This window comes from Herbidospora solisilvae, assembly GCF_009901565.1.
In the GTDB taxonomy this organism is placed as follows: Bacteria; Actinomycetota; Actinomycetes; order Streptosporangiales; family Streptosporangiaceae; genus Herbidospora; species Herbidospora solisilvae.
In genome coordinates this window covers 287543-402885 of the sequence record NZ_WXEW01000009.1, presented here as the reverse complement: position 1 = coordinate 402885, position 115343 = coordinate 287543, and the positions used below count along the sequence as shown (strand labels likewise).

Here is a 115343-nt window from a genome sequence, read left to right as displayed (position 1 = left end):
AGGCTGGCCATGTCGGTCGGCCTGGTCGCGGCTCTCGGGGTGGCGGTGTCGGGCCACGTGCAGGCCCAGATCATGACCGAGCAGCAGCCGATGAAGATGGCGGCGGCCGAAGCCCTCTGGGAGGACGAGACCTCGGCCGGGTTCTCGTTGTTCGCGATCGGTGACGTCGAGAACGGCCGCAACTCCGTCAACGTCCAGGTGCCCAACGGACTCAGCCTGCTGGCCACCAACAGCCTTGACGGCGCCGTCGAAGGCATCAACGACGTGCAGAAACGCTACGAGGCCACCTACGGCCCCGGCGACTACAAGCCGGTCGTCGGAATCGCCTACTGGTCGTTCCGCCTGATGATCGGCTTCGGCGCGCTGGCCGCGCTGCTCGCCCTGGCCGGACTCTGGCTGATGCGTCGCGGGCGCTTCCCCGGCGGTCCCTGGTTCACCCGGATCGCCCTGCTCGGCATCGGGCTGCCGTTCCTGGCCAACTCCCTCGGCTGGATCTTCACCGAGATGGGCCGCCAGCCGTGGACCGTCTTCGGCGTGATGCGCACCGCCGCCGCCGTCTCCCCGGGCGCGAACGTGCCAGAGGTGGCCCTCACGTTGGTCGGTTTCACTCTCGTGTACGCCGTCCTCGCCGCCGTCGAGATCCGGCTGCTGATCAAGTTCACCCGACTCGGGCCCGACCCCGAGTCCGGCACCGAAACCGTCCCGGCCGCGCCGGCTCTCTCCTACTAGAAGGCCCCCATGGAACTCACCACCATCTGGTTCATCCTGATCGCGGTCCTGTGGACCGGTTACTTCGTCCTGGAGGGCTTCGACTTCGGGGTCGGTGTGCTGCTGCCGTACGTGTCGCGCGACGAGGCCGATCGCAGGCTGGTCGTGGCCTCGATCGGACCTGTCTGGGACGGCAACGAGGTGTGGCTGCTGGTCGCGGGCGGCGCGACGTTCGCCGCGTTCCCAGAGTGGTATGCCACCCTGTTCAGCGGCTTCTACCTGCCGCTGTTCCTCATCCTGCTGGCCCTGATCGCCCGCGGGATCGCCCTGGAGTATCGCAACAAGAGCGATTCCACCCGGGGCTGGGACCGCACCTTCTTCTGGGGCTCCCTCGCCCCCGCATTTCTGTGGGGCGTCGCCTTCGCCAACATCGTGCGAGGCGTCCCCCTGGATGCCCGGCACGAGTTCACCGGGAATCTGCTCACCCTGCTCAGCCCCTACGCCCTGCTCGGCGGGGTGACCACGCTCGCGCTGTTCACCTTCCACGGGGCTCTGTTCCTCACCCTGCGCACAAACGGCGAACTGCGCCAGACCTCCGCTCGTATCGGACGGCAGGCCGGGCTGGCCGCCTTCCTGGCAGGAGGGCTGTTCCTGCTGCTCACGCAGCTGAACGACCCGAAACCAGCCACCTGGGTCACCACCGTCGTGGCGGCGGCCGGCATCGCCGCCGCATTGGCGCTCATCGGGCGGCGTGACGGCTGGGCGTTCACGGCCAACACCGTCGCCATCGTCGCGATCACCGCCACGCTGTTCGGCGGCCTGTGGCCCGACGTCATGCCCGCGCTCGACCCGGCCAACAGCCTGACCGTGACGAACGCGAGCTCCACCCCGTACACCCTGAGCGTGATGACCTGGGTGGCGGCGATCTTCACCCCGGTCGTGCTGGCCTACCAGGCGTGGACCTACTGGGTGTTCCGCCGGCGACTGACCGCGCCCAGGGACGAAAGTCCCGTCAGACAGGGGTCTTGAGGACCACGGCGGGGAGTCTTCCAGCCCTGAGCACGGCCCCCGGAAAACGGTGTCATTGAAGTATCACAAGGCGACAGAAAATCCCCTGAAAGGGGCCGACGATGGCCACCACGCACGGACGCCGCATCTTCCACACGACCCCCCTCACCCCCCAGGCGGCCACCCCCGCTCCGCGCATCGCGGACCAGGTCTGGGCCGTCGCCCGCATCGCCCTCGGCTGGATCTTCCTGTGGGCCTTCCTCGACAAGCTGTTCGGATTCGGCTTCGCCACCCCCGCCGCCAAGGCGTGGATCAACGGCGGCACCCCGACCACCGGCTTCCTGAAGGGCGCCGCCGAAGGCCCCCTCGGCGGGTTCTACAACGCGCTCGCCGGCCACGCCCTGGTCGACTGGCTGTTCATGCTCGGCCTCCTCGGCATCGGCGCCGCCCTGATCGCCGGCATCGGCCTGCGGGTCGCCGCCGGGGCGGGCACCCTGATGATGGTCATGATGTGGGGCGCGGAACTGCCTCTCCAGACCAACCCCTTCATGGACGACCACATCGTCTACGCCGTCGTCCTCATCGGCCTGGCCGCCGCCGCGGCCGGCGACACCTGGGGCCTGGGCCGCTGGTGGGCCCGCCTCCCCATCGTCCAGAAGTACCCGATCCTCAAGTAGCAGCCCACGCATCGCGACGACGCCCCCCGGTTCTCGGAGGGGCGTCGTCGCGTTTCCAACGGCCCTTCCCTACGGGACCTTGGTCCCTGGGATGGCCACGGCGCAGAAAGGACGATCGAAGCATGGACACGCTGGAGAAAGTCGACGCCTACTGGCGGGCCGCCAACTACCTCTCGGTCGGCCAGATCTACCTGCTGGACAACCCCCTGCTGACCGAGCCCCTCACGGCCGCGCACATCAAGCCGCGCCTGCTCGGCCACTGGGGCACCACCCCCGGGCTCAACTTCGTCTTCGCCCACCTGAACCGTGTCATCACCGAACGCGGCCAGGACATGATCTACATCGCCGGGCCGGGCCACGGCGGACCCGCCGCCGTCGCGCACGCCTGGCTGGAGGGCTCCTACAGCGAGACCTACCCGGACGTCTCCCAGGACGCCGCCGGGATGCGCCGCCTGTTCCGCCAGTTCAGCTTTCCGGGCGGCATCCCCAGCCACGTGGCGCCGGAGACCCCTGGCTCCATCCACGAGGGCGGCGAACTCGGCTACTCGCTCGCGCACGCCTACGGCGCGGCCTTCGACAACCCCGGCCTCGTGGTCGCCTGTGTCATCGGCGACGGCGAGGCGGAGACCGGGCCGCTGGCGGCGAGCTGGCACTCGAACAAGTTCACCGACCCCGAGCGCGACGGCGCCGTCCTGCCGATCCTCCACCTGAACGGCTACAAGATCGCCAACCCGACCGTACTGTCCCGGATTCCCGCCGAAGAGCTGACCAAGCTCATGGAGGGCTACGGCTACCGTCCATACACCGTCGAGGGCGAGGACCCGGCGGCCATGCACAAGCTGATGGCCGACACCCTGGACGCCGTCTTCGACGACATCGCGGCGGGACTCCAGCCGATGATCATCCTGCGTACCCCCAAGGGGTGGACCGGCCCCAAGGAGGTCGACGGCGTACCAGTCGAAGGAACATGGCGCTCCCACCAGGTGCCGCTGGCCTCGGTCCGGGAGAACCCCGCCCACCTCGCGATGCTGGAGCAGTGGATGCGGTCGTACCGCCCGGAAGAACTGTTCGGCGCCGACGGCCGTCCCGTCCCGGAGATCCTCGGCACGGTGCCGTCCGGCGACCTGCGCATGAGCGCGAGCCCCCATGCCAACGGCGGAAAACTGCTCCGCCCGCTTGTCCTGCCCGACTTCCGCGACTACGCGGTGGACGTGCCCTCACCCGGCACGGCCACCACCGAGCCGACCCGCGTCCTGGGCGGATTCCTGCGGGACGTGATGGCCGCCAACGAGGCCAACTTCCGGATCATGGGCCCCGACGAGACCGACTCCAACCGCCTGTCGGCCGTCTTCGACACCACCGACCGGGCGTGGAACGCGCAGATCCTCCCCACCGACCAGCACCTCGCACGCGGCGGCCGGGTCATGGAGGTGCTGTCGGAGCACCTGTGCCAGGGCTGGCTGGAGGGCTACCTCCTCACCGGCAGGCACGGCCTGTTCAACTGCTACGAGGCCTTCATCCACATCATCGACGCGATGTTCAACCAGCACGCCAAGTGGCTGTCCACCACCCGGAAGATCCCCTGGCGCCGCCCCGTCGCCTCGCTCAACTACCTGCTGTCCTCCCACGTCTGGCGGCAGGACCACAACGGCTTCAGCCACCAGGACCCCGGATTCCTCGACGTCGTCGTCAACAAGAAAGCCGAAGTGGTCCGCGTGTACCTGCCACCAGACGCCAACACCCTGCTGTCGGTCGCCGACCACTGCCTCCGCTCGCGCGACTACGTCAACGTGATCGTCGCCGGGAAGCAGCCCGTCCTGGACCTGTTCGGCCCCGACGAGGCGATCACCCACTGCACCCGCGGCCTCGGCATCATCGACTGGGCCTCCACCGACGCCGGCGAGGAGCCCGACGTGGTGCTGGCCTGCGCGGGTGATGTCCCGACACTGGAGACCCTCGCCGCCGCCGCGCTGCTGCGTGAACACCTGCCGAGCCTGCGGGTCCGCGTCGTCAACGTGGTCGACCTGATGCGCCTCCAGCCGTCGGCCGAACACCCGCACGGGATGCCCGACGCCGAGTTCGACGCCCTGTTCACCACCGACAGGCCGGTCATCTTCAACTTCCACGGCTACCCCTGGCTGATCCACCGCCTCACCTACCGCCGGACCGGCCACCCCAACATCCACGTGCGCGGCTACAAGGAGGAGGGCACCACGACCACCCCCTTCGACATGGCCATGCTCAACGACATCGACCGTTACCACCTGGTCATGGACGTCGTCGACCGCGTCCCCGGCCTGGGCGCCACACAGGCGCACCTGCGCCAGCGGATGAGCGACGCCCGGCTGCGCGCCCGCGCGTACACCCGCGAACACGGCGAGGACCTCCCGGAAGTCCGTGACTGGACATGGTCCCATTGAGAGATCACGACCGCGGCAGAAGGAGAAGACCATGATCGTCGTTGGGGTGGACGGAATGCGTCCTGGAGTCCTCGCGGCCGAGTGGGCCGCCAGGGAGGCGGTGCTTCGCGGCCTTCCGCTGAACGTCGTGAACGTCGTCCCCGCCTGGTGCCTCCTGGGTGACCTCACCGGCGCGATCGCCGGGGTCGGCGCATGGATGCGCAACGGCGGCGAGGCCGCCCTGGCCGAGGCGGCGGCCGCCGCCCGGCGCGCGGCGGAGAAGGCGGCCGTCGAGACCTCCCTGCTGGGTGGCGATCCCCGGCACGAGCTCATCGAGCTCTCGAAGGAGGCCGACCTCCTCGTCGTCGGCGATTCCGGCATGGGTTCCCTGCGGGGCCTCCTGATCGGGTCCGTCGCCCTGGGCGTGGCCGGGCACGCCTACTGCGACGTGGTCGTGGTGCGCGGCTCGGCGACCACGTCGCAGGCTGAGGTCGTCGTCGGCGTCGACGGGTCGGACGCCCAGGCCGGCGTGCTCGACTTCGCCTTCCGGGAAGCCGCCGCGCGCGACGCCGCCCTGCGTGCCGTCCTGGCCTGGAACTGGCGGGACGTCCTCGGTGCCGGCACCCTCGGCGACGAACCGGAAGACGGCAGGCGGGCCCTGGCGGAGGCCATGGCCGGTCGTCGGGAACTCTTTCCGGACGTCCGAGTGTCGATGGAGGTCGTCGAAGGGCACCCGGTCGACGTCCTGCGCCAGGCCGCCGCCCAGGCCGAACTCCTGGTGGTCGGATCACGCGGACACGGCGCTCTGGCCGGGATGGTCCTGGGGTCGGTCAGCCAGGCCCTGCTGCACGTCGCCCCCTGCCCCCTCGCCGTCGTACGCACGCGACGATGAAGACACGAGGTTTCGAACACCATGGGCTCTCCACCCGTGAGGCGGCGGTCCTGCTGAAGCGGGAAGGCCCCAACTTGCCGCCGCAGCAGCCCCCGACACCCTTGTGGCGGCGGATCGCCAGGCAGATGAAGGACCCGCTGATCCTCGTCCTGCTCGTGGCCGCCGCCCTGACCGCCGCCACCCGGGACTGGGCCGACATGAGCGTGATCCTGCTGGTGGTCGTGGTCAACACCACCGTCGGAGTCGTCCAGGAGGTACGCGCCGACCGGGCCATCACCGCCCTCTCGCGGCTCACCGCCCCATCCGCCCGGGTGGTCAGAGACGGCGCCCAGGCTCCGGTCCCGGCGGCCGAGGTGGTGCGGGGCGACCTGCTGGTGCTGGCCGAGGGGGACGTGATCCCCGCCGACGCGGTAGTGGTGGAGTCGGCCGGGCTGCTGGTGGACGAGTCGGCCCTGACCGGGGAGTCCGTGTCGATCGACAAGGGCGACGGCGACCCCCTGTCGGCGGGGACCATGGTGGTGCGGGGGCGGGGCCAGGCCGAGGTGACGGCGGTCGGGGCCGCGAGCGCCGTCGGCCGCATCGCCTCGATGATGGGCGAGAAGGCGGCGCTGACGCCGCTCCAACGCCGGCTGGCAGGCGTCGGACGCGTGCTCGCCGCGGTCGCGGTGGCACTGTGCGCGCTGGTGCTGGCCCTGGGCCTGCTCCGGGGGCAGCCGGTGGAATTGATGGTGGTGACCGCGATCAGCCTCGTCGTCGCCGCCGTACCCGAATCCCTGCCGGCCGTGGTCACACTGAGCCTCGCGCTGGGCGCCCGGCGGATGACCACGCGGTCGGCGCTGGTGCGCCGCCTGCACGCGGTGGAGACCCTGGGCTCGGTGACCCTGCTGGCCACCGACAAGACCGGCACCCTCACCGAGGGCCGGATGGTCGTCCGCCAGATGTGGACCCCCGCCGGAGAAGCGCTGCTCACCGGCTCCGGCTACGCCCCGGAAGGCGAGATCCGCCCCTCCCCCGGCACGACCGCCGCCGACTTCACCGACCTGGCGACCGCGGCGGCCCTGTGCAACGACGCCACGCTCGTCCGCGACGCCGATGGCAGATGGGAGGCGCTGGGCGACCCGACCGAGGCCGCCCTGCTGGCCGCCGCCGCCAAACTGGGCCTGGACCATGCCGAGCTCCGGCGCCGGTTCCCGAGGGTCGGCGAACTGCCCTTCGACAGCGACCGCAAGCGCATGACCACCGCACACCGACTGCCCGACGGCCGGACCCGGGTGATCTGCAAAGGCGCCCCCGAAGTGCTGCTCCATCCCCCGCTGCTCGGCGACGCGCCGGAGTCGCTGGAACGCGCGGCCGCGGAGGCCGACCGGCTCGCCCGCGCGGGCTACCGGGTGCTGGCGGTCGCGCGGGCCGACCTCGACGGAACGCCTGCGCGCGTCGAGGAGCGCGGCCTGCGCCTGATCGGCCTGGTGGCGATGCTCGACCCGCCGAGGCGGGAGGCCGCCACCGCCGTGACCGCCTGCCGCAGGGCCGGGATCCGGCCCCTGCTGATCACCGGCGACCACCCGGGAACCGCCCGCGCCATCGCCGTGGAACTGGGCATCGTCGACCACGACGGCCTGGTCGCCGACTGCCGCGAGAAAGACGCCCACCGGCAGGACGCCACCGTCTACGCCCGCGCCACCCCCGCCCAGAAACTGGACATCATCCGGCGCCTGCGCGACCGCGGCGAGGTGCTGGCCATGACGGGCGATGGGGTCAACGACGGTCCCGCCCTGCGGCAGGCCGACATCGGGGTGGCCATGGGCCTCCGGGGCACCGAGGTCGCCCGTCAGGCCGCCGACCTGGTACTCGCCGACGACAACCTGACCACCGTGGTCGCCGCCGTCCAGGAGGGCAGGCGCGTCTACGCCAACATCCGCCGTTTCCTCGTGTACGGCCTGTCCGGCGGGGCCGCGGAGATCGCCGTGATGCTGCTGGGCCCCTTCCTCGGCCTGCCGCTGCCGCTGCTGCCCGCCCAGATCCTGTGGATCAACCTGCTCACCCACGGGCTGCCCGGCGTGGCCCTGGGCGGCGAGCCCGCCACGCCCGGATCCATGGACGCCCCGCCGCGCCCTCCGAGGGAGAGCATCCTCGGGGCGGGCCTGTGGCAGCGCGTGGTCCGCATCGCCGCGGTGCTCACCGCCGTGACACTCGGCGTCGCGGTCTGGGCTGCCCACACCGGCCGCCCCTGGCAGAGCATGGCCTTCCTGGCCCTGGGCACGGCACAGCTCGGCGTCGCCCTCGGCTCACGCACCCGGCCCGGCACCCGGGCCAACCCGCTGCTGCCGATCGCCGTCGCGGGCGCGCTCGCGCTCCAGCTGGCCGGGCTGTACCTCCCACCCCTGCGCGACCTTCTGGGCACCCGGCCACTGGCCGCCGGTGACCTGGTGATCGTGCTGGCGGTATCGGTGCTGGGCTACGCCGCGGTGCGACTCGACCGGGTCGTTCATCCCGGGCACCGACGGAGGTCCGCCCCCCTCGGGACCTTCGGCCCAGGCGCCGCTCCCCCACCGCGGGGTGCAATGGAGACGGATCAGAGCCTGTCCCAGGAGGGAAAGCCATGACCAGCCTGAATGCCCTCACCGCACAGGACGTCATGACCCGTGTGGTCGTCACGGTCGCCCCGGACGAGTCGCCGCTCATGGCTTGGGAGCTGATGCGTCGGACCGGCGTCCATCACATTCCGGTCATCAGCGCCGGCCGACGCCTGCACGGTCTGCTGTCGACGCAAGACCTCACCGACAGTTGCACGGGCACACTGGCCGATGTCTCCCGTCGCCAGGTCGGCGATCTCGTGAAGTCGGAGCGCACACCACGGGTCAGGCTGGACCGTCCGCTCGACGCCGTGGCCGAGACGATGCTCGACTCGGCCCGGGACGCTGTTCCCGTAGTGGACGAGCACGGCCGGGTGGTCGGCGTCATCACCGCCGTCGATGTGCTGCGCGCGGTCGCCGGCCGGATCACCTCCGAGCCGCGGCATGAGCCCGGTGATGTGCATCCCGCGCTCTTCCGGCTGCAGCCCGTCCTCTAGGTTCCGACCCAATCGCGGAACATATGGGGCAGTAGAATGACATTAATTCTGCCTACTCCCTTTGATAAATCATTTCCGAAATGGAGCACATGATGGCGGGCAAGCAGAATCCCGAGGCCGGCACGCTGGAAACGCTGAACGAGCAGGAGTGCCTGCAACTGATCGGCGCCGGCGGAATCGGCCGAGTGGCCTTCGGAGGCGCGCCGGGCCCCACCATTTTTCCGGTGAATTACCGGTTGCTGAACGGCGAGATCGTCTTCCGGATCCGTGAGGGCGGAACCATGGACGAGAGCCTGCGGTCCGGCATCGAAGACCTGGAGATCAAAATCGCCTTCCAGGTCGACCACATCGACGAGACCAACCATGAGGGCTGGAGCGTCCTCATCCAGGGCCCCGCCCACCACGTCCCGGAAAGCGACATCAAGGCGAACGTGGACTCCTGGGCGGGAGACGACCGCAACCACTACATCCGCATCGCCCCGCAACGTGTGACCGGCCGACGGATCAACCGGCTCTGATCATGGAATCGCCAGGTCGGCGGCGGTGGCCGCCGGCCTGGCCGAGTCTCACCGGTCGCGTTCCTCGGAGAGGACCTCCGACAACGGGCGCCTGACTCCGCGGGTCGTTTCATTCGGGTAGCCCAGACGGATCACCATCTGCGGAAACTCTTTGGAGCAGATCTCCGTCCGGATGAAATCACGAAGATTCGGATACTCCAGCAGTTGTGTGTGGAAGGCCGCGCTGATCCCGTGGACGGCGGCGTGCAGCAGCACACTCTGCAGGGCCTGTCCGGTGTGCAGCCAGTCCGTCCGCTCGTCTCCCGGAGTGGTGAGCAAGGCCACCACCCCCACCTCCGCCCCCGCGGCCTCGTCGGCATCGCCGCCCCAGCCCTGCCCCCGGCTGTAATCGCGTTGAGGGAATCGGGGCTGTTCCTGGCTTCGTCGCGGGTAGGCGTCGGCGGGCACGCCGTCCCGGCGTTCGCTACCCGGGCGTCGCCCCCAGCGGATCATCTCAAGATCGAAATTCGGATCTCCCGCTTGCGCCTCCTGGGCCACAGAGGTCAGTGCGGCCAGCATCTCCACCGCGGTCTCGGACGTGAGCGCGATCAGCCGGCAACTCTCCTGGGCGGCCTCCGTCACGAGCGATCCCAGCACGCCCTCCGGTATCGGCCGATCGGTGAAGCCTCCTCGGTGCGTCCGGCGACGCGTGATCTCCTGCCGGATGGTCGCGATCTCCTCACCGGCGGGCTCCGAAGGGCCGATCCGTACGGTGGCCACCAGCGACGGACGATCGGGATCGGGCAACATCCGCACGATCGGCGCACGATCCATGGCGCGTATCGCGGTCCTCATGTTGAACAGGGCCGCGCCACAACTGATCAGCAGTTGCCGTCCCTGCGGATCGCTGTAGGGCAGCCGCCGGTCCATGTCTGCGCGGAGGCTGATCTCCTCCCCGGCGATGGCGAACGACCACGGCTGGGTGTTGTGAATCGAGGGCGCCCACGTGGCGGCCTCCACCACGGCTTCGAGTCCTTCGCGCCCGTCGTTTGGTTCGATGAGGGACACCACGTCTGGCTGCCAGACCATCCCGGCGATCTTCCCGCTCGTCGGATCGACCACCGGAACCTGCCGGATCGCGTGGCGATCCATGAGCCGCGTGACCTCCCCGATGGTGGCGTCAGAGGTCACGCTGATGGCCGGAGAGCTCATCAGGTCCTCGGCTGTGAGTGAGCCGCCTCTCACCCCCCGGCCTCCGGAGGCGTCTGCCGCTCGCCGCAGATCACCTTCGGACACGAGACCGATCGGTCGGTCCTCCCGGTCGACGACGGCGACCGCCCTGACCGAATAGTCATCCATCGCGGCCACGATCTCTGCGAGACGGGCACCAGGCCGTACGGCGACTGCGGTCCGACCCATGACTTCCGCGACTTTGATCGGCATGGATCACCCCTAATCCCCTCATCACAGAGAGGCAACAGGCCATGTTGTCTTAGTAGACAACCGTTCCCGCATGCGAGCGCATAGGGCCGAAAGACCTCCAAAAGAAACTTCTGAAATCCTTGACCGCTGAATGGGACCGAGCCTGGCGGAGACGGCCTGGCGGAAATGCTCCCGCTTGTACGGCCGTCATGGCCGCCAGCGACGCGCTGTGGATTGGCAAACGCGGCGTCCTCACCATTGACGGCATCACCGACGTTCCTGACCGTCAGCACCGAAGCCGGCCTGGGCCGTCGGCGGCCACACGAACTACGGCACACCTATGCCACCCGGCTCCGTCAGCAAGGCGCCGACCCCGCCAGATCAAGGAACTCCTCGGCCATGAGTGCCCAGGCAAGAGCGCAAGCCATCAGGCTGAGAAACCCGGAGTCCCGACCCGGGGCCTTGGGATTTGGCGTCGCCGGATCCCGGTTCTTCGGCAACCAGCGGCATCCACGTATGCGTTCAAGAGGACCACTCCCGGGGCGCGGCAAGACGCTGCTCACTGCGCTGCCGCCGTGCATCTGCATCTCCACCGTCCCAGCAGGCATCGCCTCCGACCGCGCCGGCCGCCGTAAGGCCTTCATCTGCACCGCCGCGACGGTCATGGCCGGTGGCCTGCTGATCCCGCTGGCATGGCCGATCTTGGCGGGCTATCTGGTGATGACCGTCGTCATCGCGCTGGCCTTCGGCTGTTTCGAGTCCGTCGACACCGCGCTCATCACCCAGGTCCTGCCCCGCTCCAACTCCTACGCCCAAGACATCGGCGTGCTCAACATCGCCTCCATCGCCCCGCAGATCCTCGCCCCGCCGTGTCCGGAGCGCTCGTCGTGGGGACCGGCTCGTACGCCCGTGCTGTTTCCCACCGGTGCGGCCTTCACCCTGCTGGGAGGACTCAGCGTGCTGCGCGTACGTGGGGTGCGCTGACCGGCCGAACGTTGACGAAACGCTTGGCCGCTCGAACCGCAGGAAGTACCCGGCCGGCCGCCGCCGCAACTTGAAAGGGTCGACCCTCGCTTCGCCCTGTTCCGGAACACGTGCTTCGGAACCGTGGTCTACCCAGTGTCGTCCACGAAGGAGAGGCAACCATGCTGGCAGTGCAGTTCGACCGATTCGGCCCGCCGGACGTGCTGGAGATCGGTGTCGCGCCGGATCCCCGTCCCGGCCGGGGACAGGTGCGCATCAAGGTCAAGGCGGCCGGCGTCTCGCCGGTCGACCTCGCGCTGCCGCACATCCCGGGCGTCGACGCCGCCGGAGTGGTGGACGACCTCATCAAGATCACCGGCAGCGCGGACGGCGTCGTCACCCTGGCCGACTTCGAGGGTCCGTCCAAAGGCGTGCGCCTGTCCATGGGCCGGCTGGGCGGGCAGGCTGGTGGACGTCGCGGTTCGTCGAGCGGGGGCTCTTCCGGGTTTCCGTACGCGAGGTCTTCCCGGCCCACGACGCCACGGCGGCCCATGCGCTGGAGCCCCGCACATACACGGCCCTGACCGTCTGTTCCCGGCTCGTCTCGGGTCGCCAGGTCCAGGCCCGAGCGTCAGCGGCACGTGGACCCGAGCGTGGCCAGTCATGCTGCTCGGCGGCGTTGTCAGTGCTGGTGGCCGCTCTGTGCGGCGGTGGCGGATTGCTGCCGGAACTCTCGGGGGGACAGGCCGTAGGTGCTGCGGAAGGCCTGGCTGAAGTGCTGGAGGTTGGTGAATCCCCATCGGGCCGCGATCGCGGTGACGGTGCGGTCGGCCAGCCAGGGCTCTGCCAGGTCACGTCGGCAATGTTCCAGGCGGCGTTCGCGAATCCAGCCGGCGACGGTGCGTCCTTCAGTGCGGAACAGTTGGTGCAGGTAGCTCACCGAGATGTGGTGGACTGCGGCGATCGCGGCCGGGTTCAGGTCCGCGTCACCCAGGTTCGCCTGGATGAAAGCGTAGATCTGGGCGAGCAGCGCACGCCGCCGGCTGAGCGACGGTACCGTGCTGCGCTCGTCGAGTGCGCCGGCCAGCGCCGCGGTCAGGACGTCCATGGTCAGGGTGGAGATCCGGGTCGCCTCGGCCGGGCTGAGCTTTCCCGGGTCGCGGGTCAGCTCCCGGGCAAGCTGCAGCAGGTACTGCGAGGCCAGTGCACCGATTCCCCGGTCGCCCCGGATACGGACCGCGCCCAGCTTGCGCAGGCCCCGCTCGGGTAACGGCAGCAGCGAGCGCGGGAACTGCACTGACAGCACCTGGCCGCCTGCAGGGTCACTCGACCCGAACCTGGTCAGGTAGGGGTGGGAGCTGTCACGCAGCATCAGGTCCCCCACGCCCAGGTCCGCCTGCCGACCGGCCTGCTCCCCGATGGCGTGACCGCGCACGGTGCAGGTCACGAAGAGGGTTTCCGGGTCCGAGCGGCGGATCAGCCGGGGGGTGCGCTCGATCGTCAGCGCCGGCGCGGTCAGCAGGGTCGCCTGAACGGCTCCGAGCCCGTGGAGCGCGACCTGAGCCTGGAACGCACGTTCCAGATGCGGTTCGCAGCGGGCGTCCAGCGGCATCCACATCTTCGAGCTCATCTCGCGCCAGAAGGCGAACCGCTCCTGCTCCGGGACCTCAGCGAAGCTGACCACGTCCATGGGTCTCCACATCCGAGTATCGTCGCGGACCGACCCAGCATCACCCGGTCACGCTCTCGGCCACAACAGCGAGGGAACCCGGGAACAGCCCGGGTTCCCTCGCTTACCTGCCCTGCTGCCGGGTCAAACCTGCACGCAGGGCAGGCCCACCGAGTGCCAGACCCCGCCGATGCGCGACCAGCCCTCGGCGCACACCTGCCCGCTTCCCTTCCCGGACCAGCGCGAGGTGTCATGGCCGCCGGGCCAGTAGCCGTTCGGCGAACTCCGGCGCGACAGCCCCGGCCCCCAGACGTCCAGGTGCCCGTCGTGGACGGTGTTCCTGAACTCCGCCCAGACCTGATAGCCCGAGCCGGTGTAGGCGGTATAGACGCACACGTTGTGGTTGCAGCCGCTCGCCAGGACCTGGACGGGCGCGGCTGACGCAGCCTGCGCCGCACCCGCCGGGGCCAAGATGGCCGCGGCGGTGAGAAGCCCCAGCGCCATGCGCTTCCTCATGAATCTCCCCTTTCGACTGGCTTGTCACTCAAGGGTGCTGGCCAGGGCCGAGCCTGTCCTTATGGGGGAATGCACACCAGTTCCGTCTGCGTGCACTATCGGCGGTCACACTGCGCGCGGCAGGGCCGTCGTGCGCTCCGGGCCAGAAGAAGGACAGGGCAGAGCCGTGCGACCGGATGCGGCCGCGTGCGAGCCGTCGATCACCGCACGGCTCCGGGACCATGGTGCCGTGGCTGCTGGAACCGGGTACGTCTCGGCCGCTTCACCGCCCCGGACGGCCATCTCGCCAGGCATCTGGCGCCTCTGGCGGTCGAGCTCGCCCGGATCGCGAGCCCTTCCACCTTGTCGCCTGCACACAGCCATCACTGGGGACGACCTGGCCGGTATTCGTTTCGACGTCCGGGAGGGTTCTCCACCTAATCGAAATCGGAAAGCTGATCTGTCGCCTGCGTTCATCGCTTGCCCAAGGAAAGTCGCGCGTCCAGGGATCTCGAACATGTTGCCTTTATTTTTGTGGCCTGTTTCGCCGCCTTCGTGACCAGTGGGCTCTTCTTCGCCTGTTTCAACGGACGAAAGCACTGGATCGCCACGGAACGCGAATGCGTCCGTGAATCCGTTGATCTCGTTCTGGATTCCACGCCGACCGGGGACGAGCGCTTGGCCGTCATCGACGGCGTGATTCTCCACCCGGTTAATCGGGCGGCACATAACCGATTTGGTGCGACTCGAATAGGCCTCATGTGCGCTGGGCTGTTGCTCAGAAATGCACGACCATACCCGTCCATGCGCGCTCGGGGAATCGTGGCCAGTCCGCCGGATGCGGCGGGGGCCGGTTGAGGATCCGTGATCAAGGCGCGCAGCTCGGCCGGTCCGTTCCGCGCTCCACTTGCAGCGTATCTGGTACTCGTCCACACTGCCCGGTCGCCTTCACAGTTTTCCTAGGGCACAGATCAGATTGATTACGTGTGGGAGGGATGCGCCGTACAGAAGATGTTCAACGCCGTTCTCGTCTCCTTGCATGCTCCTGCCGATGTCTTCAAGAAGGGAATATCTGTCGCCACCAATCGGCTGGTATCACACCGGCTATGTGAAGTCCCCCCGTCTATTGGCGAAGCCCGCAATAGGCGTTCGCGCTTCACCCATGGGAAGAAGTCACCTTCTACGGCCCTGAAGCCTGCCTGGAAGTCAAGGTCGTCCCCAGGCAGGGTTCCTGTGGCGCAAGGCCGTCCTCCACGGGTCCGACCGCCACATCGGAAACGGAGCGACGCCCCCTTCCCGGCCCCGTCCGTAATCCCATTTCACCGAAACGAAAAGGCCCATCATGAAAAATTCCTGGAAGACGACTTTCCTCACGGTTCTCATCAGCGCCGGAATGTTCCCCGCCACCGCACACGCCTCGACGCCCTCCGCCGCGGACGGTGGGAACGGGCTCTCGGCGATCAGTTGCGCCGCCGAGAAGAAGTTCAACAAGCTCAACACGTCCGGGACCCTGTGCATCGAGCGCGATGGGTCGAAGGTGCGGCCCGTCGTCCGCTACTTCAACATTTCCGGGAAGTCCCAGGCCTACCGGCCGAAGGTGCTGCGCATCTGGGGCATGGGCGGGCTGGTGGATCAGCCCTGCCTGAACCCCACCGCCGACCCCTGGTGGCTGGTGCTCGCCGCGGCCAAGAGTTCGAGCTGTGTGGGCGACTGGGTCTATGCCGGAGCCTCCCCGTCCTATGTGACCGGAATAGTGAAGGATCTGCGTAGCGATGTGGAGAACTCCTTCACCACTGCCTGGATTTGAGGCGAGGCCGCGCGGCCTGAACGGTCATTCGGCGGGCGGGAGCGAACGAAGGGCCGACTTCAGGCCGGCTCGGCCGTTGATGCCGAGTTTTCGGTAGGCGCTGGACAGGTGGACCTCGACGGTCTTGGCCGAGACGAAGAGCAGGTGGGCGATCGCCCGGTTCGTTCGGCCTTCCGCCGCCATTTCGGCGATGCGCCACTCGCTGGCGGTCAGCTTCACCGCGTCCGTCTGCGGGGCGGAGGGCGCTGCTCCCGTCGCCCTGAGCTCCACCTTCGCCGCGACGGCCAAGGGCGCCAGGCCCGCCGGGGCCGCGACGTCCAAGGCTTCGGTCAGGCGTCGGCGGGCGGCGACTCTGTGGCCCGAGCGCCGCAACGCCGAACCGAGGTCGAACAGGGCCTTCGCGTAGGGAAGCCGGCACTGCGGGGCCGCCGACAGCAGGTCGACCGCTTCTTCGAGTTCGAGGAGCCCTGATGCGCCCGACGCGATGGTTCCGTGCAAGCGCAGTGCCTCCCCCAGCGCGCCGGGAGCTCCCCAGCGCCGGGCCAGGCGCAGCTGCTCCGTCGCGTGTTCCGTCGCCTCGGCCGTCCGTCCCAGCAGGTGCAGGCAACGGGCGGCTTCGCCGCGCCACAGGGTGAACGCAGGGTTGGTCACCCCGGCCCCCGCCCAGTACCGGCCGGCCAGAACCGCCTCCTCAAGGGCGGCGTCCAGGCGTCCGATCCGCCTCAAGAGCCGTGCCCGGCGCTCTTGGAACATGACGGTCGCCGCGTCGGGCGGACCGAAGGACGTCAGGTCGGTCTCGGCCAGGGAGGTCGCGTTCTCCGTCCGCCCTTGCTCCAGCAGGATGTCGATGAGGTAGGCGTTGATCCACACGATGCCGCGCCGGCTCGCGACCGCGGTCATCAGCTGCTGCGCGGTACGCATGTCGGCCTCGGCGGCGGGAAGGTCCGCGCGTTTCAACCGTGTGTAGGCGCGCTGGAGCAAAGCCGGCCCCAGGTCGCGCAGGGAGCCGGATCGTTCGGCCGAACGAATGTAGTCGTCGAGGATGCTCTCGATCTCGGGTGAATCGGCCGCCATCAGGACCAGCCAGCCATGACCGGCCAGCAGCGGCAGCGGGCCGGCCGCGCGCTCGTCACCGGGGCCGCCGTCCCGGCGGTCGGCCACGCTCACGAAGGCCCGCCGGGCGCGCCCGACCGCGCCGGGCTCGCAGACGGTCATGTCGTGAAAGGCGATCGACCACTCCAGCATCCGGCCGCCCACGCTGTCATCGGGTACGACGTGCCAGAGGTGGCGCAGCCCGGTGACCGTCTCGTCGCGGCCGGGAAGCATGTTCGCGATCTGCAACAGACACGCCTGGGCCTGGCGGGCCAGGTCGCCGTCAGGATCGGTCACCTCTTCCAGGGCCTTGCGGTAGAGCGCGGCCCCGCCGGGGACGTCACCGAGCTGCCAGAGCGCATAGCCCCACATGGCGAACATCAGCGCCCGATCAGGCGCGTCGGCGACCGCGGAGGCCTGTTCCAGCAGGACGACAGCGGTACCGAGATCGACGTTCATCGCCGCTGACGCGGCCGCCATGAGCGTCGCCGAGCGGCGCGGGGCCGGAAGCGGTTCCCGCAGGAGCCGTTGCAGATACTCCAGGGCGCTCCCCGGTGAGCCTTCGCGCAGAGCCGCCTGCGCCGCCCGGTCCAGGACCTGCGCCATCCACGGCTCACCGGCGGGCGGGGCGAGCAGCAGGTGCGCGGCGACGCGTTCGTCCGGGGAACCGTGCCGGGCGAGGAGCCGTGCGGCACGGAGATGCCGGTAGTGCCGGTCGCCGACGCCGAGGGAGTCGTAGATCGCCGCGTGGACGAGGGGATGGACGAACCGCAAGCTCGGCCGTCCCGGCGCGGGTCCCTTCTCGAGCTGGAGGATTTCGAGGGCCGCCAGGGTCCGGACGGCCTTCTCGCCGGCCCCGCGCTCCATTCCCGCGACATGGCACGCGTCGGCGAACGGCGCGTCGTCACCGAGCAGAGCGGCCGCGCGCGCGAAATCGGCGATGGGACCGGGCAACGCCGCCATCCTGCGGTCGACCCACCGCTGGACCGCGCGGGCGCCGTCCGTCCGCACCCGGGCCGCGTTGGCGTCGACCGGGGTGGTTCCCTCGGCGATCAGCAGTGACCCGAGTTCATGCAGGAGCAGAGGATTTCCCGCCGTGGCCTGATGACACGCCGCCACGAAGACGTCGTCGGCGGGTCCGAGTCGCTCGCCGATGAGCAGGCCCGTCGCCTGCTCCGTCAGGGGTTCCGGCCGGAGGACCTGAACATCCGGATCGGCCGAGAGGAGCGGGAGGAGCCGTACGTCGGATCCCGGCTCCTCCGGTCGGGTCGCGGCCACCAGCAGGAGCGGCAGCCTGGGCAGGCGGGGCAGCAGGTAGGTGAGGAACCGCAGGCTGGCGGTGTCGGCCCAATGGAGATCGTCCACCTGGAGGATCAGCGGACGGCCCGCGCACAGGTTCGCCACGAGCCCGTGCAGCCCCTCGAGCAGGGCGACCTCATCGGTCTCCGCACCCTCGTCCGATCTGACGAACAGCGATCGGGCCGGGCGGGCGGCACCACGGAACAGTTCGTCGCGCGCTTCGGCTTCGACGGACGCCCCGACCACGAGACCTTCGAACAGTTGCCGGACGATGCCGAAGCTGAAGGTGTGCTCGAGCGCTGTGCCCCGGGCGGTCAGCCGACGACAGCCATGTGTGCCCGCCAGCTCGTTCAGACATGAGAGGAGGGTGGATTTGCCCACGCCGGCGGCGCCCGAGAGCAGGATCATTCGTCCGCCCGCCCTGATCCCCCGCACGCCGTTCTCCAATGCGGCGAGCTCTGCCTCCCGTTCCAATATCACAGGCTGTTTTTACTCTCGACGCCGGATACGCAAACACGTCAAAGGGTGTCGGTCCAGGCTGTTCCGCCCGGCCCGGGGGCCTGCGTCACGGGCTAGCGGTGGTAGGCGAGGGGGACGTCCGCGTAACCGCGCATGGCGAATCCCGGCGCCTGGACCGGGGGACCGGCCAGTTCGAGCCGTGCGTACCGCCGGGTGATGGCCTGCAGCGCCACCTGTGCCTCCATCCGGGCGAGATGGGCGCCGAGGCAGAAGTGGACACCCGCGATGAACGTGAGGTGGGGGTTGGGCTTGCGCTCGATGTCGATCTCATCGGGCTGGACGAAGACCTTGGGATCCCGGTTGGCAGCGATGATCGACAGATTGACCGGTGAACCTGCCGGGATCGGGACCCCGAGGAGTTCGGTGTCCTCCGCCACGAGCCGGCCGAGGAACTGGACGGTGGCATCGTGGCGCAGGAACTCCTCGATCGCGGTGGGGATGAGCCAGGGTTCGGCCCGGAGCCGTGCGTGGAGGTCAGGACGCCTGCTGAGGGTCACGACCGCGTTGGTCAGCAATCGGGTGGTCGTCTCGAAACCGCCGCCGCACAGGGTGACCAGCATGGGAATCATCTCGGCTCGCGAAAGCCCGGTGGGCGTCCCCGTTGTGGCGAGCATGTGCGCGATCAGGTCGTCGCCCGTCGCTCCGGCGCGTTCGCGTTGGTCGATCAGGTCGCCGAAGTAGGCGTAGAGCTCGTCCATCGCCTCGTCGGCGCGCGCCAGTGTCTCCGCCGAGGCGGCGGGATCGTAGCCCTGGGTCCAGTGCAGGGCCAGGTCCGGCACGGGCGTGCTCATCATCGAGCGCACACCGACGACCTCTCCGACCACGTTGACCGGCAGCGGAAGGGCGAAGCGCGCCACGAAGTCGACGGAGTTCCCGTCGAAGCCGTTCTCCATTTCCGCGAGAAGCTCCTCGACGATGTGCTCCATGCGGTCGCGCAGTTTCTCCAGCCGGCGCGGTTTGAAGAATCCGGCCACCGCGCCACGCTGACGGGTGTGGTCCGGGGCGTCCATTCCGCCCAGGATCTCGTCGAGCCGGTAGTAGATCGGGTGCTCCTTCCACTGCGGCCCGTAGAGCCGGTTCCTGCCGAACGCCCGGAAGTTCGGATCCCGGAGGACCTGCTGGCAGGCCTGGTGATCGCTGACGTAGAACACCCCCTCCGCGGTGCGGTGGACGGGAGCCACCTCGCGCAGGCGGCGCCAGTGGTCATGCGGGTCGTCGTGCCCGGCTTCGGTGAAGATGGACGCGAACAGTTCGTCCGCCCCATCCTTTGATGGACTGCTCTCGTTCATGTGGGCTCCCTGCGAGGCGCCGGAACACATGTCCGGCGATGCCCGCCTGCGTTCAATTCAAGGATTCGGAGGCGCGCGCGGGGCGAACCAGTAATGCTCCGGTTCAGGCGTCGAATGGTCCGTCGGCCGGGTTCAGCCGCCGGGCGTGAAGGTCACGGGAAGGTTGACCAGGCCACGAGTGAAGACGCCGGTCCACCGTGGCCGGGCGCCGGGGGCGAGCCGGACGTCGCCGAGCACGTCGAGGAGCCGGTTGACGGCGATGTCCACCTCGGCCTTGGCGAGCATGGAGCCGAGGCAGAAGTGACGACCGCGGCCGAAGGTCACGATGGCGCCGGCCGCGGTGAAGTCGGCGACGGGATCGATTTCAGGACGGAACAGGTCGAAGACATCGGGATCGGCGAACCGGGCACCGTCCCGGTTGGCGGCGGCGATCATGCAGGCGACCGTCGCTCCCGCCGGAACCGTGCCCCCGCCGATCCGGACGTCCTCGCCCGCCGTCCGCAAGATCATCTGAATGGGCGGGTCGTGCCGGAGGGTCTCGGCGTGGGCTCGGTCGACGAGCTCTCGCCTGTTCAGGACCTGAGCCAGCTGCGTGGGATGGCGCACGAGGTTGTACATGGTGCCGGAGATGGCCGCGGCCGTGGTCTCTCCACCGGCGGCCAGGAGCATCGAACAGTAGGCGAGCACCTGGGCGTCGGGCATCGCCGCTCCGTCGTGGTCGGCGACGCACAGCGCCGACAGCAGGTCCCCGCCCGGGTCCTCCCGGCGCCTGCGGATGAGCGGCGTGAGGTAGTCGTTCAGCTCAGCGCGCGCCGCGACGCCAGCCCGCTCGATCGCCTCGCTGCCGCCGAAATTCGACATCTGTGCCATGAGCGCGACGTACCAGTGGCGAAAGCGAGGCCGGTCCTCCCTCGGCAGCGCCAGCAGCGCCGCCATCACGTTGATCGGCAGCAGGGTCGCGAACTCGGTGACGAGGTCGACCTTGCCGCGTCGCGCGAACCGGTCGATGAGTTCGGCGACGGCGTTCTCGATACTCGGGATGATGCGTTCCCGCAGGTCGTGACCGCGCAACGGCGGGCCGAGCATCTTGTGGTGGCGGGCGTGCTCGGCGCCGTCCATCTGGATGATCGTCCGGCCGCCGTGGACGGGTTCGACCTGCCAGGCATAGCACTCGTTGGTGAACGGGTGCCCTTTGAGCGCCCGTGTCACGTCCGCGTACCGGCTGATGACGTGGAAGCCGGTGGCCCCGTGCCGGTAGAGCGGGAAGGACGAGCGCATGGTGGCGTGAAACGGATAGGGATCGGCGTCGTATTCGGGGGCGAGGATGTCGGGGCCGGCCACGGCACTTCCTCCGGTTTCTCCGGGGCGGGTTTCTGGGAACGGAGCGTTCGCGGGATGACCGGCTGCCCGGCCGGTTCAGAGGGTGACCGGAAGGCTGGTCAGGGCGCGGACGAGGAAGCTCGGCCGGTAGGTGAGCTCGTCGCGGGCGACGGCCAGCGACAGTTCCGGGAACGCGGCGAACAGCCGAGGAATCGCCACTTGTCCTTCCAGCCGTGCAAGGGCGGCTCCGAGGCAGGCGTGGATGCCGTGTCCGAGGCCTACATGGCGGGGACCGCCACGGGTGATGTCCAGCCGATCGGGCTCCGTGAACTGCGCGGGGTCACGATTGGCGGAGGCGATCAGCGGGAACACCGGGGCGCCGGCGGGAAGCCACGTTCCGTCGAAGTCCAGGTCTTCGAGGGGAAAGCGCCACAATGCGGTGAGGAAGGCGCCGTCGTAGCGCAGGAACTCCTCGGTGGCCTGTCCCGCGAGATCGGGCCGGGAGAGCAGGGCGCGCCGTTGATCGGGGTGATCGAGCAGTGCCAGAGCCGCGTTGGCGATGAGGTTCTGGGTGGTGTCGAACCCGCCGATGACGAACGAGGTGACCATAGCCACCAGCTCGTTCTCCGACAGCCGGTCGCCATCCTCCCGCGCGGCGATCAGCTCGGAGGTGACGTCGTCGCCCGGTCGGCGGCGTTTGCCGGCGATGAGTTCCCGCGCGTATCCGATCAGTGTTTCGGCCGCCTGCGGGGCCCGGACGGCGACCTCGGGGTCGGTGGCGAAGATGGTCGAGGTGAGGCCGAGAACGAAGTCGCGGCGCTCGAACGGGATGCCGAGGATCGCGCTGATCACCTCGCAGGGCACGAGCGCCGCATAATCCCTCACGAGGTCGATCCGGTCGCGATCGCGCAGCCCGTCCAGAAGACGGTCTGCGGTCCGTTCGGTGATGCCGCTCCACTTGCTCATCTGACGAGAGGTGAACATTTTCGCCGTCAGCCTTCGCAGGCGAGTGTGCTGAGGCGGGTCGGACAAGGCCAGTGCCTCCTCCAGTTCCGTCCCGCGGCCGATGCCCAGTCCGGCGGCTTGGAAGTCCGCTCCGGCGTGGTCGTAGCCGCAGCCGAAGCGGGGATCGGTGAGGAGCGCGCGCACATCCTGAAATCGGCTGACCGCCCACATCGGGACGTCCCCGTAGGGGAAGCGCATCAGATGGACGGGATCGTTGTCCCGCAGCCAGGCGAAGGTCGGATAGGGGTCGCCGAAGAACGGTTCGCTGAACAGAGGGGCCGGCGGAGCTGACGGGGCCATGGCGTACTCCTTGAGCGGTCCGGGCAGTCTGGACGAGTGCGGCACTCGATCCTCAGGGGGCCGGGGCCTCGCGCACAGCTCCACTCAGCGGCGGCCGTGACCGGTCCATTTCGTACCCGGGCGTTCGAGGGAGCGGCGGGCCTTATGGACTGGCGGTACCGGCCGCGACACACGCGCTTGCGCAAACTCACGATGAAGGCCTTCACCGCCAGGGCTATCGAGCCGTGGCGCGCCGTCGCGCAGACCGTCACCACCGAACTGCTCGACGAACTGGCCGAACGCGACGAGATCGAGCTGATCGCCGACTTCGCGAGCCGGCTGCCGCCCCGGGTGATCGGCGCCATCCTCGGGCTGTCCCTGGAGCACAGCGCGGAGGTGTACCGGCAGACCCAGCTCCTCACCGTCGCCGATCCCGAACTCGCCGACCTGGCGCCAAAGGCCGCGGAAGCGCTGGCGGACATCGCCCGCGACCTGATCAGGGAGAAGCGGCGTGCCCCCGGGGACGACCTCGCCTCGTTCCTCATCGCGACGCGCCCAGGCACATCGGCCTGGGACACGGCATCCACAACTGCATGGGAGCCGCCCTCGTCCGGATCCAGAGCCAGGTCGCCGTTCCGGACCTGGTCCGGCGGTTCCCGGCGATGCGCCTCGCCGGGCCGCGGGACGCGGTTGCCCACCGTCCCAGCTTCATGTCCAGGATTCCGGTCGAGCTCAGGCTCGCCCTGCGTTAGGAGCCCGGCCATGGCTTGGTGGCTGACGGTGGACCAACAGGTCTGTCTGGGTACGGGCCTCTGTTCGGCGATGGCGCCCGAGCTGCTCGAACTGGGCGAGGAGGGTGTCGCGGTGGCCCGCCGGGGCGAACTCGTCCGGCCGGAGCAGATCGCGATCGCTCAGGACGTGGCCGCGTGCTGTCCGGTCGAGGCGATCATCCTGCGGGAGCGCTGAGGCGGAGCGAGGTCTGGCCGCTCCAGCCACCTCCGCCTCGATGATGTCCATCGCGTGGGCGAGCGTCCCGGGATCGAGATGACCGTGGCCGATGACAAGGCACTGCCGTGCGGAAGCAGGGTCGGCGCAGTAGGCGGCCAGTGCCGCGACGATCACTCCCCGATCATGGAGCCGGTGCGCCAGATCTGTGGCCGATATGCCCGAGGGCAGGTGCAGCAGCGCGTGGGAGCCGCCGGTGTCCCCAGAGACCGTGCCGAGCACCGGGCTGCGGTCGGCGTGCTGCCGGAGGAGCCGTCTGCGTTCGTGGTGGGCGCGTGAGGTGCGGTTGATGTGCCGGATCAGGTCGTTTCCGTCCAGGAGCTGCACCATTGCGGCCTCCAGGAGGGCTTGGGGCCGCTCCCCCGCCATGGTCAGCGCGTGTTCGATCCGCTCGGGAAGCCGTCCGCGCGCGACGATGTAACCGAGCTGGACCGCTGATCCGAAGATGCCGCTGAAGGAGCCCACATACGCGATGTCGGCGCGGTCGGTCTGCATGAACATGGCCGGCAGCGGGAGACCGGGGCGCTGGAACTCGCAGCCGCTGTCGTCTTCGATCAGCAGGGCACCGGATTCCGCCGCCCAGGCCGACAGTTCGCGTCGTCGTCGCAGAGACATCACCGCGCCGGTGGGGAACTGATGGCTCGGCGACACGATCGCCAGTGCGGCCTCGCCGGGCAGCCCGGCCGCGATCAGGCCGTCGTGGTCGACCGGCGCCGCCGTGATCCGCCCGCGGCGGTCCCGCATGGCCCACCGGACCTCGGGGGCGCACGGGTCCTCGACCACGACGGTCCGGTCCCGGACGGCCACGGCGTCGGCGAGGAGCCCGATCGCGTGCGGCACGCTCCGGGTGAGGACGATCTGCTCGGGGGTGCACGTCAGACCGCGTAGCCGGCGAAGGTGGCGAGCCAGCGCCTTCCTGACCAGGATGCCGCCCCGGGGGCACGCGTCCCAGGGGACGTCGACCTGGTAGCTGGCGTTCCGCCAGGCGGCACGCCATGCCCTCGTCGGGAACGTGTCCATGCGGGTCTGCCCCGGCGTGAGGTCCGCGATGACGGGCCGGGACGGGCGCCGACGGGGCGCCGGAGACCGGGAGGCCGGTGCGGTGACCGACGATCGCCGGAGGGCGTGGGTGACGTAGGTGCCGGCCCCGTGCCGGGCCTCGATCAGCCCGTGCACCTGAAGTTCCTGGTACGCGGCGACGATGACCGACCGGGAGACCCGCAGCGCGTCGGCGAACAGCCGCGTGGACGGCATACGGTCCCCGGCGCACAGCACCTCGTTCTGTATGGCCGCCCGGATCTGGTTCACGATCTGGGTCTGAAGGTTCGCCGCAGCGTGCCGGTCCAGCACGAGGGGAAGGTTGGGAAACTCCGCATGTCGCACGTGTGCACCCGCCTGATCGAACGCGAAACCGTCACGGCGAGCCTCTGGTACGGGCCTCGTGGCGGGCGTCAGGACCCGGCACTAAGGATGACCCCAATCATTGGGATGGCGCGGATCCCCGTCCCGCAGGCACCGCCCATCGCCGGCACCGTACACGAGGACAGCAGGAACACGGTGAGCCCGGCGACGAGGCCGCAGAGGCCGAGGCTCTGGCCGACGGAGTGCCGCTAGAACACCGGTGCGGGAATGGCGAGATCGGTCACTCGTGGAGCGTAAGAGGGTGCGGCCGAACGGCCCCCGTCCGATCCGATGCCTTTTCCACCCGAAAGTGGCACACACGCCGCGGTGCTTCAGGCGCCGTCCTCGGCGCGCCCCCGAACGGTGATGAATCTGCGACGGATCGACCCGGCTCGTGATCAGGCGGAATCCGCGTCCTCGCGGCGGGCCTCGTCCCGCGTGGCGTCCGCGGTCTGCCGAACGGCTTCGATGACCACGTGCAAGCCGCGCTGCAGGGTGAGGTCGTCCAGGTGGCCCAAGCCGAGAAGGAGCCGCGAGGCACCCGGTCCGGCGTCTTCGACGCCGACGAGCACTCCACGGCCCTTGAGCCGGTCCGCGATCGCCTGGGCGGACAGCTCCCGGAAGCCGACGACCGCCGTGAAGCCGCGAAATCCCAGGTCGCCGACGTGCCGGCGCACGGGCGCGAAAGCGCGGCGGACCGTGCGGCGGCGTGCCCCGTGCACACCGGCCATGCGTCTCACATGGCGGGTGATCTGCCCGCTGGACAGCAGCTCGAAGGCGGCCCGTTGCACGACGAGGGACGGCTCCGTGCCGGCCACCCGCAGCGCCTGGATCAGTTCGCTGACCAGTTCCGGCGGGCTGACGATGTATCCGATCTCCAAGGCCGGTCCGACGGCCTCGCTCAGCGAGCCGACGAAGGCGACCCGACCGTGGTCGTCGGGCCCGGCCAGCGGCGCGCAAGGGTTCAGCTGCATGCCGTAGGGATCACGCTCGAGCTCGACCAGAAGGACGTCATAGCGCCGCGCCCAGTCCAGCAGCGCACGCCGCCGCCGTGGCGACAGGGCGGGTATCGGATGGTGCGGCGCCGACCTGACGATCGCCATGCGCGCGTTCACCGCGAACCTCGGCACGACGACGCCCTCCTCGTCCACGGGCAGCGGGACGATCCGCCGGCCGGGGGACGGCGCGGGAGCGCTTCCGCGCCCGCCATCGGGAACCTCGACGGCGACCTCGTCGCCCGGCCCGGTCCGCACCTGGCACAGCAGGTTGATCGCGGCGGGTAGGCCGGCGGTGACGATGATCTGTTCCGGGGAGCAGGTGAGGCCGCGCTGTCTCCTCAGATGGGAGGCGAGCGCTTCCCGCAGCCTGGGGTCTCCGCCGCTCAATGCCTCCGCGGGTGACGGCACATGCTGTGACGCCAGCCGCCAGGCGGAACGCCAGGCTTTGACCGGGAAGAACTGGCTCCCCGGTCCGGCCGGCCGCAGGTCGGTGGGCTCGGCGGCCGGCCGGGCCGGGACACCGTCGGCACGCGTTGCGGACGGTGCGTAGTTGACGAAATTGCCGCATCCCTGCCGTGCTTCCAGAATCCCGTCGGCGAACAGCCGGTTGAAGACCTGCAGCGTCACCGATCGGGACACTCCCAGGGTCGCGGCCAGCCCCCGGGTCGACGGGACGCGGTCGCCGTGTGACAGCACGCCGCTCCGGATCGCCTCGCGCAACTGGGCCTCGAGCTGGGCGTGCAGGGGCGTCCGGGATTCCTTGTCGAGCTGGATGGCGAAGGTCAGGGGTTCACTGAAGCGCACGTTCTGCTCCCTCGGTCGACTGCATGGCGACCATAGGAGCCGGCGCGTCGGTGCGGCCGGACCGTTCTTGGATGCGGAACGCCGCGGGTCCGCATACGGGCTCTCCGGACACGGGAGCGGCGGTGGCGGCGGGAGGCCACCCGAGAAGAGAATTTCAGATCATCGTCAGAAGGGATCGACTCATGAAATCGGTCGACGGACTGGTCGAGGCCTACCTCGACGGCTTGGCGCACAGCGATCTCCCCGCCGTCCTCGGGCTCTTCGCCGACGAGGCGGTGGTGCATTCCCCGCTCTACGGCTCGCTGCCGCCCGCGGACTTCTATCCGGCGCTGTTCGCCGACACCGCCCAGGCACGGCTGGAACTCCGGGGCACGATGCGCGGACGGTCCGTCACCGGAGCCGAGCTGCTGTCGTTCTGGTTCCGGTTCGACTGGCGGCTGACGTCGGGCGTCTGGGCGCCTTTCGAGGTGGTGGACGTGGCCGAGCTCGACGAGGACGGCGCCATCCGTTCGCTGTGGATCGTCTACGACACGGTCGACGTGCGCACGGCCTACACCGAATCCACGCACCATTCCTGAGAGCGCGGATCTCGTTCCGTATCCGCCACGGTCGCGGTCGTTCACCGGCCAAGTGGTCATGGCGATTTTGCTCTCTCGCGGCCCTCGGGCCTGCCGCACCGAGCTTCGCCGAACAGACCGGTTTCAAGATCGAGGTCTCGATCGACTCCTACTCCCCTACCGGAATCGACGACTGCATGGGAGAGAGCGCCTGCGACAGCGCCGAGGTCTACGGCACTCTGTGGGCGCACACCGTCACCGCGCAGGGTCCGTACCGGGGTGAGGCGCGCAACCTGGCTCTCTAGGGCGGAGACACCGCCAACTGCCCCACCTACCCTGGTGTCGGCTGGGAAAATGTCGGCATGGCCGGTTGCGTCAAACGCGTGACGACCGGCAACTTCTATCCGCGTCGCAGACGCGCCGCTGTGCTCGTCGGACACCTATGCGTCGTGCACGCAGAAGAACGCTTCCACCGCATTCGCAACGAACAACAACAAGATCATGCTCAGCGTGTTCCCTGGGGATAGCATCCGTGTCCGCGAACACGTCAAGGACTACGACGATCTGAGCCCCGATGACGACGTGTGCAAGACCGACACGACGCTTCCGGCGGCGAACCTGCCGGCCTTCGATTTCGCGACTCTGCAGAATCTGAACCAGTCCCACGAGGTCTTCTGGGTCTCCCCGAGTGACGGCGGATGCGTCACCTTCACGCTCAAGAAGGTCGGTCTCGTCCTCTAGCCGACCGGTCCGGTCGTTCCGTCGCCAAAGTGGCCCTGGCCACCTGCCGTTTGGCCAGGGGACCATCGATCATGGCGAGCCCAAGCCGGCCCGGCCAGGCCGGATTCGGGGATCCTTGATTTCGAGAACTGCGCCACCTGGGCCTCCTTTGGCGCGGTGTCGGAGAATCTGCAGGTGGCGGCGGCACACCTCGGCCTGCGGTCGCGAGCGCCTCGGCGATCGGCCTGCTGAGCGTGCCCGGGGTGTCACATGACAACTATTTCCTCGGCGGCCGGGCCATGCAGCGCAGGTGGCTGACGGCCACCGTGTTCGGTCTCAGCATGCAGCCGATGATGCATCTGCCGTTCCTGCTGACCCGGCTGGTGCGGGGCGGTGGAGCCGGCCTCAGCTGCCGGGAGCGGACTGAACTCGCTGGGCGTCAGGGCCTTCGATTCGGTGGCGGCCCTGCGGCGCGGGCGGACGCCGATCAAGTACAGCTCGCTGCGAGTTCCAGAAGGCGCGCCACGCCGAACTGGGCCGGCAGGTCCGGTCCGGCCGACAGATGAGCGCGGCTTTCGTCTCGATCACTGGCGCAGCGCGGCGCCGAGCGCGACCTCGGTTACGGCCATCTCAAGCCGTGCGAAGGAATCATCAGGACGGTCCGTGATTCGCGCAGGGGGCCAGCTCCTGGGATGCCTTCGACAGGGAGGACAGGACACGAAGGGCTCGTTCGATCGCGAACGGGGCTCCCCCAGGAACGCGTCGGCGCAGGTCGTCGGAGACGTGGCCGCGAGCCTCGGCGAGCCGGTTCAGGGCTGGCAGGCTCTGCGCGGCCTCGATCCGCCAGGGGGTGAGGGCGGAGTTCTCGTTGCCGCGCAGCGCCGGGCGGCGAGGGCGGCGACCAGAGCCCGCTCGGGCTGTCCCTGCGCACGAAGGATCTTCGGGCCGGCAGGTAGAAGTCCAAGATGCCGTGCTGGGGCAGCCGAAAGCGGGACAGCATCGTCTCCGCGTCGTCAATGTGACCCTGAAAGCCGGCGAAGCGGCCCCTTCCCGAAGCCTTGAGGGCTCGGGTCAAGGCGGTGGGTTAAGGAGCGGCCCACTTGGACGCCTGATTCCGGGGTTACTGGCCATTCATGAGAAGGCCCCGGAATTGAGAATCTCTCCACATCCGGAGAGTCATGAGACTTGGCCCTCCGGCACCACCTCATCGGCGTGTGAGGAGCCACCATGAACGGCCCCGACATCCTGTCAGCCGCCTACGACGACGATCCCTACTCGCACTACGAGACGATGCGGAACGACTTCCCTGTCTACCGCCACGAGCCGACCGGCATGTACGTCATCAGCCGTCACGCCGACGTCGCCAGAGCACTGAAAGACCCGCCGTTCACCAACGAGTGCTACGCCTGGCAGGCCGAGCCCGTCATGGGTGGGCGGACGATCACACAGATGGACGGGCTGGAGCACGCCTCCTACCGTCGCCTGCTCGGGGCTCCGCTACGCGGCCCGGACTTCCGCCGGCGGGTGGTGCCCGGCATCGAGCAGGCCTCAGCCGAGCTGATCGAGAAGTTCCAGGACCGCGGCGACGTGGAACTCATGAGCGAGTTCGCCACCTGGCTCCCGATCAACATCATGTCGACCTTGATCGGCCTGCCGGAGGCGGACCGTCCCCGGTTCCAGCGCTGGTACCTGGCGCTCATCGCCCACATGTCGAATCTCGCGAACGATCCGGACGTCGCCGCGGCCGGAGTGGCCGTGCGGGCGGAGATGACGGCCTATCTCCGCCCGCTACTGCAGGATCGGCGAGCCAGGCCCGGCGGCGACATCCTCTCCGCGCTCTGCCGGGCGGAATTCGAAGGCGCCCGCCTCACCGACGCTCAGATCCAGGTCCACCTGGCGACTCTGATGACGGCCGGCGGCGACACGACGGTCTCCGCCATCTCCAACACCATCAAGAACCTCTTGCTCCATCCCGAGCACCTGCGGGCGACCATGGCCGACCGCAGCCTGATCGACCGGATGCACGCCGAATCACTGCGGCTGAATCCACCGGTGCATCTGATCCTCCGGTACGCGGCCGAGGAGGTTCGGCTGGACGGAGGCGTCATCCCGGCCGGATCCACGGTGGGTTGCGTCCTCGGCGCGGCCAACCGCGACCCCGCTCGGTTCAGCGACCCGGACGTCTTCGCTCCCTACCGGGACGAGCTGGATCCCGGCAGGGAGTTCACGCCGGCGGGATCCCTGGTCGCCTTCGGCCAGGGCCGGCATTTCTGCCTCGGCGCGGGCATGGCCCGTACGACCGTCAACATCGCCGTCAACCAGTTGCTCGACGCCCTGCCCGACCTGCGGCTGGCCGATACGGCCGAACTTCGGGAGACGGGCATGTTCACCCGCAGACTCAAGAAGCTCGAGCTGTGTTTCACGCCGAAGGCTCACCCGACGGTCACGGTGTAGAAGACCCAGCATCCGCCGTCGCCGTTGCCGGACTGGTGCATCTGGTGGCCGTGGCGACCGCGATCAGCTGGGTGACCGTGCAGACCGGATCGTTGGGACTGAGACTGTCATAGTCCTCGAAGCGCACCTGGATCTTCACCTGGGCGTCCGCCTTGGCGGGCACGATGATGGCGTTGTCCCCCACCGACCAGCCGGTGTACTGACCAGAGCCGACCAGCCCCCTCCTGCACCCTCTTCATGCACCAGGGGTCATCGCCGTCGATGTCCTTCCAGCCGACCCCGATCGTCGGGTTGCACACCGGCTGCCCCAGGCCTCCCCACTTCCCGAACTCGCGAGCGGAGCTCGCCGGCGCGCTCCCCACGAAGAGCTGGCCGCAGTCATCGACATCGATCGGCTGATAGGAGGTGAATTCCACTTTGACCATCCTCGTCTCGGCCGCAGAGGCCGGCCCGGCGCCAGCTACTGCCACCAGCGGCAGAGTGAACGCGAAGGCACCGAAGGCCTGCAGCATCCGTTTGCGGCCGTTCTTCTGGAAATCAATGTCCACTCCTTTGGATCGGATCAGCGCATGGGCCTGTCCGGCCGGCTTCGTTGAGCCGGCTGAGCTCCAGCAGGGTCGACGGCAGCGCGGCTCGGGTGGCCGCCACTTCGACATGGTCGGGCCCGCGCTCGTTCGCGGACGTCGAGGGCGAGCCGGCAGAGGTCCCGGGCATTGGTGAACCTGCCGACGGACTTGAACGTGACCGCCGGTTCGTCGCACGCGGGAACGAGGTCCTCCGCGAGCCGTGGATCCCGGATCACGTCGGGAACAGGGCCTATCCGCGTGATCTCGTCGAGGAGGCGGCGCAGAACGTGCTTCGCGGCGGCGTAACTTCCGCGGACGCGGTTCAGCCGGCCGAGCCGAAGTTCGGCGGCCCGGCGTACCCGCGGCGCGTGCGGGTCCGCCGAGATGAGAGCGAGCCGAGCGGCTCTCCGCGTTAGCCTGCTCGGCCCGGACAAGGTCGCGACTTCCGGGTTCGTCGTCCGGCCATAGCGCGACCTCCTGTCGCCGTTTCCTCTGGAGACCAGGCCGGCGCTTTCCTTCCGCTCGGCCAGGAACGCTGCGCTCCCGAGAAACGAGTGTTCTCCCATGCTCCTCGACCACGGCGAAGCGGACATAGGTCTGCTGCGCGCGGGCTATGACCTGGGGAGACGGCGCTCGTTTGGGGCTGGTGAAAGGTTCGTTGACGAGGACGCGCCTCCCGATCGGCGGAGCGGGCGTGAAGTGGACCGGCGACGGACAACGGTTTGTGGTGCTTAAGGACGTGCTCCAAGTGGAGTCTGATAGCGGTGACAGCGGGTGATGCACGCCCGGAATGATCATCCTGGACTCGCGGAGCCCGACATGGACAAGCTGACGGGAAAGGTTGCTCTGGTCACCGGAGCCAGCGCGGGCATCGGGGCCGCCACCGCGCGGACTCTCGCCGCCCGGGGCGCGAAGGTAGCCGTCGTCGCCCGGCGCCCGGCGCAATCGATGGAGGTGGTCGGCCAGATCCTCGACGCCGGTGGGGAGGCCACGTTCGTCCAGGCCGACGTCTCCGTGGCCGATCAGGTGTGGCGCATGGTCGATCGGGTCGTCGAATGGGGTGGCCGGCTGGACATCGCCGTGAACAACGCCGGGATCGGTGGCCCGAATCGCGCGGTGGCCGATGTCGATGACGCCGGGTGGGACTCGGTTCTCGCCACGAACCTGACCGGGGTGTTCCACTGCATGAGGGCGGAGATCACGGCCATGCGGACAGGCGGAGGAGGAGCGATCGTCAACGTCCTGTCGGCGGTCGTATGCCGACCGGTTCGCCACACCGGCGCCTACGCGGCCAGCAAACGCGGAGCGCTGGCGCTGACCGAGACGGCGGCGCTCGAAGAGATCGGCAACGGCATCCGCATCAACGCCGTCTCGTTGGGCGGCACACTCACCCCGATGGCGGTGGAGCTCATGCGGACCGATCCGGAGCTTGCCGAGGCCATGAGCGCCCTGCATCCGATCGGGCGGCTCGCGGAGCCCGAAGAGCACGCGGCCGTGATCGCCTTCCTCTGTGGTCCGGATGCGTCCTTCCTCGCCGGCGCGACCGTCGCATCCGACGGCGCCGCGGGTATCGGGCCCTGACCATCACGGTCGCGGATTGGTACGGCCGTCAGCGCCCGTTTGTGGTGCTGGCGGGGAGGTTCCGTGGGTGCTTGATTGGCTGAGGTTGCCCTGAGTCGAGGAGCGCGTATGGCAGATCAGCATTTCCATGAGGACCAGCGGCCCGTCATCGAGTTCAACCACCACTCCCGCGAGTATCGCGACCACTGGCGGGAGGTGTCGCGTGACAACCTGACCCGGTGCCCCGTGGCCTGGACGGAGGAGCACGGCGGGTTCTGGCTGGTCTCCGGATACGCCCCGCTCACGCAGGCCATCCGCGACGACGCGGCGTTCTCCTCCTACCACGACCCCACGGGCGACGTGAACGGCTACCAGGGAATCATGATTCCGCCGTTCCCCCGGTATCCGATTCCGATCGAGCTGGATCCGCCGGAGTTCTTCACCTATCGCCGGCTGCTCAATCCGCATTTCTCGCCGGAGTCGTCGAAGAACTGGGAGCCGTACGTCCGGGCGACCACCGCCGACATCCTGGACAGGGTCTGTGCGGCCGGCGAGATGGATTTGGTCCTCGATCTGGCCAATCCGGTGCCGGCCAGCGTCACGCTCAAACTCCTGGGCCTCCCGCTTGACGACTGGGCGGAATTCGCGGCCACGATCCATGAGATGACCTACACCACGCCGGGGACGGCGGAGTTCGCCAGAGCCGCGACGGGCATGGGCCGGATCACGGAGACGGTGCGGCGCACCGTCGACGAGCGCAGGGTCGAACCGGCCGACGATCTCATCTCCCACCTGGTCAGGGCGACGGTCGACGGTGCGCCCGTCGACGACGACCGGTTACACAGCATGATCACTCTCGTGCTGGCCGGGGGAGTCGACACGACCACCTCGTTGCTGGCCAACGCCCTGTACTGGCTGCACCGGCATCCGCGCCAGCGGCAGCGGCTCATCGACGACCCCGCGCTGATCCCCACCGCGGCCGACGAGTTCCTGCGGTACTTCGCACCGGTACAGATGCTCGCACGCACGGCGACGCGGGACGTCGTGCTCGGCGGTCAGGAGATCCGCGCCGGGGAACGCGTCATGTTGTCCTTCGCCGCCGCGAACCAGGACCCGGAGGTGTTCAGCGACCCTGACACTCTCGACCTGGCGCGTTTTCCGAATCGGCACGTCGCCTTCGGCGCGGGCATTCATCGTTGCCTGGGCGCGCATCTCGCCCGGGTGGAGTTCTGCGTCATCCTGGAGGAAGTGCTCGCACGCATACCCGACTATCAGGTGGACGAATCGGCGGCGAAACGTTATCCGTCAATCGCCGCGGCGAACGGCTACATCACCATGCCCGCCACTTTCACCCCCAGCCGGCCTGGGCGCATACCGCATCCCGGAAAATCGGAAATATAAGTGGCTATTTTTGCCGGCTGATCGGCGACGTTACGGTGAAGGTGTTTCGAACACTTCACCAACCGATCGGAGAAGAAATGAGAAAACGAATTGTCGCGCTCGCCTTCACCGGAGCGCTCGGCACGTTGGCGGCTGTCGTGCCGACCGGCACGGCGGCCGCGGCCAGTGGGTGTGGAGTGACCATGTTCCCCGGCGGCGCGAGCGCGTCGTGCGCCAGCGGTCCGGGAACGGTGCGGGTCGCCATCTTCTGCGAGAAGCCGGGCTACTACACGTACCAGGATCACGGCCGGTGGGTGGCTGCCGGGTCCGGCTCGTCGACCAAGTCGTGCAAGGCCGGCACGTTACTCGTCGACGCCGCGTTCGAGATCGGCTGATCGAATGGCCGGGGTGGGAGCAGCCGTCCGCTCCCACCCGTCTCGTCTCAGCTCGCCTGCTCCAGCAGCGGCGGGATCTGGCTTCTCCCGTGCGCGCCGCGTTCGAGCAGCGACGTTATGCGGTCCCCTGTGGCGCGCAGGGAGGCCGCGGCGACGGTGAGGTCGTGAGCGACCGCGTCGAGGGTCTCGGCCACGGCGCTGGCGTTCCCGGCCAGGATGTCGGCCCACAGGACGGGATCCCCTCCCGCGATCCGCGTCATGTCCCGCAACCCCTGCCCCGCGAGGCCGAGCGTCGTCTCGGCGGAGTCGGCGAGCTGAGCCGCCATGGCGGCGGCGACGACGTGCGGGGCGTGCGAGACCAGGGCCACCGCCTTGTCGTGCACGGCCGCGTCGAGTTCCACGAGCCGCCCGCCGCACCGGGACACCATCTGCCGGACCATGGCCAGCGCCTCCTGGGAGGCGTGTCCCGTCGGGCACAGCACCCAAGGTCGTCCCGAGAAGAGACCGGCGTGGGCGGCGAGGGGGCCGGACGTCTCGCGTCCTGCCATCGGATGGCCCGGGACGTAGGACACCAGGTCGCAGCCCAGTTGCCGCGCCTCGCGGATCGGCACGACCTTCACGCTGGCCACATCGGTGTAGCAACGGGCCGCCCGGCTGGCCTGCAGGCGGGCGAGGACTTCGGCGACGGAATGCGGCGGAACCGCGATCACCGCGAGGTCAACGGGCTCGCCAGGGCGCCATTCCTCTCCCGCGCCCCGATCGCGGGCCAGCCGCAACGCCTCCGGGTCGGTGTCGAAGAGCTGTACGGCGACGCCGCGGGCGCGAAGGGCGAGCGCGACCGAGGTGCCGATGAGACCCGTGCCGGTCACGAGCACGCTGCGCGGCACGTTCACCGCTCCGTCCCGGCGCAATAGGGAGCGGCCCCCCGTAAGTAGACGTTCGTGGCCCGCATGGACCCCCGCTCCGCCGAGACATGCGCCAGCAACCGCACCACTCCGGGGGTGCCGGCCTCGGTCAGCTCGGTGGCGCACATCAACGGGACGTCGTGAAGCCCGAGCCGGCGTGCGTGGAAAGCGGGGAAGGAGGAGCGGAGATTGGAGGTGAAGATCACGTCTATCAGGTCGGCCGGGCTCAGCCCGTTGCGCGCCAAGACCTCCAGCACCAGTTCACGTACGCCCTCGGCAATCGATTCGACGTCATCCGAATCGATGCGAATCCCTCCGGCGATCGCGCTGATCATGGGACTGCGGCCCTCCAAAACATAGGCGACTGGCTGTTCCAAGGATCGCCCGGGGAGCACGTGCGCGAGAGAGCCTGTAAGGACCTGTCTGGAGCAGACCAATCAACGCTCGGACGCGCGGATCGCCGTTACGCGGCCATTTCACATTTCGCACCACCGGCGGCATGCGCCGACAATTTCTGACGTCGGGAATTCCGCCCGGTGAACATCCGGTAAGCGTATGCGCCATTCGCCATTCGGGGTTGACATGCGGTCGGCCGGAGTTGCACGTTTGGGTTGTGCCACGCGAGCCGGTTCTGGAACGGGAAAGAGAGTTGACCGCGCTGCGCTCCGCCGTCGCGGCCACGGTCGGCGGTGCCGGGGGTTTCCAGATCGTCACCGCGAACACCGGGGTGGGAAAGACGCTCCTGCTTCGCGAAGCGCGACGCCTGGCCGTTGACGCCGGTCTCCGGGTGTTGAGCGCACGAGGGTCACCATTGGAGCGTGATTATTCCTTCGGAATAGTTCGCCAATTGTTCGAGCCTTTCCTGGCCGCGGCCGAGCCGGCTCGGCGAGACTCGTGGCTGGCCGGAGCGGCGCTCGAGGCCAGGAACGTCCTCGGTCAGGACAGCGCCGATCGGCCCGTACCTGGCGACTTCGCCCTCCTCTACGGCCTCTTCTGGCTGACCTCCAACATCTGCGGGGACGGTCCGCTCGCCCTGATCATCGACGACCTGCACTGGGCAGACGAGTCCTCCCTCCGGTTCCTGGCCTTCCTGCAGCCCCGTCTGGAGGACCTCAACCTGCTCGTGGTCATCGGCATGCGGCCGAACGACCCGCAGGCCGCCACCCACCTGCTCAGCATCATCACCAGCGATCAGGTGAGCCACGTGCTGCGACCGGCGCCCCTGACAGCCGAGGGAGTGGCGGCCGTCCTCACCGACGTCTTCGACCGGTCTCCCGACCCGGCCTTCACCGAAGCCTGCCATGCCGCCACCGGCGGCAACCCTCTGCTGGTGCGTGAGCTGTCCCGCGCGCTGTCCGCCGAGGACGTGCCGCCGAGCGCCGACAGCGCCGACCGCGTCGTCGGCATCGGCTCGCGCGCCGTCGCCCAGCGCGTGGCCGTCGAGCTGGGCCGCCTCTCGCCGGACCACACCCAGGTCGCCGAGGCGATCGCCGTCCTGGGCGCCCATGCCAACGTGGTCGAGGTCTGCCGGCTCACCGGGCTCGACGCGGAAGACGTCGTGACGGCCGTCGCCGGGCTCCGGCACGCCGACATCATCCAGCACGGTCCCGGAGTGCTCGGCGGGACCTACGAGTTCGTGCACCCGCTCATCCGCACCAGCGTCTACGAGGAGATGGACGGCGGGCGGCGCATCGCCTCCCATGCGGTGGCGGCCCACTCGCTCATCGAAGCCGGCGCCCGTGCCGAGGAGATCGCCGCGCATCTGCTGCACCTGTCTCCTCCCTCGGCCGCGCATGTCGGGGTCCTGCGGCGGGCCGCCGAACAGGCGCTGGCCCGCGGCACGCCCGAGGCGGCTCACACGTACCTCCAGCACGCCCTGACCGCTCCCCTGTCCGAGCACGACCGGCTGCCCCTGCTGTCGGCTGCGGCCCACGCCTCGGCACGATTCGACCTCACGGCGGCCATCGGCCACCAGGAGACGGCCTTCACGCTCACGGACGATCCGCTGGCGAGGGTCGAGGCCGCCCTCTCCCTCGGACTGGTGAAATTGTGGGAGGGGCGCGTGCACGAAGCCGTCACCCTGCTCACCGCCACAATCGGCGCTCTGCCGCCCGAGGAGGACGATCTGCACCGCGGCCTGGAAGCCGTCCTGCTGGGCGTCCCCCTCGTCGCGGTCGGGCAGCAGGGCATCCTGGCCCGGAGGGGCCGGCTGCGGGGTCTTCCACCCATCGGGACGCTGCACGCCGCGATGCTCGACGCCATGCTGGCCATGGCGGATGGCTACGACGGCGATCCGGGAGCGCTCGCGTTCGCCCGGCGCGCACTGGCCAGCCCTTCCCTCCAGCAGACGGCCGCCGGCGACCTGTCCATGGCGCTGGGCGCCTACTTCACGGTCAACCTCCATGACCTCGACGAGGGAGTGGCCGTCTCCGACTCCCTCCTGAGAGGCGCGCGGGGCACCAGCCTGACGCTGGGCTCCGCTCATCTGTACCGCAGCATGGTCCGGCTGCGCAGAGGAGAGTTGTCGGAGGCCGAAGCGGACCTCGCGATGTCCCTCGACGTGCAGAAGATCGCGCGGATGGGGATCAGCGTGCCCCTCGCGACCGGCCTGTACGGAGAACTCCTCGTCGAGCAGGGCCGCCTCCAGGAGGCAGAGGCCGTTCTCGCCCCTGCCGCGAACGTCGATCCGATGTCCGCGGTCGGCGTGTACTTCATGCCGCTCCTCGCCCAAGCGGCCTTGTGGCGCGCTCGTGGAAAGCCTGAACTGGCCCTGCGGGCGGCACTGGGCGCGGGCGAGCGTTTCGAGAGCCATGGCGGTCGCAATCCCGCGCTCAACGCCTGGCGCTCGGAGGCGGCCCTCGGCCTGCACGCCCTGGGACGTACCGGCGAGGCCCTGGAGCACGCGCGGGAGGAGGTCGCGCTCGCCCAGCGCTGGGGCGCGCCCTTCGCGATCGGCCGTGCCCTGCGCGTCACCGCCCTGCTCACCGAGGGCCCCGAGAGCGTCACCCTTTTCAAGGATTCCCGTGAGGTCCTGCTGCGGTCGTCGTCCCGGCTCGAACTCGCCAAGACCGAAATCGCCCTCGGCGCGGCCCTGCGCCGCGCCGGCTCCCCGGGAGAGGCCCGGAGCCACCTGACCACCGGTCTCGACCTGGCCGCCCGGTGCGAGGCGGCTCCCCTCGCCGAGCAGGCCCGCACGGAGTTGCACGCGCTCGGGGCACGCCCGCGCCGCACGGCCGTCACCGGCCCGCAGTCACTCACCCCCCGGGAACTGCGCACCGCCGCGCTCGCCGCGCAGGGCCTGACCAACCGGGAGATCGCGCAGCGGCTCTTCGTCACCAACAAGACCGTCGAGGTGCACCTCTCCAGCGCCTACCGCAAGCTGGGCATCGCCCGGCGGGATCAGCTGGGCGGGCTGCTCCCCGGCAACGCGCTCGCCTGACGCGGCGGCGGGGCGAGGGTGAGCACCTCGTCCAGGGGACGCCGCAGGGCGCGCGCTGTGGGAGGGCCCGCGTGGGCCAGTTTGAAGAGCAGGACCTCGGCGTGGCCGGGAGGTGTCGGGAACAGCCGCGTGTAGCGGCCGCGGAGCGCGGTGAGCTCGTCACGTTCCGCCCGGGAAAGTCCGGCGCCGCCACCCCGCTCCAGCCGGGCGAACATGTAGGGGAGGTTCGTCATCGGATGCAGGGCGACTCCCCGGGCGGTGGCGCTCAGCCACACGCGTTGCATCGCCCGGCCGCCGAGGAAGTAGCTGTCTCTGGACAGCCCCGGCACGGTGAGCAACCCGATGGCGGAGGCGGTGGCGACCTGCTTGCGCGCCAGCTCTTCCAGACCCCGGCCGCCGCCGATCTCGGCGAGGAAATCGATCACCCGCCGCTGCGTCAGGAGCCGGAGGCCGGCCCTCTCGGACGCGGTCAGCTCCATGGTGGTCACGTCGACACCGTGTGGCTTGGCCCGCACCTCCTCGGGTGTCCAGCGCAACCCGTGCATCGTCTCGGCGTGGATCGCGGGGTTGAGCAGGCCGATGCGATCGGCCGCCCCGATGAGGTCCGCCATCGTCCGCAGGTCCACGTCCGTCGTGACAAGCCGCAGGTGAGCACCCAACTCGGCGGCGGCCTCGGTCAGGCACGACACCACATCGCCGGCCAGGGGTCTGGGCTCTTCCCGGCGGCGGTTGGTGACCCGGCGCGTGATGGCGGGAAACAGCTCGGGCTCGCCGACCCGCGGGTCGGGTGTCAGCTTCACGACGCAGACCAGATCTTGCCGGCCGGGGTCGGGCCAGGTCAGCACCCGGGATCGGAACCCGAGACGAGCCGCCGCCATGCGCACGTTCTCGCTCAACGCGCCGAAGGCCGCCCAGGTCGCGCCGTTCTCGAAGTCGAGGGTCGGCAGATCGCGGGAGCCGTCGTGCCGGCATTCGAGCTGTTGGCCCGCCTCCTGCCAGGTGAGCTGCCAGGGCTGGTTGTTGTGCGGTGACGGGGCGAGCGTCCCCATGGCGGCGATCCAGCGCGCCGCGTCCGGGGTGATCCGTTCGGACCGGCCCGGTTCGGCGGGCAGGACCGGCGCGGTTCTGGCCTCGGGCACCGGCCCGGGTGGCGCCGGGGCGGCGACGGGCTCCCGGTAGAGGATCTCCTCCGCGCGCGCGTCGTCGAACGGGTCCACGTAGATGCGCCCGGACGGCATCGCCTCGCCGAGGAGGATCCTGCGGGCCGCCTCCGTGGTCACCGCGCCGCCGACGGCGGCCCCGGAGGCGAGTTGCGGCCAGGAGGACAGCGTCTGCTGGATCTCGGGCAGCGAGGCCGCCATCCGGGTGCCCAGTCGTCGTTCGTCGAGAATGGCGAGCACGAACGGGACCTTGTCCTTGGTCGCCAGGCCCTGGAGCTCTTCCGCCCGGACCTCGCCGAGCAGCCCGTGGAAGATGGGCCGCTCGGGGTCGAGGTCGAAGCGCTCGACGTCGAGCATCCCCCGGTCGTTCGTCTCCATGACCACCGGGATCCCATGGGCACGGGCTCCCTCGCGGATGGCCACCTTCACGTAGAGGTCGTCGCACTCTTCGACGACGAGGTCGAGCGGCCCGTCCCCGAGGAGGAAGTCGTCGACGGTGTCGGGCCGGATGCCGTCCGGGTAGGTGGTGATGTCCAGGTAGGGATCGATCTCGACCATGTGCCGCGCGGTGACCACCGTCTTCTGGATCCCGAGCTCGTGGACGCCGGCCCGGAGACGGTTGAGGTTGGACAGCTCCACCTGGTCGAAGTCGGCGATCTTGAAGGAGCCGCCCACGCCCTCCTGGGCCAGTGTGATGGCCGAAGCGCTGCCGACGGACAGGCCGATCACGCCGATGCGCCGGTGGCCGAGCGCGAGCTGCTCGGCTGCGGTGATCTTGTATCGGTTGCGGTCGGTGCGCAGTTCGCGGAACTCGCTCCGGGGTAGCACGCGGACCAGCCGGGCGGACCACGGGTACCATACCCACGTGCCGTAGTCGGCCATCTGGCGCCCACCGAGGATCTCCTCGACGCATCCGGTGAGACGCGGGTCGTCCGCCGCCAGGTGCGGATTGCGGGTCCGGGCGAGCTGACCGGCCTGTGCCTCAAGCGTGTCGTGCACGCGGCGCACGACGCCCGAGTCCCGTATCGCCGTCAGCCGCCTGGCGTCCGCCTCGTCAGCGGGATCGAGCAGCCGGGGACGCCAGACGTTGTCGCTGGACGCCTCTTCGAGGATCTCGTCAGTCAGTGATCGTGGCATGTCATGACCCCATCCGCGCTCAGTGTCTCGATACACGACGGCAGGATGTCCAGAATGCGCCGAGGACGGCTGTAGTTGAGGTGGATCCGCTCGATCCGGCCGGTCGGCGGGAAGAAGCCCTGGAGAAGAGGCACCACGTGGTCGAAACCGTGGACGGCCCTGAACCTCGGTTTGAGGGCGAGCTTGTCGAAGGTGACGCTCGTCTCCCACCCGCTGTCGAACCGGTCCACCGCCAGCAGCCGCGCGAGGTGGACCAGCAGATAGGCGAGCATGCCCCCGCGCCGCGCCGGACGTACCCACAGACCCCCCGCGTGGGCGACCCGGCCGGAGATCAGCTCGTCGTGCGGCAGGCGCCGTAACCTGACTTCGCCGAACACGTCCGGAACCGGGTCGTACCACAGGCGCAGGGACTCGGCCAGGCGAAGGAGATCCGGGGTCACCAGCAGGCGCATGGCCACGCACCCGGAGATCTCTCCCGAGTGCTCCCGCACGGCTATCCAGAAGGCGTCGCCTCCGGTCAGGCGACTGTGCCGCGGATCGAACGTGGGGTTGACCCCGTCCGCCAGAGGAGCCGAGGTCAGGTGGCCGGCCCAACCCGCCATGTCCCATCGGAGCGTGGCCCGCAGTCCCCGCCGGTCCAGCCAGGCGGCGCTGGCGGCGGTGAACTCCCGTGCCCGCCCTCCCAGATGCCTGATCTCGATCGCCTCTTCCGCCATCGTGGGATCCGGCTAGTCGAGGAGTTCGAAGCGGGCCTGGAAGAACCGGAGCGACCTCGGTTCGTGGACCATGCGCAGGCCGCGGATCTTGTCACGTTCCCGGTGCAGGGCGATGCAGCTCTCCGCCACGACGTCCATGTGCAGGTTGGTGTAGGCGCGGCGCGGGATCGTCAGGCGGACCAGGCTGAGCTTGGGCCGGTGGTGGTCGCCCGTGACCGGGTCCCGCCCCGCGCTGACCATGCCCCGTTCCATGCCGCGGACCCCGCTGTCGACGTAGAGATGCGCCGCCAGGCTCTGTGCCTGGAACTGGTCGTCGGGAATGTCGGGGAGGAAACGCCGGGCGTCGAGGAAGACGGCGTGCCCGCCGATCGGAAGCACGACGGGCACGCCGGCGTCTCTGAGGCGTCCGCCGAGATACTCCACCTGCTGCACCCGGCTGGCGATGTAGGCGTCGTCCACCATCTCGTAGATCCCGCGCGCCACCGCCTCCATGTCGCGTCCCGCCATGCCGCCGTACGTGTGCAGCCCCTCGAAGATGACGACCATCTCCTTGGCCGCGGTGGCGAACTGCTCGTTGTTCGTCGCGAGGAAACCGCCGATGTTGACGAGATTGTCCTTCTTCGAGGACATGGTGCAGCCCTCGCCGTAGCTCATCATCTCCCGGAGGATGTCGCGTACGGTCTTGTCGGCGTAGCCGGCCTCCCGCCGCTGGATGAAATAGGCGTTCTCCACCGCCCGGGTCGCGTCGAAGATGATGGCCACCTGGTGCGCCCTGGCCCATTCGCTCACCTCCCGGAGGTTCGCCATCGACATGGGCTGCCCGCCGGCCATGTTCACCGAGGGCGCGATGGACAGGTAGGCGATCGAGTCGGCCCCGTGCTCGTCGACGATGCGCCGCAGCTTGGCGAGGTCGACGTTCCCCTTGAACGGGAACTCGCTGGCCGCGTCGTGCGCCTCGTCGACGATGCAGTCCACGAAGGTGCCTCCGGCCCGCTCCGCGTGCTCACGGGTCGTGGTGAAGTACATGTTCATCGGCACGAACTGTCCGGGTTCGATCCGCAACTGGGACGTGATGTGCTCGGCGGCGCGCCCCTGGTGGGTGGGGATGACGTGCTGGAATCCGTAGATCTCCCGCACGGCCCGTTCCAGGTTGTAGAAATTCCTGGCGCCCGCGTACGACTCGTCCCCGAGCATCATCCCGGCCCACTGGTTGTCACTCATCGCGCTCGTGCCGGAGTCGGTCAGCAGGTCGATGTAGACGTCCTCGCTGCGCAGCAGGAAGGTGTTGTAGCCAGCCTCCCTGATCGCCCAGGAACGGTAGTCGGGCGTCGTCGTCTTGATGGTCTCGACCATCTTGATCTTGTACGGTTCCGCGACGGTACGACTCTTCACGGCCTTCTCCATTTGCTCTCCACCGGAATTTCCACTTCTCGAGTATTTGTTGCGAAAAGCGCCGGGGAAATGCCCGCAAACATCAGCCGACATGGAGCGGAGTGGTCTGGTGCGCGGATCCGTGCTCCGCCCGGGGACGCCGACAGGATGAGCCTGCCATGAGGGATCCATGACGGCACCCGGAGGACTCCCCGGGAAACACCCCAGTCTTTGACCCTGGTTCCCTAATAAACCGAGTTCCGGGGTTCGTTCGAGGATGCCTGAAACGTACGCTTCCGAGGGTTTTGACCAACAGGCGTTCGGAGGTAGGCATGATCGACACGGCGGGGGGCAAGCCCGGTGTCGACGGGGGGCTCAAGTCCGTTCTCAGCGCACTGGAGCTGCTGGACTGCTTCATCGACGACGAGGAGTTCGGCGTATCGGAACTCGCGCGCCGGCTCGACGTCTCCAAGAGCACCGCGCACCGGCTCCTGACGACACTGACCGCGCGCGGGTACATCCAGCAGGACCCCGAGTCCGCGCGGTACCGGCTCGGCATCCGCGTCATCGAGCTGGGCCAGCTGGCGGCGAGACGGGCCCGCCTGCACCGCACGGCGCTGCCCCTGCTGGAGCATCTCCGTCAGCTCACGTCGTGCACGGTGCACCTGGCGGTCCCCGACGGAGCGGACGTCGTCTATCTGGAGCGGCTGTCCCCGATTCCGCACATGCGGAGGTTCGCCCAGGTGGAGCGGCGTATCCCCGCCCATCAGGTGAGCTCGGGAAAGGCCATCGCGGCGTTCAACCCGGAGCTGGCCACGCTGCGACGGGTGGCCGGATTCGCCCGTCCCGCCGGAGAGCCCCCGTACCGCACGGCGGACTTCGACCGCTCCCTCACGGAGATCAAGGCGCGCGGAGTCGCGATCACCCATGACGTCATCGGGCTGGGGCTCTCCTCGGTCGCGGTGCCCGTGCGCGACGCGTCGGGGATCGCCCGTGCGGCGATCTCGGTCGCGGGACCCACTGTCGAGGTCGCGCAGAACACCCAGCGCTTCGCCCGCCTCGTCGGCGCGGCGTCGGCCAAGTTGGAGCGCGCCCTGCGCTGACCGGGAGGCTTCTCAGCGGGTGATGGGCCGGGCCTGGACCAGGACGACGGGATCGCCCGGACGCCACCGCGTGGGGATGACCCATTCGACGTCGACCGGATGGCGCAGGACGACTTCGGCCGCGAGTAGCGCGGTGACGACGGCGCCGAGACGCTCGTCGTCCAGGACCGGCGCCTCGGTGAACCGCTCGGGCATGTCCACCTGCCTCACCCGGCCCGCCGCGTGATCGATCACGGCGACCCGCCGCTTCGTGGACACCCGGGTCTCCAGGCGGCGCCCGTCCCTGCCGACCACGATGTGGTCAGGGATCACCGTTCCCTGGACGACCGTCTCGCCCAGTCCCCAGCAGGCCTCGACGACCATCGTCTCGCTGTCCCCGGTCACCGGATGCGCGGAGAAGGCCACACCCGCCGCCGAGGCCGAGACGAGCTCCTGGACTCCGACGGCCATCGCGGTCTCCACCCCTGCGCGGTAGCGCAGTCCGTAGCGGATGGAGGAGGCGGAGAAGGCGCTCGCCCAGCAGTCCCTGATCGCGGTGACGAGCCCCTCGGCCGTGCGCACCCCGAGACGGGAGGCGTACTGGCCCGCGTAGCTCGCCTCCGCGGTGTCCTCCCCCACCGCCGAGCTGCGCACCGCGACCGGCAGATCGGCCTCCCGGCGGTCGAAGGCGAGGGCGGCATGGGCGTCGGCCACCTGGGCCACGAGATCGGCCGCCATCGGCGTCGACTCGATGGCGGCGGAAAGGGCGTCCGCGAGCCCGTCGACGGTCTGATCGACGGTCCGGGAGTCCGCCGACATCGGGATCCGGGCCCGGTCCAGCACTTCCCGGCAGCCGCCGGCCGTCAGGAACTCATGGAACCTGGCGGCCGGGACGACGAAGCCACCCGGAGTCGTCAGCCCGTGCCGGTGCAGCAGAGCCAGCCGGGCCATCTTCGGGCCCGCGCCCGCCCTCGCCTCTTCGTACGGCAGGCGCGACAGCTCGGAGAGCCAGAGCACCGGCGCCGTCACCGCGCCGCCCCACGGAGGATCCGCACGTGTCCCCGGTCGCCGTCGACCTCGATGAGGTCACCGGACCGGATCACCTGCGTCGCCACCCCCACCCCCACCACGCACGCGACACCGTACTCCCGGCTGACGATGGCGGAGTGGCTCAGAATGCCGCCCAGGTCCGTCACGCATGCGGCGATCTTCCCGAACGCGGGCGTCCAGTTCGGGCTGGTCGCCTCGCACACGAGGATCTCCCCCGGGGCGATCCGGTGGAGTTCGTCCGCGTCGTGCAGGACATGCGCGGTGCCCCTGACCACCCCCGGAGAGGCGGACAGCCCGGCCAGCACGCGGCTCCCGGCAGACCCGGCCGCCGCGTGAAGGAGGCCTTCCCGCACGCCGAAGATCTCCTGGATCACGGGGTCGTCCGCCTTCTCCGGCGTCGTCCCCAGCGCCTTCGGCATGCGTGGCCGCCGGTCGAGCCAGCGCTGGTAGTGCACCCGTCGCGCCTCGACGATCACCGCCATGTCGCGCCAGGCGGTCCTGCCCTCGACCACGTCCACCAGTTCGGGCCAGAAGAGGTAGAGGGGGTCGTCCCGGCGATCGGTGCCCAGCGCGTCACCGACCGCCAGGCACGCCTCCCGCATGGGGACGGCCACGCGCAGGTCGATCCAGAAATTGTGCTCGTCGTTCCACCAGACGAAGTTCGCCTGCCGGCAGGACGCGAGCGCGGCGTCGAAGTCGAGGCGGCGAGCCCGGGTGAGCCGCCGCCGGGCCAGTTCGACCGCCTCCTCCCGATCCGCCGCGGCCCGGCGTTGGGCGGCGGACAGATCGAAGCCCTCCGGCTTGAGCAGGAAGGTCTTGATCGTGCCCAGGACGGGCAGCGGATCCTCGTGCCAGGTGGCCAGGTTCACGTCGGAGGTGCCCTCGGTTCGATGACCCCAGGTGTCCAGGAAGTCATCCAGCCGGGACAACCACGTGGCCGCCGCGCCACCGGCCCTGCGCAGTTCGACGCCGAGCCGGTGGGGTTCCGTGCGGGCGAAGAGCCCGGCGAGCCCGGCCCGGCGGGCGTCCCGGGCCAGGTCCCAGAGCCGGCGGTCGGTTTCGAGGATCTTGTTGTCGTAGCCCTGAAGATAGGTCACCACCTGCTCCCGGCCGAGTCCGAGGTCGTCGCAGAGCCGTTGGAAGTCCAGGCAGTGCAGCAGCAGGGGATACATGACCTCGAAATGGATCGCCCATGCCCGCCGGTGAAAGGCCCTCGCCTCGCGAAGCCGCGTGCCGAGTTCCGCGATCGTCGCGCCCTGGAGGCCGGACGCCTCGAAGTAGGCCAGGCTCCTCCGCAGCTCCGCGAGCCGCCGGCCCCAGTTTCCGGCGAAGTCCGCGGTGAACGCGGCGACCGCGCGCGCCGACCGCCTGGACCGCGCCTCGATCTCGCCGGCGTCGGCGACCTTGATCTCGGAGAAGTACAGGTGAGTGCCCACCGCGCGCTGAGCGAAGCCCCGGCCGGTGGCCAGCGGCAGTCCTTCCGCCGCGAGCTGCGAGGTGAGCGAGAAGTCCTCGGCGAGCGAGAACGCCATCGGGGTCAGGCCGCGTGGCCAGTGGAAGTCGAGCAACCACGGCCGCTGGGCGTCGGCGCCCGTGAACGGCCGGAAGGGATCGGGCGTCTCGTCACCGGGGAGGTGGATGAATCCCGGATAGAGCTCCTGATGGTCGATCATGCCCCCACGATCGGGTGTGATCGCCACGTCGTGCATAGCCATTCCGGACACAGAGGGCAGGCAGAGCGGACCGTTCATGCCGAGGTCGCCTCGTCCAGCGAGCCGTCCCGCTCGCGCAGTTCCCCCACCACCGCCACCAGAGTGCTCAGGCCCCGCTGGAGCGAGAGTTCGTCGAGCCGCGCACATCCGATGACGATGCTGTTGTGCCGTCCCTCCGAGAAGCAGTGGGCGCTCCCGTCACCGACGAGCACGCCTCGGCGGCGCAGTCGATCCGCGACGAGACCGGCGGGCAGGTGGCGGAAGTGGACGAAAGCGTTCAGGCCGTCGAACCCCACCTCGTCGACCTGACCGCGCAGCGGCAGCAGGGCCTTGCGGACCAGCCGCGTCCGGGCGGCGTGCGCGGCGGTCAACCGCCGTACGTGACGGGCGAGATGTCCTTCGCGCAGCAGTCCGGCCAGCGCCCGCTGGGCGACCAGGGGCGGCTGCGACGGGATGAGCTGAAGCAGGTCGGTCAGCGGGCCGTCCAACTCAGGCGGGCTGATGATGTAGCCCACGTCCAGAGCCGAGGAGAGGACGTCGCGGAAGGAGCCGACGTACGCCGTGCGCTCGTATTCGCCAGAGGTCGCGAGCGGCGCGCAGGGATTGGCGTCCTGCACGAAGGCCTGGCCTTCGAGTTCCACCAGGAGCAGGCCCGACGACCTGGCCCACGCGATCAGCGCCCGCCGGCGCGGGACGGACAGGCGGGACCGCGGGTGCCCCTGCGCCGGCGAGACCAGGGCCAGCCGGATGTCGGGGAGCGGCCCCCGGACGAGGACACCGTCCTCGTCGACCGCCAGCGGGACCGTGTGCAGCCCGCGCAGGGCGAGCAGGCGGCGGGCGTCGGACGGCCCGGGCTCCTGGACCGCCGCGCGGTCGCCGGGACGGGTGCCGACCTGGGCCAGCAGGTCGAGCGCGTGGGCGCGTCCGGAGGTGATGAAGATCTGATCCGCCGTGCACCGCAGACCGCGGTGCCTGCGCAGATGGACGGCGAGGGCCTCGCGCAGTTCCGGACAGCCCCGGGGCGGCAGCACGTCGTGCCCTGGCGGCCGGTGGGCGGCGGTGCGCCAGGACGACCGCCATGCCGTCACCGGCAGAGACGCCGAGCAGGGGCCGGCCGGGGTGAGGTCCAGCTCGCGCGGATGCCCGTCGCCGTTCCCCTTGCCCGTGCGCCCGGCGCTGCGCTGCTCCTCATGGCAGACGAAGTTCCCCGATCCCGAGCGGGCCTCGAGGAGTCCTTCGGCGAAGAGCCGGTGATAGGCGTGCAGCGTCACCGAGCGCGACACGCCCAGGGCGACCGCGAGGGCACGCGTCGACGGCACCCTGTCCCCGTGCGCCAGAGCGCCGGTGCGGATCGCCTCCCGAAGTTGCCCCTCGATCTGGGCGTGCAACGGTGTCCGCGAGGTCTTGTCCAGGTGAATGGCTATTGTCAACGGTTCACTGAAACGCATGGGTCCCCTCCCCTATGCCCCGGAATGCACTCCGTACGCTAGGAGGGTCCGACCCGCCCTGGCCGGAACGTTCTTGCATGCGGAACAATGACGCGCTGAGGCGCGACTCGGGGAGTTCGACATGGGAACTGCGCTCCCGGCCAAGACGACCCCTCCTCCCATGCCGTCCTTCCACATCGAGCGCCGGCGCGCCACCAGGGCCCTGGACGAGGCGGTCCTGCGCGGGCTGACCACGGTCGTCGCCGGATCCGGCTGGGGCAAGACCGTCACGGTGGCCGGGTGGGCCAGGCGAGCCGGCGCGTGCTGGCTCACGCTCCACCGCGACGACAACGACCACAGCCGGCTCGTGCGCGAGATCCTCTCCGCGCTGCGTGTCGAGCACGCCGGCCTGCCCATGGACCTGGCGCCCGGGAGCCCCGACTCCCAGGCGGCCGACCTGCTGCGGACCCTGACGGAGCGGGTCGGACGGTCGGTTGTCCTCGTCCTGGACGACCTGCGCGAGCTCGACCCCCGCTCGCCGGCGACCCGGCTGGTCGAGGCTCTGAGCCGGGCGGAACCCGAGATCCTCCGCCTGGTCCTCGTCTCCCGGACGGACCTGCCGTTCCCGGTGCGCCGGCCGGGCGAGCGCGGCCGGGTCACGGAACTGGGCACCGAGCATCTGGCCTTCGACGTGCGGGAGGTGGCGCGGGTGCTCGAGTCGGCCGTCCCGGGCGACGGCGGGCTCGCGGCCGAAGTGTGGCGCCTGACCTCGGGCTGGCCCGCGGTCGTCCGCCACGCGGCCGACTCGCTCGCGGCCCGGTCGCCGCAGGGGCCGGAACCGGCGCTCGCCCGGTTACGCCGCCGGGGCGGCCCGCTGCTCGGCCATCTGGCCGCGACGATCGGCGCCGGTGAGACCGAGAGCCTTCATCGGCTGCTGCTGCACGTCGCCGTGCTCAACCGGGTGACGATTTCCCTGTGCGGCGCGCTGGGCCTGGACACGGCGAAGGACGTGCTGCCCCTTCTCGCCGGCCATGGTCTTGCCGAGGTAGCCGACGCCCCCGAGGCGTTGTGGTCGTTGATCCCTCCGCTCAGGGACGCGCTGCTGGCCGACGCGGCGCTCGGCGTGTACGACATGGGCGCGCTCCACCGGCGAGCCGCCGACTTCCACCGCTCCCGCGCCATGTACGGCGAGGCGATCAGGCATCTGGTCGACGCCGGCGAGCACGAGTACCTGGCGTCGCTGCTCGCCGAGCACGGCACCCACCTGATCGCCTCCGGCGAGGCCGAGGTGGTGGTTCAGGCGGCGACCGCGCTCCACCACAATCTCGACGCATTACGGCTGCGGCGCGTCACCGAACCTGCTCTCCGAGCGCGGGGCGACGCGAACGGCGGCGGTCCGCTCCCGCCGGGCGTGGCGGTGCAACTGGGGCTTCTGTGGCACCTGCGCGGCAACCTCGACCAGGCGCTCCGCTGTTACTCGCGCGGTGTGATCGGCAACGGCGACACGGCCGACGAGGTTCTGCTGCTGGCCTGGACGGCCACCGCGCACTGGGCCCTCGGAGACTTCGAGGACGCCCGCGCTCTCGCGGACCGCGCGCTGCTGGGCGCGCAGCAGTGCGGCAACGCCGGACCACTTGCCGCGAGCCACACGGCCGCGGCGCTGCTGGCGGCGGCGGAGGGCAACCGGCGGGCCAACGCCTGGCACTACGCCAGCGCGCTGGGACACGCCGAGCGCGCGGGCAACGTCCTGGAGACGGTGCGGATCCGGGCGAACCTCAGCTCCCACTTCCTGGAGGAGGGGCGGGCCGCCGAGGCGGTCCGCGAGGCCGACCTCGCCGTGGAGCTCGCGCAGACCGGGAGCTACGACTTCTTCCACGCGCTCGCGCTGGTCAACAGAGGTGGCGCGCTGATCATCCTGGGCCGCTTCGAGGAGGCCGCGGCCGACTTCAGGTCGGCGCTGGATCTGTACCAGCGCCTGGGCTCGGCGATGGTGGCGTACGCGCTGGTCGGCCTCGGCGACGTCTACCGCGAACTCGGCGAGGCCTCCCGGGCCAGGGCGGCCTACGAGGAGGCCCTGCGGGCCGCCGAGGAGTCGGCTGACCTGCAGAGCCTCGGCTGGGCACTGGTCGGCCTGGCCAGGGTCAGGGCGGCCGACGATCTCGCCGCGGCCCGCGACCTGGCCCAGCGTGCGGTGGACCTCGGTCACGGCCTGCACCGCGTCCAGGCGATGCTCGCCCGTGGCTGGCTGGCTCTGCTGGCCGGCGATCGCGCGCGAGCCGCCGAGGATGCCGCCGGAGCGGCGGATCTCGCCAGAGGCCGCAGGGACCTGATCGGCCTGGCCGAATCACTCGAACTGACCGCGCTGACGGTCGCGACGCCCGCCGCCCAGCTCGCCCTGCTCGGAGAGGCCTCAGCGATCTTCCAGGAGCTTCTCCACCCGGTCGGAACGGCCCGCACGGCACTGGTTCAGGCGCTGCTGACCGGCACGGACGTGGAGTCCGCCGAGCAGGGGCTGCACCGCTACGGGGTGCGCGCCACCCGCGTCGCCTCGTCTCTGGCGGTCCTCGCCTCGTCCCGGCCGCGTATCGCGGTGCACGCGCTGGGCTCCTTCAAGGTGCTCAGGGACGGGGTTCCCGTGCCGGCCGCCGAATGGAAGTCGAAGAAGGCACGCGACCTGTTCAAGATCCTGATCGCCCGAGAGGGGCGGCCGGTCTCCCGGGAGCAGCTCATGACCCTGTTGTGGCCCGAGGAGAAGAATGTCACGGGCAACCGGCTGTCCGTCCTGCTGTACGCCGTTCGCGGCGTGCTGGCCAATGCCGACGAGGGACCCCTGATCGCGACGCGGACCACGGTCCAGCTCCAGACGGACGCGCTCGACCTCGACGTGCGGCGCTTCCGCGGGGCGGCCGACACCGCGCTGGACGCCTACCAGCGGGGCGGCCCGGACGCGGCGAACCTGCTCGGCCACGCCGAGTCCCTTTACGGCGGCGACTTCCTCGAGGAGGACGCCGACGAGGGCTGGGCGGTCCCGCTCCGGGAGGAATGCCGTTCCGCCTACCTCGCCGTGCTCCGCGCGCTGGCCGACCTGTCGGCCGCCGGCGGCGATTTCGACCAGGCCGTACGCCACTGTCTGCGGCTGCTGTCCCAGGACCCCTTCGACGAGAAGACCCACCTGCGCCTCATCCAGGTGCTGCTGACGGCGGGAAGGTACGGCGAGGCGATGCGCAGGCATCAGATCTACGCCCAGGCGATGCGGGAGATCGGAATGGGATCGGAGTGCGTGCCGTGGTCGGAGCTCCGCGACGGCGAGCCGGGGAGCCGCTCAGCCCGCTGACCCGTGGCGGGCCAGGACGTCGCGGTATTCCCGGGTGAGGAGCAGGACCTCTGCCGGCAGGTCGACGGTGTGGCCGGCGCTTCCGTGGTGGAAGAGGCGGACCAGGTCGTCGTCGGTGCGGCGGGCGTACGTGAGGTGGCGCCCCCGGAAGACGATCAACCGACGGAGGATCCTCCTGACCCCCTCGACGCTCGCCCACAACGCCGGGGAAGGATCACGCGACTCGCGGAGTGCGCCCACCAGGCGGGACACGAGGGAACCCGTGCCCTGCCGCGCCGCGTACCGCGACCGGACCAGGGGCGTGTTGTACTCGTCCACCTGCGACTGGAAGGCGGCGTAGCCCGGCACCGGCTGGTCGGACGCCCAGAGCACGGTGTCGGCCAGGTAGAGCGGCAACTGCGCCGGAGCGGGCCCGAGGTACGACCTGCCGCCCACGTCGACCGGCTCGAAATAGGGCCGCATCTCCTGCGCGAAGAACGCGGGGGGCACGTGCTCGCGGATCAGATCCATGGCCGCGATCAGCGTGTCCAGTTCCGGCTCGGTGCGGGCGCACACCTCCGCGAACAGCGGGTCCCCGGGATCGATCCCGGTCAGTTCGAGGAGGAGCTCGATGAAGTCCTCCACCGCCGGAGCGGAGCGGCGCACCGACTCGATCATGGCGTCCTCGGCCGGCCCACCGACGTACCGGCGCCGCCTCGGCCCCTGGGGATTGCCCGGTCCATAGTGGAGGACGGTGTCCCGGGGGACCATTCCGGTGCGGGCGCCCAGGAACAGCAGCGTCTGCACGGCCGCCGGGACCACCGCGAGCGGTTGCGGCCCGTGTCGCCTGATGGAGCCGAGGAGCAGACCGAGGTCACGCGTCGCGGCCACGCACTCCGCCGCCGTGAACGTGTCCGCCGTCCCGGCGACGGCCACGAGGCGGCGCAGCACGTCCACCAGCCCGGCGACGTCCGAGGAGGCGTTGAGCGAGGGGACCTCGGCGCACAGGGCGTCGGCGTGCAACGGGTCGAGGCCGGCGGCGGCGAGGAAGAGTGAGCTGTCGCGTGCGCACGTGATTGTCATGCGTCCAGCGTGTGCACGCCGGGTCGAAAGGTCTCCGGCCACTCCTGGGGGAGGTCCGCCGTACCACTCTGGGCACGCGGAGGGCCGCATGGATGCGAATCCATGCGGCCCTCCGGCTCGGGGCAGCACTCAGAAGATGGGTCCGTTGAAGAAGGTGCAGGTCGCCAGGCACCAGTTGCCCGATCCCTCCGGGACCAACGTGGACAGGGACGTGGGCACGTCGACGGTGACCGACGCCGACATGATGGTGATATCCCAGTCCGGCGGCATCACGACGTAGTCGGGCAGTGCCGAGCTGGGCAGGTGGGTGCCCATGCCCTCGACCTGCTGGATCCGCTCCGGGGCGCCGTTCCGGAGGATGTCGCCGATCCCGTCCCAGTCGCCCGTCTCCATCATCATGGCGATGTCGTTGTCGAGCATGACCCCGGGAGCCGGGGCCGTCACGCTGGCACCGGGCGGAACTATCATTTCGCCCAGACCCGTGTCCAGGCCGTGGCCGGCGATCCCCTTGCCGGTGCCGCCCGGCATGACCCAGGTCACGTCCCCATTGGGATAGGGCCGCAGTTCGAGCACGTACGGCCTGGGCCGGGCGCCGGCGCCGCCCGGTCCTCTCGTGCCTCCGAAACCCGGCCGGAAGTCGTCGAGCGGGCTCGTCCTGAACTTGGGGATGTTGACGAGGTTGATCGCCGTGTAGAAGGCGTTGAGGACCTTGTCGGTGTCGGTGTGCGAGCGGATCGCGCGGTCGGCCTCCTCCTTGGTCTGCGGGGCGTTAGCCGTGTTGCAGTCGAACCCGCAGACCAGGGGGATCAGAACTTCGTCGGCGAGTATGCGGCCCCAGGTGCGGCCGTAGTCGCCCTGGCCCGGGGTCACCCGGCCGTTGTAGCCGTTGTGGCCCAGGTGGCAGCCGACCTGGCAGAACGAGGGGCCGATCGTGCCGTCGGCGTCGGAGCGGGCCGGGCCCATCGGGCCGCCGTACGGGCTGCCCGCCATCACCACCCCCAGCCAGTAGGTGGGGTCACCCATGCCGGCGCGGGGCGGGCTGGCCGCGACGACGCAGATGGTGCCGTCGGGACACGGACCGGCGGGATCGACGGGGTTGTAACCGCTGGGATCGGTGTAATTGAGCGGGCTGTTGTTGACGTAGCTGTAGGGATTCCAGTTCTGGCCGTTGAGCGGCTCCGTGAGCGGATCGGCGGTCGGGAACCGCATCATGGCCGGATCGTAGATCCGCCCCTTCATGTTGATCAGGCCGAGGTCGTCGTCGTGCTCGTGGCCGGTGAATCCGGCCCGTACGGGACCGGGCCCGCCGGTGAGGATGCTGCCGTCGGCGTTGACGCGCCGGCCGAACGGGTCGTAGTACGACCGCTGGTGCACGGCCCCGTCGGCGCCCACCACCTGCGTCGTGCTGCCGAGCGAGTCGGTCACCAGGTGCAGGGTTTTGCTGGCGCCGGTCTGCTCGTCGTGGACGATCTGGCTGGTGCCGACGGTGAAGAGGTGCTCGGTCTTCGGGCCGGAGACCCGTTTCTCGTACAGGCCCGCGAAGGTGAGGCTCGTCGCCGCGCCGCTGGTCTTCCTGGTGCGGCGGCCGATGGCGTCGTAGAGGAAACTCCAGGTGTTGCTGCCCTGGGCGACGGTCTTGGGCAGGTCGAAGGAGGTGTATCCGATGGTGCGGCCCACCGGGCCCGTCCGGGTGGTGTTGCGGCCCTGCGCGTCGTAGGAGTAGTCGGTGTAGGCGTGGGACGGCAGTGCGGTGATTCTCGTCAGGGTGTGCGGCTGGGTGCCGTCGGGCTTGCCGTAGGTCCGGTGCTCGACGGGGTTTCCACCACGGTGGACGGTGGTGAGGTTGCCGCCGGCGCTGTATCCGTAGGTCGTGGTCACCGGAACCGGGGCGGGTCCGCCCGGCGCGTCGGCGCCCAGTCCCCATGCGGTCAGCCTGCCCAGGGAGTCGTAGTCGAAGGTCTCGGCCCGTTCGACGGTCTGCTCCTGTGTGGTGCGGGTCTTGAGCAGCCCGTCGTCCCGATAGGTGTAGGCGGTCTCCAGCAGGGTGTCGCCGCCCTTGGCGACCTGCTGGCCGGTCAGCTGTCCGGTCAGCGGGTCGAGGTCGTTGTGCAGGGTGATTCCGCCGGACAGCGTCGCGTCGGTCAGCGCCATGTCGGCGTTGCGGCCGGTGATCTCCATGATCGTGACCGGGGCGGCGGGATCGGAGACGTCGACGAGCCGGTCCGGATGCTGCCAGGCGTTGTACTTCTGCTCGACGGTGAGGCGCGGCCGCCCGGGCACCTGCGGGTAGGCCAGCTTGGTCAGGCGGCCGCCGGAGTCATAGGCGTAGTCGAAACTGTAGGTGGCCTGTCCCTCGATCAGGTCGGCCCCGCTCCTGCGTCCCAGGGTGTCGTACCGGAAGGCCGTGGTGATGCCGTCCGAGCTCGTGGCCGACGCCGCCCGGCCGCGGCCGTTGGCGGCGGTGTCCCAGACGAAGGTGGACGTGCCCTCTCCCGCCTGCCGGGTGATCAGGCGGCCCAGGTCGTCGTAGCCGAACATCTCGGAACTCGGTCCGCGGGTCTGCTGCTTGACCTGGTCGAGGCCGTCGTAGACGGCCGAACTGTGACCGCGGTCGGGATGCGTCTCGCTCACGCCGCGGCCCAGCGCGTCGTACCCGAAGTCGGTGACCGCGCCCTGCGGGTCCTTGACCTTGTCGAGCAGGTCGAACGGCTCCCAGTCGTAGGTGGTGGTCAGCGACTGCTCCGGCTGGCCCTGCTTGACCAGCACGTCGGTCTTGGCGACCACCCGGCCGTTGACGTCCACGGCGACGCGGGTCTCGTTGCCTCCGGTGTCCCACGACCGTTTCTCGAACATGGTGTAGGAGGAGGTGGCCACCTTGCCGTCGGGCAGTTTGACCTTCAGGGGCCGGTCGAGGGTGTCGTAGCCGTAGACGGTGACGCCCGGGATGCCCCCCGGCCTGGTCCCGGACTTGAGCCGGCCGATGCGGTCGTAGGTCGCGGTGGTGGTGATCGGCGTGCCGTCGAAGCCGGGCACCGATCCCGACAGCGCCTGGCCGCGCGCGTCGGTGGTCACGGTCGCCGTCCGCCCGCCGATCGTCGCGGTCATCGTGAGGCCGTTGACGCCGCCGTAGGTGTCCGGGCGGCCGGTGTAGTCGAAGACGGCCTTGTCCCGTCCGTCCCGCTGGTGGGTTCTGAGCCGCCCGGCGGCGTCGTAGGTGCTGGTGTTCTGGACGCCGTTGACATCCATGGTCACCACCGGCAGGCCGTAGGCGGGATGGACCACGCTCCAGGTGGAGGGCACGTAGGCGGCTCCGGCCGGCCGCTCGATCCAGACCTGAGAGGCGTGGACGCGCTCATCGGGAGCCTGGGGATAGAGCTGCGCGTACTCGATGTGCTGGACGCGGGCCGCCACGCCGGGCGCGCTGGTGGTGATCGTCGTCGGCAGGCCGAGCGGGTCGTACCCGTAGCCGATCGTGCGGCGGACCTTCGGGTCCGGATGGTCCTTCTCCACCTCCACCGTCGCGAGCAGGCCGGCCGCGTTGTGGGAGTAGGTCACGCTCCGCACCGCCGGTCCGGGGTCGCCGTCGGCCTCCGCCCTGGTCGTCTTCTGGGTCAGGGGCAGGCCCAGATGCCAGGAGCCGGCCGTCCTGTTCTCGTACGTGGTGTTGATCCACTCCTTGGTCCCGCCCTTGACCGCGAGATAGACGGCCGTCACGTTGCCGTAGTCGTCGTAGGCAGTCTGCAGGTCGGTGCGCCGGGCCGGTTCGGCAGGTTCGGCCAGGTCCCAGATGTGCTCCCGGTGGGCGTTCTGGGCGGGGAACGTCTGCCCCCAAGTGAGGTTGACCGGCTCCTCCCACTCCTTGACGAACGACTTCTTCGGCAGCGTGAGATAGGTGGCGCCGCCGTTCAGCAGGCGTACCTCGGTCTCGTAGTTGACCGTCCTGGAGACGCGCGCGGTCGCGGTGGCCGGCTGGGCGGCCACCTGCGCCTCGGTCAGGATGGCCGTCTTGACGGTGAGCGACTTGGGGAAGGCGACATGGGGGTGGTACTTGCCGTTGTGCGCCGAGACGCGGTGATCGTAGTTCGCGATCGTCTCCGTCGCGGTCGCCGGATCCCACGAGGCCACCTTGCCGAACCCCAGGAAGCCGCGCCCGCGCAGGTGGACGACCGGGTCCTCGTAGGCGTAGTGGGTCTCCCGGGTGCCCGCCGACAGGACGGCCGGGTTCACGAAATGCGAGCGGGAGACGGTCTTGCGGACTACGACCAGGCCCTTGCGCAGGCACAGCAGCGGGTACTGGCACTGGTAGGCGCTCTTGCCGGCCGGATCGTTCGACCATTCGGCGGAATAGGCGATCTCCTCCCTCGGCCAGGCCGTCGTCCCGTCCCTGACCGCCGTCAGCAGGTCGTCCAGGCGGGGCTGCTGCTGGAACACGGTGAGCTGACCGTCCTCGGTGACGGTGACCAGGTCCTTGCGGCCGTCGCCGTCGAAGTCGCCGACCCCGGACAGGACGGCCCCGAACGCGGGGATGTCGAGGTGGTTCCCACCGGCGATCTCCTTCTGCGTGAACGTCCCGTCGCCGTTGGACAGGTCGATCCAGATGGTGGCGCCCCCGTCCGCGCCGCCGCCGAACTTCACCAGGTCGGACCGGCCGTCGTTGTTCATGTCGGCGACGTGGCAGTTCTTGTCGCACAGTCCCAGGCCGACGTCCTCCTGGAAGCGCACCCCGTTCCCGGTGTTCCAGGCCAGGAAGCCCTCCTGCCCGAAGACGGTGTCCTCAAGGCCGTCGCCGTTGAAGTCGCCCGACTTCACGCCCCACAGGTACTGGTTCGGGGTCAGGAACCGGTTGTGCGCCGTGCCCGCCGAGACGTGCTGCGCGGTGGCGGTCGAGGTGCCCGGTTGCGCGCCCAGCCCCAGTGCCCAGCCGGTTGTGGCGCACTTCAGGTCGCCGTCGACGACCTTGCGTTCCCCCGAGAGCAGTTCGGCGCGGCCGTCACCGTTGAGGTCGCTCACCCGGGCCGGGCAGCCCGCCGCCACCGTCGAGGCGATGGGCGGCCCGAGCGGCTCGAAGGAAGAGGAACCGCTCTCGTTCATCCGGATCTCGTAGCCGCCGTAGTCCCAGTCGTAGGCGAAGGCCCCCTCGATCACCCCCTGGATCTTCGTGCCCTGCACCAGGTCCAGGCGGCCGTCGCCGTTCATGTCCGCCCAGTCCGAGGGAACGCAGGGGAGGGACAGGCCATAGACCTGGCCGCCGCCGTCGCAGGAGGGTCCCACGATCCCCGTGCTCTCGAACTCTTCGGCGGTGTCGTCCCATCTCAGCAGCTCGTAACGCGCATGGGGCTCAGGGACGCCATTGCCCTGGACCCGCTGGACGGGCACCCAGATCTCGGCCTTGCCGTCGCTGTCGAAGTCCACCGGCCGTGCCATCGGCACGGAGACGTTGGTGGGCCACTCGGGTGTGGCCACATAGGTGGCCTTCCACACCTCGCCGGAGAGCAGGCCGAGCGGCGCTCCCGGTTGGGACCGCCGGACGAATGTCCTCCCGTAGGGGTCCTGGAACTGCTCGTCCCATCCGCCACGAAAGTAGAACAGGTCGTCCATGCCGTCGCCGTCGAAGTCAGCGATCCTCATGGACGGCATGAACTGGAGATCCGGCCAGTCTCCCGGTGCTCCGCTGGTGTCGAGGTCGATGTGGCCGATGTCCTTCTTCTGGAACGACGGGCCGCTGGCGGGCTGTGACCAGGTGAACTCCTTGGCCCACAGGCACGAGGTCAGGGCGCACTTCTCCACCTTCGTCAGCAGGCTTCGCTGGCTCGCCGCGCTCTGCTCGTAGCTCAGGTCGTACCGCCAGACCTCCTCCGTGCCGGCCGGGTTGGGTGCGAACATCTTGATCGCCGCCACCCGCTTGGTCGAGGCGAACTGCACACCGTTGAGCCACCCCGAGCCGGGGTCGGGCCGGTTCACGACGTCGAACTCGACGAAGCGGCGGGCGTCGGCGTACGCGCCGGCGGGGCCGTGCGTGTAGGTGATGCGGTAGGGCAGCACCTCGAAGGCATGCGCTCCGTCGAACTGGTGGTATTGGTACCGGATCTCGTTGCCCGAACTGTCCCGCACCTTCGTGAGCAGCCACGCCACCCGGGGAACCCCGGCCGCGGTCGTGACCGTCTCCGGCGGACCGCCCGCCGCCCAGTAGTCGACGGCGAACGCCGAGCGTGGAGCGATCCACGGCTGGTATTCGCTGACCTTCCCGTCCTTCGTGTGGACCATGAAAACGCCGGGCCCTTCCGCCTTCAGCCCCTGCTGCACAATTCTGGCCATGCTGTCGGCCTCGGTGCGGTACTCCGTGCCGGACTCCCCGTAGTTGCCGGAGACCGCCATCAGTTTCTGCCCGTCCAGGCACAGACGGTCCTTGTTGGTGAACCGGACACCCGCCCCTGTGCCCTCGGTGGACAGCGACTCCCCACAGCGTGTGATCGACGACATCCCGGACAGCGACCAGCCGCGGCCGAACGGCCCGTCGCCACTGCGGCTGGAGTACGCCAGGGTCAGCGCGGGCTGCATGCCGGCCCGCCCGGCCGGAACGTCAAGCGGTATCGTCAGCGTGTAGTCGCCCCGGGAACCCACCGACGAGGACGCAGGCAGGTAGCCGACCCGGTCGCTGGAGATCACCGGCTGCTGGGGCAACTGGATCGGGTGCGGCAGCGCGGGCGGGACGGCGACGGTGTCGGCGCCGGCGGCGTTCGGCGACGTTACAACGTTCGGCGCCAGCAGCGCGACGATGAGGATCAGTACGGTTCTTGTGCGCCGTAATCGACGCGGTGACACGTTGCGCGGCTTCATGACCAGTGCTTTCGGGAGTCGAGGAGTGGACGTGAGGCGCAGGAGAACCGGCGCCGCCTCCACGGGTGGACTCGAGAAGCCTGAGGGACGCCGGTGTCCTCCTCGAAGTGTCAGCGCGACGGCACAGGCCGGAAATGACCGCTCAGCCGAGATCGTCGAGCCTGTGCGGACCGACCTGACCTGCTCTGTTCTCCTTGACGGGAACCTCGCGCACACCGACCTGTGGGCTGACGGATGCTGGATCGTGCACTCCACCCCGGTGGAGTCCGTCCGCTCCCCGGCCCGCGGTCCTGCGCTCGAACCTGGCCGGCTGGACGAGCTACGGCCACTGCCACTCGCGCTTCTACTGGGGACTGAAGCTTCATCTGGTCTGCACCCCTGCCGGGCTGCCCATCACCTGGGCTCTGGCCGACCCGAAAGTCGATGAACGCCAGGTGCTGATGGGCCATCTGCGAACGGGAACCACAGCTGATCGCCGCCCGGCCCGGGCTGCTGATCCTGGCCGACAAGGGTTATATCGCCGCCGAGCTCGACCGGTTCCCGGCCGCCCGGGGTGTCAGCCTGTTGCGGCCTTCCTACCGCAACCGCGGCACACCCCGTCCCGGAGAATCACTGCTCAAGACAGTCCGGCAGCTCATCGAATCCGTCAACGACACCCTCAAAGGCCAGCTGGGTCTCAAACAACACGGCGGCCGGACCATCGAAGAAGTCGGTGTCCGAGTGGCTCAGCGGATCTTGGCGCTGACGTGCGCGATCAGGCACAACCGGACCGCAGGAGCGCCAGTCACCAGATCGATGGACGCTGAAGGGCAGAAATTCCAGCAGATCGTCCGCCGGGGCAGCACCAGTTCGGTGCGTTACCGGCGGGCGATGATCCTTTGGCCTCGGCCGGGGGTAATACCGTCCCGGTGATCGCCCGGCTGGTGGCCGCCGATGAAGACACCGTCCGCGATGTGATTCACCGGTTCAACAAGATCGGGTTGGCCTGCCTGAACCCTCGGTGGGCGGGAGGCCGTCCCCGCCTGCTCAGTGACGACGAAGAAGAATCCGTCGTCACGACGGCCAACCCGACCGGCCCGGCTCGGGCAGCCCTTCACCCGTTGGTCCATCCGCAAACTCGCCGCCTACCTGCGGGCTCTTCCCGGCCGGGCGATCGAGATCGGCCGGGAAACCTTACGCGCGTTGCTGGCCTCCTGGGCCAACCCGATTGAGGCACACTTCGGGCCGCTACGCCAGTTCACCATCGCCGATTCCGACCATCCCAACCACACCGTCCAGACCCGGGCTGTGCATGCCTATCTGCGCTGGCGCAATCTCAACGCCCGTCACCCGGACGTGCTGGCAGCTCAACGCCGCGAACGCGCCCGCATCCGCAGCGAGAAAGGCATCCGCTGGGGCGGCCGACCGCTCTCAGCTGCGGCCTGACCGCTCAACCCGGTCAACGTTTCCGGTCACAGCACTAGTGAGCCGGTCGCGCGGCGGTGGCCGGCTCACTAGTCACTCGACACCGGCCGCCCTTGCCGACCGCGCTCTCGACTACTGAACGCGAGGCTTAAAGGCCACGGCGTACACGCGGCCGAGTGTCCGGTGAAGGGCTACCCACGGGCTGGCCGGTGGGTCCCTGGCAGGCCAGGGCAGGAGGGTGCGTCGACGTACTTCGCGCGATGATCTTAAAGCCGGTGTAGGGACCTCACGATCCGGCCCTCGTCATGACAGGTTCGCGCCGTGGCTGCCGGCGTGCTCCCAGAGCTGCCGCGCGGCGTCGCCGAAGAACGGGCCCACGACGTACTTGCCCTGGGCTCCCTGACTGTTCACCGACGTGAGGTAACCCCAGCCTCTGGACTGCTGGTAGTCGTACATCCACGGACCGCCGCTCGACCCCGGCGCGGCGAGAGTCGCGCAGTCCCCGCCAGCCTGCAGTCTCTTGAAGATGCTGGCGATCACGGTGGTGGCGCAGTTGTACTGCCATTCGCCCTCGGACGGCGGGATCGCCGGGTAGCCCCACAACGCGGCGGTGTAGACACCCGTGCGGTTGAACGACATGCCGTTCCATCCCGTGACGTCACCGAGGACCCGGCCGTCGCGCGGCAGCACGCTCGCGAAGGCGTAGTCGTAGGTGTAGTCACGCGACTCGATCCACGGGCTGTAGACGTAGGTCCCGACGACGGTCCAGGTGCCGTAGTAGGGGTCGGGGCCGTAGTTGTAGTAGGGCATGTAAACGAGGTTCCTCGCCCAGCTGCCGCCTGGGCCGTCGTGTACGCAGTGGGCTGCGGTCGCGATGACGTTGCGGCCGGGGCCGCCCACCGCGCTCGCCGAGCAGGCGAACAGTCCCTGCGCGTCCTCCCCGAGGATCAGGCCCACCATGGGGTTGGCGAGGAATCCCTTCTGCGGGCCGCCGACGGGCGCCGAGCCCGGGACGGTCAGTTCACGCCCCGCCGGTTCGGCCGGCCGGGCCGGGGCGGCGCCTTCCGCGGCGGCAGACAGCTCCCGCGACCTGGCTCGCGCGATGCGCTCCGGGGTCCAGAACGTCTGGAGTGACTCGGTGACGGTCGCCTCGGCACCGACTATGACGGGCCCGGAGTCGGCGGTCGCCGGGGCGGCGAGTGTTCCGGCGGCGACCAGGACACCGATCAGGAGGTGAAGTGATCTCATGGAGCCGGACGTTAGGGACCCGGCCTTGGATCCGCCTTGCCGTCCGCTGCAACAGGTCCGTTGGCCTGCCGTATGTGCCGCCGACGCCCTATCCCGAGACGTGGGTCCATCGGCATGGGAAGCTAGTCCATCTCGGCGGAGAGCCCCTGGTCTGCTGGTCCGACCGTCGCCCACGACCACCAGGTGCTGTTCGGAGATCCGGCCATCCTGGCAGGTGACCTGTGGGAAGCCTCCTCCTCGTCAGGAGGCCGGTCGGGGGGCGTCTGGTCGACCTCGCCGGCGGCTGCGGCGTGCCCGCCCTCGATCAGGTCTTCCTCTGGATGGACGGCCACCGGCAGTGGCGGGTGCGGCAGCTGGCCGACGCCGACCTGAAAGCGCTGGGCCATTTCGGATGTATGCATGTGACATGGGGTGAGCGGCAATTGTCCCGACCCCTCAAGAGTCCGAAGCCACCTCGTACTGCCGCCCTCGTCGACTTCTGACCCACCCGCTAACCAGGGATTCCATATCCGTGCGCTGAAAGGTCGAACCAGTTGCCTTCCGGGTCGATGGCCCGATATTCCGCGTAGGGACGCTTCGAGCCTCGCAGGGCCGGGCTCGGCAGCCCACTAGAGGTCAGCATCTCGCAGGCGGCCTGGACGTTGGGCAGGTGGAAGCCGAAGTGGTTCATGCCCATGGGTGCCTCGCCATCTGGAGCTTGAGCAGCGCGAACGTCAGGTAGCCGTCGGGGTCCACCATGATGGCGTCCATCTGGAAGTGTTGCTGGTAGAAGGCAGCGAGCGCTTCGGGATCACGCGCGTAGATCGCCAGGTGCCGCGTGGCCACGACGAACTGCCCAACGGGCTGGCCTGCGCTGATCTCATGGCCGCTCCCGCCGTAAACGAGAACTTCGGCATGGTCTACATCGAGGCGGCCGCCTGCGGAGTGCCCCCGGTCGCCACACCCGCCCAAGGGGTGGCGACCGGGATAAAGCGGGGCGATCCGGTACTGGCGGGCGACTGGGAAGGGTCAGGCCGCTCACGCGGCGGGTTCGGCACGAAGATCCACCTAGCAGCCGACGGCGGATGCCGCCCCCTGTCGTTCCTGCTCACCGCGGGACAAGGCGGTGACGGCCCGCAGATGACGGCGGTGCTTGACCGCATCCGGGTGCCACGCATGGCCGTGGGCCGGCCCAGGACGCGCCCGGTCAGCGTCGCCGCCGACAAGGCCTGCAGCTCCCGGGGAAACCGCTCCTACCGGCGCCCCCGCAAGATCCGGCACACCATTCCCGAGCCCGCCGACCAGAAGCGCATCGCCGCTGGCGCGGGTTGATGGCCCGGCTTCGACCCCGCCTGTTACGTCCGCCGCAACGTGGTCGAACGGGCGCTCAACCGGCTCAAACAGTTCCGGGCCGTGGCCACCCGCTACGACAAACGCGGCTACATCTTTCTCAGCACGGTGACCATCGCAGATGGCTCCGCACCTGATCCAAGAAACAGGCCCTAGAAGACCACTGAAAATCTTGTTCGTGTGCGGCGACGTTGCGCGGTTCGCGATTTCTCAGATGGTCGTTGAGGCCAGCGTCCAGGACCCGTTCGTGTGGGTGAGTCCGAGGTTGATCAGGGTTCGCAGGTTGAGAGCGGCGGCGCGGGTGTGGAGCCAGGCGTTGTTCTTGATGGTGCCGACATACCGTAATCGGCGGTTGCCCCGGGCGACGATCCAGGCGATAGCCCTTTCGACCGGGGGCCGCCAGCGCCGGTAGTCGGCCCGCCAGGCCGGATCGGTGGCGGCTTGGCCGCGGGCGGCGGCAAGCTCGTCGTGGTGGGGGCGAATGGTCAGGATGCGCCCGGCTTTGGCCGTGGTGCAGCGCGGGCGCAGCGGGCAGCCGGCACACCAGCCGGCGAAGAACGCCTTGCGCTGCAGGTGGATGCCGGAGGCCGCCGACAGCGGGACCTGGTGCCCGGCCGGGCAGGTCACGGTGTTGTCGGTGTTGCCGGTGGTGTCGATGGCGAAGTCGTCCAGGTTGAACCCGCCGGGCACGGCCGGTCGCAGCGGCGCAGGTTTGATCACCGCGCGATGCCCTGCCGAGGTCAGCGCGTGGCGGCAAGGCCCGGTGGAGTAGGCGGCATCGCCGAAGACGTCCAGGATGCCGTCTTCGGCGGCGAGCAGGTCCAGCGCGAGGGCGGCCTCGTGATGGACGGCACCCGATCCGGGCCGCAGCGCCACGGCGGTGAACAGGCCGGTCTCGGGTTCGACCGCGACGTGGGCCTTGAAGCCGTCCTGGCGGTGGGTCCGGGTTTATGCACATGCCGTGATTCGGGATCGACTGTGGAGATCACCCGGTCGGGGACGGTCCGCTGGGCGATGCGCCACCGCCCGTCACGGCCGTCGGAACCTTCGGCGGGTTCGACGTCCTGGCCGGCGACCAGGGCCAGTAGGCCCACCGCGGTGGCCGCCCGCTCCTCCAGCGGCTGCTCGGGCAGGCCGGCCAGCAGACGGATCGCGTCGGTGACCAGCGCGTCCACCAGCGCGGCCCGGGCCTGCCCGTCATCCCAGGCGATATGCGGCTTGCCCGGATCGGCGTAGTCATGCGCGGTGCAGGACATGCCCGCGACCTGCGCGGCGCCGGGCACGTGACGGATCACCCGCCGGATCGCGGCGATCACCTGGGTGACGGTGTCCTGGGTGGCCACCGCGTCATCCAGCACCGCCGAATCCAGCGCCCGCCGCTGCCTGCCCTTGAGCACTCCGGTCGCCGCGACCACCTCACGGACGGCCTCAAACAGGCGGTTCGGCTTGCGGGAGCGGGCCAGCCGCCGCCGGAAATAGGTCAGCAGTGACGGATCGAACGCGGTGTCATACAACCCCAGCCCACAGGCCGTCTTCCACCGCAGGTCACACCGCAATGCCTGTACGGTGTCGACATCCGACAACCCCTGCAAGGTCTGCAGCACCACCGCGGCTGCCAAGATGTCCGGTGGCATGCTTGGACGCCCGTTGCGCGAGGGATACATGTCCGCGAACATCTCCGCCGGAAACAGCGCCTGACGATGCTCGGCCAAGAACGCGAACACGCTCCCGGCCGGGATCAGCTCCCGGCAGGTCTGCCACACATCCGGCCCGACCAGCTCTCCGGCCCACTCACCCTGCACGTCACCACTCTGGCCTCAGTCCCGAAAGAACGAGGCCAGAACACAAGATCTTCAGCAGCCTTCTAGACCTCGGTCGGCCTGTCGTAGCCCTCGTCCTCGCCGTACACCTTGTTGTCGGGGTCGTCCTCCGGCTGGTTGGCCGGGTCGGTGGCGGACGGGCTGAACTCTCCGGCGATGTCAGGCTCGTCGTGGTCCTCTTCAGGGTTCCGGCGGTCGGCCAGGGGGGCCGAGTCATCCGATCGCGTCATGACGGCTGCTCCTCTCCCGTTTCCGGGCTACCCGGTGCACGCGTGCCCAGCCCCCCATTCAGGTCAAGAATGCCGCCGTCGGTTGGAGACCTACCACGGCGGCGGCTGCGCCAGGCCTGCGCGGTGTCGGCCAGGGTCGAGGGCTTCGGTCTCCCGGTACTCGCGTGAGCCGTGCGCGCTGAAGACCTCCACGGCCTCGGCCCAGGTCTGCTCGGAGACAGCCGTCTCGCGAGGGCGTGGTGCACCAAGGGCCAGGTCCCTGCGGATCGAATGAGATCTGCTCCTCGGACCGGTATCCCGTCGTGGACTGAATGACCTGGCGGAAGTGCGCTCAGACTGAAGGCGCAGATGCCCTGTGGGGGTTGAAGATTGAGGGCAGCCACGACAACGGCGGCTGGTGCACGCACGCTGAGAGGCGAGCCGAGCATCTGCGAGGGATCGGAGCCCCGCAACCGAGTCAAAGCCGTCATCGACGGCGAGCCGCCGAAGTCCATCCTCCTGTCACCAACGTCCGCGGGAAGAACAGCTAGGGCGGCGATTCGGTAATGCGTCAACCGTGGGTTCAAACGGGAAGTTCGGTGACGCCGAGGGCGAAGTCCACGTTCCCCACCCCGTGGTTGGCGAGGCCCACCGTGACCACGCCCGCTCCTTCGAGCCAGTGCGCCATTTTCAGGCCGCCGACGTCCAGCGGGCGCAGCCCGAGGCTCTCGACGAACGCCTCCACACGTGCCTTGGCCTGCGCATCGTCGCCCGCGATGAAGACGTCGGGCCGACCCTTCTCCAGGACATGGCGGAAGATGGTGTTGAACGCCTTCACCACGCCGGCGCCGGCCGGGGCCGCCTTGGCGACCTCCTGCGCGATCGAGGTCTCCTCGCGGTGGGCCAGCCCGTCGAACGTGGAATTGAAGGGATTGCTGATGTCCACGATGACCTTGCCCGCGAGAGCGTCTCCGTACTGGGCGACGACCGGCACGACACCGTCGTACAACAGGGCCACGATGACGATGTCCCCGGCCGGGGCGGTGCCCCATTCTCCCGTCGTGGCGCCGCTGCCGAGAGCCCTGGCCAGGTCGGCGGCCTTGGACTGATCGCGGCCCATGATCTCGACGGTGTTGCCGCCCGCTATCGCCCGCGCGCCGATGGTGCGGGCCATGTTTCCGGCGCCGATGATGCTGATGTTGCTCATATGAGATGCCTGCTCTGGTTGTGGATCGTCCGGTTCAGATGGCGGTGGTGCCGCCGTCGACGACGAGTTCCATGCCGTTGACGTAGCTGGAGTCGTCGGAGGCGAGGAAGAGGGCGGCGGTGGCGATCTCCTCGGGGCGGCCCATCTGGCCGCGGGGGATGAGGGACTCGAACTGGCGCTTGGTGGCCTCGTCGAAGAGTTCTTCCTGCTTGGCGGTGGCGACCTGGCCGGGGGTCAGGACGTTGACGCGGATGCGGCGGTCCTTGAGCTCGTTGAGCCAGATGCGGGCCCAGGCCTGCTGGACGGCCTTGCTGCCGGCGTAGACGCTCCAGCCGGGGAAGGCGCCGAGGGAGGCGTTGGAGCCGGTCATGAGGATGGAGCCGCCGTCGTTGAAGAGCGGGAGGGCCTTCTGGACGGTGAACAGGGTGCCGCGGGCGTTCAGCCCGAACCAGGTGTCGAACTGGGCCTCGGTGATCTCACCGAGCGGGGCGGGCTCGCCGCCGCCGGCGCTGGCCCACAGCACGTCGAGGCTTCCCTTCTCCCGCTTGACGGTGTCGAACAGGCGGTCCAGGTCGTCCAGGTCGGCGGCGTCGCCCTGGACGCCGGTGACGTTGCGGCCGATCTGCTTCACGGCCTCGTCCAGCACCTCCTGGCGGCGGCCGGTGATGAAGACGTGCGCTCCCTCATCGACGAACAGCTTCGCGCCGGCCAGCGCCATGCCGGTGGTGCCGCCGGTGATGACCGCGACCTTGCCGTCGAGCTTTCCCATAGTCGCTTCCTCGGGTCGGTGGTGCCGTCGCACCAGGGGGACGATATTATGTACACCGATCTGTGTGCTTAACGTACGGGCTGGGCGGCCGGGACGCAAACTATGTACACCGGTCGTTACCCAACCGGCGTACCATGGACCCATGACGGAGTTGGAGAAGGGCCCCACGGGCCGCCGCCGGGGCCGGGGCGCTCGCGAGCGCATCCTCAGCGCGTCCCAGCAGCTGTTCCGCGAGCAGGGCATCAACCGCACCGGCATGGACCAGCTCTGCGCGGCGGCCCAGGTGTCCAAGCGCACGGCTTACGAGCACTTCACCGGCAAGGACGAACTCGTCGCCGAGTACCTGCGCCGGTTCGACCCCTCCGTTCTGTCCGGCGTGTTCGACCGCACCGACCTCACACCCCGCGAACGGCTCCTCGCCGCCTTCGACATTCCCCCCACCACCCCCCTGTGCCCCTACATCGGCGCCGCCGTCGAACTCCACGATCCGCAGCACCCCGCATCCCAGTACGCCCGCGACTACAAGAAAGCCGTCGCCGCGCGGCTCGCCGACACCGCCCGCGAAGCCGGCGCCGCCGACCCCGAACAGCTCGGCGAGCAACTCGCGCTGCTCATCGACGGCGCCGCGGCCCGCACCCGGGTCCTCAACGCCGACGCCTTCCCCACCGCCGCCGCCATCGCCACTGTCCTCATCGACGCCGCCATCCCCGCCACAACCGGCGACGACCGGCGAGGGGAGGAAGTCTCGAGCTGACTTGGCACTCCGCGGCCAGGCTGGACGCAATGCCGGTCGCGGGGCACCAGGGAGCCCGCCATGACCCTGACCGGCGCGGAAAGGCCGCCGGGCGGGGTGGCGGCGGCCGATCCGCTGGCGCGCGCCTACCAAGTGGACGCCCTCGCCGAGGTGCCCGACCTCCAGTTCTACGGAGTGCTCGCCGTGTACGTCCGGCGCGACGACGCGCCCGTGCTGCTGCGCTTCGACGCCGACTCGGGCGACCGGCTGCCGGGCGAGCGCCCGCTGGCCTCGGCGCAGGCGGCGGCCTGGGCGAGGGCGTGGTCGTGGCCGACCTCGCCGGAGGGCCGACGTGACGCTGGACGCCGCCGCTACGGCCCCCTACGTCTCGGGCGACCTCCCGTTCGACGTCGGCGACCTGCCCACCGCCGCACGGCTGAGCGCCGACGGCGGGACGGTCGCCTTCCTCCACTCCGGCGCGCTGTGGACCCGGGCGGCGCAGGCCGGCCGGGCTCCCGTGCTGGCGTCTCCCGGCCTGGACGGCCGGATCGCCGACTCGCTCTCCGGTGAGACCGGGCTGTTCCCGGACGCCGTGCACTCGTTCGACGTCGACGCGACCGGCTCGGCGCTGGCCTTCCTGTCCGCAGGCTCGGCGTTCGTGTCCCCCGAACCGACGAGACGCAGCCCCCCGGCCACCTTTGATGCACGCGTTGATGCCCGGCCGGGATGGGTCGAATCGGGCATCTGGTAAGGCCTGGCCGATCGTGCATCTAACGATCGTTAGATTCCCTCGCTAGCTTCGGAGACGGGAGCTTGCAGTACGGAACGTCCGCGCACTCCATGTCCTACAGATCCGCTCAAAGCGGCCGGGCATTGCAGAAGGGGTCAGTTAAGAGATCATCCGCACTTTGGCGGTTGGTGACGCGCCCGTTAAGGGCACCCCTGGTGGCGTGGTGATGGTCCTGCGGCTGGCGCAAGGCGGCGGGCTCTGCACGAACGCCGCCGACGACGACATCGGCCCGGAGGGAGTGACCAGCCCTCCGCGATACGGCGAACAGCATCCGTCGATCAGGCAACACGCCCCGCCCTGAACTCGGGCAATTTCGATTGACAACCTGTCGTCCTAAACCGCAGAATGAATTGACCATACAGGCCGTTCACTGAAAATAGGACCTCATCATGACTCCTGCCTCATCCCTCGGCGAGGGCGAGCACGGACAAGCCGTCGTCAGCGACTCCCAGCCAGTCGGCCGGACATCCCTGCCTGCGCCGCCCACGGACCCGGCGTTCGACCGCTATGAAACCGGCCTGCGACGGTTCGGACTCGCTGCGGCGGCATTCCTCGCTCCGTGGTTCATCGTCGCCTGCAACACCGGATGGGCGCTGGCGCAGGCGGCCGGCGCCAGCGACCAGACCGGCGCCGACGCGCTGGCCGCCGCCGCGGCGCACCCCGCCCTGCTGCACAACGTGGTCTTGTTCGGCATGCTCGGCGCGCTGCTGATGATCCCCGCCACGCTGGGCGCCGCGCGGCTAGCCGGCCGGGGTGCGGCGAAGCTGTCGTTCATCGCCGGCACGCTGACGGCCGCCGGATACGCCTGCTACCTTGCCATCCTGCTCACCGATCTCACCACCATCGCGATGGTGCGGGTCGGCGGGCCGATGGCCGACTTCGCCGGCGTGATCGACGCCCGCCAGGAGGATGCGGCCGGGACCTGGGTTTTCCTGCTGTTCGTTCTCGGCAACCTCGTCGGCACGTTCCTGCTCGGCCTCGCCCTATGGCGGTCCCGGTCGATCGCCCGCTGGGCCGCCGCCGCAATCATGATCTGGCCGCCGACGCACATCGTCGGCCTCGCCGCCGGTGTCGAGTGGTTCGAGGTCGCCGGCGCCGCTGTACAGGGCCTTGGCTTCGCCGCGGTCGGGGCCCGTCTGCTCCGCCGTGACGGCGGACGCCGGCGCTTCTAGAGTCCCCAACGTAAGGAATTGTCATGACCGACATTCGCAGCGCCCTGACCAAAACGTCGATCGAGGGCGCCGAGATCGCATACACCGACACCGGCGGAGACGGTGAGCCGATCCTGCTGATGCACGGCGCCCTCCTCGCGGACTGGATGACACCGCTGGCCTCCGAGCTGCGCGGCCACCGCGTAGTGCGGTTGGTCCGCGCCGGCTATACCGGCGGCCCCGTCCCGGACGACCTCACTATCGCCGATCACGCCCGGCACGCGGCCACACTGCTGCACCGGCTGGGCGGTGTGCCCGCGCACGTGGTGGCGCACTCATCCGCCGCAGCGATCGCGCTCCAGCTCGCGGTGGACCACCCTTCGTGCGTGCGTACCCTCTGCCTGCTGGAACCGCCGCTGGTGGACGCGCTGGCGGATCCGTCTGATGTGGACGATCTCCGCGCGGCCTTCGGTCCCGTGATCGGTGCGGCGATGGCCGCGACCGCGCACGGGGACCACGCGGCAGCGTTCGACGCCTTCATGCCTCTGGTGTGCGGGCCCCGCTACCGCGAAATCATGGACGACGTCCTGGGCGCGGCCGTCGTCGACGACGCGGCGAGCCGCTGCGGACCGGTCTTCACCAGCGAGGTTGCCGCGCTCGCCGCGTGGACGTTCGACCCTGCGGTCGCCCAGCCGGTCGTGCTGGTCCAGGGCGGGGACAGTCCGCCTCCGGTGCACCGGCTGGTCGCGCACCTCGCCGGGCTGCTGCCACAGGCGACTGTCCAGACCGTCGAGAACGCCGACCACCTGATGCCGCTCACCGCGCCGGCCACGCTCGCCGCCTTGATCCTGCGCGTAACGGGCTCTGTGACAGCCGGCAGTGATGTTGACGATGGGCGTCAGGGCCTGTTTCAGAAGTGAGCTGAGTGGCGATCGCTCAAGGTGTCGCAGATCGACAAAAAGAGGTCTCCGGGTAGATGAGCAAGAAGACCATCTGCACGGAGACCTCGTGGGTCCCTTACCGGCGGCGGAGCGGGCTGTTCTGGAGCCGCTGCTACTGGTCGGCCGGAAGCCGGGGCGCCCGCCGATCTGGACGAAACGGCAGCTGATTGACGGGATCCGGGTGCGGGTGGATGCGCCGCGGCGGGACGTCCAGGAGCGGCACGGATGCCGGCAGGCGATCTACGGGTGGCTCCGGCGCTGACCGCTCTGCAGGCTCGGGCGGACGCGGCCGGACTGATCGGCTGGGAGGTGAGTGTCGAATCCACCGCCTGCCGGGCCCATCAGCACGCCTCCGGGCGCGAAAAGGGGAACTGCCGGCGTGCCGGCCTAACCGCGTCGACGGTGAACCAGAACCATCCCTCCTCTCCATGCCGACGGGTGTCAGGAAGCATCGACCGCCCGGACCGCCACGCTCACGAACGCCGTCGACTCGGGTCCTCCGACAACCGGCTTCGTTAGGTCAGACACGAGTTGAGTAGACTGCTTGTCGGATGAATGTGCCATGATGGGGGCATGGCACCCCGCAAGTACGAGCAGGTCCTCCGCGCCGAGGCCGCGGAGGAGACGAGGCGCCGGATCCTGGACGCGGTCGGCCAGTGTCTGCGCGAGGCGCCGACGGAGCAGCTCAGCCTGGGGCGGGTGGCCGAGCTGGCCAAGGTGTCGAGGTCGACGATCTATACCGACTTCGGCTCACGGTCGGGCCTGTTCGACGCGTTCGTGGTCGATCTCTGGGAGCGCACCGGTCTGGGCGAGCTCAGCGGGGCGGTGGACGCCGCCGACGCGCGCGATCACCTGCGCGAGGGAATCCGGGCGGCCAGCCGGATGAAGGGCCAGGAGCTGGTGGTCTACCGCGTGCTCCACGCCATGGACCGGCTGGACCCCGAGTCCGCCGGCGGCGCCGTACGCCACATGGAGACCGACCGGCGGGCCGGCATGCAGAGCCTCGCCGAGCACCTCGAACGGGAGGGTGAGCTGCGCGAAGGGCTCACCGTCGACAAGGCGGTCGACGCGCTGTGGGTGCTGACGAGCTTCGAGAGCCTCGACCTGCTGGTGACCGGCCGCAGCCACACAGTCGACGAGGCGATCGACATCCTGGTGGACATGGCCGAGCGAGCCGTGTGCCGGACGCCTGACATCCAGTCGGCCGGGGTTCGCAGAGCACCACAAAGCTGAACGGCAGCGGGGTCAGGTGTGCTGTCGCTGTCCGTGGTCCCCGCCCGATGAACCAGGCGGAGCCGTTCGTCGCGTCTGTGGCCCTCAGCCGAGCGGATGCGCATCGAGGGTCCGGTGCGCCACGGCATCGCGCCGAACTCGGCCGTCGAGGGGAACACGCTGGGCAGTAGCGCCGCTGCCGAGCATCGCCCGGATCAGGGTCGACATGAACGGGATGGTCAATGCGGCGGCCACTGATGGCGCCGGTCGAGCCGAAGCCCGGCGGGGTGTAGCCGAGGACTGCCACGACTGCGGCGGCCAGGTCGGTGCCGAGCCCGGTCAGGGCCCAGCCGGGCCGCTCGGCGCCCCCACCGCAGGCCGGGACGCCACCGCCAGGAGGGCGCCAGGCCTGTCAACGACGAACGACATCTGCAGCAGGTCGAGCGATACCAGCAGCAGCGGGAGCGGGCTCGGCTCACCGTCCGGCCCTTGCAGGTAGGCGTGCGCCTGCCGGCACCGGTCTTCGACTGCGGCCTGCGTGGCTTTCGCGCACGTTCGGGTCCCACCAGCCGACGGCCGGTTCTCGTGTTCGTGAGTTCGGACCCCCACGAGGCCGGCACGGACCAGATAGGCGAGGCAACGCGGTGCGGGTTGCCGGCGCGTGCGTCGCTCCCCCGGAATGCGACCCGACAACCGGGATGGAGCCCGCCGCAGTCCTTGTCAATCACTCTGCGTTCTGCAAGAGGTACCAGCTCGGTGCGCGCACGCAGGCACCATGATCACCACATTGTGCCACTTCGTGGCTTGTACCCGTACGCCTTGTTGAGGCGCCGCCGCGCGCATGCGTCTCGGCCGTACCGATGACAGCGGGGAGGACGGCGTCTGCGCACGGATGACTCCTGCTCACAGCGTCGAGAGAGGGGACGGCTGGCACGCGGCCGCGCGGGTCCCGGCTGAACCGGGCCCGCGGGCGTGCTGTGGTCGAGGACGGCGTCGCGAAATCGGTGGCTTAGCTTCTGGTCTGGGTGGCGGCCCAGGCGAGCAGTTCGGGCAGGGCGGCCGTCATCGGTCCACTGTGGTCGGCGCCGGGGTAGAAGCGGAACGTCACGTCGGTGCCGGCGGCGGCCAGCTGGTCGGCGGTGGTCTTCGAGGCGGGCGGATATACGACGGTGTCGGCGGCGCCTTGTGCGATGAAGACCGGCCGCCGGTGCCGGACGATCGGGATGTCGGCGTCGTGTTCCATCAGCCGGGTCAGCCGTTGCCGCTCGGCGGCGTCCACGTCGTACACGTCGCCGACGGTGCGGCCAGCTCGGTGAAGCACAGTTCGGTCCGTGCCCGGGCGAACAGCTCCGCGCCCGCGGGCGTGAGGTAGTCGGCCGGGTCGAAGGTGTGTGGGTGGGCGGCGCGCGGCATTTCCAGTATCAGCAGGACGTTGGGGCTCGCCGGTGCCGAGGGCTCGAACGCGCGGGCGACGTCGATGAGCGTGCGCCACTGCGAGGGAGGTGCGGTCGCGATGGCGCCGCGGTAGTCGAGCTCCGGTGCGTACCGGTCGGCGACCGCGCCGGTGAACAGGACCGCCTGGCCGCCTTGTGACTGGCCGACCGCGAGCCAGGTCCGGCCCAGCGACACGACGGTGCGGGCGGCGCGGACCATGTCGATGACGCCGTACGCCTCGGAGGCCCGTGCAGGTACGGGTGCGTGCCGGGGGTGGCGACCACAGCGTACCCGGCGCGTAGCCACGCGGACAGGTAGGTGACGTCCCGGTCCGAGCGGCCGTCGACCGATTGTGCACAGCCGTCGGCGACGCCGACCGTGCCGTGCGGCGGCGCGGTGCCTCCGGGGATGAACACCGCGCCGCCCGGTATGCGGGTGGTCAGGGCTGGACGTGTGTGGTCACGGCGCGAACGGGTCGGTGTCGTCGCGGCAGGTAGCGCCCACAGGTGGCAGTGTCGTGCCGTCGGTCAGGTAGGCCAGGGCGGGGATGACCAGGCACGGGTTGCCGGACGTGAGGCTCGCGTGGCCGTCGGCCTGGTAGGTGAGCAGCCGGGCGTTGCCGAGGTCGGCGACGAGCTGCCGCGCGCCGGCGTACGGCGTCGCCGGGTCGTGGGTGTTGCTGATGACGAGGATCGGCGCGGCCCCGTCGGGATAGTGGAACCGGCCGCGGAACGCGTCGCCGTCCTCGACCGGCCATAGCGCGAGGTTGAGGTTGACCAGCCCGTTCACCCACCAGAAGTGCGGGAACATCCGGTACGCGTGGACGCTGTCGTGGACGTAGCCGGCCACGGGTCCGCGGGCGAATCCCTGGTCGACCGCGAGCACCGCGAACCGCTGGTCCTCGGAGCCGAAGTCATCCCCGCCGGCCAGCAGCTCGAGCATGGTCGCCAGCTGTCCGGCCGTGATGGCGGTGAGCGCGGCGGCGAAGTCGCGCCACCGCCGCGGGCTGTACATGGCGGCCAGCGCCGCCTCGCGGACGTCGTCCCCGGTGAGCCGCGGGTGTGACGGGTCGCCGGTGGGCAGCGGCTGGCGGTCCAGCCGCGCCAGCAGATCGTCGAAGGCGTCCTCTGGATCGGTGCCGCCGAAGCCGCAGCGGGTTCCGGCGGCGGCGCAGCGGGCGAAGAAGCGGTCGAGCTCGTCCTCGAACGCCGCCGACTGCTCCTCGCCGCCGTCGACCGGATGGTCGCGATCGGTTCGCACGTCGACGGCGCTGGCGAGCACCATCGCCCGGACGCGGCCGGGAAACATGCTGGCGTAGGTGGCGCCGATGGCGGTGCCGTACGAGGCGCCGATGGCGGTGAGCTTGCGGTCGCCGACAGCCTGCCGCAGCAGATCGACGTCACGGGCGACGTTCGCGGTGCTCATGTGCGGCAGAATTCCCGGTTGTGGCGCAGGCAGGACAGCCCATAGGCGCGGGCCGCGGCGGCATACGCGTCGGCGTCGACCGCGTCAGGACGGGTGAAGAACGACGGCGGTGTCGCACGGCAGTCGACGGCGGGCCGGCTCGCGCCGGTGCCCCGCTGGTCGAAGCCGATCACGTCGAAGCGCGACAGCAACGCCAGCAGTTGCGGCGGCGAGCCGCGCAGCACCCGTACACCGGACTGTGCGGGACCACCGGGCAGTTGGAACAGCGAGCCGACGCGCTGCGCGGGATCGGCGGCCGGCTTGCGGATCAGGGCGATGGTGATCGTCGTTCCACGCGGGTCGTCGTAGTCCAGCGGCACGCGGGCATCCGCGCATTGAAATCCGTCGCCGCAGTCGATCCAGCGCAGCACCGGAACCGGGGGCTCCGGACCCGCCGCCACGGCGGGCGCGCCCGCAGCGAGCATGGCGAGCAGGGCCGCGCAGCCGGCAGCCGCGCGACGTAACAGTGATTTCACCGCAGTTCCTTTCTCAGTGGGTTGTCGCTCAGCCCTACCTCGAGCTGGGCGAGCAGCAGGCCGCCGACGGCCTCGGCGCGGAGGCACCCAGCCGGGTCGACATCGCAACGCCTGCCAGGGCCGTGATCGGCGACTGGCCGCACACACCAGCGCGAGGTACGTCCCACGGGTCTGGTGTCGGCGACGGGGTGCTGCTCATGCTTTCTCCTCGGGAGTCGGTACGGGCGTGCCGGGACGTCGGGCCGTGGTGGAGTCGCCGACCAGCAACGGCTGCCGCGGGTAGACCACCGGGACGGAGGTGATGGGGTCATCGAGCTTGACGTCGTGGCGTCGCCGCGCGACGGCGCGGACGTAGCCGAGGTAGCGCCCCCGATGGGGAGCGGTCGTCGACGCTGAACCACAGGTCGGTCGACCACCTGGACGCCGAACTCGCGGTGGAGGAACACCGAAGACGCGCCGCGTCCGGTAAGCCAGAGCGAGTGGGCTCCGCCGGGTAGCACGAGGAGCGCGGGAACCGCGGCGAGTCGAGCGAGCCGGGACGGGTGGTCATGCCGCACCCGCCTCCGCCGCGGCCCGCTGGTCGAGGACGTCGAGGACGTCGTCGATCGCGCGCTCGAGCTCGGCCACGGCCCGGGGCACGTCGGTCACGCGATACCACTTGGCGATCGGGACGGCGTCCGGTCGCACCAGCAGAGCGCCGCCGGCGTGGAGGCCGAGCGCGTGAGCGGTGGCGGGGGGCAGCGTCGCGACCTCGACCGGCACGCCGCGCTCGATGCGGGCGGCGGCTGTCGGCCAGACGGGGTCGTCGTCCCCGGAGAAGAGGGTCAGCCCGTCGCCGACCAGGTCCAGCGTCGAGACCGATGACCGGCCGGGCGCGCCCGGTGCGACCCAGGCGTGCTGAAGGCGCCCGCCGAGGTCGTGGAGGAGTTCGGTGATGATGGCGTGGCAGCGTCCCTGAGGGTCGGCGGCGCGGGCGACGTCGGCGGCCGCCAGCGGCCGCATCTCCGCCTCGTAGGTGTCGAGGAAGTGGGTCGGCGCCCAGCCTCGGAGGACCCATGCCAGGCGCCATCCGATCGCGATCCCGTCGCGTACGGCCATGGCCAGGCCGTTGCCGCCCCGCGGCGTGACCCGGTGTGCGGCGTCGCCGGCCAGGAACACGCGGCCGGAGGAGAAGGTCGTCGACAGCTTGGCGTCGGCCGTGAAGGCGCTTTGACGCACGATGTCGACGGCCAGATCGGGCACACCCGAGGCGAGCCGGATCCGACCCGCGAGGGCCTCGGGCTGCGCGAGCGCCTCCACGTCGTCGTCCGGCCCGAGGACCACGCCGAACTGCCACCGGGTACCGCCGCCGGAAGGGATGAGCACGCCGGCGCCCTCCGGAAGGCTGATCGAGTAGAGCGCGTAGCGGTGCGGGCCGAGGACGGGCCACAGCGGGGCACGGAACTCGGCGCTGATCCCGCGCATCAGCCCATCCGCCCCCACGGACTCGATACCCAGACGGTCGCGGGTCGGGCCGTGGGCGCCGTCCGCCGCGACGACGTACGTCGCGCTGAGCTCTTCGACCGCCTCGCCGCCGTGGCTGCCGGCGCCCCGGACCGAGAGCCGCACGCCCTCCTCGTCCTGGCTGATCCCGACGACCTCCGCGCGCCGGCGGACCGGACGGCCGCTCACCCGGGCCAAGTAGTCGGCGAGCACCTGCTCCAGGTGGTCCTGCGGCACCCGGGCAGAGGCCGTCGGGCTGACCACGGAGCTCTGCGCCAGGTCGGGCACGTTGATCGGCACCCGGGTGCCGTCCCCGGCCTCGGCGACGGTGCGGGTCTGCAGCAGGGCGAAGTCGACCTCGTCGGTCCCGGCCCGCAACTCCTCCTCCAGCCCCCAGCCCCGGAAGATCTCCATCTGCCGGACGGTCACCCCCACAGCCCGGGGCAGCGCGGACACCCCGGCCCGCTTGTCCAGCACGAGCACGTCCAGGCCGTAGCGGGCCAGTTGCGCGGCGGCCACCAGGCCGGCCGGTCCGGCGCCAACGACCACGACGTCGTGGTGGTGCGACCGGGTGGTGCGGTGAGCCATGTCGGTGACCCCTTTTTCGGAAGACACTGTGTTCTGTGAAAATAGTATCAAGTTTCACCGGACATGCTGTCAAGCAAATTGGGGTGGTGTGGAGCTGAAGCTCCTGCCGCGTCAGGCCATGTTCGCCCTGGTGGCGATCTTTCGTAGGCGGGGGTTGCCTGCGGTGGTCGGCGTGATCGGTGCCGTTGAGGGTGAACTCGCGCAACGCGGCGGACTGCGCCTCGATGCGGTTCGACCGCGAGAAGTCGGTAGGCGTGCAAGCGATCTCGACGTCGTTCGCCTCGGCCCGCTGTCCGACTCGCTCGTCCTTTTTGGTGGTCAGGTGCGAGCTGATGTTGTCCCAGATGATCGCGATGCGGCCCTCGGGGGGCAGAGACTGCGCAGGTAACGACAGAACTCCAGGAACTCGCCGCGTCGCTTGCGCTTCTTGACGTGCTCACACATCTCGTCCTCGCCAAGTCCAGGGCGATGAACAAGTGCCGCCCGCGCGCACCCGCGGCCGGGGTTCACTAGGGGTCTTTGCCCTTGCCTCCGACGTCGGTCCGCCGCCTGCCGGGTCGGGGTTGCAGGTTGATGGCCCGAACGCTGCATCAACCGGCTCAAGCACTTCCGCGGCCTGGCCACCCGCTTCGACCAGACCGCCACGTCCTCCATCGCCGTGGTCGCCCTCGCATCACTACCGCTCTGGCTATGACCTTTGAAGACACGGCTTGAGGCCGTGCAGGGCGCCCGTGGTCCAGCACGGTCGGCGGGGCGGCCTGCTCCATATTGACTTGACAGCATGTCCGGCCAACCTTCATGCTCATTTCGCCATACAGAGTGTTCTATGAAAGGTTTCACCGACATGACCGGCCTGTCAGTAGTACAACGTCTTCTCACCGCGCTGGCGATCATCGTCGCCGGGCTCGCGACCGCGGTCCCGGCGAACGCCGCCTCGACCACGTCTGTCCATGTCAGCGGCAGAACGCTGTTCATCGTCGGAACGTCCGCCGGCGAGACCGTCAAGATCGAGTCCCAGTTCGGGCTGCTCACGGTCGACTCCACCTCGGGGATCACCCCGGGAGCCGGGTGCTTCACCCAGGGGGCGACGGTGGTCTCGTGCTCGACGAACGTGCAGTTCATCGACGCGGCCGTGATCGGGGGCAATGACACGGTCACCAACAACACCTCGTTGCAGGCGTCCATTCTGGGCGGCAGCGGCCTCGACACCCTGGTCGGGGGCTCCGGACGGGACGGGCTCAACGGCGGCGCCGACGGCGACACCCTGATCGGTAACGGCGGGGTGGACGTCGCCAACGGGGTGGGCGGGTTCGACACCTGCAGCGCCGAGACAGAAAGCGGCTGCGAAGCCTGAGAAGGTGCCGGCTGGAGCGGATCGCCTGCTCCAGCCGGTTTCCCAGGCCCGGACAGGCGGCTTGCGGTGACCTCGGGCGGGTCTGCCTGTAGTCCCGTGACCGCGAGGTTCCACAGGGAGGCGAGGGTGGCCTCGTTGCTGTAGCGGGGGACGCCGGCCGAACGCGGGCAGCCGGGCCTCGCGCCGCTGTTTCCCCTGGGAGCTGTCGAGATCAGGAACGGCGCAGGCCGGTGAGCAGCAGGGTGAGGTAGCGCAGGCCGTTGGCGGCTCGTTCGGAGGGGCCGTGGGTGTTGTGGACGTTCGCGGCGTAGGCGATGCCGCACATCAGAGGTGTCATGTCCGCCTCGGTGACACTGGGGTCGATGACCCCCGCCGCGTGCGCGCGTGCCAGGAGCTCGGCGAAGGCGGTGACGAGCCCGCGTTTGAGGTCGCCGGTGTGCTCCAGGCTGTTGGTGGCCGCGGCGAACACCGGGGGAACCGCCGGATCGGTGAGCATGGCTTCGATCGCGGCGGCGAGGAAGTCGCGCAACGCCGTCCACGGGTCGGGCTCGGTCAGCGCCTGTTCCGCTCGCTGGACCAGCTTCTCGACGGCAGGCAGCGCGACGGTCTCCAGCAGTGCCTCCGGCGTCGGGAAGTGCCGGTAGACGGTGGCCACGCCGATGGACGCGGTCCGCGCCACGTCGTTGAGCTGCAGAGGCTTGCCATCGTCGACGTAGCGCCGGGCGACCTCGACGATGCGATTCCTGTTCTGGGCGGCGTCCTTGCGCAACGGCGGAGTGCTCATGTCACCACAATAACCAGATGAACTATCCGGTTGTGTTACGCTGAAACGGATGACTCATCCACTTACGGGTGTGTCCCAGTACGAGGAGACACCGATGCCTTTCACCGCGGACGCCGTCCCGCACCTTCCCGCCGGGTTCGGCGACATCTTCAAGAGCCACACCGCCGACGTCAACGGCGTCGAGTTGCACGCCGTGGTCGGCGGGACCGGCCCGGCGTTGCTGCTGCTGCCGGCGTGGCCGCAGTTCTGGTACGGCTGGCGGCTGGTGATGCCCGCCCTCGCCGAGCACTTCACCGTCGTGGCCGCGGACATGCGCGGCATGGGCGCCAGCGCCAAGCCGGCCACCGGCTACGACGCGGTCACCCTGGCCGACGAGATGGCCGGGCTGATGACTTCCCTGGGCCACGAGAAGTTCCACGTCGCGGGCTACGACATGGGGATGATGGTCGGCTACGTGCTCGCCGCCCGCCATCGCGACCGGGTGACCAAGCTCGTCCTGGCCGAGGCCGTCCTCGCCGGCTTCACGCCGATGCCCCCGTTGCTCATGCCTCCCGAGGTCAACGAGCTTGCCTGGCACTTCGTCTTCAACCGTCTGGCCGAGATCAACGAGCGCATGGTGTCCGGCCGCGAGGAGATCTACTTCGGCTACCAGTTCGCCACCAAGGCCGCCACCCCCGAGGCCATCCCCCAGGAAGCGGTCGACGTCTACGTCGAGGCCCTGCGCGACCCCGCCGCCCTGCACGCGAGCTTCGAGTTCTACCGCGCCGGAGAGTCCGGGGACCAGGTGGTCGCGCACGCCGCCAAGGGACCGCTGGACATCCCGGTGCTGGCCATCGGGGGTGAGTACGGCATGCGCGACGGCGTCGAACAGGCCGTCCGCCAAGTCGCCTCGAACACGACAGGCGCCATCGCCCCGGGTGCGGCGCACTTCCTGCCCGAGGAAGCCCCCGAGTGGATGACGCGCACGTTGATCGACTTCTTCGCCTGAACCAGGAAACCACCATGCCCAGCACCCTCACCGCCACCCGCGGCAGCCTCACCGTCGCCGGAGCCACCCGCACCTTCACCCTCGTCGGCACCACGACACCGGGCGAGGCCAAGCCGCTGGTTCTCGTGTTCCACGGTTCCCGCCAGACCGGTGACAAGCACCGCGCCTTCACCGGCGGCGTCTACGACGCGCTCGCCGCCCGCGGTGCGCTGGTCGCCTACCTCGACGGCTATCGCGGCAACTGGAACGACGCCCGCCGCGAAAGCCGCTTCCCGGCCCGCCGAGCCGACATCGACGACGTCGGCTTCGCCCGTGCGGTCATCACCACGTTCGCCTCGGACCGGCGCATCGACCCCAGCCGCGTCTACGCGGTCGGCTACTCCAACGGCGGCCAGATGGTCATCCGCCTCGCCCACGAAACCCCCGGCCTGCTGGCGGGCGCGACGGTGATCGCCGCGACCATGCCCGCACCGGAGAACTTCCTCGCCGGCGACGCCCCCTGGGCGCCGTTGCCGGTCCTGTTGATCCACGGCACGAAAGACCCGATCGTCTCCTACCAGGGCGGCACCATGAACTGGGCCCTGCGCACCCTGTTCAAGGTGGGTGGTTCGAGCTGGTCGGCCACCCACACTGCCCGCTATTTCGCCGAGCGCAACGGGATCACCTCCGAACCCTCGACCACGCGCCTGCCGAAGACGACCACGGCCGACCCCACCGAGGTCGAACGCACGACCTACCAGGCGGAAGGGGTCCCCCCGGTGGTCCTCTACACCATCCACCGCGGCGGCCACACCGTTCCCGGTCCCTCCTCCGCCCCGGCAATCATCGGCAAGACCAGCCACCAGGTCGACACAGCAGACCTCATCACCCGGTTCTTCGACCTCTGAGACGCCTGCCGACGGGACCTGGCAGCGGCTGCTCACCGTGATCCAGGCGATGTACGACGGACGCGGCTGGATCGAGTGGGACATCAGTGTGGACTCCACGATCATCCGCGCCCATCAGCACGCCGCCGGAGCACCCCCCAGCCTGCCACCGGCGCAAAAGGGGGACGGGTGGAGGACAAAGCGGGGCGATCCGATGCCGGCCGACCTGGCCGCCCGTCTGGAGGAGGTGGTGCGGCTGGAGAAGGATTAGGCCGTTCCCGCGGCGGGTTCACCACCAAGATCCACCTGGCGGCCGACGGACGCTGCCGCCCCTTGTCGTTCCTGCTCACGCCAGGTCAGGCAGGCGACAGCCCGCAACTGCCGGCAGTGCTGCAACGCATCCGCGTCCCCCGCATCGGCGGCGGACGGCCTGGCCGCCGACAAGGCCTGCAGCTCCCGCGCCAACCGCACCTACCTGCGATCCCGCAAGATCCGGCACACCGTCCCCGAACCAGCCGATCAGAAGGCCAACCGCCGCCGGCGCGGCCCTCTCGGCGGCCGCCCGACCGGCTACGACCCCGCACGATACGCGCGCCGCAACGTGGTCGAGCGGGCGATCAACCGGCTCAAACAGTTCCGGGCCGTGGCCACCCGCTACGACAAACGCGGCTATATCTTCCTCGGCACGGTTACCGTCGCAACGCTGATCATTTGGCTCCGCACCTGATCAAGGAGAGGGCCTAGAGGGCCCCTTCCGCGCCGCCGCGCAGACGGTCGGCGTGCCGTGCTTGGATGGCCAGCGCGCGGCTCAGGAAGGTCTCGACGACTTCGAGCTCGGCGAGGCTGAACCGGAGCAGCTCGGCCTGGGCGTCTTCGGCGATCGGCCCCCAGATCTCTCGGACGTCCTGTGCGCCCCGAAGGGTCAGCCGTACGTGGACCCGGCGCCGGTCGTCCGTGTCGCGGACCCGTTCGACCAGGCCGGTCCGCTCCAGCCGGTCGATGGCGGTCGTGGCGGCCCCTCCGGTGAGGCCGGCGGCGGCGGCCAGCTCGCTCGCGGTGAGCGGGCCGCGCGCCGTCAGCCGGCTCAGGCACCGCAGGTCGGTCCGGTTGACGCCGAGCCGCCGGGCCGCGAGTTCGTCGATGAGGTCGGTGGCATCCTGGAGTTCCTGGACGTCCCTGGTCACGGCCTGAATCCTGGATTGCTTTGACAATCTAACCCTTAGAAAGTTGAATTAATCGGGCATGCGGAGTCTACCCCTCACGGAGGACGCGATGCCACGATCTTCTCCCAAGCTGCGCCCGGCGACGGCCGACGACGTCGCGGCCCTACTGACGCTGATGGACTCCGTCCACGCATGGCTCCTGTCCCGGGGGCGGCCCGGGCAGTGGGGAGCCGTGCCGTTCTCCCGCATCCCCGGCTTCTCCGACCGGGTCGCCGACTGGGCCCGCCAGAACGTCGTCACCCTGGCCGAACGCGACGGCCGCTGCGTCGGGATGCTGGCCGCGGCCCCCCTGATCCCGCCGCGTATCCCCGCCGGGGCCGTGCCCGGCGGGTCGCTGTTCATCTACACCGTGATGACCGACCGCGGCCCCGAGGGCCACGGCGTCGGCGCGGCCCTGCTGAAGGAGGCCGAGCGCCTCGCCCGGGCGCACGGCGCCCCCGCACTGGCCCTCGACCACTGGGCCGGCAGTCCCGAGCTCGACCGCCTCTACGACGACCACGGTTACGTCAGGGTCGCCGAGTACACCGACGAGAGGGTCGGCAATGTCGTGCGGGTCAAGTCGCTCCCCGTCGGCCGGGTCTAAGCGTCTGTCGAACGCGGACCTTTGACACAACGAAGCGGTGACCGGCGTCGGTGAGACCGGGTGGCCGAGCCGAGATTGATCCTGTTTTCCCTGGTCAAAGGCCGACGTTGCGCATGGCGTTGTCGCGCCAGCGGTCCACCGCGCGGATGTAGCCCAGCACCACTGGAGAATTCGGCGCCCAGCGGCCGTGTGCGGCGATGACCGAGACCGGCACTCCGGCGGCGTAGGCGACGCGACGGTCGCTCCCCCAGCGCGCAGGCTGGGTGCGGTGACCGTCTCGGCGTTGGGAACCCGGCTCGGACGGCGAGATCGCCGACGATGACGTTCAGCGAGGGGCTGATGGTGCCGTGCCGGTCGATCCGACGCGGCAGCCGCCCGCCGCAGCGCCTGGAATGCCGACGTCGCCGTGCTGTTCGGCCTGATCCAAGGGTTGCAGCCAGTCCCGCCAGGCGGCGACCGGGTCGGTCAGCGGGTGGCTGCCTGAGGGAGTGCGCCTGCTGCCGCTGAGGGCCCGGCGCCGGACCAGGATCGCCTGCCGCCGCGGCGCCGGAGACCATCCTGCGGTCGCCGCCTGCGTCGCCGCCCTTCGCGCTGCGACCGCAGACCACGTTCGCCGCTCCGGGAGTGGCGCCGAAGGGGTGTTCGATCGTGTCATTCAAGATGACGATTGTCGCTGACCACCGCGGCGCACGACGAATCCCGGTGACTGCTGATCTTCATCGCGCTGCGGTCAGTCGAAGATCTGAGCCACCCTGAACGTTGACCTTCCGGCCGTTGCTGTCGATGACCAGATACCGATAGCCGTCGTAGGGCGCCTCCAGCTCGACAGGGCTGAAGTCGTAGAAGCCGCCGATGGCGGTGGCCGAGCTCCGCGATCTGCAGCAGCCTGGTCATCTGCGGGGTGAGGCCGGTCAGCGCCAGGGCGATGGCCCGTGCCCGAGCCTGGCGCTGCGCGTTGAGTAACACGCCAAGCCCGGCGGCGCCGCGGAAGGCCCCGCCTCCGTTGGACGCACACCTGCCGGGACGAACCCCTGATCTCAGGTCCTCTGGTTGAAGCGTTCATAGCCGACGTGCGCGGACAACGCCGCGCGTTGCCAGGGCCCGGTGGGCCGGGGTGATGATCTGAGCCAACGGACCGATGCCCCGGAGGCTCCATGCGTCTGGCTCGCGCACTGCTGGCCCTGCTCGCGTTCACAGCCGTCGTCGCCGTTTCACCGGCCCGTGCCTCGGCTCTCGGGCAAGGCGCCCTCGTCCGGGTCGAAGCGCTGACCGGAAACCTGAAGCTCGCGGGTTCCGGCCCCTCGTGGCGGGTCTGGTACGTGTCCTCGGCCTGGAACCGGCAACCGACGGTGATCAGCGGCACGATCTCGCTCCCCCGGGGCCGGCCACCCGCGAGCGGCTGGCCGGTGATCAGCTTCGGGCACGGCTTCGGCGGGGTGGCGGACTCCTGCGCGGTCTCCCGCACTGGCGGCGCCCTCTGGGAACGCACTCTCCAGGAAGCCTTGATCGGAGCCGGGTACGCGGTGGCCGTCACCGATTTCCAGGGCATCGGCACACCGGGAGAAAGTCCGGGCGTGGACGGCCCCTCGGCGGCGTACGCGATGATCGACATTGTCCGTGCGGCCAGGAGGCTGGGGCCGGTGTCGCGGTCCTGGCTGCCGGTCGGCTACTCGCTCGGCGGGCACGCCGCGCTCTGGTCCGGCGCGCTCGCCGCCTCCTACGCGCCCGAACTGGCGGCCAAAGGCACGATCGCCCTGGCGCCTTTCACCCAGTGGCAGCTCCAGGTCGGTTCGCCCCTTGTACGCGACCCGGCCGGAGCGGCCAGCTTCGTCGTGCCCTACTCGGGGCGGGCGCTCCCGATCACCCACGATTTCCGGCCCGCCCGCTGGTTCACCCGCAAAGGCCTGGAGCTGATCGGTCTGGCCGGGCGGCTCTGCGTGGACGAGATGGTCGCGGCCGTCGCCGGGCTGACCAACGCGGACATCCTGAAGGATCCGGTCGCAGCCGGCGATGAATTCGTCCGCCTGTTCGCCGAGGAGGAGGCACCGCTCACCGGATACACCCGCCCGGTCCAGCTCATCCATGGCACCGCCGACACGCTCCCCGCCGTCTTCAGCGAGATCACGACAGGTCAGCTCGCGGGGGCCGGCGTGGATGCGACGTACACGCCTGTGGACGGCGCCGACCACTTCACCCTGCTCCCAGCAGTGGCGGCCGACGTGGTGACACGGGCAGACGCGTTCTTCGCGACCCCATAGGAGTGACGCGTATGCCACCATCCCGCTGCTGTCGAACGCGCGGAACGGCTGGGCTCGCCAGGCGAACGCCTCCGATCCGCGCGACCGCAGTGGCACCGTGACCGAACCCCCGCCGGCATATCGGCGGCCACCATGCCCCCTCCCGGCTACGTACCGCGGCCGACCGGGCTTGGCCCGCCTGGGAACGCAGCACCATGTGAGCGGCGCCGCCGGGATCGGATGGCCTACTCTGGCCGGTGTGCAGTCCCCGCCGCATTCTGGTGACCGGAGCGCTCACGGGCTGCTGCTCGGCGAGGGGCTGGAGCTTCTCGTGCCGGTCGCCGACCCGGCCTGGACGTGGGCGGAGTACAAGTCCGCGGTCGAGCACGCCGCACCTGTCATCAGCCGGATCTCCGAGGTGACGTACCGGGATCATCTGGAGCAGGTTGCCTCTTGTGACCGCGTCCACAAGTTGCGCGGAGAAGTGACCAGGATGCTCCTGTCGGCGGGGCGGAGCGTGGAGCGGCAGAGCGTGGCCGCCCAGTATGTGGAGGCCGTGCGGGCCAAGGGAGGCGTGCCCGACCCTGGGGAGCTCCTCGGGCGGGTCAACGACCTGGCCCTGTCGGTCTTCGTCTGGACCATGTACCGGGGATGCGACCCCGCGCTGCTGGCCGTCATGAGCGCCGCGGTGACCTCGGAGACCTGGTATGACGAGGCCGGGCGCGACGAGGAGAGCTTCCCCTTCGAGGCGCCTGTTCGGGGAGTGGATCTCCGTGGTGCCCGCCCACATCACGCGCGGCCTCGTCCTGACCAACGCGTTCATCCGGGACGGCCGCCCTCCTTCGGGCGCGGGTGACGGTGGGCTCCTACCGGCCGTGGAGGTGGATGGACAGCGGGATCTACAACATGTGGGAGGGCTGGCTGTACGCCATTCACGGCACCGTCGCGGAGGGAGACCTGCGCCGGTTCTTCGAGGACGCCTGTGAGGCGTGCCGGATCGGTTCTCAGATCGCCTACTTCAGTCACGACCTGCTGACCGTCCCGAGCGACCTGGTCTTCACCGAGCCGAACGTGTGGCTGGTGCGTCTGGCCGAACACGGCGACCACCGCGTCTCGACGGCCTGGACACGGATGCTGGCCGACTCCCAATGCGTCTCCGGATGCGTGTCGGCGCCGGTCGTCGCCCGCCACTTTGGCGGGGTCGATCGTGTGGTCGTACTTCAACGGCCGCTACCGCAAGGGGGCGGCGTTCATCCGGAGCTCCGAGGGCGCCCACGACCTCGATCTGTCGCTCGTCTGCGGAACGCTGCTGCGTGCCATCGGCGGCCCGGAGTTCGCGACGGCGATCGAGCGGTCGAGGTACGCGGACGCGCTCCTCCACCTGCAACGACAGCAGGGTCGCCCGCTCGCTCCGGCGCACGTCGCATGGATCCTCGGCCTCACCGGACACGAGGGAGCCGACTGGTTCGCCTCCGCCACCGCGAGCCTGGTGACCCTACGCGGTGAGTCCATCCCGGCGGCCGACCTCGCGACCGACCTCCTGATCTCCGTCCTGACCCACGAGCTCCTCAACAGAGGGCACCTTCGCTCGTACCTCGGTCTTCTGGACCGCCTCTTCCAATCCGGCTGAGCCGTTCGGGCGGAACCGGGCACCTCCGCGGCCAGGCCCGTGCATCAGGCGGGGATTCGTGATCGGCAGGGCGCAGCAGGGGCGGTCCTTGGCTGGTGGCGGCGGTCACCGGGCCTGTTCGGCGACGAGCGCGGCGGCCAGGTCACGGGCGACGGTCAGCCCGCTTCCCGAGCCGGGGTGCAACCCTTCGGGTTCGCCCGTGACCACGATGGTCAGCGCTTCCTCGGGCACGACCAGCACATACTGCCCGGCCCAGCCTGCAGCCATATAGGCGAAACGGCCAGCGGTCCGGCACACCCAGAACAACCATCCGTACGGCACGTTCTCCGGCGGTCCGCCCGCCGATTGGGCGGTCGTGGCCTGCGCGAGCAACGGCCCCAGGCCGAGTGCGTCCGTGCGCGAGCTCGCCGACACCTTCGACGCCATGCTTGCCCGGCTCCAGCACGCCTTCGACGAGGAGCGGCGCCTCATCGCCAACATCGCCCACGAGCTGCGGACTCCCCTCGCCAACCAGCGGACTGTGCTGGAGGTCGGGCTGGACGACCCCGGGGCCACGCTCGCCGACATGCGACAGACGAGCGAACGCGCGCTGACCCAGACCGTCCGCACCCAGCAGCTCGTCGAACGCCTCCTTCTGCTGGCCCATGCCGAGCACGCGTCGCCGGGAGAGGAATCGGTGGACCTGGCCCGGCTCGCCCGGCACGTGCTCGACGCGGTGACCCCTCCCCCGGACGTGGACGTCCGGGCCGACCTGGAGCCGGCCACCGTGGCCGGTGACCCGATCCTGATCGAGGCGCTGCTCGTCAACCTGGTGACCAACGCGGTCAGACACAACCGCGCGGATGGCACGGTGGACGTCGTCCTGCGGCCCACACGGGACGGCGCCGAGCTGGTCGTCGTCAACTCGGGGAACCGGATCGAGCCGGAGCAGGTAGCGGAGCTTTTCCAGCCCTTCCGGCGCCACCAGCCTGATCGCACCCGCTCCAGCGACGGGGTCGGCCTGGGACTGCCCATCGTCGCCGCCATCGCCTCGGCCCACGGCGGCCGGGTCCGCGCCGAACCGGGCCCGCAGGGCGGCCTCCGCGTCACCATGGAGCTTCCGGCGACGCGTCAGACGGGGCAGGAGCAGAGCAGGGCCCGCTCGCCGGCGCCCAGGCGGTGTTCACGAGCAGTTGGCACGCATCATCGTGACCCGGGGCCGGCATCGGAGACACGCCCGTGGTGACGACACCGGCGCCCAGCGGCAGTCAGATCGTGATCAGCGCATGAAGGTGCTCCGCTCCTGGCCACGGGAGTGGCGGGCGGTTTCTCGGTCGGCGTGCGCCGTGGTTTCCCGCATCGCGCGTGCCAGGGCGGAGATCCCGATAGCCAGGGCGGCGCGCTCCGAATCGTCGAGCCGGGCCAGGATCTGGGCATGGCGTTCACGTAGGTGCTCTTCGATGTGATCGGCGATGGCATGGCCTTCGGCGGTGAGCCCGAGGCTGGCCAGCAGACGGCTGGCACTGCTCTTCTCCAGTTGCAGGCGGGTCGCGATGTGCTGCTGATGGACCACGCGGCGCCGCCGCAACCGGCGCGATCCCCTCCTCCCCCAGCGCGCCACCCGCAGCCCACGCCGCACGCTGTCCTGGCACGGCTCGGTCGGCCTGTGGGCGGTGCTGGGCCTGCTGCTCCTGTCCATCACCAGCCTGAGCGCGACGCTCGGCTGGACGACCACTCCGTCGATCAGCACCCCGGCCGGCAACCACGCTGCCACGGCCGACGTCGGCGTGGACCGCGTCGCCCAGGCCGCCGCGGCCAAGGGACTGTCCGGTCCGCTGGAGATCGTCTGGCCCGGCGAGCCCGGCGCCCCCTACCTCGTCAAGGAGATCGACACGGCCGCACCCACCCGCCTGGACCAGGTCGCCGAGCTGATCCGGTGGGGCATCGACGGACAGATGGGACTGCTGTTCGGCCTGGCCAACCAGATCCTGCTGGCCGCGCTGGCCATCGGCCTGATCACCCTCATCCTGCTCGGCTACCGCATGTGGTGGCTCCGGCGGCCGCCCCGCGGCTTCGGCAAGCCGTACCCACGGGCGGCCGGCGGCGGGTGCCCTGGACCCTGCTGGCGCCACTGGGCCTGCTCACCGTCGCGGCCGGGGTCTTCGTGCCGATGATGGGGATCTCGCTGGCGGCGTTCCTGGTGATCGACGGCCTGTTCGGGCGCCGCGGGGTGGTGGGACGGAGTTGACAGCCGTGCCGCCGCTGCGCCGCACCGTAAGACGAACGTCTTCCAGCACGCGCGCCGAGCAGGCGACCCTCCTGCGCGAGCCACCAACCGCAGATGATCGCTGTGTCTGCTCCCGCTGACCGTAGGCGGCGCGAACATCCGGATCCACTCCCAGCCGCTCGGCCTCACCATTGGTCGGCGAGCACCCCTCCGCTCGATGTCTTGGACGCGATGGCGCGTCCTGCGCGGCGCCCATGATGGCCATGCGAGTAACAGCGCCGCATCCACGGCCTGGGTGCCTGCCGGCCCGTACCGCAGGGGTGGGAACTGTGCCGGGCCGCGACGCGATGGGGTCGCGGCCCAGGGATCAGGCGGTCAGTTGCAACTGTCGATCCACAGTCGGATGAACTCTTCCTGCTCCGCCTCCGATACGACATCCTCGGCCGGGGCGGAGCCCAGCGACGACACGACGGTGTCCGGCCGGACGGGCTCTCCCGGCTGGACGAGATAACAACCAAGGCCGTCGCTCATCTGCCGGGCCATCGAGGAGACGAACGCGTTCCTCCGGAACCTGTTGCACAGGAGCCGCAGCCCGCGCGACTCCAGCGCTCGTCTCAGCGGCAGCAGGACCTCTTCGTAGTCGGTGGTGCTGCTGAAGGTGACCGGTTTCTCGGTGGGGGTCACGAGCGTGATCGTGTACGTGTCACGTCGCCGCCGGAGGACCACTACGCAGGGGCGCCGGCGCTGGTCTTTCGGATCGATGATGCGCAGTGATCTCAGTTTCATCGTGGTCCGAAGTTGGGATTCTGTAAGAACTTGTCAGGACTACCCCATTTGCCCGAGGTCCACGCCCCCATGATGTCCTCGGGATCGATCCTGGTGAACGCGACCTCCTCTTCGTAGGCGAGGTGCTTCACCTTGTCGACGTACTGGGCGTCGAAAGCCAGCTTCAGACCAGTGACCCGGACGTGTTGCGATCCATGGTGAAGACGATGGCCGAGGCCTTGATGTCGGCCCAGGCCGGCACCGCCTGCGGAGCCGGATAGGGGCAACGCAGCGACGAGCGCGTCAACTCCTGCAACGGCTACCGCACCCGCGAGTGGGACACCCGCACCGGGACGACCGAGCTGGCGATCCCGAAGCTGCGCCAAGGCTCCTGCTTCCCCGACTGGCTGCTGGAACGACGACGCGCGGGGCAGGCGCTGATCGGCCTCTTCGCCACAGCTATCTGCTGGGAGTCTCGACCCGCCGGGTGGACAAGCTGGTCGAACAGGTGGGTTCCCGCCTTAACCGGGACCGTTCCCGATGGCCCCTAAAGTCGAGGAACTCATGCTCGACCGCGATGCCTACTTAGTTTAGGACAAAGCCTAATAGCATTAGGTATATCGTGATGACATGAAGGCAACCCCATTGACGGTGGCTTCGATCGTCGAGGCGGCCGCCGACCTTGCGGACGCGACGGGATTCGACTCGGTCACGCTGTCAGCCGTCGCCCGCCGGCTCGGAGTGCGGAGCCCCAGCCTGTATTCACACGTGAAGGACCGCGACGCGTTGCTGGAGGGTGTGACCGTCCTCGCCCTCACCGAACTGGCGAGCCGTGTGTCGGTCGCCGTGGCGGGACGGGCCGAACGGTCAGCCCTTGAGGCGCTGGCCGACGCGCATCGCGACTACGCGCGCGAATCGCCGGGCCGTTGGGACGCGTTGCAGCGCCCCGTGGGTGAGGAGGCAGCCCGGTCGGCGGGCGCGCGCGACATCGTCGCCCTCACCGCCGCGGTCCTCCGCGGCTATCCGCTGCCGGAGAGCGAGCACGTCCACGCCGTGCGGTTCATCGGCAGCACTGTCAACGGCTATCTCCGCATCGAGCGCAACGGCGGCTTCGCTCACAGCCGGCCGTCCGCCGCCGTCTCCTGGCATCGGATCATCGACGCGCTCGACGCCGCTCTGCGGGCCTGGCCCGCGCCCTCCGAAGGAGAACGACCGTGATCACCACCGCCTTCGACGACCGGCTCGTCCGGGGGGTGGCCGAGCTTGAACGCACCCCGCGAGGCGTCCGACTCCACCGGCTGCCCGGACGGGTGCGCGAACAGTTCCCGGATCCGCAGTTGTCGATGATGGAGGCGCAGCCCTCTGGCGCCCGTCTCGCGTTCACGACCGTGGCGCGGACGATCGAACTGGTCGTGCATCCCACCCGGGTCGCCTATCGGGGCGCGGATCGCCCGCGCGGAGGGGTCGATCTCGTCGTCGACGGAGAACGGGTCGAGGAGGTACGACTGGCCGACGGCGATCTCGTGGAAGTCGACCTCGAAACGGGGGCGACGCGGTTCCGGCCGGGTCCCTCACACACGGTGTCGTTCCAGCGTCTGAGCCCCGGTGACAAGGACATCGAGATCTGGCTGCCGCACAATGAGGGGCTTGAGCTCGTCGAGTTGCGGACGGACGAGCCCGTCCGTCCCGTCGACGCGAAGGGCCCGTTGTGGGTCCACCATGGCAGCTCGATCAGCCACGGCTCGAACGCGAGCGCACCCACTCAGATCTGGCCCGTCGTCGCGGCCCGACGCGCCGGCGTCGAACTGCACAACCTCGGCCTGGGCGGAAGCGCGCTGGTCGACCCGTTCACCGCCCGCGTCATACGTGACTCCGCGGCAGACCTGATCAGCGTCAAGCTCGGAATCAACGTCGTGAACCTCGACGCCATGCGGCTGCGGGCCTTCGTCCCCGCCGTCCACGGCTTCCTCGACACCATCCGCGACGGACACCCCGACACACCGCTTATGGTGATCTCCCCCATCCTGTGTCCCATCCACGAGGACACCCCGGGACCGGGAGCAGTGGACCCGGCGACGCTGGGCACCGACCAGGTCCGCTTCACCGCGACCGGCCGGCCCGGAGACCGTGAGCTGGGACGCCTCACGCTCCGGGTGATCCGCGACGCGCTCGCCTCCCTGGTCGAGCGGCGCGGTGACGACCCGAACCTCCACTACCTCGACGGGACCGCGCTCTACGGAGAGATGGACGCCGCGGAGCACCCCCTCCCCGACGCGCTCCACCCCGACACCGCCACGCACCAGCTCATCGGCCAGCGGTTCGCCGACTACGCCTTCGCCCCGGAGGGTCCCTTCGCCTCACGACGGTGAGGACCTACTCGGCGGTGTAGTCGCGGGCCCAGCAGACCTCCGGCTGTACGAGGAAGGCCACCAGACCCTCGCGGATGTCATACGGCTCGCCGGTGTATCGCCCGGCGATCCGGTCGACGATCGGCAGGGCCGCGTCCCCGTCGAGGCGCCGCACGACGCGGCCGCGCACGGTGGCCATGTCGAGGGGGTTGTCCGAGCCGGTCACCGAGAGGGCGATACGGGGGTCGGCTTCGAGGTTCTTCACCTTCTGCGAGCCTTCAAGCGAGAAGAAGGCGATCAGGTCGCCCTCCACACCCACCCACACGGGAACGCTGTGGGGCGCACCGTCGGGTAGGAGGGTCGCGACATGGGCGACCGTGTCGCGCAGGAAGTATCGGCGGACGTCGGCCCAGTTCTTCGTCATCACCTCAGGTTAAGAGCTCATCTCAGATGAGGCTGGTCGGTGACTGGCAGAGGCACTGGGATCGGCTCAGTCATGGGATATGAGCGTGGGCTCGGTGCCTGCGCGCTCGGGCTCGAAGCGCCGGCCGGTGACGACGAACCTACGCTCGTCGAGCCGCTCTGGCCGCGACCACACCCCGGTCTCTGACGCGATCACGGCCGGCGGCGGAAGCTGATGCGCGTCAGCCGGCTGTCGGCCCAGTCTTCGAGCCGAGTCGGCCGGATGGTGCCGGGGTCGTGGGGCTGATTGAGATCCGCGACGATCTCCGCCAGCACGGCCTGACGTTCAGCCGGGGCGGTGACCGGCGTGGCCAGCGCAGGCAGATCTGCACGGACCCCGTTCTTGAGGTGGAAGGTGAAGGTGGGATTGGCGAGAAGGTTCGCATACCAGTCGGTAGCACCCCCGCAGGCGCCGCTACACAGGTAGGTGGAGCCCGCAGCTCGGTAGAAGAAGATTTCGATGCGGCGTGGCCGGCCGGTGCGGCGCCCCAGCGTCGTGATGTCGATGATCCGTTCACTGGTGCCCGCGGCGGGTGTGATCTCGATGGCTCGCCGGATGTGATCGGGCAGGTGCGACAAAGACGCGTCCCGTTCGGGGTCGTTCCATCCGGTCGGGTCTGGACTGCTCATGCGGTCTCCATCTGAAGGGCGGGCCCGAGGAGGAGTCCACCGTCGATGACGTACTCCGATCCCGTGATGAACGACGCCTCTGATGACGTGAGGAACAGGAGAAGCCGGGTGACGTCGGTCGGCTCTCCAAGTCGGGGGATGGCGAACGGCTCGGGTGAGTAGAAGTCGGCGATTGCCGCGGTGGCGCCGGCCGCTGGTTCCTGGATGAAGGAGGTCGCGATCACGCCGGGGTGGATGGTGTTCACGCGGATGTGGTCCCGGCCGAGCTCGAGCGCCGCCGTTTGGGTGAGACCGCGCACGGCCCACTTGCTGGCGACGTACGGCGCGTAGTGCGCCGTGCCGCCCAGGCCCATCGTCGAGGCGATGTTGACGATGGCTCCCCCTGCTGCGCGGCGCAGAGCAGGGGCGGCGACCTTGATGCCGAGGAAGGTCCCTGTGAGGTTGACGTCGAGGATGCGCGACCACGTGGCCTGGTCCGTCTTCTCGATCGGCGCCGGCGGGTTCTGGACGCCCGCGTTGTTGACGAGCACGTTCAGGGCGCCGAAGGCGCTCTCGGCGGCCAGCACAGCGGCGGACCACGAGCTCTCATCGGTGACGTCGAGGCGGGTGAAGCGAGCGCGGGTCCCGAGCTCGGCGGCGAGAGCGGCGCCGCGTTCGGCGTCGATGTCGCCGATCACCACGTTCGCTCCCTCCGCATGAAAGGCACGTACGTGGCTCGATCCCTGGCCACCGGTCCCACCGGTCACGAGCACTGTCTGGTTGTCGAAGCGGCGCATCAGTGTTCCTTCGGTACGTGATGGTGAGCCGAGCGACTCACCACTCCCCCGACAGTAGGCGGGTGGCAATGGTGAGTCAAGCCACTCACCTCGTATACTCGGCCTATGAGCGGGGTCGTGACGACGTATCACCAGCGCATCGCCCAGGAGAAGCGGGCGCTGATCGTGGCGGCCGCGACCGCTTTGTTCCTCGAGTTGGGCTACGACCGGACGTCGCTGGCGCGGATCGCAGAGCGCTCAGGCGTTTCCCGGGCCACCTTGTTCAAGCAGTTTCCGAGCAAGGCCGCCCTGTTCGACGCCATGGTCACCGAATCCTGGTCAACCGCCGACGAAGAGGATCCTCCGCCGGCTGGCAACGTCGTCGACGGGCTCAGCACCATCGGTCGCCGCTACGCCCAGCTGTTGAGCCGTGCCCAGATGACCGACCTGTTCCGAATCGTCATCGCCGAACTGCCGCGATTCCCCGAACTCGCCAACGCGCAGTTCGCGCACGGGAAGATGCCCTACTTCGAGTCCGTACGCAGCTACCTCCTGGCCGAGCACGAGGCGGGAACGGTGCGGGTCGAAGACGTGGACCTCGCAGCCACCCAGTTCCTGGGCATGATCTCCAACTACGTCTTCTGGCCGACCCTCCTGGTGCCGGGCTGGCAGGTGAGCGCCGAACGCGTCGCTCAGGTGGTCGACGAGGCCGTCCGCACCATCGTCGCCCGGTACGCCGCTCCTGCCCCGTCTGACATATGACCTCGCCATCGCCATGAATGGCGAGGAGCGGATCAAGACCCTGTAGGAGTTTGATCGGATACACCAGGCGATACCACTCCGCAGTCATCGGCCTCGGGGAAGAGCAGTGCCGCGGCGGTGGTCTGGCCGAAGTCCTCCGTCTGAAGGCAGGGGTCGCGTGCTGCAGCTCCGCGGAAACTGCGAGTTGTTCAGCAGGGGGACGCGGTTGGCGCCGGCCACTCCCCCTTCGATCCGTTGGTCGACGGGAAGCTCGTCCTTCGATGTCTCCCACACCAACCATGGCCGGCGTACGCGGACGCACGCCTCGCCTGACCAGACGGGGCGCCCGGAGCCGTTCGCCGCTTCGATGAAGGGAATGCGGAGCATTCCGCCTGTCGCATCCGCCGGTGAACTCCCGTCTACGGCCCCACTAGGGTCCCAGAATTCGTTTTGGCAATGTCGCCGAGAGCCACAACTTTGTGATCTTTCAATGGCATCAGCGGGCCATTAGCGTGGGGCAGGCCGCGCGAAGGGAGCCGCGAATGTCCGGAAACCTCGATCTCAATTCCGATGTGATGACCGCATACTCCAACGTGGTGGAATACCTGGAGTCCAGCTACGTGATCTACCGGATCGACGAGGCCGAATCGGTCATCATCCCGGAAATCGACGGGTTGGCGGACGACGAGGATTCGGAGGACGACGAGCCCGATCCCCGGACCTTCGACGATTTTCTGGCCGCGCTGCCCGCCGACGAATGCCGGTGGGGTCTCTGCGCCATGGACCTCGGTTCGTACGGCAGCCTGTGCAGTTTCGAGCCCGTCTTGTTCACCTGGCTGCCCGAGGCCGCCCCTGCGGCCCAGAGGAGACTCTACGAGGAGTCCACGGCGATTCTCACGCGGGCATTCGACCGGGTGCTGGTGTTACACACGGCCACCGACCACACCGCCCTGTCGAATGGGGCGGTGCTCGACCGGCTGGTGGCCGCCGGGCCGCCACGCGAACTGCCCGTGCCCGACCGGGAGGTCTCCGTCGGGCGGCTCGCCCCGAAGACGGAGCAGTTGCTCATGCAGATCCGCGACGAGGCCGAGTCCGAGACCGCGACGTACGGACACGCCATCTTCAAGATCAATCGGTTCTTCCTGCTGGACGTGGCTCAGACCGGTGACCCGGCGGCACCCTACGACGAGTTTCTCGCGGGCCTGCCCGCCGACGACTGCCGCTGGGGCCTCTACACCCTGGACATCCGAGATCTGGGCTCGGATTCCCATCCCACCCTCACCTTTTTCTTCACCTGGATTCCCGGCGCCGCTCCGGAGAAGACGAGAGGCCTTTATTACAGCGGCAGTGACGGAACCGCCATGGGGGCTTACGAGGCGGGCTTCACTCCTACGGGAATCATGAGCGAAAAGGTCGGGGGGGCCGCCGAATATTATCTGGGCGATGTCTCCGATCATTCTGCGGTGACTCGTGACGCGTTGTGGGAAAAGGCCCGCCGTATGTTCAGGCCGACCGAGTCCGAGCAGGAGTGGGACAAGTGGGAGGAGAAGAAACTGACACAGGAGGAGAGGGACGCGGAACAGGATGATCGCATCAGGCAGGGCGAGGTGCAGGACGGCGGTATCTACAACTAACTCTCGCCCCGAGTCGACCGGCTGATTCTTTCGGGTCGGTTGGTCGTGAGACGGACCGCGGTCACAGCCACGGCCACGACGCCAGCGACGGCCGCGGTGGCCGAATGAATCCGACAATCCCAACGATCAGGAGCGCGGCCCGTTTCCGCCGTATTCGGGTGGCACCCCCTCACCGAGGGCGGTGGTGCCGGCACAGCCGAAGACCCGCCCAGCCGGCGCCCGATCGAGGCGTGACAGCGAGCTGATCAGGACACGCGGGCGTCGTGTTCCTCGCGGTTGGCGAGGACCTGGTCCATGTGGCTGTGCGCCCAGCGCGTGAGGTCGCGGGTCAGGCGGTGGAGTGAGAGGCCGAGGTCGGTCAGCTCGTAGGTGACCGTGACGGGAACGGTCGGCTTCACGGTACGGACGACCAGGCCGTCGCGTTCGAGCGCACGCAGGGTCTGGGTCAGCATCTTCTGGCTGACCCCCGCCAGCAGCCGGGAGAGCTCGGAGTAACGCATCACCTGTGGGGTGGCCGACGCGTCCGGCTGGCCGGATGCGCCTGCTGTACGGCCTTTGTCCGCCGCGTCGCCTCCGAGGGCACAGAGGATCAGCACGACCCACTTGTCGGAGATCCGGTCGAGGAGCTGGCGGCTGGGGCACGCCGCCAGGAACACGTCGTACTCCATCTTGGCCTGCGCCCTCTGGGCGGCCTTCGTCGGCTTCACCGGTCTCGCCTTTCGCCTGCGGGAGAGTTACGCACTCTAGAGTGCCTACTTCCCCTTGGGAAGTAACTCTCCAATACTCGTCCAGGCAGGCCGAAACCACCAGACAGGACGAAAGGCACCACGATGAACGCGCCGACCACCTCACTTCCCGGCGGCACCTGGACGCTGGGCGACGCGACCGTCACCCGGTTCGGTTACGGCGCGATGCAACTCGCCGGCCCATGGGTCATGGGACCACCCGCCGACCACGACGGCGCCCTGGCGGTTCTGCACGAAGCCGTCGCGTCCGGAATCACCCACATCGACACCAGCGACGCGTACGGACCGCGCGTCACCAACGAGCTGATCCGCGAAGCCCTGCACCCCTACCCGGAGTCGTTGTTCATCGCCACCAAGGTGGGGGCCATCCGAGACGCGCAAGGCGGCTGGCCCACCGCCCGACGACCCCAGGATCTGCGCGAGCAGGTCCACGCCAACCTCCGGTCCCTTGGAATCGAGACCCTCGACCTGGTCAACATGCGCATGGGCGACGCCGAAGGCCCCAAGTCCGGGTCGCTCGCCGAGGCGTTCGGGACCCTCGCCGACCTCCAGCGCGAGGGCCTGATCCGTCACCTCGGGGTCAGCAACGCCACCACCGAGCAGATCGCCGAGGCCCGCGGCATCGCCCCGATCGTCTGCGTGCAGAACATGTACAACCTCGCCCACCGCCACGACGACCACCTCATCGACACGCTCGCCGCCGACGGCATCGCCTACGTGCCGTTCTTCCCGCTGGGAGGCTTCACGCCGCTGCAATCCGACGTGCTCTCCAAGGTCGCGGCACGGCTGGGGGCGACGCCGATGTCGGTGGCGCTGGCCTGGTTGTTGCGGCGCTCACCGAACATCCTGCTCATCCCCGGCACGTCGTCGACGGCACATCTGAGGGAGAACATCGTGGGCGCGGGGCTCTCCCTCTCCGATGAGGACATGGCCGACCTGGAGACGATCGGCCGCTGAACACTCTCGGATGTCCACGGTTGTCAGCAACTGATCGCTCGTGCCCGTCATGGTGTCGGGCGCTGAAGCGCGCCGGGTCTGATGGAGGCGAAGGGCAGCCGGATGACGCTCTGGTTGCCGATTCCCAGGTTGGTCGCCGATCGCACTCCAGACCTCGACCTGCACCGAGCCGTTGGCCCCCTCTCGCGGCTACGACGCCGAGTGGTCGGTCCGTTTAGACAAACCGGCCCCAACGGTCCCGGCCCATCCCTGATCGGAATTCGATACGGCACGGACCCCGCCGGCGATCCTGCCTCGCTGTGGATCTCCGAGATCGACATCCGGCGCCCTGGCTGGAGCTCGTGCGCGGCCGGAAGGAACTCCTCGCTCTCGTCGGGCCGATCACCGTGGCAGGCCGGCTCATCGCACGGTTGCTACCAGCACAGCCGTAACCTACAGTGTGAACCACCACTATCTATAGTGCCACTGGAGGTTACATATGAGGGTCGGAGAGATCGCGACACGCACCGCGTTAATTGGAATGGGGGTGTTCACAGCGGTGCCGGTGCTGGCGGTGTTCCAGCCTGAGCAGCTCGGCTCCTACGGCATATCCGATCCCGAGCCGATGGTTCTCACGCTTCTTCAGCACCGCGGGGTGTTTCAGTTCCTTGCGGGCATCGCGCTCGTGTGGTCGGCGTTTCGTCAGGATGTGCGCGTGCCGGTCGCCGTCGGCGTGATCGTCTCCAAGAGCTCAGCAGTGGCGCTCACGATCACGCGGCCGGACGCTCAGGCGCTGGTCAACCCCTTCATCCAGGCATTCGACATCGCCTGTGTCCTCGTGCTGGCAGCGATCATCGCGCAGACCGCCGTGGCCCGCCGTGGCAGCACGAGGGGACGTACCCGAGTCACGGAGGCGGCCGCATGAGCCCTCCCCCCAGGAGCCGTCGAAGGCGGGTACTGATCGGCGCGGCCGCTGTCCTTGTCGTCGTGCCTGTCCTTGCCGTCCCCGTCTTCCTCCTGGCGGTCCCGCCCCCGATCGCCGATTTCCATCCCGAGGCGTGGACGCCAGGAGCAGCGATCACGATCGATTCGTCGTCGCAAACCGAGGTCAAGGCGACTCCGATCATGACGGAGGCGCCGTACGGGCCGGAGGACATCGCGATCGACGACGCGGGCGCGGTCTACACCGGTGACCGGGACGGAAACATCATCCGAGTGGCGCCTGACGGATCCTCTGAGAGGTTCGCGGAAGTCGGGGGACGCCCTCTCGGCCTCGCCTTCGACGCGGATCAGAATCTGATCATCGCCAACCACGGGGCGGGGCTCCAGTCCGTCTCCCCGAACGGAACGGTGACCCTGCTCGCCGGCGAGGCGGGAGGGCGGCCGATCCTCTTCGCGAACGATCTGGTCATCGGCTCCGACGGTGTGATCTGGTTCACCGACTCGAGCTCGCGATACAACACGACCACCCTCGGCGACATGCCGTCCTATCTCGTACCCGACTTCGTCGACGGCCGGCCGACCGGCCGCCTGCTCCGCTACGACCCCGCGACGGCCTCGATCTCTGAGGTACTCGACGAGTTGTACTTCCCGAACGGAATCGCCTTCGACGCCGATGAGGAGGCGTTGAGGATCGCGGAATCGACGCGCTATCGGATCCTCGAATACTCACTCGAGAACCGCGAACGTGATGTGCTGATCGATGACCTCCCCGGTGTACCGGACGGAATGAACGTCGACGCTGACGGATCACTACTCGTCGCCCTATACGACCGCTCCGAGGCACTCGACTCCCTGATCTTCCCCACTGCGCTGGCTCGCGAGATCATGATTCGCCTTCCCGGCTCCCTCTTCGTCAACGAAGAGAACCCGCTGACCGGCGGCGTGCTCGTGCTCGAACCGGGCGGCACGGTGCGGCATTGGTACAGGGGCCTCGACCCGGCAGCGACGAACGTCGTCCCGCACGATGGTCGGTGGTACGTCGGTGCACTGCTCGGCCAACCGGTGCGGGTCCTGCCGGCGCCCTGATCTGATCGCGGTCTCCTTCGAGCGCGACTCCGCGTTATCTATAGTGGCGGTCGTCGAGAAATGTCGTGAGGAGCCCAGCACGTGCGGATGGCGGAACTGAGCGAACGATCCGGGGTGCCGATCCCGACGATCCGCTACTACCTCCGGGAAGGCCTGTTGCCCCAGGGGCGTTTCACGAGCCCCAATCAGGCGAGCTACGACGAAGCCCATGTCCACCGCCTCGGCCTGATCCGTGCCATGGTCGAAATCGGCGAGATGCCGATCGCCACCGTCGGAAAGCTCTTCCGCCACCTGGAGAACCCCTCTCCAGGTGGCGGAAACGACGATGAGTCCAGGACGCTCGGGCTCGTCCAGTACGCCCTCGTACGCCAGAAGTCATCGTCCGCAGGAGAAGACCCGGCTGACGGATCCGACGTGGTCAGCACCCTCCTCGAACGTCTTTCCTGGAATGTCCGCGAGCAGCACCCCGCACGATCCGTCCTCGCCGCCGCCGTCGGGAATCTCCGCCGGCTCGGACAGGACGACATCCTGGCCCTGCTCGACCGCTACGCGGCCGCGGCACACGAACTCGCCGAGGCCGAGGTTGCGCTGACACTCGCCCGGACCGGGATCGATCAGCGCGCCGAGGCCGTGGTCCTGGTCGGCGTGCTCGGCGACGCCATGCTCGGCGCACTTCGACGTCTCGCGCAGGAGGACGTCGTCATTCGGGAAATCGGCGTACCTACCGATTCGACGGCATCGGCTACCTCTGATCGGCCGGCCTGACAGCCCCGAGCAGCCCGTCGTGCGAGGTGGTCGCAGGAGAACGACCACCGATGCTTTTATCGCTTGAGCGCCGTCATGGGCCCGGTTTTTCGCACAATGCAAGTCTCAGAAGGACTCGGGCAGATACAGATCGACGGCGATCCCGTCGCCGTGGCTGACGGTCAGGTCGACCGGGTCGGTCCACCGTGATGTGCCGGCCGGGATCTCGATCGACGACTGCCCGTCGACGGAGACCTCGACGAAGCGTCCGCAGACTCCGATGGCGCTTCGTGCGATCCGAACGGCGCCGTCCCCGAAGAGATTGCACAGCTCTACCCGGACGCGGCTGCCGCCGATGCTCGCGGGCACGGTCATGCGGACGGTGACATCGTCGAAGGGCGGCTCGTCATCCTCACCGCGGAAGTCGGTCATGGCCTGGGTCCACGTCGGCGCCCAGCCCATGCCGTCATCGGTCTCGTATGTGCTCACGCCGGCCTCTTCTTGGTCTGCTGTCACTCGGCCTGGTCGGCGGCGGTGAAGAGGTCGAGGAATCCGGACGGTGCGTTGTCGCCGATCATGAGGTTCAGCATGTCGTGCGCCTCGGCGTAGAAGGGTTCGGTTCGCGGGAACAGCGCCTCTTCGTAGGCGGTGAGAGCCGCCTCGACGTCGTCGGGGTGAGCGGCGATCGCCTTGCCGAGTTCGGCGCCGTCGAACATCGCCAGGTTCGCGCCGTCACCGGACGGCGGCATCAGGTGAGCGGCATCGCCGAGGAGCGTCACTCCGGGCACGCGCTCCCATCGGTGTCCGTCCGGGAGTGTGTGGATCGGGCGGGCGACCGGAGCGGTCTCGCCGTCGGTGATCAGCGCGGTGAGCTCCGGGGCCCAGCCGTCGAACTCGGCCGCGATCCGGGCGGTCGCGGCGGTGGCGTCGGTGAAGTCGATGGCGGCGATCCACTCGGCGGAGCGGTTCAGCTCCACGTACGTGTGCAGGATGTTCCCCGCCTCGCGATGCGCGATGATCCCCTTGCCCGGAGCCAGTGCGTACATCGCGCCGACGCCGACCGCCTCGGCCGCCGCGGGGTGCCGCTCGTCGGCGTCGTACAGGTAGATGTCGATGAATGTCGTGCCGGTGTACCGGGGTTCGGCATCGGAGAGCAGTGGGCGGACCTTCGACCAGGCGCCGTCGGCGCCGACGAGGAGACCGGTGGTCACGGTCGTGCCGTCGGTGAAGGTCAACTCGTGTCGGCCGTCGCCGAGGGGCCGGACACCGGTGGCCTTGTGTCCCCACCGGACCGTCTGATCGGGCAGGGAGTCGAGCAGAATCCGGCGCAGGTCTCCGCGGAGCACTTCGGGACGCCGCTCCGTGCCGTCGTCGGGAGCGTCGAACAGCAGCTTGCCGTCCTGGTCGAGCACGCGCGACGCCTCGGCGCCCTCGTGGATGATCGCGCGAAACTCCTCGGTGAGGCCGGCGTCGGCGAGCGCGCGCTGCCCGTCGGCCTCATGGATGTCGAGTTGGCCGCCCTGCGTGCGGGACTTCTGGGAGGGATCGGCCTCGTAGACCGTCGCCGGGATGCCGTGGACGTGCAGGACCCGGGCGAGAGTCAGGCCGCCGAGGCCGGCGCCGACGATGGCGATCGGATGGTGGCTGGTGTTCATGGGTTTCCTCGTTTCCGCACGGCGCGGCGTCGGGCACGTACCCGGCGTCCATATGGACCGGCGTTCCATTAGCAATATGGAACACCGGTCCAGGGTGTGTCAAAATGAGGTCATGCAGCGGACGCGAGGAAGAGCACCCACCGGGGGGCGGGCCGGCGCCCTCTCACAAGAGCTGATCGTCGGCGCGGCCGTCTCGCTGCTGGACGAGCTGGGCGAGCGGGGGCTCACCTTTAGGCTGCTGGCCAAAGCGCTGAACACCGGGCCCGGCGCGCTGTACTGGCACGTGTCGAACAAGGACGAGTTGGTCGCCCTGGCCGCCGATCAGGTGCTCGGCCAGGCCTTCGCCGCACACCCGAGCCTTGAGGAAGAGGCTGTCTCCGCGCTGCGCGTGCTTGCCGTCGCCGTCTTCGACGCCCTTGACCGGCACCCGTGGGCGGCGTCCCACGTCTCCGCACCGCCCACGCTGGCGAACGCGCTGCGCCTGCTCGACCGCATCGGCACCCTGGTCGCACGAACCGGGCTGCCGGCCGAACGGCATTTCGCGGTCTCCACCGCGATCTCCTACTACATAACCGGCGTCAGCGCCCAGATCATCGCCCCGCGCATCACCCACGACGCGACCGTCAGCCGCGACGACTTCCTCGCCCAGACCGCCCAACGCTGGGAAGAACTCGACCCGGCCGACTACCCCTTCCTGACACGCACCACCCAGCACCTGCGCGACCATGCCGATCGTGACCAGTTCATCGCCGGCCTCGACATGCTCCTGGACGGCCTGAGCACGACCGCGCACCCGCGAACGCCCGCATGACGCCGCAGCCCCGGTAGCGCTGGTGCCACTCGGTCACCAGGTTCGAGGACCTTGCGGCTGTTGGAGGCGCACGCAGTGTCAGGGACTGTCACGTCGCGCCTGGGGATACCAGCCCGGTCTCGTACGCGAGCACGACGGCCTGGACCCGGTCCCTGAGCCCGAGTTTGGCCAGGATGCGGGCCACGTGGGTCTTCACCGTCGCCGGGCTGAGAGTCAGCCGTTCGGCGAGCTCGACGTTGCTCAGCCCGGTGGCCAGCAGCCGCAGCACCTCCAGCTCCCGGGCGGTCAGCTCCGCCAGGTCACGGCGCAGGGCCGGAGGACCGGCGTCGTCCCGGCGGGCGAACCGCTCGACCAGGCGCCGGGTGATGGCCGGGGCGAGCAGGGCGTCGCCGGTGCGCACCAAGGTCACCGCGGCCACCAGGTGCTCGGGGGTGACGTCCTTGAGCAGGAAGCCGCCGGCCCCGGCGGCGAGCGCGGTGTAGACGTAGTGGTCGAGGTCGTAGGTGGTCAGGATGAGCACGCGGGTGCCGCCGGCCGCGTCGTCGGCAAGGATGCGCCGGGTGGCCTCGATGCCGTCCATGTGCGGCATCCTGATGTCCATGAGGACGACGTCCGGCCTGGTACGCCGGGCCACCTCCACCGCCTCGGCGCCGTCTGCCACCTCAGCCGTCACCTCGATGCCGTCAGCGGCCAGGATCATCCGGAACCCGGTGCGGACCAGGGCCTGATCGTCGGCGATGAGCACGCGGAGAGGGTTGCTCATGAGGCTCGCCACGGTACCCGGGCCAAGATCCGGTAACCTCCCGCGGGGGTGTGTCCCGCGTTCAGGGTGCCGCCGTAGACGGCCAGCCGTTCGCGCAGCCCGATCAGCCCGCGCCCACCCGTCTGCGACGGGCCGCGCCGCGCACCGCCGGTGTCGGCGACCTCGATCTCCAGCCGATCGCCCTCGTGGCGGATCGAGACGGACGCCGCCGCGCCCGCCGCGTGCTTGATCGTGTTCGTCAGGGCCTCCTGGACCACACGGTAGGCGGCCAGATCGACCCCGGCGGGCAGCGGGCCGGGCGGCAACGACAGCTCGACGCCGACCGGGATCCCGGCGGCCCGGACCCGGGTGACCAGCGCGTCGAGCTGATCGAGCCCGGGTTGCGGACCGGGCGGCCCGCTCTGCGTGACCTCGTTCTCGGTGGCCAGCAGGCCCATGACGTGACGGAGTTCGGACATGGCCGCCCGGCCGCCCGCCTCGATCGCGAGCAGCGCGCGCTTCGACTCCGCGGGCTCAGCGTCCATGACCTTGCGCGCCGCCCCGGCCTGGATCACCATCACGCTCACGTTGTGGGTCACGATGTCGTGCAGTTCGGCGGCGATCCTGGCTCGCTCCTCGTCGACGGCCGCGCGCATGGCCTGCGCCTGGGCCCGCTGGAGCGCGTCCATGCGATCCCGGCCGGCCCGCAGCCGCCCCTGCCAGAAACGGACGGCCACCGCCAGCACCCCCGCCCCCGCCAGCACGACGATGGGGCCCAGCCAGGACGGCAGCGCGGGGACGACGTCCTGGAAGACCACGCCGGTCAGCACGGCCGCCGCCGCCAGTCCGCCCGCCGCCGCCAGCCGGTGACGGCTGCAGGCGAGCGCGCCGTAGGCGGCCACGGCGCAGGCGAGCACGGTGATCCACGTCGCGGCCTCATGGGTGGCCAGCGCGGCGAGCACGACCGTCCAGAAGACGGCCAGCGGGTACCGGCGCCGCACCGCCAGCGGCAACGCGGTCAGGACCACCAGCAGCGGGTGCGGCCCCTGCTCTGAGCCGGACCGCAGACTCGGCGGGGCCGGGCTCACCGGCCGGGCGGGTGGATCGGGACGCAGCCGCAGGGACACCGCCGCCGGCCCCTGCCGTCCCTCGGTGGACGCGTCGTGCAGATCGGCCACCGCGGCCACCGCCAGCACGGTCAGCAGCAGCGCGAACACCAGATCGGCCACCAGCGCTCCGCGTGACGGCCGGGCGCGCGTCTCCTCCGGGCGCAACACCTCCCGCATGTACTGCCGCCACATCCGTGACCTTCGTTCCACCGTCATCGGGCCATTGTCACGACTGCGCGACCGGCCACGCATCCGTCCCGATGACGGGAGCGCCGTCCACCCGGACTACATCGGAGTGATGACACCGGGCTCGGATCGTTCCTCGGAGCTACCCGGATTCGGCACGACGGCCGACGCGCCCGCCGCATGACCACGCCTAGCGTCGTCCCGGCCGCGGACGACCGCGGCCTCCGGAGAAAAGGCGACCCACTGATGCATCTTGCAAGAACGATGGCCCTCACCCTGGCCGGGCTACTCACCCTCACGGTCCCCACTCCCCCCGCCGCTGCTGCGGCACCGCGGCTGCCCGCGCCGACGGGCTCCCACACGGTCGGCGTCACCTCCCTCCATCTGAAGGACGCCTCCCGGAGCGACCCATGGGTCCCAGCGACGAAGTCGAGGGAGCTGATGATCTCCCTGTGGTACCCGGCAGCCGGGACGCGAGGCAGGCACCAGGCCCCGTACGTGACGCCGAAGGAGTCTGAGCTGCTGATCAAGGACGCGGAGCTGCCCGTCCCGCCGGACACGTTGAGCAAGGTGCGGACCAACGCCTTCACCGACGCCGTGCCGACAGGCCGCAGGCACGGCCTGCCCCTGGTGGTGCTCTCCCCCGGCCTCGGCTCCCCGCGCAGCTCACTCACCAGCCTGGCCGAGGACCTGGCCAGCAGGGGCAACGTGGTGGTCGGGATCGACCACACCTACGAGAGCGTCGCCACCGCCTTCCCCGACGGGCGGGTCACCACGTGCGTCGCCTGCGGGAACAAGGACCGGGACTTCGGGGAGCAGGTGGTCCGCAGCCGCGCGGCGGATGTCTCCTTCGTCCTCGACCAGCTCACCGGCGCGAAGCCGAAATGGCGGGGAGCCGCGCTGATCGACCGGTCGCGCATCGGAATGGCCGGCCAGTCCGTCGGCGGCGCGAGCAGCATCGCGGCCATGGTGCGCGACAAGCGCATTCGCGCCGGGGTCAACCTGGACGGCACCACCTTCGCCCCGATCCCCGAGCGCGGCCTGGCCCGGCCGTTCCTGTTCATGGGATCGCCGACGATGCACAGCCCCGGAGGCAGGGACGGGAGCTGGGGACGCGACTGGAAGCAGCTGACCGGCTGGAAGCGGTGGCTGGTGGTGACCGGAGCGGAGCACGCGTCCTTCACCGACGTCCCGCTGCTGGCCGAACAGCTCGGCATCGATCTCGGGTTCGCCCTGACCGGAGCCCGCTCCGCGGAGATCACCCGCACCTACGTCGCCGCCTTCTTCGCCCGCCACCTCACCGGGAGGCCGCAGCCCCTGCTGGACAAGCCGTCCGCCCACTATCCCGAGGTGACCTTCGGCGGCTAGGCCCGATTTGTCCAAGCGGGGCTGGTGCGCCATGCGTCATCGGGATCGAGGTCGAGTGGCCAGTGGCGACAGCGAGGGTAGACCGCTGGCGGAATGTTCCGCCCCGGGCCAGTCCCGGAACGTAGAGTCGACGAATGGCCCGAACGGTCATCGACTCCATCGGGGTGGCGACCCCCTCCCGAACCGTCACCACCCGTGACGTCGTCGGCGGCTGCCTTCGGCCGCTCGATTTGCCGTTGGAGCTGATGACCGGCATCGTCTCGCGGCGAGTGGCCGGCGAGGGCGAATACTCGGTCGATCTGGCGGCCAGAGCGGGGCTCGACTGCCTGTCACGGTCGTCGATCGCGGCCGAGGAGATCGACCTGCTGATCAACACGAGCATCTCGCGGATCGACGGGCCCTCGTGGGCGACCTACGAACCGGCCCTCGCCACGCGGCTGCGTCTTCTGCTCGGCTGCCGGAACGCCTGGACGTTCGACCTGGCGAACGCGTGCGCCGGCACGTTCACCGGCATCTGGCTCGCCGACGCGCTGATCCGTGCGGGGCGGGTGCGCACCGCGCTGGTCGTCAGCGGCGAGTTCGTCTCCCATCTGATCTCCACGGCTCAGCTCGAGATCGACGGCAGGCACGACTCGCGCATCGCCTGCCTGACCCTCGGCGACGCGGGCGCGGCGGTGCTGCTGACCCGCTCCGGCGACGACCGCACCGGACTGGAGCACATCGGGCTGCGCACCCTCGGGGAGCACCACGCGCTGTGCGTGGCCGGGCCCTCCGATCGGCCACACGGCGGCGCGGTGATGAAGACCCAGATGGCCGCGCTGGCGGCGGTCGGCATCCGCGAGTCGATCGCGCACGCCGCCGAATCGCTCGCCGAGCTCGACCTGACTGTCGGCGACGTCGACCGGTTCATCCCGCACCAGACCTCGTCCGTCGCCATCAGGGCTGGAATCCGCCACGCCAACCGCGTGTTCGGCGTCGACGCCCTGCACGAGGGCAACGTCATCGACAACCTGGCGACGTGGGGCAACACGTCCACGACCGCCCACCTTGTCGCCCTCTACGACGCCGCGAGAGACGGCCGCGTCGAGTCGGGTCAGCGGGTGCTCTTCGAGATCGCCGCCTCCGGCGTGACCGTCGGCACCGCCGTCTACACCCTCGACGACCTGCCCGCCCGCCTCGTCGGAGGCCGCAGTTCGACCCGGCCCACGCCCTCCGCGACACCGGCTCCGCTGCGCGGGGTCCGCATCGGCGCCGTCGGGCTGGCCACCGAGGGCGCCACCACGATCGAGCTGCTCCGCGAGGCGATCACCGGCTGCCTGGCCGGCCGTGACCAGCCCGACCTGCTCATCCACACCGGGGTGTACGTCACCGGCCTGATCGCCGAACCCGCCGTCGCCGCTATCGCGGCGGGCGAACTCGGCCTCGGAGGCGACTTCCTCGGCTTCGACCTCACCAACGGCGGCCTGGGCACCCTCGACGCCTGCCGGGTGGCCGCCGAGCTCATCAGCGCCGGGGCGGTGCGGACGGTGCTGGTCGCCGCGTCCGAAGACGGCGGCGGCGTGCGGCGCCGGGGGTCGGCGCTGCTCCTCGAAGCGGGCGACGGCGGTTTCGCCGGTTTCCACTCCCGCCACTTCGACGAGCACCTCGCCGACTTCCACGCGACCGCGGTGCAGGAAGACGGCCGCAGCTTCGTGCGTGCGGGCGACCGCCGGCTGCTCGCCGACCGCACCGCCGCGCTCGTTCCCCAGGTCGTGGCCGAGTTGCTGGCCGCTCACGGCGTGACGGAAGAGGAGGTCACCACCGTTCTGATGCCGGACCCCGAGCTGTTCACCTCGGCGCTGCCGTTCGCGTTCGCGACGCTCGAGGCCGCCCCCGGAGATCTCGTGGTCATCGTCGGGGCGGCGAGCGGAATTGAGATCGGCGCGGCGTTGTATCGGATGTGATCACGCATTTAGCATGCGTCCGGGAGAGCAGATGAGCGAACCACGCACGCAGTTCGATCCATTCGACTTCATACCCATATTCCCTGGCCGATTACGTGACAAGGGAATCAGCTGGATCCTCCTCACCGGGTTGGTCATCTTCCTGGTCACCGTGGCGTGCACCCTCATCGAGGGCACCTTCGGGCGGCCGGACGATTTCCGTTTTCCGGCCGACGTCGCTTATGCGTTGACCGGTTCCGGCAACGCATCCGAACCGAATTTCCCGCTGCTCCGTGACTTCACCAGCCTGCTGTGCGGGTTCCTGGTGGTGACCGGTTTCGCGTTACTGCACCGTAACTGGCACCATGTCTCGACCGCCCTCACGCAGTTGCGGGAATCCCGCACGATTGTGCCCCGCCTGGTGCCCAGGTCGAACGTGTTCTCCCGGGTGCTCGGCATCGACCGGCTGCTCGCGGGCGACGAGGGCACCGCGCTCGACCGGCTCGACCACAAGTTCGGCGGCGTCACCGCCCGGACCAAGCTGGTGCTCTCCGGTTCGGTCGTCCTCGGCAGCTTCATCTTCGCGACGCTGCTCGCCAACGGCCTGAGCCAGAACGCCTTCCGGGTCTTCGCCCCCCGCGGAGTCTCGGCAGTCGAGCAGGCCGCATGGATCGACATGGCCAAGCAGAACTGGTGGGCCGGGCCGGAACACCCGCTGGGCGTGGTGATCTACTCCGTGCTGGCGTTCCTGGCGATGGTGCTGATCTTCACGTTCAACGTGGTCGGCGTGCTGACCGTCTATTTCAGCGTCGCCCTCTACTTCGCCGCCGACCTGCGCGCCGACTGGTACAACCGCGACGGCCGCTTCGGCTGGACCCCGGTGGCCCGCGTCTACCGCACGGCCTACTGGGCGCTGGTCGTGCTCGGCACCGCCATCGCCGTCTTGATCGCGGCGCTGGGCAGCAGTGTGCCCATCTCCGTCCTCGGCCTCATTCTCCTGTACGTCCTGCTCGCCCCCGTCTACACCCTGGTGCCGTGGTTGTGCTTCCGGACCGTCGAGCGGGCGGCCAAGGAGGCCCGCGTCGCCGAGCTGTCGGAACTCCTCGCGGACGTCGACGAGCGCGACCTCGGCCAGGTGCAGCCGCTCGTGGCCGAATTCGCCCGGACCAACGCCGCCCGGATCAGGCCGATGCGGCTGCGCACGGTGCCGTTCGGGGCGTTCGCGACGGTCGTCCTGCTGCCGATCGTGCTGACGGGCCTGCAGATCTTCGCCGAGATCGGGCCGGGCAGCCGCTGACGCCAGAAGTCGCGGAAAGGCGTCGAACCGGAGAACTCACCCGACCTTTCAGATGACCATGGGCGGCTGATCGGCGGAGATCCCGCAGGTCAGCATGGTCTCCGGGGCCACCGCGCGCAGGTCGGCGAGCAGGAGCTGCGACGGCAGCACGTACGGCTCGCCGGCGGCCATGTCGACCTGGTAACCCATGTCGGCCAGGGCGGCGGCCGTGAGGCGGCTCATCGGATTGCCGACGCCGGGGGCGACCTTGCTCGTCATGAGTTCCGCGCCGAACACCGACTCGCGCCAGTGGGAGCCGACGCTGCCGGGGCCGCCGACGTTCTCCACCGGGACGACGTGCGGGTCGGTGCTGAACAGCAGGGCGGCGAACTCCTGACCGGCCCGGACCCCGGTGAACACCGGGTCGGTGGTGCCGAGGCCCTGGACGAGGTCGAGTTCCTGCCAGATGCCGCCACCCAGGCCGAGCGTGTGGCCCATCTCGTGGCAGATGACGTCGTGGAGCAGGCCGTTCTCCTCCATCCGGTTCAGGTCGAAGCTGTCGAAGGTCATCTCCCCGACGGCCGGGAGCCGGGTGCCGGAGCGGACCAGGAGCGGCCGGGCCTGCCCCAGGATGTTGCCCTGCGGGGTGCCGGGGCCGTCGATCTCGGCGCCCCGGGCCAGGATGAGGATGTCGTCGACGATCTCCCCGGGGGCGAGGCCGTCCGGGAGTTGTGGCAGGTCGGGGATGGCGACCTCGGGCAGGTCCCCCACGATCACCCGGGCCCAGCGGTCGGCCGCGGCGGCGAACGCCGCCTTCTGGGTGTCGCTGAGGCCGCCCAGGAAGCGGACCTCGATCGTGAACGGCGACCGGGTCTCCGCCACCGCCAGTGCACGCTGCGCGCTGGCGCGTGCCACGTGGAAGTCGAACTCGCCCATTGCTCACCTCTTCATGTGTCTCGTGCCCCGATCTTTCCGCCGCTGGAGGGGCGGCGGCTTGAGTAGCCCGCTACTCAACGGTGCGGGCGGGCGTGGACGCATGCCGAGGGTCCAAAGGCGCTGTTCGACCACGCGGTGAGCTGGCCGCCTCGCAACCCGGTGCTGCTGCCCGAGTGAGCGTTCTGGCGCGACAGGTGTCGGAGGCGCCGTGATATCGCCGCGGCTGGGCTGAGCATGTCGACTCTGCTGTGCCTATGCACATCGACACCGCCGAGGGGATCAGCCGATGTCGAGGTTCTTCCACACGGTGAGCAGCTGGTTGTGAAGTTCGGCAGGAGCGTCTTCGGCGATGTGGTGATCGCTGTCGATGCCTCTGACCGTGAGGTCTGCGTCGATCCACGCGCGCCAGACCGCTGAGATGTCCGGATAGATCTGAGGGAGGTCACTGCGTGTCCCCCACAGGACAAGCGTCGGGCACCGGACTCGGCGACCGGCTTCCCGGTCGGTGTCGTCGTGTCGGCGGTCGATGCCGAGTCCGGCGCGGTAGTCCTCGCACATGGCGTGGATGGTGCGCGGGTCGCTGAGCGCCCGCTGCAGGTCCTCCCATGAGTCCTGTCCCATCTGGTCAGGGCCGTCCTGGTACCAGAGGCTGAGGTTGTTGCCGATGACCGTCTCAGGACCGGGAGCCGGCTGCGCCCGGAAGAACCAGTGCCACCAGCGGGTGGCGAAGTTGGCGTCGCAGCGGGCCAGCGCCTCACCGATCGGAACGATGTCGAGTGCGGTGAGGTGGGCGACGGCGTCGGGATGGTCCAGGGCCAGCCGGAACGCGACGTATCCGCCCCGGTCGTGGCCGACGACGCGGAAGGTTTCGTGGCCCAGCGCGCGCATGAGCTCCAGACAGTCGGCGGCCATCGCCCGTTTCGAGTACGGCCCATGGTCAGGCGTAGTCTCGGGTTTCGAGGATTGGCCGTATCCTCGCAGGTCAGGACAGACGACGGTGTGATTCTCCGCGAGGAGCGGTGCGAGCCGGTGCCAGGTCGTGTGGGTGCGGGGGTGTCCGTGGATCAGTAGGACGGCCGGGCCGGAGCCGCCGTACCGGACACGCAAGGCGACCTCGGAGAGCTGGACCCGGTCGAGAGTGAACCCCTCGAACATCAGTCCGCCAGGGCGGCGGCGAGCTCGTCCTTGGTCATCGAGCTGTAGCCCTCGATGTTCTCCCGCGCCTGCTCGACCAGTTCCTCTTTCGTCCGGCCCTTCGGCTTCGGCGGCTTGGCCTGGCTGAACACGCGGCCCATCTTCATGAGCTTGTCGGGCGGAATGGCCTTGCCGAGGACGGGGAGGGGGTCGCTCTCCTCCTCATCGACATGGTGCTTCACCGCCTTCTCGAACCGCTCCAGCACGGTGGTGAAGTCGCCCTTGCCGGGGTCGGCGGCCATGAGGGTGGCCAGCAGGTGTTCGGCCTCGTGGTGTTCCTCGGTGCCGCGGTCGGTCATGTCCTCGAGCCTGTCGTCCTCGCCACAGATCGGCAGCGAGCCAACGTCCACGCTCAGCATCTTCACGGCGGCCTCGGGGATGGTCTGATCGGACTTCGCACATTCCGCTGCTCGTAGACGGCGGGGGCGGCCTCGGCCGTCTTTGCCGCCGGGGACAGAGTGAGGAGGGCTGCGGCGAGCAGCACGGTCGCGGTCGGGGCGACCCGGCGGCGGAGCCGCGACAGAGGAGCGGGAGCCCGCCGTCTCCTGTCGAGGGGTGTCGTATCGATTCGATGCGGCGCGGAGACCTCAGGGTAGGAGCCGCTCTTAGGGTCTCAAGAGAAGGTTCTACGTGCCCGCCGCTCCTCCTGTCGGGCGCTGACGAGGATCGCAGTATTTCGGCAGGAAGACGGAGAGAGCGACTTCGCCGATGGAGGCAGATCCCTCCATCTAGGGGGATGAAAGTTTCATACTCATCTAACATTTGGACTCCGTCGGCCTGATGAAATCAGACGTACACACTGCCAAGGTGGGCATCCTGGCGTGAGAATGGCACAGGTCTCGAAGTAGCGGAAGGCACGCTCAATGAATAAGCCTACTTATCCTGGAGACATAAGAAGTCGCTGACCACCTGCTTCCGGCGAGGGAACGGCGCCACAAAAAGGCTGTCCAGTTCCTTACACGTGTTGTTGACAGCCCTGGAGGCGAGATCTAGTCTGCGGTCGAATCGATTCGATCCCGCTGTTCCGAGTGTCGTGCATCCCGTAAGTCCTTCCTCGCCTGTGCTCCGCACCTCATGAGGAGAATCCGAGATGAAACGAAGACCGGGCCGCCAACGAGCAGAGCCCCGGCGGGATCCCGGCTGATCATCTAGAACCGGCGATGGCGCGACCAGACGGCAGTCCTGCACCGATACGAACAGCCACAAAAGGAACCAGGAGCTGATTCGATGAACACGAAGAAAAGGCTGGGCCGCCTCATGGCCGCCGCCGGGATCTCGTTACTCGTCGCCGCGAGCGGCTACGTGGCCGTGGCCGCGCCGTCCGCGCAGGCCGCCACCACCGGCCCGTGTGACATCTACGCTTCGGGCGGCACGCCGTGCGTGGCGGCGCACAGCACGACCCGTGCTCTGTACGGCATCTACAACGGCCCGCTCTACCAGGTCAGGCGTTCCTCCGACAACACCACGCGCGACATCGGCGTGCAGAGCGCGGGCGGGGTGGTCAACGCCGCCGCCCAGGACTCCTTCTGCGCCAACACCAACTGCGTGATCACGATCCTGTACGACCAGTCGGGCCGCAACAACCGCCTCACCCAGGCCCCGCCCGGCTACTGGCCCGGTCCCCTCCCCGGCGGATGGGACAACCTCGCCGACGCGAAGGCGGCCCCGATCACCGTCGGCGGCCAGAAGGCCTACGGCGTCCGCATCGAACCCGGCACCGGCTACCGCAACAACAACACCAACGGCGTCGCCACCGGCGACCAGCCCGAAGGCATCTACGCCGTCCTGGACGGCACCCACTACAACCAGTGGTGCTGCTTCGACTACGGCAACGCGCAGACCGACGGCCAGGCCGACGCCCCCGCCATCATGGAGACCGTCTACTTCGGCGCCAACAAGCAGTGGGGCTACGGCGCCGGATCCGGTCCCTGGATCATGGCCGACCTCGAGTGGGGCCTGTTCTCCGGGGTGAACGCGGGCTACAACAACCTCGCCCCGATCAACCACCGCTTCGTCACCGCCATCGTCAAGGGCGAACCCAACCACTGGGCCATCCGCGGCGGCAATGCCCAGTCCGGCGGCCTGACCACCTACTTCGACGGTCGGCGGCCCAACGGCTACCACCCGATGAAGAAGGAGGGCGCCATTCTGCTCGGCATCGGCGGCGACAACAGCGTCTCCGGCCGAGGCACCTTCTTCGAGGGCGTGCTGACCTCCGGTTATCCCACGGAGGCCACCGAGAACGCCGTCCAGGCCAACATCACCGCCGCCGGTTACGCTCCTGCCGGCGGCACCCCCCAGCAGGGCGTCCAGATCGTCGGCGCCCAGTCGAACCGGTGCGTCGACGTGATCAACAACAGCAGCGCCAACGGCTCGGTCGTCCACCTGTGGGACTGCTCCACCACCACGACCACCCAGAAATGGACCCGCACCTCTTCCGGGCAGTTCCAGGTGTCCGGCACCAAGTGCCTGGACGTGTCCGGCGCGGGCGCCGCCGACGGCACCGCGGTCATCACCTGGGACTGCAACGGCCAGGCCAACCAGCAGTGGAACGTCAACTCCGACGGCACCATCACCGCCGTCGGCGCGAACAAGTGCCTGGACGCGTCCGGATACGGCACCGCCAACGGCACCAGGCTGCACATCTGGACCTGTCACGGCGGCGCGAACCAGAAGTGGACCCTGCGATGAACGTGAAGAAGTAGTCAAGACGCCTCATGGCCGTCGCAGTTGGTGGTGTTGTCG

General features: G+C 69.5%; 96 protein-coding genes and 8 pseudogenes (1 of these 104 cut by a window edge). 55 read left to right on the top strand and 49 right to left on the bottom strand.

All coding sequences use genetic code 11. The features are described from left to right. The 8 genes from GT755_RS30345 to GT755_RS30310 form a co-directional block, all read left to right on the top strand. Nucleotides 1-729, top strand: partial view of a cytochrome ubiquinol oxidase subunit I gene (locus GT755_RS30345; protein WP_161482998.1) — the 3' portion only. The gene continues 657 nt to the left of window position 1, outside the view; 729 of the gene's 1386 nt are visible here — the last part of the coding sequence; its start codon lies off the left edge, out of view; it ends in the stop codon at nt 727-729. Nucleotides 730-738: 9 nt separating this feature from the next. Beyond that, a complete protein-coding gene (gene cydB, locus GT755_RS30340) occupies nt 739-1737 on the top strand; it encodes a cytochrome d ubiquinol oxidase subunit II (RefSeq protein WP_161482997.1) in 999 nt (332 codons plus the stop codon). A 101-nt stretch (nt 1738-1838) separates the two neighbouring features. After that, a complete protein-coding gene (locus tag GT755_RS30335; protein WP_161482996.1) occupies nt 1839-2393 on the top strand; it encodes a DoxX family membrane protein in 555 nt (184 codons plus the stop codon). Between the two features lie 122 nt (nt 2394-2515). Then, a complete protein-coding gene (locus GT755_RS30330; RefSeq protein ID WP_161482995.1) occupies nt 2516-4813 on the top strand; it encodes a phosphoketolase family protein in 2298 nt (765 codons plus the stop codon). A gap of 31 nt (nt 4814-4844) precedes the next feature. Continuing rightward, a complete protein-coding gene (locus GT755_RS30325; RefSeq protein ID WP_161482994.1) occupies nt 4845-5684 on the top strand; it encodes a universal stress protein in 840 nt (279 codons plus the stop codon). Further along, nucleotides 5681-8287 (top strand): cation-translocating P-type ATPase, encoded by a 2607-nt coding sequence (locus tag GT755_RS30320; protein WP_161482993.1) that lies wholly within the window; start codon nt 5681-5683, stop codon nt 8285-8287. The genes GT755_RS30325 and GT755_RS30320 overlap by 4 nt, the downstream gene beginning before the upstream one ends. Next, nucleotides 8284-8754, top strand: coding sequence for a CBS domain-containing protein (locus GT755_RS30315; RefSeq protein ID WP_161482992.1), 471 nt, complete (start codon nt 8284-8286; stop codon nt 8752-8754). Before GT755_RS30320 ends, GT755_RS30315 begins: the two co-directional genes overlap by 4 nt. A gap of 92 nt (nt 8755-8846) precedes the next feature. Then, entirely contained in the window at nt 8847-9272 is a 426-nt protein-coding gene (locus GT755_RS30310; RefSeq protein WP_161482991.1) for a pyridoxamine 5'-phosphate oxidase family protein, read from the top strand. 48 nt (nt 9273-9320) lie between these two features. Here the strand turns inward: GT755_RS30310 and GT755_RS30305 are convergent, their stop codons facing one another. Continuing rightward, nucleotides 9321-10694, bottom strand: coding sequence for an Acg family FMN-binding oxidoreductase (locus tag GT755_RS30305; RefSeq protein WP_161482990.1), 1374 nt, complete (start codon nt 10692-10694; stop codon nt 9321-9323). A 495-nt stretch (nt 10695-11189) separates the two neighbouring features. Between GT755_RS30305 and GT755_RS30300 the strand changes: the two genes are divergently transcribed. Then, a complete protein-coding gene (locus GT755_RS30300) occupies nt 11190-11657 on the top strand; it encodes an MFS transporter (RefSeq protein ID WP_161482989.1) in 468 nt (155 codons plus the stop codon). A gap of 161 nt (nt 11658-11818) precedes the next feature. Continuing rightward, nucleotides 11819-12028 (top strand): annotated as a pseudogene (locus GT755_RS41680) (NADP-dependent oxidoreductase); the annotation flags it as partial. A 290-nt stretch (nt 12029-12318) separates the two neighbouring features. Here GT755_RS41680 and GT755_RS30290 read toward each other — a convergent pair. Continuing rightward, the gene (locus GT755_RS30290; RefSeq protein WP_161482987.1) at nt 12319-13326 is read right to left on the bottom strand and encodes a helix-turn-helix domain-containing protein; all 1008 of its coding nucleotides are present in this window, start codon (nt 13324-13326) and stop codon (nt 12319-12321) included. A 123-nt stretch (nt 13327-13449) separates the two neighbouring features. Next, nucleotides 13450-13821: a hypothetical protein gene (locus GT755_RS30285; RefSeq protein WP_161482986.1), complete on the bottom strand. Its 372-nt coding sequence runs from the start codon at nt 13819-13821 to the stop codon at nt 13450-13452. A gap of 1321 nt (nt 13822-15142) precedes the next feature. Here GT755_RS30285 and GT755_RS30280 point away from each other — a divergent pair. Next, nucleotides 15143-15607 carry a hypothetical protein gene (locus GT755_RS30280; RefSeq protein WP_161482985.1) on the top strand — a complete coding sequence of 155 codons (465 nt, stop codon included), beginning with the start codon at nt 15143-15145 and terminating at the stop codon, nt 15605-15607. A 24-nt stretch (nt 15608-15631) separates the two neighbouring features. Here GT755_RS30280 and GT755_RS30275 read toward each other — a convergent pair whose 3' ends face one another. From GT755_RS30275 to GT755_RS38790, 5 genes are all read right to left on the bottom strand, one after another. Then, nucleotides 15632-18472 (bottom strand): helix-turn-helix transcriptional regulator, encoded by a 2841-nt coding sequence (locus GT755_RS30275; protein WP_161482984.1) that lies wholly within the window; start codon nt 18470-18472, stop codon nt 15632-15634. A gap of 98 nt (nt 18473-18570) precedes the next feature. Then, complete coding sequence (locus GT755_RS30270) at nt 18571-19806, bottom strand: cytochrome P450 (RefSeq protein ID WP_161482983.1); 1236 nt, start codon at nt 19804-19806, stop codon at nt 18571-18573. A gap of 132 nt (nt 19807-19938) precedes the next feature. After that, complete coding sequence (locus tag GT755_RS30265; RefSeq protein WP_328794553.1) at nt 19939-21147, bottom strand: cytochrome P450; 1209 nt, start codon at nt 21145-21147, stop codon at nt 19939-19941. Nucleotides 21148-21222: 75 nt separating this feature from the next. Next, nucleotides 21223-22302, bottom strand: coding sequence for a cytochrome P450 family protein (locus GT755_RS30260; protein WP_202610676.1), 1080 nt, complete (start codon nt 22300-22302; stop codon nt 21223-21225). A 213-nt stretch (nt 22303-22515) separates the two neighbouring features. Continuing rightward, nucleotides 22516-22797 carry a hypothetical protein gene (locus GT755_RS38790; RefSeq protein WP_202610714.1) on the bottom strand — a complete coding sequence of 94 codons (282 nt, stop codon included), beginning with the start codon at nt 22795-22797 and terminating at the stop codon, nt 22516-22518. 375 nt (nt 22798-23172) lie between these two features. Here GT755_RS38790 and GT755_RS41675 point away from each other — a divergent pair, with 375 nt between their 5' ends. Further along, entirely contained in the window at nt 23173-23376 is a 204-nt protein-coding gene (locus tag GT755_RS41675) for a ferredoxin (RefSeq protein WP_407929436.1), read from the top strand. A 114-nt stretch (nt 23377-23490) separates the two neighbouring features. Here GT755_RS41675 and GT755_RS30250 read toward each other — a convergent pair. Then, a pseudogene (locus tag GT755_RS30250) lies at nt 23491-24723 on the bottom strand (aminotransferase-like domain-containing protein); the annotation flags it as partial. Nucleotides 24724-25214: 491 nt separating this feature from the next. Continuing rightward, on the bottom strand, nt 25215-26618 hold the full coding sequence (locus tag GT755_RS30245) for an aminotransferase-like domain-containing protein (protein ID WP_161482979.1): 1404 nt from the start codon (nt 26616-26618) through the stop codon (nt 25215-25217). A 182-nt stretch (nt 26619-26800) separates the two neighbouring features. Here GT755_RS30245 and GT755_RS30240 point away from each other — a divergent pair, with 182 nt between their 5' ends. From GT755_RS30240 to GT755_RS30230, 3 genes are all read left to right on the top strand, one after another. Then, entirely contained in the window at nt 26801-27196 is a 396-nt protein-coding gene (locus GT755_RS30240; protein ID WP_161482978.1) for a nuclear transport factor 2 family protein, read from the top strand. A gap of 480 nt (nt 27197-27676) precedes the next feature. Further along, complete coding sequence (locus GT755_RS30235) at nt 27677-27916, top strand: hypothetical protein (protein ID WP_161482977.1); 240 nt, start codon at nt 27677-27679, stop codon at nt 27914-27916. Nucleotides 27917-29122: 1206 nt separating this feature from the next. After that, nucleotides 29123-30349: a cytochrome P450 gene (locus tag GT755_RS30230; RefSeq protein WP_161482976.1), complete on the top strand. Its 1227-nt coding sequence runs from the start codon at nt 29123-29125 to the stop codon at nt 30347-30349. A gap of 107 nt (nt 30350-30456) precedes the next feature. Here the strand turns inward: GT755_RS30230 and GT755_RS30225 are convergent, their stop codons facing one another. After that, nucleotides 30457-30897, bottom strand: a complete 441-nt coding sequence (locus tag GT755_RS30225) for a hypothetical protein (protein ID WP_161482975.1) — start codon at nt 30895-30897, stop codon at nt 30457-30459. A gap of 837 nt (nt 30898-31734) precedes the next feature. On the opposite strand from GT755_RS30225, the gene GT755_RS30220 reads away from it, so the two are divergent. The 3 genes from GT755_RS30220 to GT755_RS30210 all read left to right on the top strand — a co-directional run bounded on the left by GT755_RS30220 (nt 31735) and on the right by GT755_RS30210 (nt 34250). Then, nucleotides 31735-32496 (top strand): SDR family NAD(P)-dependent oxidoreductase, encoded by a 762-nt coding sequence (locus GT755_RS30220; RefSeq protein ID WP_161482974.1) that lies wholly within the window; start codon nt 31735-31737, stop codon nt 32494-32496. A 75-nt stretch (nt 32497-32571) separates the two neighbouring features. Next, the gene (locus GT755_RS30215) at nt 32572-33876 is read left to right on the top strand and encodes a cytochrome P450 (RefSeq protein ID WP_161482973.1); all 1305 of its coding nucleotides are present in this window, start codon (nt 32572-32574) and stop codon (nt 33874-33876) included. Between the two features lie 77 nt (nt 33877-33953). Next, nucleotides 33954-34250 (top strand): hypothetical protein, encoded by a 297-nt coding sequence (locus GT755_RS30210; RefSeq protein WP_161482972.1) that lies wholly within the window; start codon nt 33954-33956, stop codon nt 34248-34250. 47 nt (nt 34251-34297) lie between these two features. On the opposite strand, the gene GT755_RS30205 is transcribed toward GT755_RS30210, so the two are convergent. Further along, a complete protein-coding gene (locus GT755_RS30205) occupies nt 34298-35143 on the bottom strand; it encodes a prephenate dehydrogenase (RefSeq protein WP_161482971.1) in 846 nt (281 codons plus the stop codon). After that, on the bottom strand, nt 35140-35490 hold the full coding sequence (locus GT755_RS30200) for a chorismate mutase (protein ID WP_161482970.1): 351 nt from the start codon (nt 35488-35490) through the stop codon (nt 35140-35142). The genes GT755_RS30205 and GT755_RS30200 overlap by 4 nt, the downstream gene beginning before the upstream one ends. A gap of 164 nt (nt 35491-35654) precedes the next feature. Between GT755_RS30200 and GT755_RS30195 the strand changes: the two genes are divergently transcribed. Next, nucleotides 35655-38594: a helix-turn-helix transcriptional regulator gene (locus GT755_RS30195; protein WP_235967622.1), complete on the top strand. Its 2940-nt coding sequence runs from the start codon at nt 35655-35657 to the stop codon at nt 38592-38594. On the opposite strand, the gene GT755_RS30190 is transcribed toward GT755_RS30195, so the two are convergent. The 3 genes from GT755_RS30190 to GT755_RS30180 are packed head-to-tail and all read right to left on the bottom strand — an operon-like array spanning nt 38555 to nt 42999. Further along, nucleotides 38555-40891: an Rv1355c family protein gene (locus tag GT755_RS30190; protein ID WP_161482968.1), complete on the bottom strand. Its 2337-nt coding sequence runs from the start codon at nt 40889-40891 to the stop codon at nt 38555-38557. The genes GT755_RS30195 and GT755_RS30190 overlap by 40 nt on opposite strands. Next, nucleotides 40876-41607 (bottom strand): hypothetical protein, encoded by a 732-nt coding sequence (locus GT755_RS30185; protein WP_161482967.1) that lies wholly within the window; start codon nt 41605-41607, stop codon nt 40876-40878. Before GT755_RS30185 ends, GT755_RS30190 begins: the two co-directional genes overlap by 16 nt. A 12-nt stretch (nt 41608-41619) precedes the next feature. Next, nucleotides 41620-42999, bottom strand: coding sequence for a tyrosine phenol-lyase (locus tag GT755_RS30180; protein WP_328794548.1), 1380 nt, complete (start codon nt 42997-42999; stop codon nt 41620-41622). Nucleotides 43000-43310: 311 nt separating this feature from the next. Here GT755_RS30180 and GT755_RS30175 point away from each other — a divergent pair, with 311 nt between their 5' ends. Further along, nucleotides 43311-44081, top strand: coding sequence for an IclR family transcriptional regulator (locus tag GT755_RS30175; RefSeq protein ID WP_161482965.1), 771 nt, complete (start codon nt 43311-43313; stop codon nt 44079-44081). Nucleotides 44082-44093: 12 nt separating this feature from the next. On the opposite strand, the gene GT755_RS30170 is transcribed toward GT755_RS30175, so the two are convergent. The 3 genes from GT755_RS30170 to GT755_RS30160 form a co-directional block, all read right to left on the bottom strand. Next, nucleotides 44094-45089 carry a PEP/pyruvate-binding domain-containing protein gene (locus GT755_RS30170; RefSeq protein ID WP_161482964.1) on the bottom strand — a complete coding sequence of 332 codons (996 nt, stop codon included), beginning with the start codon at nt 45087-45089 and terminating at the stop codon, nt 44094-44096. After that, nucleotides 45086-46783 carry a PEP-utilizing enzyme gene (locus GT755_RS30165; protein ID WP_161482963.1) on the bottom strand — a complete coding sequence of 566 codons (1698 nt, stop codon included), beginning with the start codon at nt 46781-46783 and terminating at the stop codon, nt 45086-45088. The genes GT755_RS30170 and GT755_RS30165 overlap by 4 nt, the downstream gene beginning before the upstream one ends. 74 nt (nt 46784-46857) lie before the next feature. Further along, nucleotides 46858-48270: an aminotransferase-like domain-containing protein gene (locus GT755_RS30160; protein WP_161482962.1), complete on the bottom strand. Its 1413-nt coding sequence runs from the start codon at nt 48268-48270 to the stop codon at nt 46858-46860. A 121-nt stretch (nt 48271-48391) separates the two neighbouring features. Here GT755_RS30160 and GT755_RS30155 point away from each other — a divergent pair, with 121 nt between their 5' ends. Then, nucleotides 48392-51583 carry a tetratricopeptide repeat protein gene (locus tag GT755_RS30155; protein WP_161482961.1) on the top strand — a complete coding sequence of 1064 codons (3192 nt, stop codon included), beginning with the start codon at nt 48392-48394 and terminating at the stop codon, nt 51581-51583. Here the strand turns inward: GT755_RS30155 and GT755_RS30150 are convergent. Both GT755_RS30150 and GT755_RS30145 read right to left on the bottom strand, forming a co-directional pair. Then, entirely contained in the window at nt 51572-52645 is a 1074-nt protein-coding gene (locus GT755_RS30150; RefSeq protein WP_161482960.1) for a monodechloroaminopyrrolnitrin synthase PrnB family protein, read from the bottom strand. The genes GT755_RS30155 and GT755_RS30150 overlap by 12 nt on opposite strands. 129 nt (nt 52646-52774) lie before the next feature. Next, on the bottom strand, nt 52775-59482 hold the full coding sequence (locus GT755_RS30145) for an RHS repeat-associated core domain-containing protein (RefSeq protein WP_161482959.1): 6708 nt from the start codon (nt 59480-59482) through the stop codon (nt 52775-52777). A 214-nt stretch (nt 59483-59696) separates the two neighbouring features. On the opposite strand from GT755_RS30145, the pseudogene GT755_RS41735 reads away from it, so the two are divergent. Both GT755_RS41735 and GT755_RS41385 read left to right on the top strand, forming a co-directional pair. After that, nucleotides 59697-60286, top strand: a pseudogene (locus tag GT755_RS41735) (transposase); the annotation flags it as partial. Beyond that, nucleotides 60278-60907 (top strand): annotated as a pseudogene (locus GT755_RS41385) (helix-turn-helix domain-containing protein). The pseudogenes GT755_RS41735 and GT755_RS41385, both read left to right, overlap by 9 nt. 282 nt (nt 60908-61189) lie before the next feature. Here the strand turns inward: GT755_RS41385 and GT755_RS30135 are convergent. Then, nucleotides 61190-62134: a trypsin-like serine peptidase gene (locus GT755_RS30135; RefSeq protein WP_161482958.1), complete on the bottom strand. Its 945-nt coding sequence runs from the start codon at nt 62132-62134 to the stop codon at nt 61190-61192. Between the two features lie 122 nt (nt 62135-62256). Further along, complete coding sequence (locus GT755_RS30130; protein ID WP_161482957.1) at nt 62257-62520, bottom strand: hypothetical protein; 264 nt, start codon at nt 62518-62520, stop codon at nt 62257-62259. A gap of 292 nt (nt 62521-62812) precedes the next feature. On the opposite strand from GT755_RS30130, the gene GT755_RS41670 reads away from it, so the two are divergent. Continuing rightward, complete coding sequence (locus tag GT755_RS41670) at nt 62813-63445, top strand: glycosyltransferase (RefSeq protein ID WP_161482956.1); 633 nt, start codon at nt 62813-62815, stop codon at nt 63443-63445. A gap of 228 nt (nt 63446-63673) precedes the next feature. Here GT755_RS41670 and GT755_RS30115 read toward each other — a convergent pair. The 4 genes and pseudogenes from GT755_RS30115 to GT755_RS30100 all read right to left on the bottom strand — a co-directional run bounded on the left by GT755_RS30115 (nt 63674) and on the right by GT755_RS30100 (nt 67468). Continuing rightward, nucleotides 63674-65265 (bottom strand): annotated as a pseudogene (locus GT755_RS30115) (IS1182 family transposase). A 62-nt stretch (nt 65266-65327) separates the two neighbouring features. Continuing rightward, the gene (locus tag GT755_RS30110) at nt 65328-65513 is read right to left on the bottom strand and encodes a hypothetical protein (protein WP_161482954.1); all 186 of its coding nucleotides are present in this window, start codon (nt 65511-65513) and stop codon (nt 65328-65330) included. A gap of 562 nt (nt 65514-66075) precedes the next feature. After that, nucleotides 66076-66699, bottom strand: a complete 624-nt coding sequence (locus tag GT755_RS30105) for an NADPH-dependent F420 reductase (RefSeq protein WP_161482953.1) — start codon at nt 66697-66699, stop codon at nt 66076-66078. A 34-nt stretch (nt 66700-66733) separates the two neighbouring features. After that, nucleotides 66734-67468: an SDR family NAD(P)-dependent oxidoreductase gene (locus GT755_RS30100; protein WP_161482952.1), complete on the bottom strand. Its 735-nt coding sequence runs from the start codon at nt 67466-67468 to the stop codon at nt 66734-66736. A gap of 142 nt (nt 67469-67610) precedes the next feature. Here GT755_RS30100 and GT755_RS30095 point away from each other — a divergent pair, with 142 nt between their 5' ends. The 6 genes from GT755_RS30095 to GT755_RS30070 all read left to right on the top strand — a co-directional run bounded on the left by GT755_RS30095 (nt 67611) and on the right by GT755_RS30070 (nt 72316). Next, nucleotides 67611-68222, top strand: coding sequence for a TetR/AcrR family transcriptional regulator (locus GT755_RS30095; RefSeq protein WP_161482951.1), 612 nt, complete (start codon nt 67611-67613; stop codon nt 68220-68222). 331 nt (nt 68223-68553) lie between these two features. Continuing rightward, a complete protein-coding gene (locus GT755_RS30090) occupies nt 68554-68952 on the top strand; it encodes a hypothetical protein (protein WP_161482950.1) in 399 nt (132 codons plus the stop codon). A gap of 157 nt (nt 68953-69109) precedes the next feature. Continuing rightward, the gene (locus tag GT755_RS30085) at nt 69110-69292 is read left to right on the top strand and encodes a hypothetical protein (RefSeq protein ID WP_161482949.1); all 183 of its coding nucleotides are present in this window, start codon (nt 69110-69112) and stop codon (nt 69290-69292) included. Between the two features lie 88 nt (nt 69293-69380). After that, entirely contained in the window at nt 69381-70163 is a 783-nt protein-coding gene (locus GT755_RS30080) for a hypothetical protein (RefSeq protein WP_161482948.1), read from the top strand. A 23-nt stretch (nt 70164-70186) separates the two neighbouring features. Continuing rightward, nucleotides 70187-71062 carry an alpha/beta fold hydrolase gene (locus GT755_RS30075; RefSeq protein WP_202610674.1) on the top strand — a complete coding sequence of 292 codons (876 nt, stop codon included), beginning with the start codon at nt 70187-70189 and terminating at the stop codon, nt 71060-71062. A gap of 594 nt (nt 71063-71656) precedes the next feature. After that, the gene (locus GT755_RS30070) at nt 71657-72316 is read left to right on the top strand and encodes a TetR/AcrR family transcriptional regulator (RefSeq protein ID WP_161482947.1); all 660 of its coding nucleotides are present in this window, start codon (nt 71657-71659) and stop codon (nt 72314-72316) included. 84 nt (nt 72317-72400) lie between these two features. Here GT755_RS30070 and GT755_RS40745 read toward each other — a convergent pair whose 3' ends face one another. The 6 genes from GT755_RS40745 to GT755_RS30045 form a co-directional block, all read right to left on the bottom strand. Next, nucleotides 72401-72523, bottom strand: a complete 123-nt coding sequence (locus GT755_RS40745) for a hypothetical protein (RefSeq protein WP_268903566.1) — start codon at nt 72521-72523, stop codon at nt 72401-72403. Nucleotides 72524-73304: 781 nt separating this feature from the next. After that, nucleotides 73305-73583 (bottom strand): prolyl oligopeptidase family serine peptidase, encoded by a 279-nt coding sequence (locus GT755_RS30065; protein ID WP_161482946.1) that lies wholly within the window; start codon nt 73581-73583, stop codon nt 73305-73307. Next, entirely contained in the window at nt 73547-74035 is a 489-nt protein-coding gene (locus tag GT755_RS30060; protein WP_161482945.1) for a hypothetical protein, read from the bottom strand. The genes GT755_RS30065 and GT755_RS30060 overlap by 37 nt, the downstream gene beginning before the upstream one ends. 153 nt (nt 74036-74188) lie before the next feature. Further along, a complete protein-coding gene (locus tag GT755_RS30055) occupies nt 74189-75154 on the bottom strand; it encodes an alpha/beta hydrolase (RefSeq protein ID WP_161482944.1) in 966 nt (321 codons plus the stop codon). Next, entirely contained in the window at nt 75151-75669 is a 519-nt protein-coding gene (locus GT755_RS30050) for an alpha/beta fold hydrolase (RefSeq protein ID WP_161482943.1), read from the bottom strand. The genes GT755_RS30055 and GT755_RS30050 overlap by 4 nt, the downstream gene beginning before the upstream one ends. A 546-nt stretch (nt 75670-76215) precedes the next feature. Further along, nucleotides 76216-77739 carry an FAD-dependent monooxygenase gene (locus tag GT755_RS30045; protein ID WP_161482942.1) on the bottom strand — a complete coding sequence of 508 codons (1524 nt, stop codon included), beginning with the start codon at nt 77737-77739 and terminating at the stop codon, nt 76216-76218. Nucleotides 77740-77827: 88 nt separating this feature from the next. Here GT755_RS30045 and GT755_RS30040 point away from each other — a divergent pair, with 88 nt between their 5' ends. After that, on the top strand, nt 77828-78127 hold the full coding sequence (locus tag GT755_RS30040) for a hypothetical protein (RefSeq protein WP_161482941.1): 300 nt from the start codon (nt 77828-77830) through the stop codon (nt 78125-78127). A 438-nt stretch (nt 78128-78565) separates the two neighbouring features. After that, nucleotides 78566-79093: a calcium-binding protein gene (locus GT755_RS30030; protein WP_161482940.1), complete on the top strand. Its 528-nt coding sequence runs from the start codon at nt 78566-78568 to the stop codon at nt 79091-79093. A gap of 211 nt (nt 79094-79304) precedes the next feature. Here the strand turns inward: GT755_RS30030 and GT755_RS30025 are convergent, their stop codons facing one another. Next, nucleotides 79305-79877, bottom strand: coding sequence for a TetR/AcrR family transcriptional regulator (locus GT755_RS30025; RefSeq protein WP_161482939.1), 573 nt, complete (start codon nt 79875-79877; stop codon nt 79305-79307). Nucleotides 79878-79971: 94 nt separating this feature from the next. On the opposite strand from GT755_RS30025, the gene GT755_RS30020 reads away from it, so the two are divergent. The 3 genes and pseudogenes from GT755_RS30020 to GT755_RS41665 form a co-directional block, all read left to right on the top strand. Beyond that, complete coding sequence (locus GT755_RS30020; protein WP_161482938.1) at nt 79972-80865, top strand: alpha/beta fold hydrolase; 894 nt, start codon at nt 79972-79974, stop codon at nt 80863-80865. A 14-nt stretch (nt 80866-80879) separates the two neighbouring features. Beyond that, nucleotides 80880-81752 carry an alpha/beta hydrolase family esterase gene (locus GT755_RS30015; RefSeq protein WP_161482937.1) on the top strand — a complete coding sequence of 291 codons (873 nt, stop codon included), beginning with the start codon at nt 80880-80882 and terminating at the stop codon, nt 81750-81752. A 7-nt stretch (nt 81753-81759) separates the two neighbouring features. Next, a pseudogene (locus GT755_RS41665) lies at nt 81760-82458 on the top strand (IS5 family transposase); the annotation flags it as partial. Nucleotides 82459-82471: 13 nt separating this feature from the next. On the opposite strand, the gene GT755_RS30000 reads toward GT755_RS41665, so the two are convergent. Further along, a complete protein-coding gene (locus GT755_RS30000) occupies nt 82472-82915 on the bottom strand; it encodes a MarR family transcriptional regulator (protein ID WP_161482936.1) in 444 nt (147 codons plus the stop codon). Nucleotides 82916-83003: 88 nt separating this feature from the next. Here GT755_RS30000 and GT755_RS29995 point away from each other — a divergent pair, with 88 nt between their 5' ends. The 4 genes from GT755_RS29995 (at nt 83004) to GT755_RS29975 (ending at nt 87404) form a co-directional block, all read left to right on the top strand. Continuing rightward, nucleotides 83004-83537: a GNAT family N-acetyltransferase gene (locus GT755_RS29995; RefSeq protein WP_161482935.1), complete on the top strand. Its 534-nt coding sequence runs from the start codon at nt 83004-83006 to the stop codon at nt 83535-83537. A 1154-nt stretch (nt 83538-84691) separates the two neighbouring features. Continuing rightward, the gene (locus GT755_RS29985; RefSeq protein ID WP_161482934.1) at nt 84692-85795 is read left to right on the top strand and encodes an alpha/beta hydrolase; all 1104 of its coding nucleotides are present in this window, start codon (nt 84692-84694) and stop codon (nt 85793-85795) included. 238 nt (nt 85796-86033) lie between these two features. After that, the gene (locus tag GT755_RS29980) at nt 86034-86630 is read left to right on the top strand and encodes a hypothetical protein (protein ID WP_161482933.1); all 597 of its coding nucleotides are present in this window, start codon (nt 86034-86036) and stop codon (nt 86628-86630) included. Nucleotides 86631-86981: 351 nt separating this feature from the next. Then, nucleotides 86982-87404, top strand: a complete 423-nt coding sequence (locus GT755_RS29975) for a hypothetical protein (RefSeq protein WP_161482932.1) — start codon at nt 86982-86984, stop codon at nt 87402-87404. A 105-nt stretch (nt 87405-87509) separates the two neighbouring features. Here the strand turns inward: GT755_RS29975 and GT755_RS29970 are convergent, their stop codons facing one another. Beyond that, nucleotides 87510-87671: a hypothetical protein gene (locus tag GT755_RS29970; protein WP_161482931.1), complete on the bottom strand. Its 162-nt coding sequence runs from the start codon at nt 87669-87671 to the stop codon at nt 87510-87512. 127 nt (nt 87672-87798) lie between these two features. Between GT755_RS29970 and GT755_RS29965 the strand changes: the two genes are divergently transcribed. Beyond that, nucleotides 87799-88629 (top strand): sensor histidine kinase, encoded by an 831-nt coding sequence (locus tag GT755_RS29965; RefSeq protein ID WP_161482930.1) that lies wholly within the window; start codon nt 87799-87801, stop codon nt 88627-88629. A 33-nt stretch (nt 88630-88662) separates the two neighbouring features. Here the strand turns inward: GT755_RS29965 and GT755_RS29960 are convergent, their stop codons facing one another. Beyond that, nucleotides 88663-88956, bottom strand: a complete 294-nt coding sequence (locus GT755_RS29960; protein ID WP_161482929.1) for a hypothetical protein — start codon at nt 88954-88956, stop codon at nt 88663-88665. Between the two features lie 13 nt (nt 88957-88969). Between GT755_RS29960 and GT755_RS29955 the strand changes: the two are divergent. Beyond that, nucleotides 88970-89557: pseudogene (locus GT755_RS29955) on the top strand (PepSY domain-containing protein); the annotation flags it as partial. Between the two features lie 428 nt (nt 89558-89985). Here GT755_RS29955 and GT755_RS29950 read toward each other — a convergent pair. Next, the gene (locus GT755_RS29950; protein ID WP_161482928.1) at nt 89986-90294 is read right to left on the bottom strand and encodes a hypothetical protein; all 309 of its coding nucleotides are present in this window, start codon (nt 90292-90294) and stop codon (nt 89986-89988) included. Nucleotides 90295-90518: 224 nt separating this feature from the next. Between GT755_RS29950 and GT755_RS29945 the strand changes: the two are divergent. The 3 genes and pseudogenes from GT755_RS29945 to GT755_RS29935 form a co-directional block, all read left to right on the top strand. Further along, nucleotides 90519-90889 (top strand): annotated as a pseudogene (locus GT755_RS29945) (transposase); the annotation flags it as partial. Between the two features lie 116 nt (nt 90890-91005). Further along, the gene (locus tag GT755_RS29940) at nt 91006-91593 is read left to right on the top strand and encodes a TetR/AcrR family transcriptional regulator (RefSeq protein WP_161482927.1); all 588 of its coding nucleotides are present in this window, start codon (nt 91006-91008) and stop codon (nt 91591-91593) included. Then, nucleotides 91590-92744: a GDSL-type esterase/lipase family protein gene (locus GT755_RS29935; protein WP_161482926.1), complete on the top strand. Its 1155-nt coding sequence runs from the start codon at nt 91590-91592 to the stop codon at nt 92742-92744. Before GT755_RS29940 ends, GT755_RS29935 begins: the two co-directional genes overlap by 4 nt. 4 nt (nt 92745-92748) lie before the next feature. Here GT755_RS29935 and GT755_RS29930 read toward each other — a convergent pair whose 3' ends face one another. From GT755_RS29930 to GT755_RS29920, 3 genes are all read right to left on the bottom strand, one after another. Beyond that, nucleotides 92749-93147: a TIGR03618 family F420-dependent PPOX class oxidoreductase gene (locus GT755_RS29930; RefSeq protein WP_161482925.1), complete on the bottom strand. Its 399-nt coding sequence runs from the start codon at nt 93145-93147 to the stop codon at nt 92749-92751. Between the two features lie 191 nt (nt 93148-93338). Beyond that, nucleotides 93339-93815: a nitroreductase/quinone reductase family protein gene (locus GT755_RS29925; protein ID WP_161482924.1), complete on the bottom strand. Its 477-nt coding sequence runs from the start codon at nt 93813-93815 to the stop codon at nt 93339-93341. Next, nucleotides 93812-94591: a glucose 1-dehydrogenase gene (locus GT755_RS29920; RefSeq protein ID WP_161482923.1), complete on the bottom strand. Its 780-nt coding sequence runs from the start codon at nt 94589-94591 to the stop codon at nt 93812-93814. Before GT755_RS29920 ends, GT755_RS29925 begins: the two co-directional genes overlap by 4 nt. Before the next feature lie 105 nt (nt 94592-94696). Between GT755_RS29920 and GT755_RS29915 the strand changes: the two genes are divergently transcribed. Further along, nucleotides 94697-95332 (top strand): TetR/AcrR family transcriptional regulator, encoded by a 636-nt coding sequence (locus GT755_RS29915; protein ID WP_161482922.1) that lies wholly within the window; start codon nt 94697-94699, stop codon nt 95330-95332. Nucleotides 95333-95853: 521 nt separating this feature from the next. Further along, on the top strand, nt 95854-96945 hold the full coding sequence (locus tag GT755_RS29910; protein ID WP_161482921.1) for a hypothetical protein: 1092 nt from the start codon (nt 95854-95856) through the stop codon (nt 96943-96945). A 245-nt stretch (nt 96946-97190) separates the two neighbouring features. Here the strand turns inward: GT755_RS29910 and GT755_RS29905 are convergent, their stop codons facing one another. Beyond that, a complete protein-coding gene (locus tag GT755_RS29905; RefSeq protein WP_328794540.1) occupies nt 97191-97652 on the bottom strand; it encodes a winged helix-turn-helix transcriptional regulator in 462 nt (153 codons plus the stop codon). Between the two features lie 123 nt (nt 97653-97775). Here GT755_RS29905 and GT755_RS29900 point away from each other — a divergent pair, with 123 nt between their 5' ends. From GT755_RS29900 to GT755_RS29885, 4 genes are all read left to right on the top strand, one after another. Continuing rightward, nucleotides 97776-98648, top strand: coding sequence for an aldo/keto reductase family oxidoreductase (locus GT755_RS29900; protein WP_161482920.1), 873 nt, complete (start codon nt 97776-97778; stop codon nt 98646-98648). A gap of 478 nt (nt 98649-99126) precedes the next feature. Next, nucleotides 99127-99552, top strand: a complete 426-nt coding sequence (locus GT755_RS29895; RefSeq protein ID WP_202610672.1) for a hypothetical protein — start codon at nt 99127-99129, stop codon at nt 99550-99552. Next, a complete protein-coding gene (locus tag GT755_RS29890) occupies nt 99549-100655 on the top strand; it encodes an SMP-30/gluconolactonase/LRE family protein (RefSeq protein ID WP_161482919.1) in 1107 nt (368 codons plus the stop codon). The genes GT755_RS29895 and GT755_RS29890 overlap by 4 nt, the downstream gene beginning before the upstream one ends. Nucleotides 100656-100742: 87 nt before the next feature. Beyond that, on the top strand, nt 100743-101420 hold the full coding sequence (locus GT755_RS29885; protein WP_161482918.1) for a MerR family transcriptional regulator: 678 nt from the start codon (nt 100743-100745) through the stop codon (nt 101418-101420). Nucleotides 101421-101525: 105 nt separating this feature from the next. On the opposite strand, the gene GT755_RS29880 is transcribed toward GT755_RS29885, so the two are convergent. Both GT755_RS29880 and GT755_RS29875 read right to left on the bottom strand, forming a co-directional pair. Beyond that, the gene (locus tag GT755_RS29880) at nt 101526-101831 is read right to left on the bottom strand and encodes a hypothetical protein (RefSeq protein WP_202610671.1); all 306 of its coding nucleotides are present in this window, start codon (nt 101829-101831) and stop codon (nt 101526-101528) included. 80 nt (nt 101832-101911) lie between these two features. After that, nucleotides 101912-103054: an FAD-dependent oxidoreductase gene (locus tag GT755_RS29875; protein WP_161482917.1), complete on the bottom strand. Its 1143-nt coding sequence runs from the start codon at nt 103052-103054 to the stop codon at nt 101912-101914. 112 nt (nt 103055-103166) lie between these two features. On the opposite strand from GT755_RS29875, the gene GT755_RS29870 reads away from it, so the two are divergent. Continuing rightward, nucleotides 103167-103865 (top strand): TetR/AcrR family transcriptional regulator, encoded by a 699-nt coding sequence (locus GT755_RS29870; protein ID WP_161482916.1) that lies wholly within the window; start codon nt 103167-103169, stop codon nt 103863-103865. 88 nt (nt 103866-103953) lie between these two features. On the opposite strand, the gene GT755_RS29865 is transcribed toward GT755_RS29870, so the two are convergent. Then, a complete protein-coding gene (locus tag GT755_RS29865; RefSeq protein ID WP_161482915.1) occupies nt 103954-104628 on the bottom strand; it encodes a response regulator in 675 nt (224 codons plus the stop codon). Beyond that, nucleotides 104625-105932: a sensor histidine kinase gene (locus tag GT755_RS29860; protein ID WP_161482914.1), complete on the bottom strand. Its 1308-nt coding sequence runs from the start codon at nt 105930-105932 to the stop codon at nt 104625-104627. Before GT755_RS29860 ends, GT755_RS29865 begins: the two co-directional genes overlap by 4 nt. A gap of 216 nt (nt 105933-106148) precedes the next feature. Here GT755_RS29860 and GT755_RS29855 point away from each other — a divergent pair, with 216 nt between their 5' ends. From GT755_RS29855 to GT755_RS29845, 3 genes are all read left to right on the top strand, one after another. Then, nucleotides 106149-107270 (top strand): alpha/beta hydrolase family protein, encoded by a 1122-nt coding sequence (locus GT755_RS29855; protein ID WP_161482913.1) that lies wholly within the window; start codon nt 106149-106151, stop codon nt 107268-107270. Nucleotides 107271-107404: 134 nt separating this feature from the next. Further along, nucleotides 107405-109213, top strand: a complete 1809-nt coding sequence (locus GT755_RS29850) for a 3-oxoacyl-[acyl-carrier-protein] synthase III C-terminal domain-containing protein (protein ID WP_161482912.1) — start codon at nt 107405-107407, stop codon at nt 109211-109213. A gap of 130 nt (nt 109214-109343) precedes the next feature. Then, on the top strand, nt 109344-110489 hold the full coding sequence (locus GT755_RS29845) for a hypothetical protein (protein WP_161482911.1): 1146 nt from the start codon (nt 109344-109346) through the stop codon (nt 110487-110489). Between the two features lie 48 nt (nt 110490-110537). Here GT755_RS29845 and GT755_RS29840 read toward each other — a convergent pair whose 3' ends face one another. The 3 genes from GT755_RS29840 to GT755_RS29830 all read right to left on the bottom strand — a co-directional run bounded on the left by GT755_RS29840 (nt 110538) and on the right by GT755_RS29830 (nt 112948). After that, a complete protein-coding gene (locus GT755_RS29840) occupies nt 110538-111404 on the bottom strand; it encodes a leishmanolysin-related zinc metalloendopeptidase (protein ID WP_161482910.1) in 867 nt (288 codons plus the stop codon). Between the two features lie 279 nt (nt 111405-111683). Beyond that, nucleotides 111684-112559 carry an alpha/beta fold hydrolase gene (locus GT755_RS29835; RefSeq protein WP_161482909.1) on the bottom strand — a complete coding sequence of 292 codons (876 nt, stop codon included), beginning with the start codon at nt 112557-112559 and terminating at the stop codon, nt 111684-111686. Next, nucleotides 112559-112948, bottom strand: coding sequence for a hemerythrin domain-containing protein (locus GT755_RS29830; protein ID WP_161482908.1), 390 nt, complete (start codon nt 112946-112948; stop codon nt 112559-112561). The genes GT755_RS29835 and GT755_RS29830 overlap by 1 nt, the downstream gene beginning before the upstream one ends. A gap of 877 nt (nt 112949-113825) precedes the next feature. On the opposite strand from GT755_RS29830, the gene GT755_RS40055 reads away from it, so the two are divergent. Continuing rightward, nucleotides 113826-115289: an arabinofuranosidase catalytic domain-containing protein gene (locus tag GT755_RS40055; protein ID WP_161482907.1), complete on the top strand. Its 1464-nt coding sequence runs from the start codon at nt 113826-113828 to the stop codon at nt 115287-115289. The last annotated feature ends 54 nt before the right edge of the window (nt 115290-115343 follow it).

Coding starts and splice junctions, on each gene's coding strand:
- GT755_RS30045 (WP_161482942.1), bottom strand. CDS start 77,739: ATGGCTCACCGCACCACCCGGTCGCACCACCACGACGTCGTGGTCGTT.
- GT755_RS29970 (WP_161482931.1), bottom strand. CDS start 87,671: ATGGCTGCAGGCTGGGCCGGGCAGTATGTGCTGGTCGTGCCCGAGGAA.
- cydB (WP_161482997.1), top strand. CDS start 739: ATGGAACTCACCACCATCTGGTTCATCCTGATCGCGGTCCTGTGGACC.
- GT755_RS30310 (WP_161482991.1), top strand. CDS start 8,847: ATGGCGGGCAAGCAGAATCCCGAGGCCGGCACGCTGGAAACGCTGAAC.
- GT755_RS29995 (WP_161482935.1), top strand. CDS start 83,004: ATGCCACGATCTTCTCCCAAGCTGCGCCCGGCGACGGCCGACGACGTC.
- GT755_RS41675 (WP_407929436.1), top strand. CDS start 23,173: ATGGCTTGGTGGCTGACGGTGGACCAACAGGTCTGTCTGGGTACGGGC.
- GT755_RS29985 (WP_161482934.1), top strand. CDS start 84,692: ATGCGTCTGGCTCGCGCACTGCTGGCCCTGCTCGCGTTCACAGCCGTC.
- GT755_RS29835 (WP_161482909.1), bottom strand. CDS start 112,559: ATGTTCGAGGGGTTCACTCTCGACCGGGTCCAGCTCTCCGAGGTCGCC.
- GT755_RS40745 (WP_268903566.1), bottom strand. CDS start 72,523: ATGTCGACCCTGATCCGGGCGATGCTCGGCAGCGGCGCTACTGCCCAG.
- GT755_RS30185 (WP_161482967.1), bottom strand. CDS start 41,607: ATGGCGGAAGAGGCGATCGAGATCAGGCATCTGGGAGGGCGGGCACGG.
- GT755_RS30055 (WP_161482944.1), bottom strand. CDS start 75,154: ATGAGCACCGCGAACGTCGCCCGTGACGTCGATCTGCTGCGGCAGGCT.
- GT755_RS29895 (WP_202610672.1), top strand. CDS start 99,127: ATGAGGGTCGGAGAGATCGCGACACGCACCGCGTTAATTGGAATGGGG.
- GT755_RS30190 (WP_161482968.1), bottom strand. CDS start 40,891: ATGCCACGATCACTGACTGACGAGATCCTCGAAGAGGCGTCCAGCGAC.
- GT755_RS30025 (WP_161482939.1), bottom strand. CDS start 79,877: ATGAGCACTCCGCCGTTGCGCAAGGACGCCGCCCAGAACAGGAATCGC.
- GT755_RS30325 (WP_161482994.1), top strand. CDS start 4,845: ATGATCGTCGTTGGGGTGGACGGAATGCGTCCTGGAGTCCTCGCGGCC.
- GT755_RS30210 (WP_161482972.1), top strand. CDS start 33,954: ATGAGAAAACGAATTGTCGCGCTCGCCTTCACCGGAGCGCTCGGCACG.
- GT755_RS30300 (WP_161482989.1), top strand. CDS start 11,190: ATGCGTTCAAGAGGACCACTCCCGGGGCGCGGCAAGACGCTGCTCACT.
- GT755_RS30230 (WP_161482976.1), top strand. CDS start 29,123: ATGAACGGCCCCGACATCCTGTCAGCCGCCTACGACGACGATCCCTAC.
- GT755_RS30075 (WP_202610674.1), top strand. CDS start 70,187: ATGACCGACATTCGCAGCGCCCTGACCAAAACGTCGATCGAGGGCGCC.
- GT755_RS29930 (WP_161482925.1), bottom strand. CDS start 93,147: ATGACGAAGAACTGGGCCGACGTCCGCCGATACTTCCTGCGCGACACG.
- GT755_RS30320 (WP_161482993.1), top strand. CDS start 5,681: ATGAAGACACGAGGTTTCGAACACCATGGGCTCTCCACCCGTGAGGCG.
- GT755_RS30165 (WP_161482963.1), bottom strand. CDS start 46,783: ATGATCGACCATCAGGAGCTCTATCCGGGATTCATCCACCTCCCCGGT.
- GT755_RS30105 (WP_161482953.1), bottom strand. CDS start 66,699: ATGAGCAACATCAGCATCATCGGCGCCGGAAACATGGCCCGCACCATC.
- GT755_RS30260 (WP_202610676.1), bottom strand. CDS start 22,302: ATGTGGGCGGTCAGCCGATTTCAGGATGTGCGCGCGCTCCTCACCGAT.
- GT755_RS30070 (WP_161482947.1), top strand. CDS start 71,657: ATGGCACCCCGCAAGTACGAGCAGGTCCTCCGCGCCGAGGCCGCGGAG.
- GT755_RS29940 (WP_161482927.1), top strand. CDS start 91,006: ATGAAGGCAACCCCATTGACGGTGGCTTCGATCGTCGAGGCGGCCGCC.
- GT755_RS30110 (WP_161482954.1), bottom strand. CDS start 65,513: ATGACGCGATCGGATGACTCGGCCCCCCTGGCCGACCGCCGGAACCCT.
- GT755_RS30015 (WP_161482937.1), top strand. CDS start 80,880: ATGCCCAGCACCCTCACCGCCACCCGCGGCAGCCTCACCGTCGCCGGA.
- GT755_RS40055 (WP_161482907.1), top strand. CDS start 113,826: ATGAACACGAAGAAAAGGCTGGGCCGCCTCATGGCCGCCGCCGGGATC.
- GT755_RS30195 (WP_235967622.1), top strand. CDS start 35,655: ATGCGCCGACAATTTCTGACGTCGGGAATTCCGCCCGGTGAACATCCG.
- GT755_RS30270 (WP_161482983.1), bottom strand. CDS start 19,806: ATGAACGAGAGCAGTCCATCAAAGGATGGGGCGGACGAACTGTTCGCG.
- GT755_RS29850 (WP_161482912.1), top strand. CDS start 107,405: ATGGCCCGAACGGTCATCGACTCCATCGGGGTGGCGACCCCCTCCCGA.
- GT755_RS29915 (WP_161482922.1), top strand. CDS start 94,697: ATGAGCGGGGTCGTGACGACGTATCACCAGCGCATCGCCCAGGAGAAG.
- GT755_RS30160 (WP_161482962.1), bottom strand. CDS start 48,270: ATGCGTTTCAGTGAACCGTTGACAATAGCCATTCACCTGGACAAGACC.
- GT755_RS30095 (WP_161482951.1), top strand. CDS start 67,611: ATGACGGAGTTGGAGAAGGGCCCCACGGGCCGCCGCCGGGGCCGGGGC.
- GT755_RS30240 (WP_161482978.1), top strand. CDS start 26,801: ATGAAATCGGTCGACGGACTGGTCGAGGCCTACCTCGACGGCTTGGCG.
- GT755_RS30100 (WP_161482952.1), bottom strand. CDS start 67,468: ATGGGAAAGCTCGACGGCAAGGTCGCGGTCATCACCGGCGGCACCACC.
- GT755_RS29860 (WP_161482914.1), bottom strand. CDS start 105,932: ATGACGGTGGAACGAAGGTCACGGATGTGGCGGCAGTACATGCGGGAG.
- GT755_RS30145 (WP_161482959.1), bottom strand. CDS start 59,482: ATGAAGCCGCGCAACGTGTCACCGCGTCGATTACGGCGCACAAGAACC.
- GT755_RS29870 (WP_161482916.1), top strand. CDS start 103,167: ATGCAGCGGACGCGAGGAAGAGCACCCACCGGGGGGCGGGCCGGCGCC.
- GT755_RS30280 (WP_161482985.1), top strand. CDS start 15,143: ATGAAAAATTCCTGGAAGACGACTTTCCTCACGGTTCTCATCAGCGCC.
- GT755_RS30335 (WP_161482996.1), top strand. CDS start 1,839: ATGGCCACCACGCACGGACGCCGCATCTTCCACACGACCCCCCTCACC.
- GT755_RS29880 (WP_202610671.1), bottom strand. CDS start 101,831: ATGACCGACTTCCGCGGTGAGGATGACGAGCCGCCCTTCGACGATGTC.
- GT755_RS30175 (WP_161482965.1), top strand. CDS start 43,311: ATGATCGACACGGCGGGGGGCAAGCCCGGTGTCGACGGGGGGCTCAAG.
- GT755_RS30030 (WP_161482940.1), top strand. CDS start 78,566: ATGAAAGGTTTCACCGACATGACCGGCCTGTCAGTAGTACAACGTCTT.
- GT755_RS29865 (WP_161482915.1), bottom strand. CDS start 104,628: ATGAGCAACCCTCTCCGCGTGCTCATCGCCGACGATCAGGCCCTGGTC.
- GT755_RS30135 (WP_161482958.1), bottom strand. CDS start 62,134: ATGAGATCACTTCACCTCCTGATCGGTGTCCTGGTCGCCGCCGGAACA.
- GT755_RS30235 (WP_161482977.1), top strand. CDS start 27,677: ATGCTCAGCGTGTTCCCTGGGGATAGCATCCGTGTCCGCGAACACGTC.
- GT755_RS30305 (WP_161482990.1), bottom strand. CDS start 10,694: ATGCCGATCAAAGTCGCGGAAGTCATGGGTCGGACCGCAGTCGCCGTA.
- GT755_RS30150 (WP_161482960.1), bottom strand. CDS start 52,645: ATGACAATCACGTGCGCACGCGACAGCTCACTCTTCCTCGCCGCCGCC.
- GT755_RS29855 (WP_161482913.1), top strand. CDS start 106,149: ATGCATCTTGCAAGAACGATGGCCCTCACCCTGGCCGGGCTACTCACC.
- GT755_RS30080 (WP_161482948.1), top strand. CDS start 69,381: ATGACTCCTGCCTCATCCCTCGGCGAGGGCGAGCACGGACAAGCCGTC.
- GT755_RS29910 (WP_161482921.1), top strand. CDS start 95,854: ATGTCCGGAAACCTCGATCTCAATTCCGATGTGATGACCGCATACTCC.
- GT755_RS29900 (WP_161482920.1), top strand. CDS start 97,776: ATGAACGCGCCGACCACCTCACTTCCCGGCGGCACCTGGACGCTGGGC.
- GT755_RS30020 (WP_161482938.1), top strand. CDS start 79,972: ATGCCTTTCACCGCGGACGCCGTCCCGCACCTTCCCGCCGGGTTCGGC.
- GT755_RS29890 (WP_161482919.1), top strand. CDS start 99,549: ATGAGCCCTCCCCCCAGGAGCCGTCGAAGGCGGGTACTGATCGGCGCG.
- GT755_RS30200 (WP_161482970.1), bottom strand. CDS start 35,490: ATGATCAGCGCGATCGCCGGAGGGATTCGCATCGATTCGGATGACGTC.
- GT755_RS29875 (WP_161482917.1), bottom strand. CDS start 103,054: ATGAACACCAGCCACCATCCGATCGCCATCGTCGGCGCCGGCCTCGGC.
- GT755_RS29925 (WP_161482924.1), bottom strand. CDS start 93,815: ATGAGCAGTCCAGACCCGACCGGATGGAACGACCCCGAACGGGACGCG.
- GT755_RS30285 (WP_161482986.1), bottom strand. CDS start 13,821: ATGAGGAAGCGCATGGCGCTGGGGCTTCTCACCGCCGCGGCCATCTTG.
- GT755_RS29920 (WP_161482923.1), bottom strand. CDS start 94,591: ATGCGCCGCTTCGACAACCAGACAGTGCTCGTGACCGGTGGGACCGGT.
- GT755_RS30155 (WP_161482961.1), top strand. CDS start 48,392: ATGGGAACTGCGCTCCCGGCCAAGACGACCCCTCCTCCCATGCCGTCC.
- GT755_RS30130 (WP_161482957.1), bottom strand. CDS start 62,520: ATGGCCCAGCGCTTTCAGGTCGGCGTCGGCCAGCTGCCGCACCCGCCA.
- GT755_RS30290 (WP_161482987.1), bottom strand. CDS start 13,326: ATGGACGTGGTCAGCTTCGCTGAGGTCCCGGAGCAGGAGCGGTTCGCC.
- GT755_RS29840 (WP_161482910.1), bottom strand. CDS start 111,404: ATGGGCGAGTTCGACTTCCACGTGGCACGCGCCAGCGCGCAGCGTGCA.
- GT755_RS30315 (WP_161482992.1), top strand. CDS start 8,284: ATGACCAGCCTGAATGCCCTCACCGCACAGGACGTCATGACCCGTGTG.
- GT755_RS30330 (WP_161482995.1), top strand. CDS start 2,516: ATGGACACGCTGGAGAAAGTCGACGCCTACTGGCGGGCCGCCAACTAC.
- GT755_RS29885 (WP_161482918.1), top strand. CDS start 100,743: ATGGCGGAACTGAGCGAACGATCCGGGGTGCCGATCCCGACGATCCGC.
- GT755_RS30220 (WP_161482974.1), top strand. CDS start 31,735: ATGGACAAGCTGACGGGAAAGGTTGCTCTGGTCACCGGAGCCAGCGCG.